The 108,365-nt window shown below is 42.0% G+C and carries 138 protein-coding genes, 1 other RNA gene and 8 pseudogenes (1 of these 147 running past the window's edge); 100 read left to right on the forward strand and 47 right to left on the reverse strand.

Annotated elements, in window-relative coordinates:
* The 15 genes and pseudogenes from DXZ23_RS15710 to DXZ23_RS00070 form a co-directional block, all read left to right on the forward strand.
* A pseudogene (locus DXZ23_RS15710) lies at positions 1–2,238 on the forward strand (phage tail tape measure protein); the annotation flags it as partial.
* Positions 2,238–2,513, forward strand: a complete 276-nt coding sequence (locus DXZ23_RS15720; RefSeq protein ID WP_256593684.1) for a phage tail protein — start codon at positions 2,238–2,240, stop codon at positions 2,511–2,513. The pseudogene DXZ23_RS15710 and the gene DXZ23_RS15720, both read left to right, overlap by 1 nt.
* A gap of 157 nt (positions 2,514–2,670) precedes the next feature.
* The gene (locus DXZ23_RS15725) at positions 2,671–3,162 is read left to right on the forward strand and encodes a hypothetical protein (RefSeq protein WP_256593685.1); all 492 of its coding nucleotides are present in this window, start codon (positions 2,671–2,673) and stop codon (positions 3,160–3,162) included.
* Entirely contained in the window at positions 3,146–3,373 is a 228-nt protein-coding gene (locus DXZ23_RS00025) for a tail protein X (protein ID WP_017807377.1), read from the forward strand. The genes DXZ23_RS15725 and DXZ23_RS00025 overlap by 17 nt, the downstream gene beginning before the upstream one ends.
* Positions 3,366–4,429, forward strand: a pseudogene (locus DXZ23_RS00030) (phage late control D family protein). The gene DXZ23_RS00025 and the pseudogene DXZ23_RS00030 overlap by 8 nt, the downstream one beginning before the upstream one ends.
* Complete coding sequence (locus DXZ23_RS00035; RefSeq protein ID WP_035695583.1) at positions 4,416–5,027, forward strand: phage baseplate assembly protein V; 612 nt, start codon at positions 4,416–4,418, stop codon at positions 5,025–5,027. Before DXZ23_RS00030 ends, DXZ23_RS00035 begins: the two are co-directional and overlap by 14 nt.
* 56 nt (positions 5,028–5,083) lie before the next feature.
* Entirely contained in the window at positions 5,084–5,443 is a 360-nt protein-coding gene (locus tag DXZ23_RS00040; protein ID WP_021723698.1) for a GPW/gp25 family protein, read from the forward strand.
* Positions 5,440–6,552 carry a baseplate assembly protein gene (locus tag DXZ23_RS00045; protein ID WP_035695582.1) on the forward strand — a complete coding sequence of 371 codons (1,113 nt, stop codon included), beginning with the start codon at positions 5,440–5,442 and terminating at the stop codon, positions 6,550–6,552. The genes DXZ23_RS00040 and DXZ23_RS00045 overlap by 4 nt, the downstream gene beginning before the upstream one ends.
* Complete coding sequence (locus tag DXZ23_RS00050; RefSeq protein WP_017807532.1) at positions 6,545–7,114, forward strand: phage tail protein; 570 nt, start codon at positions 6,545–6,547, stop codon at positions 7,112–7,114. Before DXZ23_RS00045 ends, DXZ23_RS00050 begins: the two co-directional genes overlap by 8 nt.
* 48 nt (positions 7,115–7,162) lie before the next feature.
* On the forward strand, positions 7,163–9,046 hold the full coding sequence (locus tag DXZ23_RS00055) for a pyocin knob domain-containing protein (RefSeq protein WP_021723695.1): 1,884 nt from the start codon (positions 7,163–7,165) through the stop codon (positions 9,044–9,046).
* Between the two features lie 8 nt (positions 9,047–9,054).
* A complete protein-coding gene (locus DXZ23_RS15265) occupies positions 9,055–9,696 on the forward strand; it encodes a DUF4376 domain-containing protein (protein ID WP_051185281.1) in 642 nt (213 codons plus the stop codon).
* Positions 9,674–9,970 carry a hypothetical protein gene (locus tag DXZ23_RS15270; protein ID WP_035695581.1) on the forward strand — a complete coding sequence of 99 codons (297 nt, stop codon included), beginning with the start codon at positions 9,674–9,676 and terminating at the stop codon, positions 9,968–9,970. Before DXZ23_RS15265 ends, DXZ23_RS15270 begins: the two co-directional genes overlap by 23 nt.
* 34 nt (positions 9,971–10,004) lie before the next feature.
* Entirely contained in the window at positions 10,005–10,145 is a 141-nt protein-coding gene (locus DXZ23_RS15275) for a hypothetical protein (protein WP_172457178.1), read from the forward strand.
* 161 nt (positions 10,146–10,306) lie between these two features.
* Positions 10,307–10,417 (forward strand): Com family DNA-binding transcriptional regulator, encoded by a 111-nt coding sequence (locus DXZ23_RS00065; RefSeq protein ID WP_082188684.1) that lies wholly within the window; start codon positions 10,307–10,309, stop codon positions 10,415–10,417.
* A 67-nt stretch (positions 10,418–10,484) separates the two neighbouring features.
* Positions 10,485–11,339: a hypothetical protein gene (locus tag DXZ23_RS00070; protein ID WP_021723692.1), complete on the forward strand. Its 855-nt coding sequence runs from the start codon at positions 10,485–10,487 to the stop codon at positions 11,337–11,339.
* Positions 11,340–11,359: 20 nt separating this feature from the next.
* Here DXZ23_RS00070 and DXZ23_RS16200 read toward each other — a convergent pair whose 3' ends face one another.
* A complete protein-coding gene (locus DXZ23_RS16200) occupies positions 11,360–11,500 on the reverse strand; it encodes a DUF6900 domain-containing protein (protein ID WP_440582429.1) in 141 nt (46 codons plus the stop codon).
* On the opposite strand from DXZ23_RS16200, the gene DXZ23_RS00075 reads away from it, so the two are divergent.
* Positions 11,500–12,150 carry an IS1595-like element ISHpa1 family transposase gene (locus DXZ23_RS00075; RefSeq protein WP_017805439.1) on the forward strand — a complete coding sequence of 217 codons (651 nt, stop codon included), beginning with the start codon at positions 11,500–11,502 and terminating at the stop codon, positions 12,148–12,150. The genes DXZ23_RS16200 and DXZ23_RS00075 overlap by 1 nt on opposite strands.
* Here the strand turns inward: DXZ23_RS00075 and DXZ23_RS15730 are convergent.
* The 3 genes from DXZ23_RS15730 to DXZ23_RS15735 all read right to left on the reverse strand — a co-directional run bounded on the left by DXZ23_RS15730 (position 12,147) and on the right by DXZ23_RS15735 (position 12,929).
* The gene (locus DXZ23_RS15730; protein WP_256593686.1) at positions 12,147–12,275 is read right to left on the reverse strand and encodes a DUF6900 domain-containing protein; all 129 of its coding nucleotides are present in this window, start codon (positions 12,273–12,275) and stop codon (positions 12,147–12,149) included. The two genes, DXZ23_RS00075 and DXZ23_RS15730, sit on opposite strands and share 4 nt — an antisense overlap.
* A gap of 3 nt (positions 12,276–12,278) precedes the next feature.
* Positions 12,279–12,557, reverse strand: a complete 279-nt coding sequence (locus DXZ23_RS00080) for a hypothetical protein (RefSeq protein ID WP_021723691.1) — start codon at positions 12,555–12,557, stop codon at positions 12,279–12,281.
* A 243-nt stretch (positions 12,558–12,800) separates the two neighbouring features.
* Positions 12,801–12,929, reverse strand: a complete 129-nt coding sequence (locus DXZ23_RS15735; RefSeq protein ID WP_256593687.1) for a hypothetical protein — start codon at positions 12,927–12,929, stop codon at positions 12,801–12,803.
* Between the two features lie 320 nt (positions 12,930–13,249).
* Between DXZ23_RS15735 and DXZ23_RS00090 the strand changes: the two genes are divergently transcribed.
* Complete coding sequence (locus DXZ23_RS00090) at positions 13,250–14,341, forward strand: tyrosine-type recombinase/integrase (RefSeq protein WP_021723689.1); 1,092 nt, start codon at positions 13,250–13,252, stop codon at positions 14,339–14,341.
* Positions 14,342–14,574: 233 nt separating this feature from the next.
* On the opposite strand, the gene DXZ23_RS00095 is transcribed toward DXZ23_RS00090, so the two are convergent.
* The 6 genes from DXZ23_RS00095 to DXZ23_RS00120 form a co-directional block, all read right to left on the reverse strand.
* Positions 14,575–15,594, reverse strand: a complete 1,020-nt coding sequence (locus DXZ23_RS00095; RefSeq protein ID WP_017807120.1) for a phage integrase — start codon at positions 15,592–15,594, stop codon at positions 14,575–14,577.
* Positions 15,595–15,600: 6 nt separating this feature from the next.
* Positions 15,601–15,891 carry a type II toxin-antitoxin system RelE/ParE family toxin gene (locus DXZ23_RS00100; RefSeq protein WP_017807121.1) on the reverse strand — a complete coding sequence of 97 codons (291 nt, stop codon included), beginning with the start codon at positions 15,889–15,891 and terminating at the stop codon, positions 15,601–15,603.
* Positions 15,881–16,090, reverse strand: coding sequence for a hypothetical protein (locus tag DXZ23_RS00105; protein ID WP_017807122.1), 210 nt, complete (start codon positions 16,088–16,090; stop codon positions 15,881–15,883). The genes DXZ23_RS00100 and DXZ23_RS00105 overlap by 11 nt, the downstream gene beginning before the upstream one ends.
* A complete protein-coding gene (locus DXZ23_RS00110; protein WP_017807123.1) occupies positions 16,090–16,482 on the reverse strand; it encodes a S24/S26 family peptidase in 393 nt (130 codons plus the stop codon). The genes DXZ23_RS00105 and DXZ23_RS00110 overlap by 1 nt, the downstream gene beginning before the upstream one ends.
* A gap of 100 nt (positions 16,483–16,582) precedes the next feature.
* Entirely contained in the window at positions 16,583–16,864 is a 282-nt protein-coding gene (locus DXZ23_RS00115; RefSeq protein ID WP_017807124.1) for a hypothetical protein, read from the reverse strand.
* 2 nt (positions 16,865–16,866) lie between these two features.
* Positions 16,867–17,259: a helix-turn-helix domain-containing protein gene (locus DXZ23_RS00120; RefSeq protein ID WP_017807125.1), complete on the reverse strand. Its 393-nt coding sequence runs from the start codon at positions 17,257–17,259 to the stop codon at positions 16,867–16,869.
* Between the two features lie 144 nt (positions 17,260–17,403).
* Here DXZ23_RS00120 and DXZ23_RS00125 point away from each other — a divergent pair, with 144 nt between their 5' ends.
* Positions 17,404–17,574 carry a hypothetical protein gene (locus tag DXZ23_RS00125; protein ID WP_017807126.1) on the forward strand — a complete coding sequence of 57 codons (171 nt, stop codon included), beginning with the start codon at positions 17,404–17,406 and terminating at the stop codon, positions 17,572–17,574.
* A 9-nt stretch (positions 17,575–17,583) separates the two neighbouring features.
* The gene (locus DXZ23_RS00130; protein ID WP_017807127.1) at positions 17,584–17,811 is read left to right on the forward strand and encodes a hypothetical protein; all 228 of its coding nucleotides are present in this window, start codon (positions 17,584–17,586) and stop codon (positions 17,809–17,811) included.
* Positions 17,812–17,881: 70 nt separating this feature from the next.
* Here DXZ23_RS00130 and DXZ23_RS15190 read toward each other — a convergent pair whose 3' ends face one another.
* On the reverse strand, positions 17,882–18,328 hold the full coding sequence (locus DXZ23_RS15190; RefSeq protein WP_123797038.1) for a hypothetical protein: 447 nt from the start codon (positions 18,326–18,328) through the stop codon (positions 17,882–17,884).
* Positions 18,329–18,577: 249 nt separating this feature from the next.
* Between DXZ23_RS15190 and DXZ23_RS00140 the strand changes: the two genes are divergently transcribed.
* From DXZ23_RS00140 to DXZ23_RS00190, 12 genes are all read left to right on the forward strand, one after another.
* Positions 18,578–19,090, forward strand: coding sequence for a hypothetical protein (locus DXZ23_RS00140; RefSeq protein WP_017807129.1), 513 nt, complete (start codon positions 18,578–18,580; stop codon positions 19,088–19,090).
* The gene (locus tag DXZ23_RS15280) at positions 19,059–19,205 is read left to right on the forward strand and encodes a hypothetical protein (protein WP_158529138.1); all 147 of its coding nucleotides are present in this window, start codon (positions 19,059–19,061) and stop codon (positions 19,203–19,205) included. The genes DXZ23_RS00140 and DXZ23_RS15280 overlap by 32 nt, the downstream gene beginning before the upstream one ends.
* Entirely contained in the window at positions 19,192–19,557 is a 366-nt protein-coding gene (locus DXZ23_RS00145; protein WP_017807130.1) for a hypothetical protein, read from the forward strand. Before DXZ23_RS15280 ends, DXZ23_RS00145 begins: the two co-directional genes overlap by 14 nt.
* Positions 19,541–19,747, forward strand: a complete 207-nt coding sequence (locus DXZ23_RS00150; RefSeq protein ID WP_017807131.1) for a hypothetical protein — start codon at positions 19,541–19,543, stop codon at positions 19,745–19,747. Before DXZ23_RS00145 ends, DXZ23_RS00150 begins: the two co-directional genes overlap by 17 nt.
* A gap of 12 nt (positions 19,748–19,759) precedes the next feature.
* A complete protein-coding gene (locus tag DXZ23_RS00155; RefSeq protein ID WP_017807132.1) occupies positions 19,760–20,038 on the forward strand; it encodes a hypothetical protein in 279 nt (92 codons plus the stop codon).
* Between the two features lie 21 nt (positions 20,039–20,059).
* Positions 20,060–21,946 carry a replication endonuclease gene (locus tag DXZ23_RS00160; protein WP_051052691.1) on the forward strand — a complete coding sequence of 629 codons (1,887 nt, stop codon included), beginning with the start codon at positions 20,060–20,062 and terminating at the stop codon, positions 21,944–21,946.
* 44 nt (positions 21,947–21,990) lie between these two features.
* Positions 21,991–22,158, forward strand: a complete 168-nt coding sequence (locus DXZ23_RS15285) for a hypothetical protein (RefSeq protein ID WP_021723678.1) — start codon at positions 21,991–21,993, stop codon at positions 22,156–22,158.
* Positions 22,159–22,481: 323 nt separating this feature from the next.
* A complete protein-coding gene (locus DXZ23_RS00165) occupies positions 22,482–23,027 on the forward strand; it encodes a phage N-6-adenine-methyltransferase (protein WP_017807133.1) in 546 nt (181 codons plus the stop codon).
* Entirely contained in the window at positions 23,024–23,839 is an 816-nt protein-coding gene (locus DXZ23_RS00170) for an N-6 DNA methylase (protein ID WP_017807134.1), read from the forward strand. The genes DXZ23_RS00165 and DXZ23_RS00170 overlap by 4 nt, the downstream gene beginning before the upstream one ends.
* A gap of 216 nt (positions 23,840–24,055) precedes the next feature.
* A complete protein-coding gene (locus tag DXZ23_RS00175) occupies positions 24,056–24,319 on the forward strand; it encodes a hypothetical protein (protein WP_017807136.1) in 264 nt (87 codons plus the stop codon).
* A 595-nt stretch (positions 24,320–24,914) separates the two neighbouring features.
* On the forward strand, positions 24,915–25,097 hold the full coding sequence (locus tag DXZ23_RS00185; RefSeq protein ID WP_017807138.1) for a type II toxin-antitoxin system HicA family toxin: 183 nt from the start codon (positions 24,915–24,917) through the stop codon (positions 25,095–25,097).
* Between the two features lie 36 nt (positions 25,098–25,133).
* Complete coding sequence (locus DXZ23_RS00190; protein ID WP_017807139.1) at positions 25,134–25,541, forward strand: type II toxin-antitoxin system HicB family antitoxin; 408 nt, start codon at positions 25,134–25,136, stop codon at positions 25,539–25,541.
* A 12-nt stretch (positions 25,542–25,553) separates the two neighbouring features.
* Here the strand turns inward: DXZ23_RS00190 and DXZ23_RS00195 are convergent, their stop codons facing one another.
* The 4 genes from DXZ23_RS00195 to DXZ23_RS00210 all read right to left on the reverse strand — a co-directional run bounded on the left by DXZ23_RS00195 (position 25,554) and on the right by DXZ23_RS00210 (position 29,264).
* On the reverse strand, positions 25,554–25,781 hold the full coding sequence (locus DXZ23_RS00195; RefSeq protein WP_017807140.1) for a hypothetical protein: 228 nt from the start codon (positions 25,779–25,781) through the stop codon (positions 25,554–25,556).
* Between the two features lie 308 nt (positions 25,782–26,089).
* Positions 26,090–26,347 (reverse strand): ogr/Delta-like zinc finger family protein, encoded by a 258-nt coding sequence (locus tag DXZ23_RS00200; RefSeq protein WP_017807141.1) that lies wholly within the window; start codon positions 26,345–26,347, stop codon positions 26,090–26,092.
* Positions 26,348–26,427: 80 nt separating this feature from the next.
* Positions 26,428–27,465 carry a phage portal protein gene (locus DXZ23_RS00205; protein ID WP_017807142.1) on the reverse strand — a complete coding sequence of 346 codons (1,038 nt, stop codon included), beginning with the start codon at positions 27,463–27,465 and terminating at the stop codon, positions 26,428–26,430.
* A gap of 2 nt (positions 27,466–27,467) precedes the next feature.
* On the reverse strand, positions 27,468–29,264 hold the full coding sequence (locus DXZ23_RS00210; RefSeq protein ID WP_026138597.1) for a terminase large subunit domain-containing protein: 1,797 nt from the start codon (positions 29,262–29,264) through the stop codon (positions 27,468–27,470).
* A 179-nt stretch (positions 29,265–29,443) separates the two neighbouring features.
* On the opposite strand from DXZ23_RS00210, the gene DXZ23_RS00215 reads away from it, so the two are divergent.
* The 25 genes and pseudogenes from DXZ23_RS00215 to DXZ23_RS00330 all read left to right on the forward strand — a co-directional run bounded on the left by DXZ23_RS00215 (position 29,444) and on the right by DXZ23_RS00330 (position 47,239).
* The gene (locus tag DXZ23_RS00215) at positions 29,444–30,343 is read left to right on the forward strand and encodes a GPO family capsid scaffolding protein (protein ID WP_017807144.1); all 900 of its coding nucleotides are present in this window, start codon (positions 29,444–29,446) and stop codon (positions 30,341–30,343) included.
* A 2-nt stretch (positions 30,344–30,345) separates the two neighbouring features.
* Positions 30,346–31,356, forward strand: coding sequence for a phage major capsid protein, P2 family (locus tag DXZ23_RS00220; protein ID WP_017807145.1), 1,011 nt, complete (start codon positions 30,346–30,348; stop codon positions 31,354–31,356).
* A 10-nt stretch (positions 31,357–31,366) separates the two neighbouring features.
* A complete protein-coding gene (gpM, locus tag DXZ23_RS00225; RefSeq protein WP_017807146.1) occupies positions 31,367–32,146 on the forward strand; it encodes a phage terminase small subunit in 780 nt (259 codons plus the stop codon).
* A 33-nt stretch (positions 32,147–32,179) separates the two neighbouring features.
* Positions 32,180–32,632 carry a head completion/stabilization protein gene (locus DXZ23_RS00230; RefSeq protein ID WP_017807147.1) on the forward strand — a complete coding sequence of 151 codons (453 nt, stop codon included), beginning with the start codon at positions 32,180–32,182 and terminating at the stop codon, positions 32,630–32,632.
* Positions 32,620–33,090 (forward strand): phage tail protein, encoded by a 471-nt coding sequence (locus DXZ23_RS00235; protein WP_017807148.1) that lies wholly within the window; start codon positions 32,620–32,622, stop codon positions 33,088–33,090. The genes DXZ23_RS00230 and DXZ23_RS00235 overlap by 13 nt, the downstream gene beginning before the upstream one ends.
* Positions 33,083–33,763: a phage virion morphogenesis protein gene (locus tag DXZ23_RS00240; protein ID WP_017807149.1), complete on the forward strand. Its 681-nt coding sequence runs from the start codon at positions 33,083–33,085 to the stop codon at positions 33,761–33,763. Before DXZ23_RS00235 ends, DXZ23_RS00240 begins: the two co-directional genes overlap by 8 nt.
* A 25-nt stretch (positions 33,764–33,788) precedes the next feature.
* Positions 33,789–34,916: pseudogene (locus tag DXZ23_RS00245) on the forward strand (DUF2586 domain-containing protein).
* Between the two features lie 4 nt (positions 34,917–34,920).
* Positions 34,921–35,376 carry a phage protein gene (locus DXZ23_RS00250; protein WP_017807150.1) on the forward strand — a complete coding sequence of 152 codons (456 nt, stop codon included), beginning with the start codon at positions 34,921–34,923 and terminating at the stop codon, positions 35,374–35,376.
* A gap of 86 nt (positions 35,377–35,462) precedes the next feature.
* Positions 35,463–35,696, forward strand: coding sequence for a phage holin (locus DXZ23_RS00255; protein ID WP_017807151.1), 234 nt, complete (start codon positions 35,463–35,465; stop codon positions 35,694–35,696).
* Positions 35,668–36,201 carry a lysozyme gene (locus tag DXZ23_RS00260; protein ID WP_017807152.1) on the forward strand — a complete coding sequence of 178 codons (534 nt, stop codon included), beginning with the start codon at positions 35,668–35,670 and terminating at the stop codon, positions 36,199–36,201. The genes DXZ23_RS00255 and DXZ23_RS00260 overlap by 29 nt, the downstream gene beginning before the upstream one ends.
* Positions 36,186–36,527, forward strand: a complete 342-nt coding sequence (locus tag DXZ23_RS00265; RefSeq protein WP_017807153.1) for a hypothetical protein — start codon at positions 36,186–36,188, stop codon at positions 36,525–36,527. Before DXZ23_RS00260 ends, DXZ23_RS00265 begins: the two co-directional genes overlap by 16 nt.
* Positions 36,493–36,714 (forward strand): Rz1-like lysis system protein LysC, encoded by a 222-nt coding sequence (lysC, locus tag DXZ23_RS15200; protein ID WP_130261555.1) that lies wholly within the window; start codon positions 36,493–36,495, stop codon positions 36,712–36,714. The genes DXZ23_RS00265 and lysC overlap by 35 nt, the downstream gene beginning before the upstream one ends.
* Before the next feature lie 21 nt (positions 36,715–36,735).
* Positions 36,736–37,035: a putative phage tail assembly chaperone gene (locus tag DXZ23_RS00270; RefSeq protein WP_017807154.1), complete on the forward strand. Its 300-nt coding sequence runs from the start codon at positions 36,736–36,738 to the stop codon at positions 37,033–37,035.
* Between the two features lie 8 nt (positions 37,036–37,043).
* Positions 37,044–37,214, forward strand: coding sequence for a DUF6890 family protein (locus DXZ23_RS15290; protein ID WP_021723664.1), 171 nt, complete (start codon positions 37,044–37,046; stop codon positions 37,212–37,214).
* Positions 37,215–37,222: 8 nt separating this feature from the next.
* On the forward strand, positions 37,223–39,316 hold the full coding sequence (locus tag DXZ23_RS00275; protein ID WP_017807156.1) for a phage tail tape measure protein: 2,094 nt from the start codon (positions 37,223–37,225) through the stop codon (positions 39,314–39,316).
* 1 nt (position 39,317) lies between these two features.
* Positions 39,318–39,650 carry a DUF2590 family protein gene (locus DXZ23_RS00280; RefSeq protein ID WP_017807157.1) on the forward strand — a complete coding sequence of 111 codons (333 nt, stop codon included), beginning with the start codon at positions 39,318–39,320 and terminating at the stop codon, positions 39,648–39,650.
* Positions 39,643–40,812 (forward strand): baseplate J/gp47 family protein, encoded by a 1,170-nt coding sequence (locus DXZ23_RS00285; protein ID WP_017807158.1) that lies wholly within the window; start codon positions 39,643–39,645, stop codon positions 40,810–40,812. Before DXZ23_RS00280 ends, DXZ23_RS00285 begins: the two co-directional genes overlap by 8 nt.
* Positions 40,812–41,339, forward strand: coding sequence for a phage tail protein (locus DXZ23_RS00290; RefSeq protein ID WP_026138599.1), 528 nt, complete (start codon positions 40,812–40,814; stop codon positions 41,337–41,339). The genes DXZ23_RS00285 and DXZ23_RS00290 overlap by 1 nt, the downstream gene beginning before the upstream one ends.
* 25 nt (positions 41,340–41,364) lie before the next feature.
* Positions 41,365–43,980 carry a phage tail-collar fiber domain-containing protein gene (locus DXZ23_RS15660; RefSeq protein ID WP_021723661.1) on the forward strand — a complete coding sequence of 872 codons (2,616 nt, stop codon included), beginning with the start codon at positions 41,365–41,367 and terminating at the stop codon, positions 43,978–43,980.
* Between the two features lie 9 nt (positions 43,981–43,989).
* Positions 43,990–44,586: a DUF4376 domain-containing protein gene (locus DXZ23_RS00305; RefSeq protein WP_035695579.1), complete on the forward strand. Its 597-nt coding sequence runs from the start codon at positions 43,990–43,992 to the stop codon at positions 44,584–44,586.
* A pseudogene (locus DXZ23_RS00310) lies at positions 44,579–45,077 on the forward strand (enoyl-CoA hydratase). Before DXZ23_RS00305 ends, DXZ23_RS00310 begins: the two are co-directional and overlap by 8 nt.
* A 7-nt stretch (positions 45,078–45,084) precedes the next feature.
* Positions 45,085–45,315, forward strand: a complete 231-nt coding sequence (locus DXZ23_RS00315) for an Acb2/Tad1 domain-containing protein (RefSeq protein WP_017807578.1) — start codon at positions 45,085–45,087, stop codon at positions 45,313–45,315.
* Between the two features lie 173 nt (positions 45,316–45,488).
* The gene (locus tag DXZ23_RS00320) at positions 45,489–45,599 is read left to right on the forward strand and encodes a Com family DNA-binding transcriptional regulator (RefSeq protein ID WP_082188684.1); all 111 of its coding nucleotides are present in this window, start codon (positions 45,489–45,491) and stop codon (positions 45,597–45,599) included.
* A 58-nt stretch (positions 45,600–45,657) separates the two neighbouring features.
* The gene (locus DXZ23_RS00325; RefSeq protein ID WP_021723659.1) at positions 45,658–46,416 is read left to right on the forward strand and encodes a class I SAM-dependent methyltransferase; all 759 of its coding nucleotides are present in this window, start codon (positions 45,658–45,660) and stop codon (positions 46,414–46,416) included.
* Positions 46,403–47,239, forward strand: coding sequence for a hypothetical protein (locus DXZ23_RS00330; RefSeq protein ID WP_035695683.1), 837 nt, complete (start codon positions 46,403–46,405; stop codon positions 47,237–47,239). The genes DXZ23_RS00325 and DXZ23_RS00330 overlap by 14 nt, the downstream gene beginning before the upstream one ends.
* A gap of 20 nt (positions 47,240–47,259) precedes the next feature.
* Here the strand turns inward: DXZ23_RS00330 and DXZ23_RS00335 are convergent, their stop codons facing one another.
* From DXZ23_RS00335 to cysZ, 4 genes are all read right to left on the reverse strand, one after another.
* A complete protein-coding gene (locus tag DXZ23_RS00335) occupies positions 47,260–47,448 on the reverse strand; it encodes a DUF6900 domain-containing protein (RefSeq protein ID WP_021724025.1) in 189 nt (62 codons plus the stop codon).
* A 3-nt stretch (positions 47,449–47,451) separates the two neighbouring features.
* A complete protein-coding gene (locus DXZ23_RS00340; RefSeq protein ID WP_017806894.1) occupies positions 47,452–47,730 on the reverse strand; it encodes a hypothetical protein in 279 nt (92 codons plus the stop codon).
* 400 nt (positions 47,731–48,130) lie between these two features.
* Positions 48,131–49,078, reverse strand: coding sequence for a cysteine synthase A (gene cysK / locus DXZ23_RS00345; protein WP_017807338.1), 948 nt, complete (start codon positions 49,076–49,078; stop codon positions 48,131–48,133).
* 118 nt (positions 49,079–49,196) lie between these two features.
* Entirely contained in the window at positions 49,197–50,045 is an 849-nt protein-coding gene (gene cysZ / locus DXZ23_RS00350) for a sulfate transporter CysZ (RefSeq protein ID WP_017807339.1), read from the reverse strand.
* 158 nt (positions 50,046–50,203) lie between these two features.
* On the opposite strand from cysZ, the gene zipA reads away from it, so the two are divergent.
* From zipA to nrdG, 4 genes are all read left to right on the forward strand, one after another.
* Positions 50,204–51,202, forward strand: coding sequence for a cell division protein ZipA (gene zipA, locus DXZ23_RS00355; protein ID WP_021724023.1), 999 nt, complete (start codon positions 50,204–50,206; stop codon positions 51,200–51,202).
* A 203-nt stretch (positions 51,203–51,405) separates the two neighbouring features.
* A complete protein-coding gene (gene ligA / locus DXZ23_RS00360) occupies positions 51,406–53,433 on the forward strand; it encodes an NAD-dependent DNA ligase LigA (RefSeq protein WP_017807340.1) in 2,028 nt (675 codons plus the stop codon).
* 219 nt (positions 53,434–53,652) lie between these two features.
* Positions 53,653–55,779, forward strand: a complete 2,127-nt coding sequence (gene nrdD, locus DXZ23_RS00365; protein ID WP_035695681.1) for an anaerobic ribonucleoside-triphosphate reductase — start codon at positions 53,653–53,655, stop codon at positions 55,777–55,779.
* 866 nt (positions 55,780–56,645) lie between these two features.
* Positions 56,646–57,116 (forward strand): anaerobic ribonucleoside-triphosphate reductase-activating protein, encoded by a 471-nt coding sequence (gene nrdG, locus DXZ23_RS00375; protein ID WP_017807344.1) that lies wholly within the window; start codon positions 56,646–56,648, stop codon positions 57,114–57,116.
* Positions 57,117–57,279: 163 nt separating this feature from the next.
* On the opposite strand, the gene DXZ23_RS00380 is transcribed toward nrdG, so the two are convergent.
* The 11 genes and pseudogenes from DXZ23_RS00380 to DXZ23_RS00430 form a co-directional block, all read right to left on the reverse strand.
* Positions 57,280–58,068, reverse strand: coding sequence for a TatD family hydrolase (locus DXZ23_RS00380; protein WP_035695679.1), 789 nt, complete (start codon positions 58,066–58,068; stop codon positions 57,280–57,282).
* A gap of 149 nt (positions 58,069–58,217) precedes the next feature.
* On the reverse strand, positions 58,218–59,231 hold the full coding sequence (hemB, locus tag DXZ23_RS00385; RefSeq protein ID WP_017807346.1) for a porphobilinogen synthase: 1,014 nt from the start codon (positions 59,229–59,231) through the stop codon (positions 58,218–58,220).
* Positions 59,232–59,309: 78 nt separating this feature from the next.
* Positions 59,310–60,089, reverse strand: coding sequence for a twin-arginine translocase subunit TatC (gene tatC / locus DXZ23_RS00390; RefSeq protein WP_017807347.1), 780 nt, complete (start codon positions 60,087–60,089; stop codon positions 59,310–59,312).
* Positions 60,090–60,091: 2 nt separating this feature from the next.
* Complete coding sequence (gene tatB, locus DXZ23_RS00395) at positions 60,092–60,658, reverse strand: Sec-independent protein translocase protein TatB (protein WP_017807348.1); 567 nt, start codon at positions 60,656–60,658, stop codon at positions 60,092–60,094.
* 3 nt (positions 60,659–60,661) lie between these two features.
* Positions 60,662–60,889: a Sec-independent protein translocase subunit TatA gene (gene tatA, locus DXZ23_RS00400; RefSeq protein ID WP_017807349.1), complete on the reverse strand. Its 228-nt coding sequence runs from the start codon at positions 60,887–60,889 to the stop codon at positions 60,662–60,664.
* Positions 60,890–61,018: 129 nt separating this feature from the next.
* On the reverse strand, positions 61,019–62,656 hold the full coding sequence (ubiB, locus tag DXZ23_RS00405; RefSeq protein WP_017807350.1) for a ubiquinone biosynthesis regulatory protein kinase UbiB: 1,638 nt from the start codon (positions 62,654–62,656) through the stop codon (positions 61,019–61,021).
* Between the two features lie 4 nt (positions 62,657–62,660).
* The gene (locus DXZ23_RS00410) at positions 62,661–63,290 is read right to left on the reverse strand and encodes a ubiquinone biosynthesis accessory factor UbiJ (RefSeq protein ID WP_017807351.1); all 630 of its coding nucleotides are present in this window, start codon (positions 63,288–63,290) and stop codon (positions 62,661–62,663) included.
* Between the two features lie 12 nt (positions 63,291–63,302).
* Positions 63,303–64,094: a bifunctional demethylmenaquinone methyltransferase/2-methoxy-6-polyprenyl-1,4-benzoquinol methylase UbiE gene (ubiE, locus tag DXZ23_RS00415; protein WP_017807352.1), complete on the reverse strand. Its 792-nt coding sequence runs from the start codon at positions 64,092–64,094 to the stop codon at positions 63,303–63,305.
* Between the two features lie 133 nt (positions 64,095–64,227).
* Positions 64,228–65,613 (reverse strand): annotated as a pseudogene (locus DXZ23_RS00420) (DASS family sodium-coupled anion symporter).
* Between the two features lie 181 nt (positions 65,614–65,794).
* Complete coding sequence (gene rraA / locus DXZ23_RS00425; protein ID WP_017807355.1) at positions 65,795–66,292, reverse strand: ribonuclease E activity regulator RraA; 498 nt, start codon at positions 66,290–66,292, stop codon at positions 65,795–65,797.
* A 48-nt stretch (positions 66,293–66,340) separates the two neighbouring features.
* Entirely contained in the window at positions 66,341–67,246 is a 906-nt protein-coding gene (locus DXZ23_RS00430; RefSeq protein ID WP_017807356.1) for a 1,4-dihydroxy-2-naphthoate polyprenyltransferase, read from the reverse strand.
* A gap of 107 nt (positions 67,247–67,353) precedes the next feature.
* On the opposite strand from DXZ23_RS00430, the gene tsaA reads away from it, so the two are divergent.
* Positions 67,354–68,067, forward strand: coding sequence for a tRNA (N6-threonylcarbamoyladenosine(37)-N6)-methyltransferase TrmO (tsaA, locus tag DXZ23_RS00435; RefSeq protein ID WP_017807357.1), 714 nt, complete (start codon positions 67,354–67,356; stop codon positions 68,065–68,067).
* Between the two features lie 43 nt (positions 68,068–68,110).
* Here tsaA and DXZ23_RS00440 read toward each other — a convergent pair whose 3' ends face one another.
* Positions 68,111–68,848 (reverse strand): MIP/aquaporin family protein, encoded by a 738-nt coding sequence (locus DXZ23_RS00440; RefSeq protein WP_017807358.1) that lies wholly within the window; start codon positions 68,846–68,848, stop codon positions 68,111–68,113.
* Between the two features lie 399 nt (positions 68,849–69,247).
* Between DXZ23_RS00440 and glpK the strand changes: the two genes are divergently transcribed.
* Both glpK and xerC read left to right on the forward strand, forming a co-directional pair.
* A complete protein-coding gene (gene glpK / locus DXZ23_RS00445) occupies positions 69,248–70,756 on the forward strand; it encodes a glycerol kinase GlpK (RefSeq protein ID WP_021724010.1) in 1,509 nt (502 codons plus the stop codon).
* Between the two features lie 351 nt (positions 70,757–71,107).
* The gene (gene xerC / locus DXZ23_RS00450) at positions 71,108–71,998 is read left to right on the forward strand and encodes a tyrosine recombinase XerC (protein WP_017807360.1); all 891 of its coding nucleotides are present in this window, start codon (positions 71,108–71,110) and stop codon (positions 71,996–71,998) included.
* 61 nt (positions 71,999–72,059) lie between these two features.
* On the opposite strand, the gene DXZ23_RS00455 is transcribed toward xerC, so the two are convergent.
* The 3 genes from DXZ23_RS00455 to DXZ23_RS00465 form a co-directional block, all read right to left on the reverse strand.
* Complete coding sequence (locus tag DXZ23_RS00455; RefSeq protein ID WP_017807361.1) at positions 72,060–72,635, reverse strand: 5-formyltetrahydrofolate cyclo-ligase; 576 nt, start codon at positions 72,633–72,635, stop codon at positions 72,060–72,062.
* A 12-nt stretch (positions 72,636–72,647) separates the two neighbouring features.
* A non-coding RNA gene (gene ssrS / locus DXZ23_RS00460) (6S RNA) lies at positions 72,648–72,831 on the reverse strand.
* Between the two features lie 85 nt (positions 72,832–72,916).
* Entirely contained in the window at positions 72,917–73,219 is a 303-nt protein-coding gene (locus tag DXZ23_RS00465; RefSeq protein ID WP_017807362.1) for a cell division protein ZapA, read from the reverse strand.
* Between the two features lie 143 nt (positions 73,220–73,362).
* Here DXZ23_RS00465 and DXZ23_RS00470 point away from each other — a divergent pair, with 143 nt between their 5' ends.
* The 9 genes and pseudogenes from DXZ23_RS00470 (at position 73,363) to DXZ23_RS00510 (ending at position 81,805) form a co-directional block, all read left to right on the forward strand.
* Positions 73,363–73,905: a UPF0149 family protein gene (locus tag DXZ23_RS00470; protein WP_026138613.1), complete on the forward strand. Its 543-nt coding sequence runs from the start codon at positions 73,363–73,365 to the stop codon at positions 73,903–73,905.
* Between the two features lie 12 nt (positions 73,906–73,917).
* Entirely contained in the window at positions 73,918–75,231 is a 1,314-nt protein-coding gene (gene pepP, locus DXZ23_RS00475) for a Xaa-Pro aminopeptidase (protein WP_017807364.1), read from the forward strand.
* Between the two features lie 18 nt (positions 75,232–75,249).
* The gene (gene ubiH / locus DXZ23_RS00480) at positions 75,250–76,452 is read left to right on the forward strand and encodes a 2-octaprenyl-6-methoxyphenyl hydroxylase (protein WP_035695677.1); all 1,203 of its coding nucleotides are present in this window, start codon (positions 75,250–75,252) and stop codon (positions 76,450–76,452) included.
* Positions 76,453–76,457: 5 nt separating this feature from the next.
* Complete coding sequence (locus DXZ23_RS00485; RefSeq protein WP_017807366.1) at positions 76,458–77,627, forward strand: FAD-dependent 2-octaprenylphenol hydroxylase; 1,170 nt, start codon at positions 76,458–76,460, stop codon at positions 77,625–77,627.
* A 378-nt stretch (positions 77,628–78,005) separates the two neighbouring features.
* The gene (locus DXZ23_RS00490) at positions 78,006–78,941 is read left to right on the forward strand and encodes a substrate-binding domain-containing protein (RefSeq protein WP_017807367.1); all 936 of its coding nucleotides are present in this window, start codon (positions 78,006–78,008) and stop codon (positions 78,939–78,941) included.
* Between the two features lie 107 nt (positions 78,942–79,048).
* Positions 79,049–79,993, forward strand: a complete 945-nt coding sequence (locus DXZ23_RS00495) for a sugar ABC transporter substrate-binding protein (protein WP_017807368.1) — start codon at positions 79,049–79,051, stop codon at positions 79,991–79,993.
* An 83-nt stretch (positions 79,994–80,076) separates the two neighbouring features.
* Positions 80,077–81,117, forward strand: a pseudogene (locus tag DXZ23_RS00500) (sugar ABC transporter ATP-binding protein); the annotation flags it as partial.
* A 217-nt stretch (positions 81,118–81,334) separates the two neighbouring features.
* On the forward strand, positions 81,335–81,613 hold the full coding sequence (locus tag DXZ23_RS00505; RefSeq protein WP_017806894.1) for a hypothetical protein: 279 nt from the start codon (positions 81,335–81,337) through the stop codon (positions 81,611–81,613).
* 3 nt (positions 81,614–81,616) lie between these two features.
* Positions 81,617–81,805, forward strand: a complete 189-nt coding sequence (locus DXZ23_RS00510; protein WP_021724025.1) for a DUF6900 domain-containing protein — start codon at positions 81,617–81,619, stop codon at positions 81,803–81,805.
* Between the two features lie 20 nt (positions 81,806–81,825).
* Here the strand turns inward: DXZ23_RS00510 and DXZ23_RS00515 are convergent, their stop codons facing one another.
* From DXZ23_RS00515 to DXZ23_RS00580, 12 genes and pseudogenes are all read right to left on the reverse strand, one after another.
* Positions 81,826–82,662: a hypothetical protein gene (locus DXZ23_RS00515; protein WP_035695683.1), complete on the reverse strand. Its 837-nt coding sequence runs from the start codon at positions 82,660–82,662 to the stop codon at positions 81,826–81,828.
* Positions 82,649–83,407, reverse strand: coding sequence for a class I SAM-dependent methyltransferase (locus DXZ23_RS00520; protein ID WP_021723659.1), 759 nt, complete (start codon positions 83,405–83,407; stop codon positions 82,649–82,651). Before DXZ23_RS00520 ends, DXZ23_RS00515 begins: the two co-directional genes overlap by 14 nt.
* Before the next feature lie 58 nt (positions 83,408–83,465).
* On the reverse strand, positions 83,466–83,597 hold the full coding sequence (locus DXZ23_RS00525) for a Com family DNA-binding transcriptional regulator (RefSeq protein ID WP_080744072.1): 132 nt from the start codon (positions 83,595–83,597) through the stop codon (positions 83,466–83,468).
* 152 nt (positions 83,598–83,749) lie between these two features.
* Complete coding sequence (locus DXZ23_RS00530) at positions 83,750–83,980, reverse strand: Acb2/Tad1 domain-containing protein (RefSeq protein WP_017807578.1); 231 nt, start codon at positions 83,978–83,980, stop codon at positions 83,750–83,752.
* Between the two features lie 7 nt (positions 83,981–83,987).
* A pseudogene (locus tag DXZ23_RS00535) lies at positions 83,988–84,486 on the reverse strand (enoyl-CoA hydratase).
* Positions 84,479–85,066, reverse strand: a complete 588-nt coding sequence (locus DXZ23_RS00540; RefSeq protein WP_035695702.1) for a DUF4376 domain-containing protein — start codon at positions 85,064–85,066, stop codon at positions 84,479–84,481. The pseudogene DXZ23_RS00535 and the gene DXZ23_RS00540 overlap by 8 nt, the downstream one beginning before the upstream one ends.
* Positions 85,066–86,976: a tail fiber protein gene (locus DXZ23_RS15740; protein ID WP_021724245.1), complete on the reverse strand. Its 1,911-nt coding sequence runs from the start codon at positions 86,974–86,976 to the stop codon at positions 85,066–85,068. Before DXZ23_RS15740 ends, DXZ23_RS00540 begins: the two co-directional genes overlap by 1 nt.
* A gap of 48 nt (positions 86,977–87,024) precedes the next feature.
* Positions 87,025–87,594 (reverse strand): phage tail protein, encoded by a 570-nt coding sequence (locus DXZ23_RS00560; RefSeq protein WP_017807574.1) that lies wholly within the window; start codon positions 87,592–87,594, stop codon positions 87,025–87,027.
* Positions 87,587–88,699 (reverse strand): baseplate assembly protein, encoded by a 1,113-nt coding sequence (locus DXZ23_RS00565; RefSeq protein WP_035695802.1) that lies wholly within the window; start codon positions 88,697–88,699, stop codon positions 87,587–87,589. Before DXZ23_RS00565 ends, DXZ23_RS00560 begins: the two co-directional genes overlap by 8 nt.
* Complete coding sequence (locus DXZ23_RS00570) at positions 88,696–89,055, reverse strand: GPW/gp25 family protein (protein ID WP_021724242.1); 360 nt, start codon at positions 89,053–89,055, stop codon at positions 88,696–88,698. The genes DXZ23_RS00565 and DXZ23_RS00570 overlap by 4 nt, the downstream gene beginning before the upstream one ends.
* Before the next feature lie 55 nt (positions 89,056–89,110).
* Entirely contained in the window at positions 89,111–89,722 is a 612-nt protein-coding gene (locus tag DXZ23_RS00575) for a phage baseplate assembly protein V (RefSeq protein WP_017806707.1), read from the reverse strand.
* A pseudogene (locus DXZ23_RS00580) lies at positions 89,709–90,095 on the reverse strand (XkdQ/YqbQ family protein); the annotation flags it as partial. The gene DXZ23_RS00575 and the pseudogene DXZ23_RS00580, both read right to left, overlap by 14 nt.
* A 52-nt stretch (positions 90,096–90,147) precedes the next feature.
* Here DXZ23_RS00580 and DXZ23_RS00585 point away from each other — a divergent pair.
* The 8 genes from DXZ23_RS00585 (at position 90,148) to DXZ23_RS00620 (ending at position 98,114) form a co-directional block, all read left to right on the forward strand.
* A complete protein-coding gene (locus DXZ23_RS00585; RefSeq protein WP_017805306.1) occupies positions 90,148–90,798 on the forward strand; it encodes an IS1595-like element ISHpa1 family transposase in 651 nt (216 codons plus the stop codon).
* 156 nt (positions 90,799–90,954) lie between these two features.
* Complete coding sequence (gene rbsD / locus DXZ23_RS00590) at positions 90,955–91,374, forward strand: D-ribose pyranase (RefSeq protein ID WP_017807465.1); 420 nt, start codon at positions 90,955–90,957, stop codon at positions 91,372–91,374.
* A 9-nt stretch (positions 91,375–91,383) separates the two neighbouring features.
* A complete protein-coding gene (rbsA, locus tag DXZ23_RS00595) occupies positions 91,384–92,871 on the forward strand; it encodes a ribose ABC transporter ATP-binding protein RbsA (protein WP_017807466.1) in 1,488 nt (495 codons plus the stop codon).
* A gap of 11 nt (positions 92,872–92,882) precedes the next feature.
* Positions 92,883–93,839, forward strand: a complete 957-nt coding sequence (gene rbsC / locus DXZ23_RS00600) for a ribose ABC transporter permease (protein WP_017807467.1) — start codon at positions 92,883–92,885, stop codon at positions 93,837–93,839.
* Positions 93,840–93,869: 30 nt separating this feature from the next.
* Positions 93,870–94,748: a ribose ABC transporter substrate-binding protein RbsB gene (rbsB, locus tag DXZ23_RS00605; protein ID WP_017807468.1), complete on the forward strand. Its 879-nt coding sequence runs from the start codon at positions 93,870–93,872 to the stop codon at positions 94,746–94,748.
* Between the two features lie 168 nt (positions 94,749–94,916).
* Positions 94,917–95,843 (forward strand): ribokinase, encoded by a 927-nt coding sequence (rbsK, locus tag DXZ23_RS00610; protein ID WP_017807469.1) that lies wholly within the window; start codon positions 94,917–94,919, stop codon positions 95,841–95,843.
* 39 nt (positions 95,844–95,882) lie between these two features.
* Positions 95,883–96,881 (forward strand): substrate-binding domain-containing protein, encoded by a 999-nt coding sequence (locus tag DXZ23_RS00615; RefSeq protein ID WP_017807470.1) that lies wholly within the window; start codon positions 95,883–95,885, stop codon positions 96,879–96,881.
* A 93-nt stretch (positions 96,882–96,974) separates the two neighbouring features.
* Positions 96,975–98,114 (forward strand): AbgT family transporter, encoded by a 1,140-nt coding sequence (locus DXZ23_RS00620; protein ID WP_051052697.1) that lies wholly within the window; start codon positions 96,975–96,977, stop codon positions 98,112–98,114.
* A gap of 320 nt (positions 98,115–98,434) precedes the next feature.
* Here the strand turns inward: DXZ23_RS00620 and DXZ23_RS15745 are convergent, their stop codons facing one another.
* Positions 98,435–98,953 carry a helix-turn-helix domain-containing protein gene (locus DXZ23_RS15745; protein WP_017807471.1) on the reverse strand — a complete coding sequence of 173 codons (519 nt, stop codon included), beginning with the start codon at positions 98,951–98,953 and terminating at the stop codon, positions 98,435–98,437.
* A 175-nt stretch (positions 98,954–99,128) separates the two neighbouring features.
* Here DXZ23_RS15745 and DXZ23_RS00635 point away from each other — a divergent pair, with 175 nt between their 5' ends.
* From DXZ23_RS00635 to DXZ23_RS00715, 20 genes are all read left to right on the forward strand, one after another.
* The gene (locus DXZ23_RS00635; RefSeq protein ID WP_017807472.1) at positions 99,129–99,398 is read left to right on the forward strand and encodes a helix-turn-helix domain-containing protein; all 270 of its coding nucleotides are present in this window, start codon (positions 99,129–99,131) and stop codon (positions 99,396–99,398) included.
* A gap of 18 nt (positions 99,399–99,416) precedes the next feature.
* On the forward strand, positions 99,417–101,447 hold the full coding sequence (locus DXZ23_RS00640; RefSeq protein ID WP_114995380.1) for a transposase domain-containing protein: 2,031 nt from the start codon (positions 99,417–99,419) through the stop codon (positions 101,445–101,447).
* A 17-nt stretch (positions 101,448–101,464) separates the two neighbouring features.
* On the forward strand, positions 101,465–101,764 hold the full coding sequence (locus tag DXZ23_RS00645; protein WP_017806855.1) for a hypothetical protein: 300 nt from the start codon (positions 101,465–101,467) through the stop codon (positions 101,762–101,764).
* 252 nt (positions 101,765–102,016) lie between these two features.
* Positions 102,017–102,940, forward strand: coding sequence for an AAA family ATPase (locus tag DXZ23_RS00650; RefSeq protein ID WP_035695729.1), 924 nt, complete (start codon positions 102,017–102,019; stop codon positions 102,938–102,940).
* The gene (locus tag DXZ23_RS00655; RefSeq protein WP_114995381.1) at positions 102,937–103,242 is read left to right on the forward strand and encodes an HI_1482 family protein; all 306 of its coding nucleotides are present in this window, start codon (positions 102,937–102,939) and stop codon (positions 103,240–103,242) included. The genes DXZ23_RS00650 and DXZ23_RS00655 overlap by 4 nt, the downstream gene beginning before the upstream one ends.
* Positions 103,232–103,444, forward strand: coding sequence for a hypothetical protein (locus DXZ23_RS00660; RefSeq protein ID WP_017807473.1), 213 nt, complete (start codon positions 103,232–103,234; stop codon positions 103,442–103,444). Before DXZ23_RS00655 ends, DXZ23_RS00660 begins: the two co-directional genes overlap by 11 nt.
* Before the next feature lie 10 nt (positions 103,445–103,454).
* Complete coding sequence (locus DXZ23_RS00665) at positions 103,455–103,655, forward strand: hypothetical protein (protein WP_021724101.1); 201 nt, start codon at positions 103,455–103,457, stop codon at positions 103,653–103,655.
* A 9-nt stretch (positions 103,656–103,664) separates the two neighbouring features.
* Positions 103,665–104,171, forward strand: coding sequence for a host-nuclease inhibitor Gam family protein (locus tag DXZ23_RS00670; RefSeq protein WP_017806857.1), 507 nt, complete (start codon positions 103,665–103,667; stop codon positions 104,169–104,171).
* A gap of 156 nt (positions 104,172–104,327) precedes the next feature.
* Complete coding sequence (locus DXZ23_RS15205; protein ID WP_021724253.1) at positions 104,328–104,501, forward strand: hypothetical protein; 174 nt, start codon at positions 104,328–104,330, stop codon at positions 104,499–104,501.
* Entirely contained in the window at positions 104,491–104,658 is a 168-nt protein-coding gene (locus tag DXZ23_RS15295) for a hypothetical protein (RefSeq protein ID WP_017805652.1), read from the forward strand. Before DXZ23_RS15205 ends, DXZ23_RS15295 begins: the two co-directional genes overlap by 11 nt.
* Positions 104,655–104,822 (forward strand): hypothetical protein, encoded by a 168-nt coding sequence (locus DXZ23_RS15300; protein WP_165381629.1) that lies wholly within the window; start codon positions 104,655–104,657, stop codon positions 104,820–104,822. Before DXZ23_RS15295 ends, DXZ23_RS15300 begins: the two co-directional genes overlap by 4 nt.
* Positions 104,823–104,824: 2 nt before the next feature.
* Positions 104,825–105,220, forward strand: a complete 396-nt coding sequence (locus DXZ23_RS00675; RefSeq protein ID WP_035695821.1) for a hypothetical protein — start codon at positions 104,825–104,827, stop codon at positions 105,218–105,220.
* Between the two features lie 58 nt (positions 105,221–105,278).
* Positions 105,279–105,575 carry a hypothetical protein gene (locus tag DXZ23_RS00680; protein WP_017807592.1) on the forward strand — a complete coding sequence of 99 codons (297 nt, stop codon included), beginning with the start codon at positions 105,279–105,281 and terminating at the stop codon, positions 105,573–105,575.
* 68 nt (positions 105,576–105,643) lie between these two features.
* A complete protein-coding gene (locus DXZ23_RS00685) occupies positions 105,644–106,120 on the forward strand; it encodes a gp16 family protein (protein WP_026138583.1) in 477 nt (158 codons plus the stop codon).
* The gene (locus DXZ23_RS00690) at positions 106,113–106,547 is read left to right on the forward strand and encodes a Mor transcription activator family protein (protein ID WP_021724267.1); all 435 of its coding nucleotides are present in this window, start codon (positions 106,113–106,115) and stop codon (positions 106,545–106,547) included. The genes DXZ23_RS00685 and DXZ23_RS00690 overlap by 8 nt, the downstream gene beginning before the upstream one ends.
* Positions 106,548–106,618: 71 nt before the next feature.
* A complete protein-coding gene (locus DXZ23_RS00695) occupies positions 106,619–107,164 on the forward strand; it encodes an N-acetylmuramoyl-L-alanine amidase (protein WP_017806864.1) in 546 nt (181 codons plus the stop codon).
* A gap of 213 nt (positions 107,165–107,377) precedes the next feature.
* Positions 107,378–107,620: a DUF2644 domain-containing protein gene (locus tag DXZ23_RS00700; protein WP_017806865.1), complete on the forward strand. Its 243-nt coding sequence runs from the start codon at positions 107,378–107,380 to the stop codon at positions 107,618–107,620.
* Positions 107,617–107,871 carry a DUF2681 domain-containing protein gene (locus tag DXZ23_RS00705; RefSeq protein ID WP_017806866.1) on the forward strand — a complete coding sequence of 85 codons (255 nt, stop codon included), beginning with the start codon at positions 107,617–107,619 and terminating at the stop codon, positions 107,869–107,871. Before DXZ23_RS00700 ends, DXZ23_RS00705 begins: the two co-directional genes overlap by 4 nt.
* Before the next feature lie 96 nt (positions 107,872–107,967).
* The gene (locus DXZ23_RS00710) at positions 107,968–108,192 is read left to right on the forward strand and encodes a TraR/DksA C4-type zinc finger protein (protein WP_021724264.1); all 225 of its coding nucleotides are present in this window, start codon (positions 107,968–107,970) and stop codon (positions 108,190–108,192) included.
* A protein-coding gene (locus DXZ23_RS00715) for a DUF2730 family protein (RefSeq protein WP_017806869.1) crosses the window boundary here: on the forward strand, positions 108,189–108,365 show its 5' portion. It continues 132 nt past the right edge of the window; the window shows 177 of its 309 coding nt (coding positions 1–177); it begins with the start codon at positions 108,189–108,191; the stop codon falls past the right edge of the window. Before DXZ23_RS00710 ends, DXZ23_RS00715 begins: the two co-directional genes overlap by 4 nt.

The following is a 108,365-nucleotide window of genomic DNA, read 5'->3' on the forward strand; positions in this document are numbered from 1 at the left end:
CCTGAGGGCTTCGCTAATCTATCCCAAGATATTCTCAATCTTACCCGCATACTACCAATGACCGCCGAAGAGCTTGCTGCTGCTCTTCAGGTGGTCAGCTTGGTATAGCTGAAGAAGATCTCAAAGATTTCACCACAACTATTGCAAAAATGTCGGTGGCATTTGATATGTCTGCCGAAGATAGCGGTGATGCAATGGCGAAACTTGCCAACGTGTACAAAATCCCGATTAAAGAGATTGAAAAGTTAGGTGATGCGATCAACGAACTCTCCAACTCAAGCCCCGCAAAAGCCAGCGACATAGTGAGTACGCTTGGACGAATTGGTGGCGTGGCAAAAAATTCGGCTTAACCGAAAATGCGGCAGCTGCTTTATCTAGTAGCTTTATTTCATTAGGTAAAGCACCTGAAGTAGCAGGAACGGCAATTAATGGAATGCTCACAAAATTGATGACAGCTGATAAAGGCGGCAAGAAATTCCAAAACGCTTTGAAATCAATGGGGCTTAATGCCAAAGATCTAAAAAATTCAATTGGACAAGATGCAGAAGGTGCTTTAACCGACTTCTTAAAAAAAATTCAAAAACTGCCGAAAGAAAAACAAATGGGAGTATTAGTTGATTTATTCGGCTTAGACTATGCCGATGATGTGGCAGTGCTTGCAGGTAATGTGGAAGTGTTAGAAAACAGCTTGAAAACATTACAAGATACGGACTCAAATGGTAAAGCAAAGTATCTTGGTTCAATGGAAAAAGAATTTGCTGCTCGAGCTGCCACAACAGAAAACAGTCTGAAGTTACTCAAAAATAGCTTTATGGAAGTGGGCGTTACGCTTGGCTCATCACTTTTGCCGATTATCAATAATTTTGTGCAAGGGCTTATGCCTATGGTGCATTGGGTATCAGATTTAATTAGCAATAACCAAGAACTCGTTGCCTCTTTACTTAAAGTGGGAATTGGTGCAATAGCAGGTTTTTGGGCTGTCTTTTGTCATTGGGATTTTTAGTACCATCACAGGAACATTCTTAAAACTAAAAAGCGGTGCGGGATTTGTGTCAAAAGCATTTTCATTCATTAAACCGTTTGTTTCAGGTTTTGGCAGCACACTATTGAACATTGTTAAAATTATTGCACTTTCTTTGTTGCCGATATTCGACAAATTAGTCACCATTTTAGGGGTTGTTAAAACTGCTATTTTTTCAATGGGCAGAGCTCTGCTTACCAACCCCTCGGCTTAACTATTACTGCCATCACTGTCGCTGCTTATCTCATCTATGACAACTGGGAACCTATTTCAGCGTGGTTTTCTAATCTTTGGACGAAAGTCACGGGTTATTTCCAAAACTTCTGCAACTGGGTGCAAGGTATTGGACGAGAGCAACTGAATGGGTATCGAGTGCGTGGGCAGGGGTGTCAGATTACTTTGGACAGCTTTGGAATAACATCACCAACTTTTTCAACTCAGGCATCGGCAACATTACCGCCACCATTCTTAACTGGTCGCCGCTGGGGTTGTTTCATCAAGTTTTTTCCACTGTGCTGTCTTGGTTTGGCATTGATATTCCGAGCAAGTTTTCTGAATTTGGGAAAAATGATTGATGGTTTAGTGGGTGGTATTCGCAATGCGTGGGAAGGTGCGAAAGAAATCGTTTCTGGGTTAGGTAATGGCATCAAAGGTTGGTTTGCTGAAAAACTCGGTATTCACAGCCCAAGTCGCGTATTTAAGGGCTATGGCGTGAATGTGGTTGAAGGCTTGGCAATTGGTATGGATAAGGCTCAGCCTCTTGCTACACAAGCCAGTCAAAACCTCTCAAGTGCGGTAAAATTCGCCTGTTTTAAATGATGCTGAAACGCTCTTTAAACCACTATTCAACGAGAAAAAAGGCATTTTGGAAACACTTTGGGACGATGTGAAACTTGGCGTGAGTGCTGTTGGCAATCTCTTAGGGCAAAATCAACCTGCGAATTTCTCCACGCCTGATTTTGACTCGAATGCACAACACACCGCTCCATCTTCGCCTTTTGCGGATTATCAACCCTTAAATCGACATGCAGTAGTAGGGCAAGAGGGAGCATCAGCAGGTCATTCGTTTGTGGTGAATTTTAACCCAACGATTAATGTTAATGCTAATCAAAATCAAGGGTGTTAGACCAAGTACAACAAGGCTGAACCTCTCTTTAACGGAATTTGAACGCCTATTAGATCATGTGATAGATCAAAAAATGCGGAGGGCTTACTGATGTATTGTTTACTTGGTGACATTGTTTTTGAACCTATTGATTTAACAGAATTTTCCGAAACTCAGCAAGCCAGTTTTGCTGAACATGCTGTAATGCGTGGTAAACCCAGACTACAAGCCACAGGTGATGGACTAACTACATTACAGTTTGCAGCAAGATTACACCACCAACTCGGTAACGTGGAAAGTCGCTGGCGTGCGTTAAGTGCAGCAAAATCTACACAAAAACCATTGGCTTTAGTATGGGGGCGTAATGGGCTTAAAGGTATTATGTGATCACTAATCTAAGCTCAACTACGCTCTTTACTGATGATAAAGGTAATGTGTTGTGCCGAGAGATTAACGTTAGTCTTACCGAATATATAGGTAAATTAGAGCGACATTACAAGGAGCAGCATTACAGTTAGGTAATAATCGCATTTTAGGCTCAATTTTGCCTAAAAATCTTACGAATGCACTAAGTGAAATAAAAAGTCTAGTCAATAAAGGAGTACAGCTTTATCAAGCAGGTAAGCGTGCTGTTGATGATGTGAAAAATATCGTGGCGGTGATGCGACAGTTAAAAACAGATCCTCTATCAGCTCTCAATCACTTACCTCAAGCCTTATCTGGTCTAGATCAATCTTTAGGGGCATTTAGTGATCTTGTTGGTATGCGTTCAGTTTTGGATAGTGTGTCACCTTATTTGAATGCTGTAGGAGAATTTGTGCAGTCAGGGCAAGCTATTTACGATACGCTATCATTTGCTAAAACGAGCTTTGAACAATTGGATATCGCTGATTGGGATAAAGGATTTGCGATTGCTGATAATGCTTTAAATGAAGTGATTGAACATATTGATAACCTCGCCACAACTACTGCCGAAATGACAGCTTGGGTGGTATTACGCAATGATGAGGAAGAAAATAATGAGAACCGTGATTAAGCATACTGTGAAACTGGGTGAGCGTTGGGACAACCTTGCCTACTATTACTATGGTGATCCTTTAGCCTATAGTCGTATTATTGATGCCAATCAGCAACTCAGTTTTTACGAAGTGTTGCCAATGGGGGTGACGGTTTATATCCCTGTCTTACAAGTACAACCCACCAATAATGAACAGATGCCACCTTGGCTAAGGGGAAACAATGACTAATGTCGCTCAATATGATTTTTCGCTGTTTATGAAAAAACTAATATTTCCGCCGAAATTGAACCGCACTTAATTGAACTGAGCTATACCGATTATCTAGAAGGGCAAAGTGATGAATTAAGCGTAACCTTTGAAGATATCCAAGGAAAATGGATACGCCAGTGGTTTCCAACTCAAGGAGATAAATTAATTGCAGCGATTGGTTATAAAGGCTCGCCGTTAGTAGAAATTGGCGGCTTTGAAATTGATGAGGTGGAATATGCAGCCCGCCCTTCAACTATTACGCTACGGGCTTTAAGTAGCGGTATCAGCAAAAATTACCGCACTTTAAAACCCAAAGCCTATGAAAACACTACCCTTGCACAGATTGTGGCACAAGTAGCAGGACATTTAAAACTTAAGGTGGTAGGAACTATTAAGCCTATTCCGATTAAACGGGTTACTCAGTACCAAGAACGTGATGTGGAGTTTTTATCACGTCTTGCCCGTGAATATCATCACAGTTTTAAGATTGTAGGTGAACAATTAGTCTTTACCCATAAAGACGAATTAGGACAAAGTAATCCTGTCGCAGTCCTTGATGAGCAAGATGTCATCAGCCTACGATTGCGTGATCGCATTAAAGATACCGCAAAAGCGGTGGAAATTAAGGGCTTTGATGCCAATGGCAAACAGGTCATCAAGCAACGCAAGAACGCCTCAAAACGCCGTCAGAGCATTCAGCAATCAGCGGAAGCAAGCGGTGATACGCTACGCATTGTTACCCGTGGCGAGACCCAAGAGCAAATTGATGCCCGAACTGATGCCGCGTTAGCGGAACAAAATGATGACCAGCAAGCGGGTAATATCACGCTTTGGGGCAATCCTAAACTGGTGGCTGGCAATACGATTTTGTTGCGTAATTTGGGCGTGTTTAGTGGCAAGTATCTGATTAAAAGCACAAGGCATAGTTTAAATCGTTTTAGCGGCTATCAAACCGAAATTGAAGTAAGAATGCTTGAATTTATCCCTGATGATTTGATTACCTTAGGTATGGAGGCAACCTATGCAAACCCATAATTTTACCGCGACCTATCAAGAGGGCATTGTTTCTGCGGTTGATGTTAATACCCATAAAGTGCGGTGCAAAATCCCTGCCCTTGATGACTTAGAAACCGCATGGTTACATTACCCTGTGCCTAATGCAGGCGGAAATCAATTTTATTGCTTGCCTGATGTCGGCGAATTGTTGGCGTTGATTTTAGACGCTCGCGGTGAAGGTGGCTGTGTGCTAGGGGCAATCTATAACCAACAAGACCCTGTGCCTGTGGCGAATGGCGAGATGTTTATGCTCAAATTTAAAAACGGCACAACCATTTCACACAATAGGGCAACAGGTGATGTAGTGATTGATGCGGTAGGAACGGTATTAGTTAAATCCCCAAGCCTTATCACGCTTGATAGCCCTGAAACCAAAACTGCGGGTAATTTACTTGTAGAAGGGAAATTAACCTATATGCAAGGAATGACAGGATATGGCGGAGAAGGTGGTGCTGCGGCGGTGATTAATGGCACGTTAGCGACAAAAGGTGGGGATATTAAAGCCGATAATATCAGCCTGAAAAACCACGTGCATACGGAGCAAGGAGATGGCAACGATACAAGTGCCGCCAAATAAAAATCTTTAAACGACTTTAAAACCAATTTTCCTCTCAGCCCTGTATCCTCAGGGCTATGAATACACAATTAACTACTCATTGGCAACTTGCCCCTGAATTAGACAATCCACAGCCTTTACAAGGAATTGAAGATATTCATCAGTGCATTTCCAATATTCTCAATACAATTAAAGGTTCGGATATTTTGCGACCGCACTTTGGCAGCGATCATTTCAATTATTTAGATCAGCCTGAAGACATTGCTGTCCCTCATATCGTGCGTGAAATAAGCTACGCCTTAGTACAATGGGAACCTCGTATCAGGGTTGAACGAGTTAATATCACTGGTGAAGCTCCTCATTTTGAATGTCTAATTGAGTGGCATTTAAAAGACGAAATATATCGAGAAATTTATCAAACGGCGGTGAAGTTATGAGTTGGCAAAAAGACGATGTGAAAATTGTCCATGAGGACGTGAAACAAATTTTAAGTGATGCCATTGTAGATTATGAACAACGTACAGGCAAAACCTTACAACCTGCTCATATTGAGCGTTCAATTATTCAAACCTATGCTTACCGAGAATTATTGGTACGCAAAGGGATTAATGAGGCATTCTTACAAACCTTTCCACAATTTGCAGTAGGACTAGCGTTGGATTTATGTGGTGAACCTTTTGGCTGTTACCGTCTGCGTGATAAGGCAGCTCGTTGTGTGTTGCGTTTTAGTGTAGAGGGTGAACACAGCAGTATTTTAGTACCGAAAGGCACAGAAGTGGTAGTTACTCCAGAACTCAGTTTTATCACCCTTGCCGATGATGTCATCACCCCGTTAATTAGTTATGTAGAAATTGAAGCAGAAGCCAATAAAACAGGCTCTATTGGCAATGGTTGGGAAATTGGGCGGGTAAAACAATTAAAACAGCCATTAAATACCGATAAAACCATTATGGTTAGCAATATTGATACGACAAGCGGTGGCATTGCCGAAGAAGATGATGAGGCTTACCGTGAGCGTATTTTGCAAGCACCTGAAGCCTTTAGCACTTGCGGTTCTATTGCGGCTTATCAATACCATACTCGCACAGTATCACAAGCAATTGTCGATGTACAGGTGATTAATGGTGGAGGAGGTAAGGTAAATATCTACCCACTTACCGTAACAGGTGTGCCTGATGAACGACTTAAACAGGCGATTATAGACGCTTTAAGTCCAGAGCATCGCCGTCCGCTTTGTGATGTAGTTATTGTCAAAGATCCGATTGTGCAAAGCTACCAAATCGTGGCAGAACTTACCTTACTTGAGGGGTATCGTGAAGATATTGTGAAAACCAAAGCTCTTGATGCCTTGCAGGATTATTTAGCGAAACGTACTAAAAAACTCGGTATGGATGTTGTCCCCTCTGCATTAATGCAGGTGTTACGCGTTGAGGGCGTGTATGACGTAGCTATTCAACAGCCGACCAAAATGATCCTCAATGCGACCGAATGGGCGAACTGCACCAAAATAACCCTAAATATCAATGGGGTACGACAAAATGGCTAAACTACAATATCCGAGCATCATAAAAACCTCTGAAAAATATACCGCACTTGCAGAGCTAGGTAAGAAATTAGATTTGCAAGCAAAACGTCAAATTATGACCAGCCTTGTAGAATTGCTTGATGATAAATGGATAGAGCTTTTAGCGGAAAAATGGAGTGTCACAGGTTATGACGGCTTATTTGTGGCAGAAAGCGAAAGCTCTAAACGTCAGCTTGTCCGCAATGCGGTAAAACTGCATCGTTATAAAGGCACTCCTTGGGCAATTCGTGACGTGTTGCGTCAATTAGGTTTTGGCGAAATTGAAATAGATGAGGGATTAAAAGCCCGAAATTATGACTCTCACCAAGAAGTGACTCGCATACCGCAAGACGAACGTTGGGCGGCTTATGCTATCCGCTTAAATCAACCCATCACGAACGAACAATCAGCAGAAATTCGCAAAGTATTGCTGAATTTTGCCCCCGCACGTTGCATTTTGGCTGTGCTGGATTATAAAGCAACGCCCATTCGCTATAACAACAAAGCGACTTATAACGGGGCATACAATCATGGCTCAGCATAATTTTAATGTCTATTTAAACTGCATTTAAAGATAATTTAAGGATAGGAAATGGCAAATCTAACAGAGCAAGAAAAATGGGAAAAAGGCATTTATCAAATTGAGGAAAATGACCCTGTACATGGTGGTGAAGATGGTATCACCAACAAACCTATTAAACAGCTGGCTAACCGTACCTCTTGGCTTAAAAATCAGCTAGAAACGACAAAACAGCAAGGGCGACCTAAGCCATTAAGTGCTACTACAACCGAAGCCGTGGAAAGTGATGGACATACACATAGCCTTCCGCAAGGCTCAACTACGCAAAAAGGGCTGATCCAACTTACTGATAGCATTAATATGGCATCAAGCGTGTTTGGGGCAAGTGCGTTGGCGGTGAAAACGGCGTTTGATAAAGCCGAAAGTGCTTACAATTTGGCTGAAAGCAAACAATCACCAGCCACAACCTTAGCAGGCTATAAGATTGCGGATTTTGCCCAACGTGCCTTGACCGCAAGCGATAATCTCAATGACATCACTGTAAAAGGCATCTATCACAACTCAACTTATCGCAACACGCCAAATAACAATTATCCCGAAGAACAATCCGGGGTGTTGCTTGTACTGTCAGCAGATGAGCAAATCTATTTTGCCTCTAACGGTAAGATGTTTAAACGCCTTAAAAGCAACAACAATTGGGCGAATGGCTGGGTGAGACTGGATAATTTGACTACCCCCATCGGTGCTGACCAAAATCTTGATGAGATAACCACAGACGGCAATTATTATATTGTTGGCTCGTCTAAAGCAACGCTAGCAAAAAATTACCCCGTTGAGAGAGGTGATGGGGCTTTAGAGGTCTTTGGCAACGGATATTTTCAGCGGTTTACCACGTTTCATTCGTGCCAAGTTTTCAACCGTCGTAAAGTCGGCGGCAATTGGACAAATTGGGTAATGAGTGCTGATGATAAGAGTGAGATACGCCAAAAGACCATTGATTACACCAAGGCAGAGGGTTATGCCTACAGCGGTTTTTACCGACCAAACGGCGATAAACTTAACAACCTGCCGCTTGCCAGTTTGATGGTGCACATCACACACCCATCCTACACCACCAACGCCCACGCAAGAGGGATTGGTTTTAGTTATGGTAGTTATAACGGCAATCAGGCTTGGGATATATTTACCACGGCATTTGACGCAAATGGCACTTATCTCGGACAAAAACAGATTATGACCGAGTTAGGAGGGATATTTAGAGGTGACATTAACCTTAATAATAACATGCTGGGATTTAGTGCAGATACAAAAGATTTTATCAATAGCAAGAATATTGATGGTATTTGGCACGATGACAACAGCAACACCTTTCATTTTCAGTCTGACAGCACTTACAAAAAAACAGGCGACGCAGGTAACGCAAGTTTATCGGCTGTTAATTATTTTGCCAGTGGACGAGTAGAGATTAAAAGTAACACCTGGGGGCGCATCCGTGCCATCCTACCCGATGGTGGTTATTGGCAGTGGGAAGTCAATCCTGCCTCAGCAACCGACCCACGCTTTAATTTTGTCTACCGCTATCCAAACCAGGAAAACCCTGACCGCTACGTGAGGTTCCCGACCGTTCAGCAAGGCGGTGAGACGGTTGCCTATCAAAGTTGGGTGAATGGGAAAGTGGCGGTGTTAACGGGTGTAGTTGAACACGGAGCCACTTTGCCATTACCTCCATCATTTAGCGAAGGACAATGTAAGTTTTTTGTCTCAATGAATTTTGACGATCCAAGGACACAACCATGGGATATTCAGGAATCAGGCAGAAGCAAATCTTACTATCAACGTTGTTTTGTTACAGGGCGAACAGTTACAGCTCAAGCTTGGCACGGTGAGGGGCGAGGTATGGACGTAGGCTCCTGGACAAACGGTAGAGCCAACTATCTTGTTATTGGAATTAAATAGGAGCAAATATGTTTTATGTTTTTAATAAATTGGGGGATTTCCTTTACAGTTGCGATAATCGGATGAACGAGGAAGATTTGGCGCAACGTGGCGAAACGGCGGTAGCGAGCGAAAAGGTTTTTATCAATCCCGTGCTGGTGAATGGAAACATTATCGATAAAGGCAATGCCCCGAGCGAATATCACCGTTGGAACGGGGCGGAATGGGTATTATCAACGGAAAAACAAGCCGAACTGCTTACCGACCAACGCAACCAAATCCGCTTACAAATCAACGCCAAACGCGATGCGTGCGTAAACGGCGGTGTATATGTACCAGAAATCGGCAAATGGGTGGATACGGACGAAAAAGGGCGTGCCACGTTGGTTGAAATCAAAGCGGATTTTGACTTAAACGGCAAAACGGAAGAAAACGGCGAGCCGCGTATTTTCACCCTGATTTGTGCGGATAACACCGCAGAGCCACTGGATTTTGACAAATTCAAAGCGGTGTGGAACGCGGCGAAAACGCTCAAAGAAAAAATGTTTGAAAACGCCTATATGCACAAGATTTTGTTAGAACAAGCGGAAAATCCGCTTGAGTATGACTGGTCAATCGGCTGGTCGCAAACCTATGAGGAATACCAAAATGAGCAAGAAAAATCCCTTTAAAACGTGGGGCTATCACGTTTTGATTGCCCTCGACCAACTTTGCAACGCCTTAACGGGCGGTGGGGCAGATGAAACCTTTTCCAGCCGTTGTTACCGCCGAGCCGTGTTAGAGAGCAAGCCCAAAGCCCGCTGGCGGTTTTGGTTTCGGCTGGTGAATGGGCTGTTTTTCGACAAAGACCATTGCAAAACCGCCTATGAAAGCGAGGTGAAACGGCGGCAATATCCTACAGATTTTTCAGAGGTGATCTACATTAAGAAACGGCAATTACGCTGAAATTGTTTATGAAAGCCCATTTGGCAAGCTATTAGTGGTTGAGCAAACAGACTCGGAGCTGCCCGCAGTGCATTGGCATAATGCCGATGGCTCTTACCATAAAGACGAGGATAATCAGGTTATTTCAAATGAGTTAGATATTATTTGGGAGGGGCAAAATGAAGTAAACGTTTAGAGCAAAAGAAGAAGCGGCGATGTGGTAGGCTCTGACCTCTACCACATCAGCCTAAGCAGATAGCACCTGCATAGACCCGAGACCGCTTTGTCTGACCAGACGGGCGGATTGTAACAAAACCGCGTAAAGTGAGAAAGTTTATGCAAAAAGATTTGCAAGAAATGCGGTGCAAGTGCTGTAAAAAGCTCCTTGCACGCACAAAAGATAATCAATATTTAGAAATTAAATGTGTGCGGTGTAAAACCTTAAACACATTTAAACCTACTCGTTAAACAACTTAAACAACTCAGAGTGTCCGAACGCCTTGAGCGTCAGAACGCCATAATTTAAGGATAAATTATGGCAAATCAAACAAATCCTACTCACTATAAACAAGCACCACTGCCTTTCGTTGGGCAAAAACGGCTGTTTTTAAACGCCTTTAAACAGGTTTTAAATGAGCATATTTCTGATGATGGGGAGGGGTGGACGATTGTCGATGCTTTTGGAGGAAGTGGTTTATTAAGCCATGTGGCAAAGCGTATCAAGTCCAAAGCACGGGTGATTTATAATGATTTTGATGGCTATGCCGACAGGTTAAAACACATAAGCGATACAAATCGTTTACGAGCTGAACTGCTTCAAATTGTTGGCGATATTGTACCCAAAAACAAGCGATTAGATAACAATAAAAAGCAAGAAATCATCAATAAAATCAATGATTTTAAGGGATTTAAAGACCTCAACACCATTGCAAGTTGGTTGCTTTTCAGTGGGCAACAAGTCAGCTCATTTGAGGAGCTATTTAGCAAGACATTTTGGAATGGAATAAAGCTGGCTGATTATCCTAGTGCAGAGGATTACCTTGATGGGCTTGAGATAGTCAGCGAGCCATTTCAACAGCTTCTGCCTAAGTTTGCCGACAACCCTAAAGCCCTGTTTGTGTTAGACTCGCCTTATCTTTGCACCAAGCAAAACAGCTATAAAATGGCAAATTATTTTGATTTGATTGATTTCTTGCAGCTTATTGACCGAACACGACCGCCTTATGTGTTTTTTAGCTCCACTAAGTCAGAGTTTGTGCGGTTTATTGCGTATATGGTGCAGGCGAAAAAGGATAACTGGCAAGCCTTTGATGGAGCTGAGCGGATAGTCCTTCAAACATCGTTAAACTATCAGGTTAGCTATGAGGATAATTTGGTGTTTAAATTCTAAAAATTAAGGGGCTAACGCCCCTATTTTTCAACGCCCGCCTTATAGCCTGCCTCATAAGCCGCACGCATAAGGCGTTTGATATTCCACACGCCCATATCATAAAAATCTAGGGGCTGTCCTAGATAACAACTAAAAAATCTATTTAGGTTAGAATGAACCAATGAGAAAAAGTCGTCTAAGTCAGCACAAACAAAATAAACTCATTGAGCTATTTGTTGCAGGTGTTACTGCAAGGACAGCAGCAGAGTTAGTCAATGTAAACAAAACGACTGCCGCATATTACTTTCATCGTTTATGCCAACTCATCTATCAAAACAGCCTTCACTTAGAGATGTTTGAAGGTGAAATTGAAGCCGATGAAAGTTATTTTGGCGGTGCTCGCAAAGGCAAACGTGGTCGTGGTGCGGCAGGGAAAATTGCGGTATTCGGGCTTCTCAAGCGCAATGGCAAGGTTTATACCGTTGCGGTTCCAAATACGCAATCTGCCACCTTGTTACCCATTATTCGGGAGCAGGTAAAGCCTGATAGTATTGTTTACACCGATAATTATCGTAGTTATGACGTGCTTGATGTGAGTGAATTTAGTCATTTTCGTATCAATCACAGCACACATTTTGCTGAAAATCATAACCACATTAACGGAATTGAGAATTTTTGGAGCCAAGCAAAACGCCATTTACGAAAATTTAATGGTATCCCAAAAGCGCATTTTGAGCTTTATTTAAAGGAATGTGAATGGCGTTTTAATTACAGCAACATAAAAAGTCAAATTTCTATTTTAAAACAATTGGTTAAAGGGAGTTTAGTCTAGTTATCTAGGACAGCCCCAAAATCTAAATGGTCGCTCATTCGGGTTTCTAATGTTTCAATATCCCCCACCTCTTTTGCAATGGTTTCTAATATTTTTGCGATGGTTTTTTCAGTTGGTTTTTTCATTGTTTATTTCCCTCTTAAAATGTTTGCGATTTTGTCAGCGATTTGCTGGGCGACAATGTCAAAGTTAGTCTCGATTGAAACGCGTTGGCGACAATGTTCAGAGTGTTCAACCAGCGTGCCTTGTGGCATATAAAGTAAATAAATTGTTGGCTCATTTTGATAACTATCTTGACGGACTTGAAAGCGGCGTTTCCCTTGCACAAATTCCCTATTTTTAAAGCCGTGATGGTTTTCAAGTCTGGTGGTTAAGTGTTGAATAAATTCTCGTGTATTAAATTTCATTTTTATGTCCCTGTTGTTTTATGTTGGGGGCATCATTGCTCGTTGGGGACGAGGAGTAAAGGGGAAATAAGCGGGTAATTAAGCTGGCTGGCTAACAATGTAGCTGGGGAGGTATGGAGGTCTATTTCAGCATCGTTTAAAAGCGGTTTAAATAGCGTTTAAATATCATAAAAAAATCCACATAACGTGGGAAATTTTTTTCTCAAGTTATGTGGATGCTTTTCTCATTTTTCGCGGACGGCTTCAATCAGGCGAGGCAACGCCCTTGAGGACGCATTCACCTTTATTGATGTCTAGATCGTTTTCAAAGATCGTGATATTGGTATTAAGGTAGAGAAAGATAGCTTTTTGCTTAGCGAATATGAATGCCATTTGCAACAGAACACCTTTCAACTTCAAGCCGTGCGATTGCTGGCATTTGAAGATGAGATAGGGATTACCAGAAATGCAACCTAAGGCTAAAAAGCCTATTTTATTGGAGGGAATATGGAAGAAACCCTAACAATTTCAGAGGTCGCCAGTAAACTCAAAATGAGCTATGGAGCAGTTTATGCTCATCGCTTTCATTGGGGATTTTTTCAAATGGAAGGATCACGGGTATGGCGAGTCAGTAAAACAACGCTTGATCAAAAACGGCAAAAAACGCACAATGTTTGCCGATTAGACGATCAGGTCGGCGATAAGGAGAAATTATGCCGATCAGAAAAAATGAATTCGGTGTATGGCAAATCGATATTACCACACCGAGCGGCCAGAGAATTAGACGCTCTGCTCAAACAACTAAAAAACAATTAGCCCAAGAGCTACACGACAAGCTAAAACACGAATATTGGCAAGTCGAACAGCTCAATAAAAAGCCTGAAAGAACCATCGAGGAAGCCCTTGTGCGGTTTCTTGAGTCGTCAAAAGGGCAAAAAAATCTCAATGCCAAAATCCGCCATACGGAATATTGGCGATCTGTGCTGGCAGGGCGAACGCTTAGCTCTTTAACAACTGATGATATTGTCAATAATCTCCCCACCCACAAAATCAGTACGGGAGAAAAACTATCATTATCCACACAAAACCGCTACCGTAGCTCTATAATGCGAGTGTTATCGCTTGCACAAAAAGCAGGCTGGATCGACCATATCCCTTATGTACCACGCAATGCAGAGCCAAAAGTCAGGGTAAGATGGATCACACAAACGCAAGCCCTGAACTTGATCAACGCATTGCAATTAGAGTGGATGAAAGACGTTTGCACTTTTGCATTAGCAACAGGAGCAAGAATGACTGAAATTTTATCGCTGACCTGGGATAAAATAGATCTTTCTCGCAATATTGCCATTGTCAGTAGCGATGTTGCCAAATCAGGGCGTGCAAGATCCTTATTGCTCGGCAAAGATGCCTTAGCCGTAATCGAAAAACGGCAATCCCAACGCCTCTCTCGTTATGTGTTCCACCGTGGACGAGATAAGCAAATCAAAGAAATTAGCTATCCTGATTTTAATCAGGCACTTAAAAAGTGCAACATCAGTGATTTTCGATTTCACGATTTACGCCACACTTGGGCAAGTTGGCACGTTCAAAATGGCACACCATTGATGGTTTTAAAAGAGCTAGGCGGTTGGGAAACACTTGAGATGGTAAAACGCTATGCCCATCTTAATGCCGACCATTTACTGAGCTACGCAAATCACGTCAAACTTACGTCAAAGTGCATTTTAGACACTACAAAACTTGACGCTGAAAATGATATTTTGGAGGGAGAGCCAGAAAAGAAAAAAGCCGTAAGTTACTGATTTGAAAGGATTAACTTACGACTTAATACTAAATCCTTAATGGTGCCCGAGGGCGGACTTGAACCGCCACGACTCGAAAGTCGAGGGATTTTAAATCCTTTTTAAAAACAAATAAAATCAATAAGTTATTGATAAATCGATAAATTAAATAAACAATCTTAAACAAAGATAAACAATCTTACACAAAAATAGACACCAATAGACACCAAAAAGAACAAGGGATTTTGAAAAAATCAATCCCTTTTTAGGTTAGACAATGGGTTGAGTGCTACTGCACTTTCTAAGTGAGATGGGGCGAAATGAGCGTAACGCATCGTCATTTCAACAGTGGAATGCCCTAGTATTTCTTTTAGTACAAGGATATTACCCCCGTTCATCATAAAATGACTGGCGAAACTATGGCGTAAAACGTGGGTAGATTGCCCCTTTGGTAAGTCAATGTTGGCACGCTCCACCGCATTTTCAAATGCTTCATAAGCGTCATTAAATAAACGCCCACGTTTTTTAGGCAACATATCATAAAGTTCTTTGCTAATTGGGATTGTGCGATTTTTCTTAGATTTTGTGTTGGTATAAGTAATTTTACAAGGCATTATTTGCGATTGCGTAAGCTGTTCTGCTTCGCTCCATCTTGCCCCCGTTGCAAGGCAAATTCTCACAATTAGCCCTAAATCTTTATTACGGGAATTATCGCATTCAATCAATAACCGCTCGATCTCATCGCTATACAAAAAAGCAAGTTCCGTTTCAGCCTCTTTGAATAAGCGTACGCCCTCCAACGGATTTCCCGCTTTCCATTTACCTAGATTACGCATTTCATTAAAAACGGCACGCAGATAGGCGTGTTCACGGTTTACCGTGGCTTCTTTCGGTGGGCGTTTTGGGTTTTTAGAAAATTTCCCCGCAAGGCGTTGTTTACGATATTCCGCAAAAGTTTCTTTGCTTAGGGCGTTGGCTTTTAAATCGCCTAAGTTTGTGGCAAGGTTAAGCAACTTATTTAAACGATTTTCACCGTCTGATAAAGTTTGCCCGTGTAGCTCATACCATTCTTTGATTAACTCTTTCAGTGTAGGGCTATCATCGTCTGGCGTTACCAGCTCAATATCCGCTAGCTCATCATTTTCTTGGCTGTGCTGATTTTGATAACGTAACGCCTCGCCCTTGGTTAAAAACCATTTGCGAATGCGTTTACCGTTTTGGTAAAAGTCAGCTAGCCACTTGCTGCCTTTGCTTAAATCCTTACGAACTGCCATTTTTAACTATTCATCTTGCGGATATCTACGGCGTGAATGAATCACGGTAATAATTTCAATGCAATCATCAGATTCACGGTAAACAATACGATAATGGCGGCAAAATGTTTCTCTTGTGCCGTCATCTCGACGTTTCCCCGCTTTGGGAAAAGAGGCGATCAAATTAAACCGCTCAATAAAGGCATTTTTTAATTTGATAAGGCTTGGGATTGAACCCGTGTACGCCTGAACATCAGCCAAAATAGATTTAATTTCATTATCCGCTTTGGGGGTAACAATCAATCTTTTAGCTGGCATACAATAAACTATTCTCTTCTTGTGCTGCCTCCTCAAGTTCCATAATTAACTGATCGGTAAATTGATTAATACCAGCCAACCAATCACTATGCTCAATCACATTGCCCGCTTCAATCTCCGCAATGCCTTTAGCAATTTGTTCAGCTAAAAATTCATCGTAGCCCTCTTCTTTTATTGCAAGGGACATTAATTTTTTCATTACATCTTCTCCATTTTTAAAATTGCTTTGCCGATGATTTCAATTTCATCACGACGGCACGAGGTGAAAAATTGCTCAAAATCGATCATCACTTTATCATCTGGTAAAAGGGTTAAATGACGAATGGCATAAACGCCACCTATTTTTATCAAATAACACCCATCAATGAGATTGCCTAAAGGCGGCACAAGAAAAAAAGTTTGATTTCGATCAAAAAGACAAAAAACCTGCTGATAATCATCAACGGATTTAAGCGAGGGAAGAAAAGCCCTGTTAAACAGCTGGCTCGGTATTGGCAAAAGTTCACCACCCACCAATTTCAGGGCTTCGCACTGAATAATATCAGCAAGAAAATCTATGCTTGGTAAGCCTCGCTCTGCCTTGTTTGACATCTTCAAACTCCTTACGTTTTTTGCACCAAACGGCGTTCTGTTTCATAAAGATGCAACGCTGCCGCTTGGTAAAGCGCTTTCTCTTGTGTTTTTTCAAATTTTAAGAACTAATTGTTCTTCTAAATCTTAACTTGACTGGGGAATAAAGTATTTTTTCACGCCTTCTAACAACACCATTAATTGGCTCTGATCCTATTAATTCCCATCCATTTTTTAAGTAATACTCAATTTCACTACTGACATCTATACTATCAACGCAAGTATTCTGAAATTCATAAAAAATAGGAACCTTTACTGGAGAACGAATTACTTTTATATCTCCATTCTTGCCAAGGATATTGTTATTATTTCCTTGCACTTTTTGCTCAATTTTGTCAGACATTTTTATTCTTCCCTCATAATATGAATATTTCCAGTGCCAACCACATTATTAGAAGATCCTTGTACTATTTGAGAAATTGAAGTCGCCTTATTGCGAATGCCCGACATATACGCAATCGCCTCCACTTTCCCCCTTTCATCCAAATCATTAAACGCAATCAACGCCATTTTTTCTTGGGTTGAGAGTTCTTGGTCTTTTTTCTGCCCAGTCAATAACCAATTCAAATCAGCATCGTATTTCTGTGAAAGAAAAGAAAAATAAGCAATAGATATTGCAGTACCTCGTTTCCAGTTGGATATAGTGGATTTTTTAATATTTAGAATTTCAGCTAATTCCTGATCTTCTTTCACAGCAGCAATAATTTTCATTCTTTCGATGATTTCTGTGTTGTTCATTTTTTAATCTCTCAGTAAAAGGTTCATAGATTAATGTTTACAGTTCATCAAAACACATTTAGAATGTAAATAAATAAACCAAAGCAACCAAATAAATACTTGGTTACAACAGTAACAACATAGCACAAAAAGGGAGTGTTTCCAATGGAAAGACCAGCAAAAAGAACGCCGTTAATTCGGCTAACCCGTGCGGTGAACGAGCAAGTGCAACGCCTTGCAACAGAAGAACGCCGCAAAGTCACCAATATGGTGAACATCTTGCTTGAAGATGCCCTAAAAGCCCGAGGCATTGAGTTAAACCCAGTGCAGGAATAGGAGGGGGCAATGGGAAGACGTAAAGAAGAATTGGTACTGACCCCAGAACTTGAAGCCAATTTAAGGGCAAGACGGTTTTTAACAGTGAGGGAGTTCGCCGCACTTTATCACAAATCAGAGCGTCAAGTAACTTATGCCATTGAGAAGAAAAGGTTAAAAATCCGTGAACGCGAAACGGGAAGAAGTATGTTTTTTATCGATATGGTCGCCAGTCAGCGACTAGGCGGCACGGTATAGACCGCACTCATCAAAGTGCGGTGGGATTTTTTGATAATTTTATAGGTGGAGAAAATGGAAAAATTAAACGTTAAAACACATCATCAGCAAACCCATTCTTACGCTGATAATAATCGTTGCTTGCTAACCTTTTCGCACGGGCGTTACGAATTTGCTGATTTAGCGGTATATCCCGTTCTAGCCTTGGATCTATTGCAAGTGCAAGCACGGCGAGTTGATCGGCTTGTTGGGATCGGTGCAACTGATTTAACAAGCCCGTTAAACGGCGAAGATGAAACGCAAAATCCGCAGGCTGAAATAATTTCAGTTCAAGCCCTAATTGGTAAAGTTGCTGAATGTTATTTTCAGAAAGCCGATCCGCTTGCGAGCTTGCAAGGCAACTCTTGCAAAAACATTCCAACAAGCAGTAGCCGTTGTCGGGGTGAATATCCTGTTGCTTTTTTTCCTCTTGTGTCGGTTGTTGGCTCTCTTGGTCTGCCATTGCAGGGTGAAATCTCTCCATATCGTCATATTGCATTATTTGTCCCTCTACTTGATGCGTTAAATGTAAAAACAACGAATGTGATTGTTGAGCTGTTGCAATTACTTATCTTAACGGAGGCGGCACAACGTTTTCAAGTGATTAAAAAACCGAGAAGGCAGGAGCTGTTGGTTAGGTTGAGAGGCATTATTGAATTTTATGTCGATCAATTAGGTTAATAGAATGGAAAAACCGCACTCATCAAAGTGCGGTGGGATTTTAAAGAAAATTTATAAGGTGGAGAAAATGAAAAAATTAAATCAACGTGAAATTTATATTAAATTAGAAGCATCAAGCTACACCCTGACAACATTAACCATTATTAATCAAAAAACGGGTAATGAGCTTTCCGCAGTGAGAAAAGCCATTGAGGAAGTTAAGCAAGCGATTAATCCTGTTTCTTCTCACCCAACACCCCAGCCAAGTAGCGATCAAAGATTTCCGCTAACAAAACATCTTTTTCGTGAACTTCGCCGAGAGCGTGCAGCATCTCTTGCTCAAAAACGTCAAACACGTCATCAAGAGATTCAGAACGAACCAACGCCCGCACCAGTGAGCGATTCAGCGTTTCCAAAAATGCCACTTTCATCTCAAGCTCGTTTAGACGTACTTGCTGTGTTTGAGCGTTTTGCTTTTGGGGAACAGACATATGATGACCTCTTTAAGTTAAGTTGTGAGTTAGTTGAAATTTATACGCAAGGATACAGTAAAACCAAAGGGGCTGACAATGAAAAAACGCACCCAATCCACTCAGACTAAAGGAAAAATAGAAATCACCCCGTTAGGGAAACGGCTTATTACCACTTGCCCTAACGGGCAGAAAGCGAGGTTTGTCGCTGTGCAAATTTGGAGAATTGAGAATGGCATTTACTGAATTTCCTACGATTATCCCAACCCCGAAAGAAGTCAATCAAAGGGGGATCGCCTATTGCCGTAACGTGTTAGGAGATAAAGATCCGATAACCAAAGCCTTTAATCGCCTTTCTCAACCCGAAAAGGGTTGTGTGATTGCCCTTGCAGGCACAGAGAGCGGGGATTTAAAAACGCCTTTTTTGTCTGATTTACGCTTAGAAAATTACACTCACGAAGGCTATAGAAAAATTGCAAGGGCAATGTGGCGAATACGGACGTTAGCCAATCAGTTACCCGATTTCAGCACGTTAAAAACCTACACCACACAAGATCAGTTAATGACAAGGGAAAAATACAATGCAACACACAATTAATTTGAGCCGTTTGAATATCAATGTGGCAAAAGGGGCGATGTTTTATTGGGTAGATAGCCATAACGCCTTTTTAACTTATGCAAAACGCGATAAAGCGAGAAAGCAATACTTTTTAAACAAAGCGGCACAATGCCGAAGACAAGCGGCGGATTTAGTCAGCCTAATACGTTTAGCACGCGTTATTCATTAAGGAGAAACCACAATGACAATTCAACATCAACACATTATTGAGCTTTCCAACCGTTATCAAATCGTCTTTAGTGATAATGGCTTTATTTTGTATCAGCTTGATTTAACCGATGAAGGCGTGTGGAAACGGTCAAAAGTGCAACTTTGCCGTAACTTTGAAGCGGTGGTTGAAACCCTTGAACATTGCGAGTTAAACAATGAGGACGTGAATAGCTTGCGTGATTGTGCAAGCACGTTACAAGCCATTTTAGGCGAAATTAAAGAAATCAAAGCGTTATCAGTTAGTCAATAATCTATTTTCAGGGCGGTTGTGATGTCATTACTTCCTTCTAACAATTCTACCGCGAGCAATCGCCCTGAACCTTTCTTTCAGGTGTCGCCACCTATTCCCTATAAACCGCAACGCGATCCCGATGAACAGCTTACCGCTGCACAGTTAGATCTGTTTGAAACCGTGCCAGAAGACTATGAATTTGTCGAAGCCTTTTTAAAACAATTCCCCCGAGCAAGGTTGCGTGAGCATTTTCGCCATTTGTATTTGCGGGAATATCGCAGTGTAAAAGATGATGGGTCGATTGCCTTTGCTTGTGGCAATAAGCAACGTTATCACGCCAATACTTGGCTGCGTGCTTTGGGCGGGCGGTTGGAGTTGGTGTTTGGCCAATACCCTATTCACCTTGAGGGGTTGCTTGCCTTTCAGGGGAAAAACCCGAAATGGTTAGAAGATTTGCTGTTTGATCTCAAGGTAAGTGCAGCAAACGAGAAATACAAAAAAGCCTTTGAAGCAGACTATGACAGCGAGAAAACCGCTCAAAACTATGCTCGCTGGTATGCTCAACAACGCAATAAAGCCAGTGTGCCGTTTTATTTGCTCACAGAAACCAAGTTAAAAACCCTTGCCGACCAGTTAGCCCGTGCCTTTAGCCAACATCATTATGACTATGTGCAACGCATTGCGAAACAGCACCAAGGCGAGCCATTAAGTGCGGTGGAAATTCAGCAACATTTTTTTAAGCTCTACCAACAATGCGGCGAACTCTGCGAAAAAATCGGCTTCCCGATGAACCATTGGGAAAGTCACAAAAACGCTAAGAAACTGAAAGGGGAAATTATTGATGCCGCTCTTTGCCGTATGGCGTGCGAAAAATATTGGTTTAAACGTATGCGAACCACCCAAAAGCAAATGGTAGAACATATCGCCATTGCGTGCGGTGGCGTGCGTCGTGGGTTGGCTCAATATATTTCTAACGAGGGCTTCAAAGAGTGGACGTATCAAATCAAGAAAAATCACGATTTTTTGAAGCAAATGATCGTAGAAAATATTGACGACCCCGCCGAACAAGCCGAGCTGTTCGATATGTATTTCAAAAGTTCCAGTAATCCCGCGTTACGTCGTAAAGAGCTGATGAACCGTTTACGCGGCATTGAAGAGTGGGCGGAGGAAAAAGGGCATATGGCGTTATTTTTAACCTTAACCGCCCCGAGCAAATACCATTCACACCACGAAAGCGGAGCGAAAAATAAAAAATATAACGGAGCAACACCAAAGACAACGCAGAGCTATTTGAATAAGGTATGGAAACGCTTCCGTGCCTTACTCAAAAAGCGTCGCATTGCCTTTTACGGTATGCGTGTCGCCGAGCCACACCACGACGGCACGCCGCACTGGCATTTGTTGCTTTATATCCAACCGAAGCATAAAGACGAAGTGATCCGCCTGTTTCGCTTGAAAGCCCTTGAGGAAGATGGGGACGAGCGAGGGGCAGACGAACACCGCTGTAAGGTGGAAGAATGCGATCCCGCGAAAGGTACGCCAACGGGCTATATTGCCAAATACATTTCAAAAAATATCAACGGCTTTGCCCTTGATGATGAATATTCAGATGAAGATCCAGAAATGCGATTAAAAGATAATGCCGCCCGTGCGAGAGCGTGGGCGAGCTGTTGGCATTTACGTCAATTCCAATTCTACGGCGATAAGTTCGTTACGTTATGGCGTGAATTACGTCGCCTTGCGAGCCAAGTAACGAAAGAAGAACGCAACCAAAAAGCCCAAGGTTACAGCAATCAGTTAAGCCTTGAGTTATCCCACTCACAAGCAAAGCCTTATCCGAAAGCGTGGCAATTTGACGATCGCACCCTTGCTCGTGCGGTAACTTGTGCCGACGTGGCGATTATGCGGCGTTTGTCGATTGCTTAACGCCAAACGGTTTTTTAAGTGAGCGGAAAGATAACCCGCTCAAAATGCACTATGAAACCAGCGAGCCGAACCATTACAACGAAACACGGAAAATAATTAAGGGGGTAAAAAATGCCTTTTCCTTAGCTGAACCGATTTTAACCCGTCTTAAAAAATGGGTGATTAAGAAAGGTGATCCAAATCGCCACACCAAACCCCACGAGCGTAGCTAGGCTAACTTAGGCGGGCTTGCCCGCCCTTGGACTTGTGTCAGTAACTGTAACCTTAAAGAACGGTCAAATTTAGAGCAAAGGATCAAAGAAGTAGTAAGACCGATAGCAAAACCACTCAATGATCGACAAATAAATTGGATATTGAAAGGTAATAGGCAAATTTTAAACCGTAAATATTCGATAGAACTTATCAATGATGAAATAAACCTCATTGAAACGAAGCAACCTGTTCAGGCTGTTACGTCTGACACGAGTGGCGTTTTACAAAAAATTTGGGATATATTTTCTTGATATTAATCAAATTCAACTAATAGGAAATAATTATGAATAAATCTAATACAAAGAAGCAAGATAAATACCTATGGGCAACACCCTGGTGGGTGTTTTGGTTTGCCGAAGCCTACTTCGGGATCAAGTTTGATCTTGATGTGTGTGCAATGGCACATAACAAGAAAGTGAAAAAATACATCAGCCCTGAACAAAACACCCTACTTACAGACTGGAACGGGTGTTTTTGTTGGTGCAATCCGCCTTATTCCAATCCCTTGCCGTTTGTTGAGCGTGCTATTGAGCAAAGCCAACAACATAATAAAGTGGTGGTGATGTTACTCAATGCGGACAATTCAACAAAATGGTTTGAACGTTGCGTCAAGTATGCAAGTTGGGTGGTATTTATCACACGCGGAAGAATCCCATTTATTCACAATGGCACAGGAAAAGAAACCAAAGGCAACAGCAAAGGGCAAATGTTGGTGCTATTTACCCCAAACACCAATCGTCTTGCACCAAGAACTACTACTTATGTTCCAATGCAAGAAATCCGTGAAATTGGGAATCAATGGGCGACTGAACAGGGGTATCGCCAATGAGTTATCAAGATTTTTATCAATGTGCCGATCGCCCAATTACACAACACAGCGAATTTGAAAGCTACTTGAAAGAATTATTGTTCAAGAAATCCGAAAGAGAAGATTTTTACCGCCGATTATTGGCAAAAAATCACGATGTTTCTTGCGATACCTTTAAGGATTATTTTGAACAATATGCCGCCGAGCGAAAAAGCAATAAACAAGATTACACACCCAATGCTGTTGCGGAATTATTGAGCATTCTCACTAATGGAGAAATGTCAGAACCTAACGGCTACACTGCTTATGATCCCACTGCTGGCACAGGCTCTTTAATTATTAAAAAATGGTATTCCGATATGATGCAAGAAACGATTTTCAGCTATGCCCCGCATCGTTATTTTTATCTGTGCGAAGAGCTTGCGGACAATGCTATCCCCTATCTTTTACATAATCTTGCCTTGCGGGGAATGAATGCCATCGTGATTCACGGTAACACGTTAGAACGTGAGGCAAAGCAAATATATTTTATACAAAACAGCAAAGATGACTGTATGTGCTTTTCAGATATTAACGTAATGCCGCACTCTGAAGATATTGCCAAGGAATTTAATATTCAAAATTGGCTTGAACCTGAAATTAAGCACATTGAAAGTGGTCTTGTTATTGGCAAACACACTTTACCAATGCAACGCCAACCACTGATTATTAATACAGAATATAAAGAACAACCGCAAAAGGAAATCAAACCTCACGAAGGGGCAAAATTGGAAGATGTCGCCACGATAGAACGCGTAAAAAAAAAAACAAAATTTACCGCAAGGGGACAATAATTGTTCAGCTATCAGCGACCAAGGGGCAAGTGGGTTTGCTCGAATCCGATGGTAAAGTTGGTACACAATACGCCGCAATAGATAGCCAGTTTTTTGATGATGACTATTTATTTTTGAAACTACAAAGAGATTTGCCCCGCTGGGTGCATCGTGCGCAAGAGGGGCGCTGAATATTAAATTAGAAGATTTAGCGGCAATGCCGTTATAGGAGGAATAATGAAAGAACGTTTCACGAAACTATTAAATAAATTATTAAATCTATTCGCTGCTATGCTTGCTCTCTCTTTATTAATTTTATTTCATATAATCATTTTTTGCCAAATTCCTGTAGATTTATTAATGGGGAATAAATCAGATTTCTTGAAATGGTTTATTGCTTATAAATATTGGTGGCACTTGTTATTAAATGAATTTGGCTTAATCAGTGGAGATAAATTTCAAGAAACGCAATTAGCTTTTAATAATTTATTTAAAGATTAATCAATCATAATAAATGCGAGTGGAAATATGCTCAAGAAATTAAAATATTTTTTATTCGGACTATGGTATCCCGTTTCTTATGAAAATTATCGGGATATTAGTTACAGCAAGATAGGATCAGAAAGCCATAGAATTTATTGGATTAATTTAAAAACGGGTAAACACAAAACAACCTACTATTTTAATAAAGGGTTTATGTCAGATTATCGTTTTAATATTATGCAAAATATTTATAAAAAGAATTATATTATTAGGGAAAAGAAATAATGTATAAGATTAAAAATATCATTAAATTTATAGTGACTATATTAAAATTTATTTTTGGTGTGTTACTTTTATTATGTACTATTTATCTAGCTATGAAATATGAAAATAGTTTACAAGTAATTCCTATCAGAGAATGCAGCCCTTTCTCTTTTTGTGATTATAGAAAATAAAATCAGTACGACGCTCATAAAAAAGCAAAACCGCTTAGACAATTTTTATGATCTATATCTCATTTCTATAAAAAATAACCCTAATGACCCTAGAAATTCTTGCAAAACCCCTCACTTAGGGTTATAATAACCCCATAAAATAACAAAGAGGGAGAAACGTGAACAGTGCAAATTTGATAAAACAGGTTGAAAAGGATGGTTGGGTGCTTGTATCAGTGAAAGGAAGCCATCACCAATTTAAGCATCCCACGAAGAAAGGACGCGTTACCATCCCACACCCGAAAAAAGATTTACACATAAAAACAGTAAATTCAATCTTAAAACAAGCGGGGCTAAAATAGCCCCCTTTCAGAACAATATTAAATAACGGAGTAAATATGCTATATCCAATCGGAATTGAAATGGGCGATGAAAAACACGCTTACGGCGTTGTTGTGCCTGATGTACCAGGTTGCTTCTCTGCGGGTGATACGTTAGAAGAAGCCTTTACTAACGCAAAAGAAGCCATTGCATTTCATATTGAGGGAATGCTTGAAGATGGCGAAGAAATTCCTTTGCCAACCGATTTACAAAGACATATGCAAAATAAAGAGTATGAGGGATTTACCTTTACTGTGGTTGATGTTGATCTTACCCACTTGATGGGGAAAGCTGAAAAAATTAATGTTACTCTACCAAAAATTTTAATCAACAAGATTGATAACTACGTTTCAACTCATCCACAATACAAAAGCCGTAGCGGTTTCCTCGCTCAAATCGCTACAGATAAATTATTATCCGCATAAAAACAAAACCGCTTAAGCGGTTTTATTTTTGTAAGTGCGGTAGATTTCACAAAGGGCTTTTATTCCTTGCGGGCGTGAATTGCCAAGTTCGGCAAGAATTTCATCAAATTCATTGGCTAGGTCTGTTGGCATTTGTAGCATAATTCGGCGAACTTTCCCTTCTTCAAGGGCTTTTTTGGTGTGGGCGGCTGCGGTTTTGGCTCTTAATTTTTTGCTGTGTTCTGTCATTGCGTTTGCCATAAGTCTTCCTCTATTACATCAAAACTTGATTTTTATCTGAATCTTCATTAAGATTGGAGTCATCGGAAGGTTGCCCCCTCCCGATGGATTATCTTAGAACGCTGGCATAGCCACCATTAGCAAGATAATTAGGATAATCACTTTACTAGCATAATATCCTAAACTCCATTTTAGCCCCACTCTGAACAGCGTGGGGTTTGCTGTATCTAGCCCTTGCTAGATGTTTTGTATTATATTATATAAAATAATAAACGCAAGTATTTTTTTATTTTTTTCTCAATAAAAAAGCCGCTTTCGCGACTTTATTATCATTCTAATTCTTGCTTCAGTTTTTCCTTATCTTCTTCCGACAACTGCCCGATTAGTAATTTTAGTAATCTCTCTTTCGTTAATAGGCTTGTTTTAGTTGTATGACTAAATTCTTGGTTAATCACAAATTTATGCCCGCACTTGGAATTACGGCAAGAACAGTATAATTTACTAAAATTACTGTGTATTCGATCAGTTCTTGTGATCATTGCTTTTGAGTTACATACATTGCAATAAATATCTGCTGTCCTTGCCATTTTTAACAACCCCTATTTACCTACACAATGGTAGTAATATATCAAATTACTGTTAATTTATACATATAAAAAATAAAAATTTATTCCACTTTTTTTGTGTCTAAAAACTTGACTTTTAACACATTTCCAATCTCGGGATCGCTATTAATCGCTTGGCTAATAATGGACTGCATTGGCAACACTTCATCTTGTCGATAAGTATCACGTAATTTGATTGGGTCGCCCAATCCGCCTGCATTACTTGGGATAATTCCCCCTAAGCCGGGTGGGAATCGGTGAGCGGTTAAAATATCCTGGGCGGATATGTTTTTGATGTTGGCAAATTCATCTTTCGTGCCAGTATCGCCAATTGGAATAATTTTCACACCATCGGGCGAACCATTGGGAATATTGATAAACATACTTTTAAAATTCCCCACCCCGCGGCTTTGCTCAATTTTTTTCGCGAGTTCTTCTTCCATTTCCTCGTTGAGATCGGGATCGGTCGCGTACAAAATAAAGCCCATATGTGCCCCATTGCTAAAATAACGGCGGCGGAATATGGTTGCATCTGAATTGAGCAAAGCGGATTGAATCCCGCCCACATAATCGGGTGAGCCGTAAACTTGCTGCATTGGATCATAGAGCTTAATAAAAATGATGTCTTTCGCGTCAAATTGATACACCTCGTTATCTTCATTCAGCAAGGATTTACGCAGCAAATAGGTATAGCCGCCATCTTTACGCACTCGCAAATAAAGAGAAGATAACACGTGCAACCGTACCACTTGCCCAAAGCCATTGCGGATTTTGAGCAAGCCCACGTCGCCAAACTGAATGAGATTTAAACATAACGCCCGCATATCCATTTTTGACAATGCCCCGCCCGCATAATCACTACTGATCATATTGGCACGGCTATTTAAAATGCCGCAATGTTGGGCGTTTTGGTGCGGCAATTTTGCCAACACTTGGCGATTAATCGGTGGAAGATAGCAGTTGTAAGTGTTATCAAAGCCCAAGCCCATATAATCCAACGCGGGGGAACCCGTTAGGCTGTTTTTGTCCAATTCATTCCAGCTAAAGGCTTTCACTTGTGCGCTTTTTTGTTTTTTAAGTGCGGTCTTTTTTTTCGTCATTTTTACATTCTCCAAACGCTGCGGCGTTTTTTGTTTTCATTAAGAGGTTTGTGATCAACAGCATTACAAATCGCCCAAAACACATCAGCGTGCTGGTTTTGGCTAGTGCGGTCAGCGATATAAGTCATTTGCCCACCGCTTCGGGTGGTGGTCTGTTTAATCATTAAGAAACTAGCTGGAATATCCGTTTCTTGCTCCGACCATTCGATCAAGCCGTTTTCAACTAAATCATAGACTTTCAGCACCATTGAGGCTTTCACATCAGGGCTATAATTAATGGCAGTGGTTGCACGTGGGGCGAAATCTTTCACCATTTCATACACCCCCACACCTACGCCCGTGGCATCAATGCCGATATGGGTAAAATGGTATTTTTCAGCCAGTTCTTTAATTTGTTCTGATTGATACTTATAGCTAAGCCCGTGCCACTGGTGGCGTTCCAATACACGGAATTTTTCTTTTGGCAAAATGGGCGGAGCAATGACAACAAAACTCGCTCCGTCCACACTGTGAGCGGGATCATACCCGCCCCATACTTCACGCCCTCCGATCGGGTTCGGATCGTTAAAATTAACGTCTTTCCATTTGTGCGTTTCTACCGCACATTTGAGCAATTTAGAAATAGTGAAAATGGAATCGGCATCATCAACCCACTTACACATAAAAAGCTGTTCAAACGCAGCACGGCTATATTTTTGGCGTAGTGCGTCAATATCAAATAGCACGCCTGCCCCGCCCGCAATGGCATCTTCAATAGTGATGACATAACGCCATTGCCCATCAGGGCAAACGCAGCCGCCTTTTCGCATTGCTTCAAAAGTGGGGAAAACAACTTCTTTACGTTCAGCCGATCCTTGTTTCCAAAGCTCACCACTCCAGAACTTATAAGCTCCGTGAAATTTTGAAGAAGGGGTAGTAAAATAGGTTTCACGCCATTTTTTGTGCGTTGCCATTGCCGAAGATACGGTATTAAATTCTTCAAAATTGCGTAACCACGCGTATTCATCGCCGTAAACGTGTCCGTGATAACCTTGTGCCATGGATTTATTGGTGGATAAAAAATGGAGTTCCGCCCCATTGCTTAAAATAATCGGATTGCCTTTAAGTTCTACCTCAAAATATTCTTTCGCCATTTTGATGATGTAGGTTTTGAAGATTTCCGCTTGGCGTTTGGAGGCTGATAAAAAGAGTTGGTTATCCCCTGTTAAAATGGCATCTTCCAAGGCTTCAAAAGCAAAATAGTAGGTCATACCCACTTGGCGAGATTTTAGAATATTGCGGACTTTGTGATGCTTGTTGTCGCGACAAGTGAGCTGATAACTAAAAAGCGTATCAAGAAACGGCTTAAACATTTCGGGCGTAATGTGCGAAACGTCATTTTTCGCTTTTTTCGGCTTTTTCTTGCGATCTTCTGTTTCGGAAAAATGGGCTTCAGATAACACCGCACTTTGATTTTCCGAAATCGGCTTTTGTTTTTGTGTTGCCCGTTGCTTTTTATATTGCAGATTCTTATCAATCAAGGCTTCTAATTCCTTGATTTCTTGATCTGTTTTGCCCTCTCTTTCCGTGAGCGTGATAATCTGCAAGGCAATCAATTCTTCTATGCCTTGTTCGTTGATTAAATTTCGCCAATTGTACTTCTCCGCCCAATAATAAATCGGGCGGGCAGAATTTAGCCCCAGTTCTTGAGCGATTTCGGAGGGTGTCCATTTTTTCAAATATAAATGTCTTGCCCCGTAAATCACTTCATCAGAATAACGTTGGGATTTTCGCTTGCGTAATGTTTTGATCGTATCCATACCGCTATTTTTCGCCATTTCAACGGAAAAAATAGCAGAGAAATTAGGATATGTTCGGATATGGCTCGTTTTTGCGGTATATCCGAACATATCCGAATTTTACACAGTGATTTTTTGCCAAAGATGGGAAAGAATGCCCGAAGTAATGATTGAAACCTTGCAACCAAAAGGCAGAAAAAATGAAGAACGAAAGCAAAATCAAAACAGGGTTTATTTGTGTGGCGACATCGGGTTATTCCGTGGACGGTCGTCAGATTACTGCCGCCGAATTGCACGAAATGGCAGAAAGCTATGATCCTGAATTGTACACTGCGAATTTATGGCTAGAACATCGCCGCTTTATGAGTTTCGGGCAAGTGCTAGAACTCAAAGCTGAAGATCAACCTAACGGCGAAACCAAACTTTATGCCGTAATCGCCCCAAATCAACATCTTGTTAGTCTCAATGCTGAAGGGCAAGGCTTATTTTCTAGCGTTGAAATTATGCCGAATTTCCGAAATACGGGAAAAGCCTATTTATTCGGTTTAGGGGTAACGAATTACCCAGCTTCCGCAGGAACAACAAAACTTGATTTTTTCAATGTAAATCAAAATGGTAGCGAATTTGGCGAATTTGTAAGAATTGATTTTGCTATTCCCACAGAAAACGAAGAAGAAAAAATTAAGCGCGGGTTTCTTGGGGCGTTAAAGGAATTTTTTGTAAAACCAGCTCAAACCAATGAGCAAACTCAATCCGATAATAACAATAACAAAGAGGAAAACCTTATGACCGATGAACAACTTGCCAAATTTGGTGCTGTGATCGCTACCGTTGTGGCTTCCGCTTTTAGTGCCAAGCAAGAGCCTGAAAAGCCCGCTGAGCCAAAGGCAGAGCAACCAAAAGAAGCCCCTGCTGCGGAAAATCAAGGCGTAACCAAAGAAGAATTTAACCAGCTTTTAAGTGCTTACCAAGAACTAGAGCAAAAATTCAACACATTAGCACAAGAAGCTACGCCAATCCCTCACGGTGTGCCAGTACAAGGCAAAGAAAACGTGTATTCCGTGAATGGCTATAACATTGATTTAAGCAAAGGATTTTAATAATGAATCGTCAAGCATATTACTCCCTAGCGGCGGCATTATCCGCACATTTTAATGTGCCAATGGACGCAGTGTTACGTGGTGAGAGTTTTTCACTCAAAGCCCCAGAAGCAGCGTTATTGGGTTCAAATATTCAGCAACGTTCTGACTTTTTGAAACAGATCAATATGGTGCAAGTAGCTACTTTAAAAGGTAACAAACTCTTCGGTGCCACTGAAAAAGGGGTAACAGGACGAAAAACAAACGGACGTAACCTTGCCTCATTGGATCACACTCAAAACGGCTTTGAATTAGCAGAAACCGATAGCGGTATTCTCATTCCTTGGGCGTTATTTGATTCTTTTGCATTGTTCAAAGATCGCCTTGTTGAGCTTTATAGCGAATATTTCCAAAATCAAGTGGCATTAGATATTTTGCAAATTGGTTGGAATGGTCAAAGTGTGGCAGCAAATACCACAAAATCAGATTTATCTGATGTAAATAAAGGTTGGTTAAAGCTGCTTGCGGAACAAAAAGCCGCTAACTTTATGACAGAAGCAGAGGCTTCAAGTGGAAAAATCACGATTTTTGGCGAAGGTTCCTATTACGCTAACCTTGATGAATTAGCCTTCGATTTACGCCAAGGCTTAGACTATCGCCACCAAAACCGAAACGACTTAGTGTTCTTGGTGGGGGCGGATTTAGTCAGCAAAGAAACCAAACTCATCCAGAAACAACACGGCTTAACCCCAACAGAAAAAGCCGTTTTATGCTCGCATAATTTAATGGGTAGCTTTGGCGGTATGAATGCCATCACTCCGCCTAACTTCCCTGCTCGTGGTGCGGTGGTAACGGCATTAAGTAATTTGAGTGTGTACACCGAAGCGGAAAGCGTACGCCGTGCATTGCGTAGTGATGAAGATCGTAAAGGGGTGATTACCTCTTACTATCGCCAAGAAGGCTATGTGGTTGAGGATTTAGGCTTAATGACCGCAATCGATCACACTAAAGTCAAATTTGCAGGTGAAAGCTAAGGGGTAAAAAATGGGAATGCGTGAATTTCAAAAGCGAATGGAAAAACTGACCGCACTTGAAAACCAAGAGGCGGTAAAAATGGCTGATGTGGTTTCTCACAGTCAGCAAGAGGTGATTGATATTGCCTTAAAAAATGACGTTGAGAAAATTCGCTCACTCCCTAACCTTGCAGACCGTGCAGAATACAAACGCAATCACTTTTTGCCAAAGTGGTTGCCGTTAGTCGATGACTATTTTGCCAAAGGAGAAATTTATCAAAATGATGTTATTGCCTATTGCATTATCTATTCTTTTGATGTTGGCGATTTGGGCGGTGCTACACGATTGGCGAGAATGGCTATTGCCCAAAACCAAGCAATGCCAGCCTATTTTCGCAGTACCTTGCCGACCTTTGTGGCTAACCAAGTGTTGGCGTGGGCTGAAAGAATGGCTCACCAAGGTCAAAGTGTGGAGCCTTATTTTTCTGACACATTTGAAGCGGTGGCGACAGCGTGGAAACTCCACGAAATCGTAACGGCGAAATGGTACAAATTCGCCGCAACGCTCTTTTTACGCAACGCACAAGGCGAAGTTCACGCAGCTAGCGTTGCAGACATTGAAAGCCTTGAAATGGCGTTATTTTTGGCACAAAAAGCCAATGAATACAACCATAAAGCGGGCGTAAATTCAATGATTGACCGCATTATTATGCGACTAAAAAAACTCCACCAAAATGCGGATCTTAACTTGGATATTCGCCATCTTACTGTAGAAGACGCAATAGAAAAGTTACGATCCCCACTTCTTTAGTAACTCACCCCCTAGCCGACAAGGAGCAAGCCGATGTTTAACGGGGTGGCGATTGAATACGATGATAGCGTAATCAGTTCTAACGGCTTTTGGGGCGATATTGAAGTGAGCGAATTTCAAAAACAACGTGCGATCCCCGTTCAAGTGCCAATCGAAATGATAAAGGCTTCACTGATTCAGGCAATGCAAGAAGTTGAATTGGAGCTTGAGGAAGTGGCACAGCATTATCAATCCAAGGGCATTTTGCACGTTCGCGAGATTACCACCGTACAAATTGGCGGGGAAAACTTCGCTCAAACGCAATATAAAAAAGCGGTATTCGCCCGTGCCAAAGCGGATTTATTACCCGAGTTCCTCACGCTATCCGCAAGGGAAATCCACGAGGGGCGGGAGCTGGTACAAGCACAAAAAAGCCTGTTGGCTGAATCCTCTTTCGCAATTCGTCGCTTGAAAGGGAAAAAACGGGGGAAGGTATGGCTACTTTAATGCTGTATCAGCAATTAACGGAATTTTTAAAAAAGCAACTGCCCGAAAGTTATCGGAAGAACCTTTATTCTTGGATTGAAAAAGGGTCATTGATTAATCAAGGTGGCGATATTACCCCAACAGGAATTGAGGTTGCTCATATTCGCTATTCAGCTACGTTGCTTTTTAATGAGTTTCCTTATCGTAAATTATCCGCCGCGTTGGTTATGGCTCAAATTCAAACGTGGCTTAATGAACACGATGAATTACGTTGCCAATTAGATTTTGCGGATTGTGATTTTAGCTTAGATATTTATGACGATGACACGGCAGATTTAACCTTTGATATTGAATTTCAAGAGCCAATTACCGCCGTTATTGATCCAAAAGGCACGTTAGAAATTGACGGTCAGCGGTACAAACTTGATGACATTGAAATTATTACCGCAGAAAAAATAGAGCTAATTATTAATGAATGACATTATTTTGAAATTATCAAAAGAAAGTTTAAAACGCTTCCGCCGTGATATGCGGTTACTAACTCTTTCCCCCGATAAGAAGAAACAAGTTATTCAGCGTACAGCTTGGCGAATTAAAGATAACGCGAAAAAAGCCGTTAATCAACAGCGAAGCCCTGATGGTAAACCGTGGGAAAAGCGAAAAGTTGGCAAAGGGAAAATGCTTAAACGCCGTGCAAAATTTTTGAATACAAAAATACAAGGCAATAACACGGGCGTATTAGGCTATAAAAATAAAAAAAGTTCGGAGTTATCCGCAGAACATCAATACGGCTTAGAAGTTGAGTTAGCGAAAAATCAAAAATTGACGTTAGGCGACAAAATTCAACTTATCAAAAATAAAAATAATCCTTGCTCTGATAGCCAAGCTAAAAAATTAAAAGATTTAGGCTACCAAATTAGGCTTAAAGGTGGGCGAAGAAAAAATGCCAGTTTACGGGAAATCAAAGCACGCTTAACAATGGGGCAAGCTGGGCTAATTATCCGCCTAATGAGTAAAGCATTAAATCAAAATAAGCAAAATGCGGTAAATGGAAAAATAAAACTACCTGCACGCCCATTTTTAGATGAAAACACGCAGCACAATGCTGAAATAATGGCTGCCGAATTAGCTAAAGTTTTGACACTAAAATAACAACAATAACAAGAGGTCAATCACTATGTACCCTTATGTACGAATTAACGCCCTTAATCAATTAAGTGGCCCGACAAAAGAAGTTGAACGCCACGCCCTATTTGTTGGCGTGGGTGAAACCAATAAAGAGAAATTGATTGCGATCACCCCTGACAGTGATTTAGACAAGGTTTTTGGCACAACTGAAACCGAGTTAAAAAAACAGGTGCATACCGCGATGGTCAATGCCAATTCGGATTGATACGCCCACGTGTATATTGCTGATGAAAGCGGTTATGACTTTGTCGAGTGCGTGAAAGCGGCTCAAAGTGTGGCAAGTTTTGAATTTTGCGTCAATACCTACACCACGGGCATTGATAAAAGCAAAATCAACGCGTTGCAAACCTTATATAAAGAATTGCTTAATTCCCTTTCTCGTCGCACCTTTTTTATTCAGTCAATCGGCGGAATTAACGCTGATCCAAGCGAGGGAGAAACGTGGGACGAATATGTTGCAAAACTCGTTACCCTACAACAAGAGATCGTAGCCGAACACGTTATGCTTGTGCCTAATTTAATGGGCAATGATGTTGGTGCGTTGGCTGGACGTTTAGCCAATTCTGCCGTTTCCGTCGCGGATAGCCCCGCTCGCGTTAAAACAGGGGCGTTGGTGAATATTGGTGATAACAAACCGAAAGACAAAGACGGCAATGAAATCACCATTGCACACCTAAAAAGCCTTGAGCAAGCCCGCTATTCCACGTTTATGTGGTATCCCGACTATGATGGCTACTATTGGTCTGATGGGCGAACCCTTGATGTAGAAGGTGGTGATTATCAAGCGATCGAAAATGTGCGGGTAATTGATAAAGCGGCTCGTAAAGTGCGATTACTTGCCATTGCGAAAATTGCCGATCGTTCATTTAACTCAACCTCATCAAGTACTGAGTTTCACCAAACTTATTTCGCAACCCCTTTACGCGAAATGAGTAAATCCACCCAAATTGCAGGGATCACCTTCCCTAGAGAATGTATGCCACCGAAAGAAGGCGATATCGTGATTAACTGGATGAATAAAAACGAAGTCAAGATTTATATGAAAGTGCGAACTTATGATTGCCCGAAAGGCATCGAAGTCAATATTTTCTTAGATTTAACCACCTTAGGAGATTAAGGCAATGAGTGCAAGAATTTCAGGAATGAACTTTGATATTTATATGTTAGGTCAGCCGATCCACGTGGAGGCGGTGAGCTTATCCATTTCCGACAACAGTGCAGCGGCGACAAGCCGCGGTGTGCCAGATGGTTTTGTTGATGGTGATGTATCCGCCGAAGGTGAGCTTGAAGTAGATACAAAAAACTTCGGCAAAATCAAAATGGTTGCGGCTGCCGTAGGCAGTTATCGGGATTTACCCGAAACTGATCTTGTGTTTTTTGCCAAACGAGGCAGCGAACGCCAAAAAGTGGAAGCCTTCGGCTGTAAATTACTGATTACCGATCTGTTAGATATTGATCCTAAAGGTGGTAGTAAATCCACCCGTAAAATCAAATATTTTGTAACTAGCCCCGATTTTGTTCGCATTGATGGCGTGCCGTATCTCTCTAGCTACGACACCCGCGATTTAATCGGCTAACCCTATTTGGCGACCGTTTGGCATTAACATAACAATAATAATAAACACAAGAGAAACGAGTTCGCCAATCTTTTTGAGGTGTACCAATGTTTAACGACATTATCAATTTTTTCAAAACCAATACTGCTCCGATTTCAGGATCGGTTGCCGTGGCTTTTGGCAGCTTATCGCCAAATGAAGCCGCAGCGATTGCCAGTATTGTTTTTGGTTTTTGCACTATCGCAATGAATTTTTATTTTAAACATCGTGAGCTGAAACTACGTAAACAAGAAATCGAAAGGAAATATCGCAATGAAAATGAGCCAAAAAACAAACCATAAAGGATTATTAATGTGTGCGGTTTTCGCTGTGCTTGCCCTTGTTGGAGCGAAATATAGCCAAGATTTACGCACCAGCCCGCAAGGTTTGCAACTGATTGCCAACGCAGAAGGCTGTGTACGCAATCCTTATCAATGCCCAAGTGATGTGCTAACGGTAGGTATCGGCACAACGGACAACGTAGAAAAAATTAAGCCGAATAAAATTTATTCCCCTGATGAGATCGCCCGCTTGTATGCCAAAGGGATTAAACAAGCAGAACAATGCGTAAACCAACACGCCAACGGGCAAGCAATGCCACAAGGGGCATTTGATGCCTTGGTAAGCATTACTTACAACGTAGGCTGCGGAAAAATGCAAAAAAGTACCCTGTTTAAACTCGCCAAACAAGGTTACAGCCCCGCAATGTGCGATCAGTTTTCCCGCTGGGTTTATAGCAATGGGAAACCACTCAAAGGGCTTGTGGAACGCAGAAAACAGGAGCGTGATTTATGTTTGGGCGTTTAAGTTTCGCAGATATTGGCTTGTTTGTTGTGATGTTATTTGGCGTGTTACTGACGGCATTTTTAAGCAGCCAAAACAGCCGCTTAAAACAAGAAAATAGTGTGCTTAGCCAACAAGTTAGCCAATTTGAAAAACAAGCCATTGCTACAAATCAACGCTTGTTAAAACTGCAAGAAATGGCTGAACTTGCCACAAAAAAAGCAGAAAAAAACACCGCACTTTATCAACAACAAAAAAACGCATTAAAGGTGGCAAATGAAAAACATAAAAACTGGGCTAATCAGCCTGTGCCTGATGATGTTATTCGGGTGTTCAACACAATCCATTAACACGGCTCAAGCGATTATTTGCCCGATTGTAGCAAGTTGCGATCGCCCGACGTTTTCAATTAGAACCAATGGCGATTTAGTCAATGCCTTAATAGATTATCAGCACAATTTGAGCCAATGCCAATTAGCTAACCGTACATTAAAGCAGTGTATTAGCGACTACAACCAATTTTTACAACAACAATAAGAAACCAAAAGGAAAAACACAATGAAAAATGAAGCAACCCAATTACTTGAAAAATTCGGCATTAAAAATACGCTTACCGTTGAAATTAACGGCATTGAATTAACTTTTAATCGTGATGATGCCGCGTTTGACGCGTTTACGAACGAAGTCGAAAAAGACAACCGTATCACGCCGATCAAAGATTATCTGCTTGCGACAATCAGCAAGGAACACAAAGAAACCTTGTTGCAAATTATTCATTTGCCGGGTGTGGCGTTGGCGTTAAATGAAAAAGTGGGTCAAGCCTTTATCGCTGACATTGAAGTTAAAGTAAAAAACTAATTGAGAGGGTGGAACGGTTGGAGCAAAACGGCTACGCACAAGCGATCGCCTTGCGTATGCACTATTTACCGCACGCCGATAACCACCCTCAAAATTTAGCCCGTGCCTTATGGCTAGACAAAAGGCACTGGGAGAATATGGCGAACACCGTCGCAAATGGGATAAGCAAATGTTTTTAGGGTAAAAGATGGCAATTAAAGGCTTGGATTATGTAATCCATTTAACCGACAAAATGACTGGTCCACTCAAAGGCGTAAGCAAAGGCGTTGATAATTTTGTTAGCAAAACAAAATCCGCAATGAGCAATATTGCAATGGGTGGGGCGGGGCTTTTTGCGGTGGGTAAAAGTATGCAAGCCGCCTTAATGCCCGCAATCGAGATGGATAGGGCTTTAGGTGAGGTGGCTTCTCTTGGTGTGGCTGATAGTGCGATTGAGAAACTTCGCAATACAGCCACCGAATTTGCCGTGGAGTATGGCAAAGATTCCGTTGAAGTGGTGAAATCTGCCTATGGCATTAAACAAGCCTTCGGAGAACTTTCCGATCTTGAATTAAGCGGTTTAACCAAAACCACAAATGTAATGGCAGCAGCAATCAAAACCGACGCGAATAGTGCCAAAGATTACCTTTCCCGCCTTTACAGCATTTACAAAAACGAAGCAGACAGTGTGGGCAAAGTGCAATGGGCCGAAAAAGTCGCCTCACAAACAGCGATCGCTACAACCCTATTTAAATCCAGTGTTACTGATATTGAAGCGGGTTTTAAAACCGTTTCAGGCACAGCCCAAAAAATGGGCGTTTCTCTTGGTGAACAAATGGCGGTGATCGGTCAGTTAGGCGATAAAGTGGATACCACAAAAGCAGGAAAACAATTTGAAAGTTTCTTACTAGGGCTTGATTCCGCCGAGAAGAAACTTGGAATGAGCTTTCACGACAACAACGGCAAACTACTTAGCACCGACAAAATTTTACGCAAATTAAAAGCCAAGTTTGGCGATGTAACCAAACATCGGGACATTTTGAAAAAAGCCTTTGGCGGTGATGGAGCTTACAAGTTTATTGCCAATATGATCGACGAAAGCGATCGACTTGGATCAAACATTGACAAACTCGCCAACGTGAAGGGAATGGACGCAGTGAGTGCTCAAGCTCATAAGATGACGGACGTATGGGAACAGCTAGAAGCCTTAACCAAGGGGATCGCGATTTCTCTTGGTTCATCACTTCAGCCCGTACTCTACCCTATCTTAAGTAAAATTGTTGGAATTGGTAAAGGCTTTTTAGAATGGCTTAATACTTATCGCAATATTGCCCGTTGGATTGGTTATTTATTCAGTGCCTTAATAGGGTTTGCCGCGGTTGGACCTGTGATTATGACCTTAAAAGGTATTTTCGGGCTTTGGTGGGGATCAATGAAAGGGGCTTGGGCAATCATTACAAAACTCGCACAAGCGACAAAACTCAATATTGTGCTTAATAAACTTTGGGCGGCGACAATGTGGGTAATTAACACTGTAATGAAAGTGATCTCCATTGGTGCACGCTTAATGTGGGCGGCGGTAACGGGCCCTATTGGTTTGGTGATTGCGGCGATTGCCTTAATTGGTTATGCCATCTATGCCAACTGGGACAAAATCAAAGCCGCTTGTTTAGCAGGCTGGGAATGGCTCACGGCACAATGGAACGCCTTTACGCAGTGGCTTTCTGAACTTTGGGGAAGTTTCAGCGGTGTGCTAGCGGAATTGTGGGATGGTATTTCTGCCGTATTTACGGATTTATGGGCGGGTATTCAAAACGGTTGGGATCAAGTGGTGGCGTTTTTCTCCAACATCAGCCCGTTAGAGAGTTTTAAAAAATTAGGCAAAGGGCTAATTGATATTTTTACGAACGCGTATAACAGCCTAAAAAATAGCCTCATCGAAATGGTGAATTGGCTGATTGAGAAGCTGAATAAATTGCCGGGCGTGAATATTGATTTAATCCCAACTGTTAGCACGGAAAGCACAAATAGCCCGCTAACAGGTGCAGAAAAAATGGCGAGCTTAAGCCATTCACTGAACGCGGCAAACCTTGCCGCAAATGCAGGCAATACCGCGGTCTTGCCGTCACTTCCTGACGCGGTGAAACCGAAAACCGAATTTAAGCAAGGCTTTTTGGCAAACAAAAACATTTCAAATCAAACCTCGCACACCGTGAATTACGGTGGAGTAAATGTGTATGCCAATGATCCAAAGGCATTTGAAAAACAAATGCAGGATAGAACCGCACTTGGAGCTGCTTAATATGGATAAGCTGTATTTTGACTTATTGATCAAAAACGAAGATTTAACCTTAGATAGCGGCGGCTTGCCGATATTATGCTACAACCAGCAATCTATCGCCCAAGATATTAAGCACGCGATTTTGGAAAGTGGCTTGGCGACGCAATTAATCGCGGAACGGAGCAAAATTTTACGCCGCGATATTATTTTGCAAATGATTTTTTTAGCTGAAGATGATGAACGGCTTATCCCTGGAACTATCACGATTAAGGAAGAAAGCCCGAACCGCTTATTTTTAACCGCAGAAACCTATGATTTTGGTTCGATCAATTTAGGAATTAACGTCAATGAGTAATGAATTTAAACAAATCCTTGTTGATTCAGGATTACCCACAGAAGAAAGCGAAATTCGCCAAGAATTTGAACGGCTCACACAGCAAGAGGGGCTAATCACTAACACTAGCCGAATGTCGCCTTTTTGGCGTTTAATCTCCGCAGTTGCTATTCAGCCTGTGAAATGGCTTACTCATCATTTAATCAGTGAAATTTTGCCGAATTTATTTGTAAAAACCGCAAAGGGAAAATGGTTACAGATTCAGGCTTGGGCGGTGGGATTGGATTTTAAAGAAGCAACCAAAGCCGAGGGGGAAATCACCTTTTACAAACAAAGCGATCTCACGCCGATCATTATTCCACAAGGCACAATCGTACAAACCGAGCGAATTAATGGGGTGATTTTTAGAGTTATCACCACGGCGGCAACGGAGATCCCCAAAGGCTCAATCAGCGGAAAAGTTCCCGTTATTGCGGAAGCTGCAGGCAGCGATTATAACCTTGCGTCAGGCTACTATCGCATTTTACCCGAACCCATTAACGGCATTGAAAGCGTACTCAATGAAGCCGAATGGTTGCTTACACCGGGATCAGATAAAGAAACCGACGAAGAGTTACGCCAACGCTATCGCACGCAGTTTTCTAGTGTGGGACAACATCATATTGATAGCGTTTATCGCGGAATGATAGCCAAAATTGCTGGGTTATCTGTGGATCGTATTTACTTTAAACACGACGCACCAAGAGGACCGGGAACAGCGAACGCCTATCTTTTATTAGATACGGGGGTAACCAGTCAGCCTTTTGTCGATCGCGTTAATCACTATGTTCGTGATGAGGGATATCACGGACACGGGGACGATTTACTTTGCTTTGCAATGCCTGAAACGCAACATCGTTTAACCTGTAAACTTTATTTTGCTCCTAGCCAAAATGTGAGCGAATTAAAACAAACTGAAATTAAAACCCAAGTAGAAAATATGATCCGCTGTGCATTCCGCGAAAATAATAATTATGCGGTAACTAAAACCTATCCGCACAGCCGCTTTTCTTGGTCGCGGTTAGGTGAAGAAATTCACGAAGCTCAACCGTTGATTTCCTCAATTATTTGGGGACAACAGGATATTTTGAGCGATCTCGCTATTCCACGCATTCAATCTTTAACGGTGAGTATAGAACAATGATAAAAATAACCTTGCCTTTTTGGTTGGATAAAGGCGAATTAAATAAAATCGCCCGACTTTTTGAAAAATGGTGGGCTTATAGTTTAAGGATGTTATCCACGCCATTTTCAATCTTTGACGAAGAAAAATGCAGTGAAACTATTTTAAATTTCATTGCGTATTCTCGTGATATTGAACGTTTCAAGGGTGAACCCTTAGCCCTTTATCGTAAGCGGGTCAAATATGCCTTTTTAAATGCCAAAGACGCAGGCAGCAAAATGGGATTTATCCGTATTTTTGACCGTTTAGGAATTGGATACGTTGAAATTGAAGAGCGTTTTGATTTAGAAAATTGGGATGTCATTAAAATTAAACTTAATGACTCACAACTTGCAAAAAATCCCGAATTATTAATGTTAATTATTCGCAAATATGGGCGAACTTGTCGCCGATATACGTTTGAAGTAATGACAAATAATAAACTCACCATTTATCACGGTGAATTTGATTGTGATTATCGTGCGTATCATTTTAAAGCCAACGTATAACAATAATAAAAATAAGAGGTGAAAAATGGCTAATTTATTAACGCCTGAATTTGAACAATATATTACACAGCAGACCGTCAATAATGGCACAGTTATTTTTGATGAATTTATTTTTGCCAATATTCCCGCACTGAATGAGCATAATTTAACGGATTATTTAACCTTATCTGCGGTGAATGATCATATTGTTCATCGACAAGCGGTTTCAAAAGCGGGTGTAGTCAATCAAAATTCGGTGGTTTATTCCGTAACCCTTGGCACTGAAATTGGCGATTGGGATTACAATTTTATTGGCTTAATCAATAAAAGCAAAAAATTGCTTGCTTGTGCTATTCAATTTGAACCCATTAAAAAAATCAAAAATAAAGCGGGCGTACAAGGTAACAGCATTACACGCTCCGTCTTGTTGGAATTTAGCAATGCCAAAACTTTAACCAATATCAATGTGAATACCCAAACGTGGCAAATTGATTTCACCCTTCGCTTATCAGGGCTTGATGAAAAAATTCGCCTGACAAACAGAGATATGTATGGAAGAGCGGTCTTTTTTGATGATGGTTTTTTAGTAAGTCGAAAAACAGGCAATATTTACAACATCAATGCAGGTACAGCATATATTGAGGGCGTGCGAGCAAATTTACCCCAACACACTGAAATTAATGCGACTAACCTCCCCTGTTCTATTTATGTTGATGTCGTACATCATTGCACTGTAACGGGTGCTTATGAAACGGAAATTCAGTTTTTAACGCGTAATAAAACCGATTATTTAGATCAAGCTGCTCATCAGCATTATGTACAAATTATTGCTGATATTGACAGCCAAGGACAAATCACAGATCGAAGATTACTTGATGGGCGGTTTATCCCCAATAGCAAAAAATCCAGTGCCACCGACAGCGAAAGTGAAGACACCGTAGCCACAAGTAAGGCAGTGTATGACCTTAACGGCATCAAGCTAGATAAGGTTGGTGGCGAGGCATTTTTGAAGACCATCGACTACACCAAGGCTAATGGCTATACCTACAGCGGCTTTTACCGCCCTAATGGCGATAGACTTAATAATCTCCCGCTCAATGGGTTGATGATGCACATTACCCACCCACACTACAGCACCAATGCTCACGCAAGGGGGATTTGCTTTGCTTATGGTGGCTTAACGGGCAATACTGCTTGGGATATCTTTACAACAGCCTTTGACGCCAATGGCAATCACCTTGGCCAAAAGCGCATTATGACCGAACTTGGCGGGACGTTTACGGGCAATGTTACCGCACCAAATCTCACTGCAACAGGTCTTATTAATATTACTGGCAACAGATGGGAGCGTGTCCGCGCCACCCTACCCGATGGCGGTTATTGGCGATGGGAAGTTAATCCTGCATCTAAAGATGATCCGCGCTTTAACTTTATGTATCGCTTTGCTAATGGGGATACTCGTTATGTTGCTTTCCCCCGAGTAGATAAAAACGAAACAGTCGCGTATCAGAGCTGGGTTGAGGATAAAGCGAAAAACCTCATCCCTGTTGGTGCTGTAATGGCATTCCCAAGTGCGGTACAAAATCCGCACGGATTTTTACGCTGTGACGGCTCAACCTTTGGGAGAACAACTTATCCCGCCCTTTATCAAGCCTTAGGGGTGAACACATTGCCCGACCTGCGTCGCTCTGATGTGGGAATGACCGCCTATTTTGCCACCGACAATATCCCCGAAGGCTGGATTGCCTTTGATGACATTGAAGAGCAAGTTAGCGAACAGGCTTATCCCGAACTGTATCGCCATCTTGTGGCGAAATATGGCAGCCTTTCCGCCGTGCCGAAAGCGAAAGACCGCTTTATTCGTAACGCGGGAGCATTGCTTGCGGTGGGTGAGGTGCAACAAGACGCCCTTCAAGACCACTTTCACTATATTCCTACCGAAGCCGGGGGCGATTATCAAGCCGAGAAAGGTATCACTATCGTCATTCATGATAGTGATACCACCAATGTAGTGCCGGGTGCGTTTAAGCCCGCACAAAAAGGCAGGGTGCAGGCAAACAACGTGGCGGTCGCCGATGGGGCAAGGGCAAAAACCTACCTTGCTTCTACGAAGGATAGGACAGAGAAAGATACGCGAACTGCGGAAGAAACGCGCCCGAAATCCCTTGTTCTCAAACTCTGCATTAAAGCACAAAACACGCTCGATGGGGTGCAGTTTTGGATTAAGGCGTTTGGAGAGATTGCTAATGCTGGGCAACTTGATGCAAGTAGATTGGCACAAGATATTCAAGAAGTGAAGGCAAAAAAAGCGGACGTGTTACATACGCATAGGGTGAGTGAAATAACGGATTTTGAACGAAGCGTAGAGCAATACCTTAACAATCTTTTTAGCCAACAGTTTACAGAAAATGGCTGGAGCAAATTGCCCAATGGATTAATTATTCAATGGGGTAAGTTTAGAGCAGGGTGGGAAGCAACCACACAACGGCGAGTAACATTTCCAATAACCTTTCCTAATCAAGTATTTTTTATTGGACTCACAGAGTTTACTAAGATGTGGAGCTACACAAGTACCGTACAAAGCCGTGGACAGATGGATAATAGTGGTTTTGAGGTAGTCAGCCAGCGAAATGACACGATGTTTTTAGCAATAGGTTATTAAGGGGGAACAATGTATTTTTTTAACAGACTCACACAAGGTTTTTTCCTAGCGGGGATACATGTTATCCCCGAGGGTTCAGTAGAAATTAGCGAAGAAACCTACCGCACTTTACTTATCGGGCAAAGTGAGGGAAAACAGATTATCCCCGATGAGCGGGGCTATCCCGTTTTGATTGAGCCCCAGCCAAGCCCTTATCACAGATTGCAAGGGGGAAAATGGGTGATGGATGAGGAGCAAAAAGCCGCTTGGTTAGCTGCACAACAAGCCGAAGTATGGAAAAAAATTAAAGAAGAACGTTATCGTCGCACGCATAGTGGGGTGTATGTTGCGAGTGTGAATAAATGGTTTCACACCGATGAGGTAAGTCGCCAACAATATACCTTTATGCGGACATTACCCAGTTTTCCTGAAACGCAATGGAAAACAATGGATAACAGTTTTGTATTGATGAATGAGGCATTATTAGACCAGCTAGCATTAACGCTAATGCAACAAGAGCAAGCCAATTTTGACAACGCTGAAAAGCACCGCTTGGCGATGTTGGCGGTGGATAACCCGTTAGATTATGACTACAGCACAGGCTGGCAGGAGGTTTATCATGGATAATCGAGTTTATTTAGCTCTCTATAAAGGCAACCGCAGTGGCAAAGGTTTTGCCGTGCTTAAAGCCAAATTAGGTGACTGGCTCACTCGTAAGCTCACTAAAGGCCAATACTCCCATTGTGAGATTGCCGTTGCTCGGCGTGAGTGGCTAAGTGGTCATCATTATGACCACGAGATTGTTTACGACTGTTACAGCTCATCAATCCGAGATGGTGGGGTGCGTTGCAAGCAGATTGACCTTGATAACGGCAAGTGGGATTTAATTCCGCTTTATGGGGTCGATGAGGCTAAAGTTAAGGGATATTTTTGGCAAACTAAAGATAAAAAATACGACTGGTTAGGGGCGTTAGGGATTGTGTTATTTACCCCGCAAGCACGCGACAAATTTTTTTTGCAGTGAGTGGTGTGCAAATGCGATTAATGGCGGTGATGAGGGCTGGCGGTTTAGTCCAAATCATTTAGCGGCAATTTTTAAATTAAAACATAAGGAGTAAATTGTAGATGAAAGGAAATCTAACATTTGGACAAAAAGCAGTAGGATTAACTTTTAATCCTGATAATAACGATGAAGTGACAAAGTGCAAACGGCTTTATGCGGATATCATTGATCAACTTAATGAGTTACGTAACTCAACAAATATACTAGAGGTTAAGCGTTTAGCCAGCGTGGCAATCACTGAAGCACAAACCGCTCAAATGTGGAGTGTAAAAGCGATTACTTACAAAGATTGAGAATGTAACAAGTAAACATAAAGAAGCGGCGATGTGGTAGGCTCTGACCTCTACCACATCAGCCTAAGCAGATAGCACCTGCATAGACCCGAGACCGCTTTGTCTGACCAGACGGACGGATTGTAACAAAACCGCGTAAAGTGAGAAAGTCTATGCAAAAAGATTTGCAAGAAATGCGGTGCAAGTGCTGTAAAAAGCTCCTTGCACGCACAAAAGATAATCAATATTTAGAAATTAAATGTGTGCGGTGTAAAACCTTAAACACATTTAAACCTACTCGTTAAACAACTCAGAGTGTCCGAATGCCTTGAGCGTCAGAACGCCATAATTTAAGGATAAATTATGGCAAACAAGAAAATCATTGTTTGGGCGTTATTTGATAGCGGCAACGGCTGCTATACCCAAGCAGCAAAAGCATTTCGCAATATTAAAATCTATCCTATCGGCATTGATATTGAGCGTAAAAATCGGCATTTTCTACCGCTGAATTTAGCGGATTTTGGGCGGTTGTTTGGTGATAAAACCCTGTTTAATAAGCTAGATAGCCTCCCTAAACCCGATGTCATTTTAGCCAGTCCGCCTTGTGAGAGTTTTTCCGTTGCCAACTCTATTAAGGGCGGGAATGTCTGTTGGCAATGGCAGGGAAATACACGCTTTGCTATTCGTCGTCGCAAAGATTTTGACGCGGCAGCGGTTAAAAAGCGACGTTATCGTTATGAGACCTCTTTTTTAAATCGAATTAATGGTGAGCTTTGCATTTATAACACCATTGAGATTATTAAACGGTATCAGCCGAAAATTTATGTGATTGAAAACCCTTATGCGAGCCGCCTTTGGCACTATCTTGATGAGATTTTAGCCTTTCCTCTTCCTTATGCGAACCCTACCTATTATGGGAATTATGGCTGGCCCTGCAAAAAGGCGACTAAGTTTAAAAGCAATATTCCGCTAAATTTGCGTTATCAGCATTATATTTCGGGCAAAACGATGTTTGACTGTTTACACAGTTATAACGCCCGTTCAGCCATTCCGTTGCCGCTTATCCACGATATTTATCGTCGTATTATTGAGGTATTAGGGGGTAACGATGCGTCATTTTAATCAAGCACCGTTGCCGTTTGTCGGGCAAAAACGGCTGTTTTTAAACGCCTTTAAACAGGTTTTAAATGAGCATATTTCTGATGATGGGGAGGGGTGGACGATTGTCGATGCTTTTGGAGGAAGTGGTTTATTAAGCCATGTGGCAAAGCGTATCAAGTCCAAAGCACGGGTGATTTATAATGATTTTGATGGCTATGCCGACAGGTTAAAACACATAAGCGATACAAATCGTTTACGAGCTGAACTGCTTCAAATTGTTGGCGATATTGTACCCAAAAACAAGCGATTAGATAACAATAAAAAGCAAGAAATCATCAATAAAATCAATGATTTTAAGGGATTTAAAGACCTCAACACCATTGCAAGTTGGTTGCTTTTCAGTGGGCAACAAGTCAGCTCATTTGAGGAGCTATTTAGCAAGACATTTTGGAATGGAATAAAGCTGGCTGATTATCCTAGTGCAGAGGATTACCTTGATGGGCTTGAGATAGTCAGCGAGCCATTTCAACAGCTTCTGCCTAAGTTTGCCGACAACCCTAAAGCCCTGTTTGTGTTAGACTCGCCTTATCTTTGCACCAAGCAAAACAGCTATAAAATGGCAAATTATTTTGATTTGATTGATTTCTTGCAGCTTATTGACCGAACACGACCGCCTTATGTGTTTTTTAGCTCCACTAAGTCAGAGTTTGTGCGGTTTATTGCGTATATGGTGCAGGCGAAAAAGGATAACTGGCAAGCCTTTGATGGAGCTGAGCGGATAGTCCTTCAAACATCGTTAAACTATCAGGTTAGCTATGAGGATAATTTGGTGCTTAAATTCTAAAAATTAAGGGGCTAACGCCCCTATTTTTCAATGCCCGCCTTATAGCCTGCCTCATAAGCCGCACGCATAAGGCGTTTGATATTCCACACGCCCATATCATAAAAATCTAAATGGTCGCTCATTCGGGTTTCTAATGTTTCAATATCCCCCACCTCTTTTGCAATGGTTTCTAATATTTTTGCGATGGTTTTTTCAGTTGGTTTTTTCATTGTTTATTTCCCTCTTAAAATGTTTGCGATTTTGTCAGCGATTTGCTGGGCGACAATGTCAAAGTTAGTCTCGATTGAAACGCGTTGGCGACAATGTTCAGAGTGTTCAACCAGCGTGCCTTGTGGCATATAAAGTAAATAAATTGTTGGCTCATTTTGATAACTATCTTGACGGACTTGAAAGCGGCGTTTCCCTTGCACAAATTCCCCATTTTTAAAGCCGTGATGGTTTTCAAGTCTGGTGGTTAAGTGTTGAATAAATTCTCGTGTATTAAATTTCATTTTTATGTCCCTGTTGTTTTGTGTTGGGGGCATCATTGCTCGTTGGGGACGAGGAGTAAAGGGGAAATAAGCAGTAGTTAAGCCGACTGACTAACAATGTAGCTGGGGAGGTATGGAGGTCTAAATGATAAAAAATTTGAAATAATTTTGCATAATCTGAGACTCAATAGCTATGCAAAATAAATTTAAATTTTATGCGAAATGTTTTGCGATTTTATATATTTCCTATGATACAGAATCAGTAATACTAACTTATTCTGACTTGGTATATAATAAACGGGAAAGATATTATGTTTTATCACTCGCTATTACTTACAGTGTTCACTGGTTAAGTCGATGTTTGTTTTAGCATTTGAATGTAGCGGGTGCTAGATTTAAATGTGCATTATCTAACGTATTGTTATTCAATTCCCTCAAAAAGTGCAGTGCTTAAATAACGTTCTGATGCGGAGGGAAGAATAGCGACAATCAGTTTATCGGCAAATTCAGGGAGTTTGGCAAGGCGATCAGCCGCCGCGATCGCCGCACCAGATGAAATACCCGCTAAGATACCTTCTTCTGTCATTAAGCGTCTGGCAGTTTCAATGGCGGTGTCGCTATTCACCTGCTCTACGCGATCTACCAAGGAAAGATCGAGATTTTTTGGGATAAATCCTGCACCGATACCTTGAATTTTATGCGGGCCGGGTTTCACCTCTTCACCATTTAAGGTTTGTGTGATAACTGGGCTTTCTTCAGGTTCAACGGCAACAGAAAGAATAGGTTTGCCTTTATCTTGTTTGATTGCACGGGAAACGCCCGTGATTGTGCCGCCTGTGCCCACGCCTGCGACCAACACATCGATTTTTCCGTCCGTATCATTCCAAATTTCTACCCCAGTAGTTTGGCGGTGAATATCTGGGTTGGCGGGGTTTTCAAATTGTTTGAGCATCACATAACGATTCGGATCGCTCGCAAGGATTTCTTCGGCTTTCGCGATTGCCCCTTTCATTCCTTTTGCACCCTCTGTTAGCACAAGATTAACGCCCAAGCCTCTCAATAAACGCTTACGCTCGGAACTCATTGTTTCAGGCATTGTAAGGGTCAATTTGTAGCCTCGGGCCGCTGCCACATAGGCTAAGGCAATCCCTGTGTTACCGCTGGTGGCATCAACAATTTCTTTCTCTTTGGTGAGAATGCCGTCTTTTTCCGCTTGCCAAATCATATTCGCACCAATTCGGCATTTCACGCTGAAACTCGGGTTACGCCCTTCAATTTTCACTACAAGATTGCCATTATTGCCAAAATGTTTTAGGCGGACTAAAGGAGTGCGTCCGATAGAATAAGAGTTGTCGCTGTAAATCGTCATTGTGTTCACCTACTTAATTTGATTAAAAGTGCGGTCATTTTTAGCATAGTTTTTCGGCAATAAAAAATAGCCGTTTGCTATATTTTATAACCAACGGCTATTTAGGCTTTAATTTCAACTAGTTAATAAAGCGATTTGATTGATGTTTGACACCATCTCGCTGATGATTAACCCTTTTCTCTTTGCTATTTTGCGGCGATTTTTTCTGCGATTTAAATTCAAATAACGCACTATCGCGATATTGCTCCACCCACATTGCCGTTGCCCCACATACCGCAACGGGGATAATCACCAAATTCATTAGCGGAATAAAGGTGCAAAAGGTAATCAAGCTCCCAAAGGTTAAATTCATCGTGCGTTTTTCACTCAATTCATTCCGCATTATATGGGATGGGATTTTGTGGTTATCAAACGGATAATCGCAATATTGAATCGCCATCAGCCACGCGGTGAATAGAAAAGTGAGTATCGGCACGACAGTCTGCCCAATCATCGGAATAAATCCCAATAAAAACAAGCCGATAAGTTTAGGCAAGCTATAACATAGCTTTTGCCATTCACGCCCTAGCATTCGTGGAATATCTTTGATGAAATCCATTGTACTCATTTCAATGAGATTTTCGCCCGTGAGCATTTGCTCCACTTTTTCCGCTAACAAGCCATTAAACGGAGCGGCGATAAAGCCCGAAAGTGTAGTAAACGCAAAATAAAACACTAATAAAATCATAAAGATAGAAAAGGCGAACAGCACGCCATTGAGCCACGCCAACCAATCTGGCACATAGCTGATTAGCCCATCAATCACCCCACCAATATTGGCCATAAACAGCCAAAACAACCCACAGAGCAGCAAACTATTAAGCAAAATCGGCATAATCACAAAATCTCTTACCCCTTTTCGCCCAATCAAATGCCAACCCATCACAAAATAATGAAAACCTTGGCTAAGTTCTTTCGCGTGCAACATTTTTTCTTCCTATCTAACGCCTCATTGCTAAAAACGGGCTAAGAATACAAAGTGCGGTGAAAAAAATCAATTTTTGCATATCACCGAATTTGCAAAATATGATAAGCTAGCAGCCAATTTGTCGCCCTTGTGCTATCAATGATGGGAGAATATAACAGATGGATTTAAATACGATTTTAATTATTTTGGGTGTCATCGCGTTAATCGCTTTAGTGGTACACGGCGTGTGGTCGAATCGCCGTGAAAAATCACAAATTTTTGAAAATGACAATAGACTCAATAAAGATCAGCCAGTACGCCAGCCACAAGAAAATCATCACTATATGGCACAACCTGATACAGCATCACCTACACAACAGCGAGAGGTAACCCCATCGTTAACTCAGCAATCAGGCTCTTCTGACACGCTACAGGCTTCGCATACGACTTATCAACAAGAAGAACAGCAAAACGTAGAACAAGCAATCAACCAAATTAAAATTAGCTTGCCGAACGATCCTCAACCCGGTCAGCATAGTGTTGAGCCAGTCGCGTCTTATCAAGCACCGCAACATTTTGCTAGTGCGACTATTTCAGAAATTGAAGCCAATTTAAATGAGGAAGAGGGCATTTACGCACAACCGCACTTTGCAGAGACTAGCTCGATGAACAGCGGAATCACCATTGAATACGAACGTCCAACGGTAGAATTTACCGAAGTGGAGCAAACCGCACAAGCCACGGCGGAACAGCCGACGCAACAACGCAATGAAACGCCACAAGATTTCTTAATGCTCTACATCGTTTCTCCTGAAGATCGCGAGTTTAACGGCGTGACATTAGCCAAAGTGCTTGATGATCTTGGCTTTATTTTTGGTCATCAACACATTTATCACCGACATTTAGATCTCAATAGCACTAGTCCTGTGCTGTTTAGTGCCGCGAATATTCAACAGCCGGGAACTTTTGAGCCTAACACAATGGCAGATTTCTACACCGTAGGAATCGCATTATTTATGCAATTGCCATCGCCTGGTAACGACTTAGTGAATTTACGTATGATGATTCGTGCGGCGAAAACTATTGCTGAGGAATTAGGTGGCTTCGTACTCACTGATCAACAAGAAATTTTCGATGAGAATGCAGAAAAAGCCTATTTAGCAAAAGTGAGTATGTAATCACGCCCAAAATCAGGAGGAAAAAGCACCGCACTTTTCTTTTTTCAGCTTACGGGCGGGCAGTGATGTCCGCCTTTATTATCGCCGTTTCCATTTGAAATAAGAAAACGAATAACCTACAAAATCACCGCAATTGGCTGAAACCTAAAAATAAATTTCAGCTCATAATAAAAGTGCGGTCAGTTTTTCACAAGGATTTTATAATGATAGAACAATCGCCTGCTCAGCAAATTGAGCAATTACGCCAAACGCTTAGACATCACGAATACCAATATCACGTTTTAGATAATCAGCAAATTCCAGATGCGGAATACGATCGTCTGTTTAATCAATTAAAAGCTTTAGAGCAAGCCTACCCAGAGTTTGCCGATCCACACTCGCCTACGCAACGGGTTGGAGCGAAACCCCTTGCGGGCTTTGCACAAGTAACCCACGAAATCCCGATGCTCTCGTTGGATAATGCCTTTTCCGATGAAGATTTTGCCGCTTTCGTGAAACGCATTCAGGATCGCCTTGGTATATTGCCTGACCCGCTCACCTTCTGTTGTGAACCGAAATTGGACGGCTTAGCCGTGAGTATTTTGTATGAAAATGGCGTGCTAACTCAAGCGGCGACCCGTGGCGACGGAACAACAGGCGAGGACATTACAGCCAATATTCGCACTATTCGCAATATTCCGTTGCAACTTTTAACCGACAATCCACCCGATCGTTTAGAAGTACGCGGCGAAGTGTTTATGCCACAAGCGGGCTTTGAAAAACTCAATGAAACCGCTCTTGCGAAAGGAGAAAAGACTTTTGCTAACCCTCGCAATGCGGCGGCGGGATCGTTACGTCAGCTTGATCCGAAAATTACCCGCCAGCGTCCGTTAATGCTCAATGCCTATGGGATTGGTGTGGCAGACGGTATGCAGTTACCCAACACGCATTTCGCACGATTGCAATGGCTGAAATCCCTCGGTATCCCCGTGAATAAAGAAATTGAGCTGTGCAATGGTGTAGAAAACGTGCTGAAATTCTACCACACTATGGCAGAGAAACGCCCGCACTTGGGTTATGACATTGATGGTACAGTGCTGAAAATTAACGACATAGCACTACAAGATCGATTGGGCTTTATATCCAAAGCCCCTCGTTGGGCAATCGCTTACAAATTCCCAGCACAAGAGGAATTGACCATTCTCAATGATGTGGAATTTCAAGTGGGCAGAACAGGTGCAATCACACCCGTTGCAAAACTCGAACCGGTGTTTGTGGCAGGCGTAACCGTGAGCAACGCCACTTTGCATAATGGCGATGAAATCGAACGCCTGAATATCGCTATTGGCGATACGGTGATTATCCGTCGTGCAGGTGATGTGATCCCGCAAATTATTGGTGTTGTCGCCGATCGTCGTCCTGCTGATGCCAAGCCGATTATCTTCCCAACCCGCTGCCCTGTGTGTGGTTCGCTTATCACCCGCATTGAGGGTGAAGCGGTAGCACGTTGCACGGGGGGGCTATTTTGTGAAGCACAACGGAAAGAGGCTCTCAAGCATTTTGTTTCCCGCAAGGCAATGGACATTGATGGCGTGGGGGCAAAGCTCATTGAACAGTTAGTAGATCGCGAACTCATTCACACCCCTGCGGATCTCTTCAAATTAGACGAGGTCACCCTAATGCGTTTAGAGCGAATGGGGCCGAAATCCGCCGAAAATGCGTTAAATAGCCTAGAAAAAGCGAAAAAAACCACACTCGCCCGTTTCATTTTCGCATTGGGTATTCGTGATGTGGGCGAAGCCACCGCGTTAAATTTAGCCAATCATTTCAAAAACTTAGACGCGGTGAAGCAAGCGACCATTGAACAATTGCAAGAAGTGCCAGATGTGGGCGAAGTGGTGGCAAATCGCATTTATGTGTTTTGGCGTGAAGCCCATAATGTCGAAGTGGTTGAAGATCTTCTTGCACAAGGTATTCATTGGGATGATGTGGAAATCAAAGAAGTCAGTGAAAACCCGCTGAAAGGCAAAACTGTTGTGCTAACAGGCACACTTACCCAAATGACTCGTAACGATGCTAAAGCTTTATTACAACAACTTGGCAGTAAAGTAACGGGCAGTATTTCCGCCAAAACTGATTATTTAATCGCAGGGGATAATGCAGGCTCAAAACTTAATAAAGCACTCGAATTGAATGTTAAGATTTTAACGGAAGACGAATTTTTATTAATTGTACAAAAATCGATAGCGTAAGAACAAATTATCGTTTATTTGATCTATGTCAAGTAAATTGTTGTTTGTGATAATTATTCTCAAAAAATTAATATTAATAATATTGTATAAAATCAAAGAGCTAAAAAATATTGCTTATAATATGGTCAGTATGCTTGGGCTTCTTCACATTGAATTCTAAAAAATATCAATATATAGTGTTCTTTATTATATAAATACACAATATATAGGAATGATGTAATGAAGACACTTATTGTGATTAAGCGTGATAACTCTCCAGTTCCATTTGATATCCAACGTATCATAAATGCAGTCAGAAAAGCGGCTTATGCTGCAAATGTTGATGATGAGAATTATTGTCACCATATTGCTCAAAAGGTATGTGAGGTGATTTTTGCAAAACATCTAGAGAAAATTGATATTGATGATATCCAAAATGCTGTAGAAAATCGATTAATGGCGAGTGATTATCCGCAAGTCGCCCGTGCTTATATTGAATACCGCCACGATCGCGATGTGGCACGGGAAAAACGTAGTCATCTCACGCGTGAAATTGAGGGGCTGATTGAGCAAAATAATGTGGAATTGCTCAATGAAAATGCCAATAAAGATGCCAAAGTGATCCCCACACAGCGGGATTTGCTCGCAGGCATTGTGGCGAAGCACTACGCGAAACGCTATATATTGCCGTCTGATGTGGTGGAAGCCCACGAAAAAGGAGAAATTCATTACCACGATTTAGACTACGCACCGTTTTTCCCAATGTTTAACTGTATGCTGGTGGATTTGAAAGGAATGCTCACTCAGGGCTTTAAAATGGGCAATGCAGAAATTGAGCCGCCGAAATCCATTGGCACAGCCGCAGCCGTTACCGCCCAAATCATCGCCCAAGTGGCAAGCCATATTTACGGCGGCACAACTATTAATCGCATTGATGAAGTGCTTGCCCCCTATGTGCAACTGAGCTATGAAAAGCACTTACACAATGCTCACCAATGGCAAGTACCTGAACCCGAAGCCTATGCAAAGGCGATGATCGAAAAAGACTGTTTCGATGCGTTCCAGTCCTTAGAATATGAAGTCAATACGCTACACACTGCCAACGGGCAAACGCCCTTCGTTACCTTTGGTTTTGGTTTAGGCACAAGCTGGCAAGCTCGCTTAATCCAGCAATCGATTTTACGCAACCGTATTCGAGGCTTAGGGAAGAACCACAAAACGCCTGTGTTCCCGAAACTCGTTTTCACCATAAAAAAAGGGGTAAACCAGCAAGCGGGCGATCCCAATTATGACATCAAACAGCTCGCTCTCGAATGTGCTGCGAAACGAATGTACCCTGACATTCTCAACTACGATCAAGTGGTGAAAGTAACGGGATCTTTCAAAGCCCCAATGGGTTGCCGTAGCTTTTTGGGGGCTTATGAGCAGGCAGGCGAGCTTATTCACGATGGACGCAACAATCTCGGTGTGGTGAGCCTCAATTTACCTCGCATTGCCCTAGAAGCCAAAGGCGATGAACAACGCTTTTATGCCTTGCTTGATGAACGCCTTGCCATTGCGAAAAAAGCCTTGCTGACCCGTATTGCTCGCCTCGAAAACACCAAAGCGCGGGTTGCCCCCATTCTTTATATGGAGGGAGCGTGCGGCGTGCGGTTAAAAGCAGACGACAACGTCGCCGAAATTTTCAAAAACGGACGTGCGTCAATTTCACTTGGCTACATCGGCATTCACGAAACCATCAACGCCTTATATCAACAAAATCACATTTACGACGACGAACAACTCCGCCAAAAAGGCATCGCCATTGTCGCCCATTTAGCCAATGCAGCCAAAAGCTGGCGACAAGAAATGGGCTACGCATTTAGCCTTTATTCCACCCCGAGCGAAAATTTATGCGACCGTTTCTGTCGCTTAGACACCAAACAATTCGGCATCATCGCTGGCGTAACAGATAAAGGTTATTACACCAACAGCTATCATTTAGATGTGGAAAAGAAAGTCAATCCTTACGACAAACTGGATTTTGAAATGCCCTACCCACCATTGGCAAACGGTGGATTTATTTGCTACGGTGAATACCCTAACATTCAACACAATCTCAAAGCCTTAGAAGATGTGTGGGATTACAGCTACGACCGCGTTCCTTACTACGGTACAAACACCCCGATAGATGAATGCTATGAATGTGGTTTCACAGGCGAGTTTCACTGCACTAGCAAAGGCTTCACCTGCCCGAAATGCGGCAATCACGACAGCGAAAAAGTGTCCGTAACCCGCCGTGTTTGTGGCTATTTAGGCAGCCCAGACGCCAGACCGTTTAATGCCGGCAAACAAGAAGAAGTGAAACGCAGGGTGAAGCATTTATGATGAAAATTGGTTGAGGAAATAGTTTGTGGTGCTTCTTTTTTCGTTGGGATTAATAATGGGTTTCGCCGTTGGCGATTTGCTTACTTTCTGTTTATCCAACCCCGTAGGGGCATATCGCATACGCCCCTTATGGCTGATAACTTTTTTCTTTGGGAAATATAACGGGTTTCGCTCGTTGAGCGACTTCCTCTCTTTTGCGTTCCCAAAAGAAAGGAAGCAAAGAAAAGGGCCCCCCGATCAAACCGCTTTTTCCTCACTCCAATAAAATTTTCTTAACGAAAAATCAGCCTGATGTTCGCTACGCTCTCGCTCGGCGTGATTTTTCTAAAAATTTTATTTCCATTCGGGCGGTTTGGACGGGGAAATTCGGTTAGGGCTAATTTTAAAGTGCGGTGGGAATTTTGGGATTTTTTAAAATTCTGCGGAAAAAGACCGCACTTTTTATTTTATAAAATAGGAAAATTCTACTTTGCTCTAATTTTCAAACAAAATGTAGAAGAGAGAAAGGATTAATTTCCCGTGTAAATTGCCTTCATTTTTAACAAATTTTTAGAAAAGTAACGCCTGAACGCAGCGCAGCGAGTATGGGCTTACTTTTCGTTAAGAAAATTTGTTAAAAATGAAGATCAGCAATTTAGTCGGGTGCTTTTTTCTTTGCCTACTTTCTTTTGAGCAAGCAAAAGAAAGTAGGTCGCTCAACGAGCGAAACTCGTTATTAACTCTAAAGAAAAACGCAATTTAACGGCGACATAAAAACTTTACTTTTCTTCATTCGGGAACGCAAAAGAAAGGAAGTCGCTCAACGAGCGAAACCCGTTATTAATCACAAAGAAATAAGAAATTAACCTGAATAAAAAATAAACACTATGAACTACCTCCAATATTACCCTGTTGACATCGTTAACGGTGAAGGCACGCGTTGCACTTTGTTTGTTAGTGGCTGTGAACACGCGTGCAAAGGTTGTTACAACCAAAAAAGCTGGTCGTTTAGTGCGGGCGTGCATTTTGATCAAGCGATGGAAGATCAAATTATCCGCGATCTGCAAGATCAACGGATTAAACGCCAAGGCTTAAGCCTATCAGGCGGCGACCCTCTACACCCTCGCAATGTGCCAACCTTACTTGCCTTAGTTAAACGGGTAAAAACCGAATGCCCTGACAAAGACATTTGGCTGTGGACAGGCTATAAACTTTCCGAACTCAATGAATTACAACAGCAAATGCTCCCTTATATTGATGTGTTAATTGACGGGAAATTCGTGAAAGAACAAGCAGATCCCTCGCTTGCGTGGCGGGGTTCGGCAAATCAGGTGATATATAGGTTTAAGGTGAGTTAATATCATTTTGAACTCATTATAATCGTTTGATTTCAAAATAATTTGGCATTACACGTTTAAAAATAAAAACAAGCTACACGGAAAATTGCGTTATTTAAAAGTGCGGTGTAAATTTTTTACATTTTTAATGTATAAAAGCTCCGAAAACACATTAGGCGAATGCTCACCCAAACATCTTACAACTACTCCCCCAAACCCTTTCTTCAATCTCCACCGCACTTTCCGTTCTTAACTCACAAAGTGCGTTAAAGGTTTCTCGCAATCGCATTGGTCTGTTTGGTTGTCCTTGAAAGCCTGACACGGGCATATCGGGGCTGTCGGTTTCGAGCAGGAGGCTGTCTAGGGGGAGGTGTTTGATGGTTTGTCGGGTTTTGTTTGCACGTTCATAGGTGATGACTCCGCCTACGCCTATTTTGTAGCCTAAATCCACAAAGCGTTTGGCTTGTTCGTAGCTGCCTGAGAAGCCGTGAACAACGCCTGTGGTATCAAGCTGAGCGGCTTTTAAAAATGGATAAAGGGCTTCGTGGGCTTTACGCGAATGTAGATTGACGGGCAGTTTGTTTGCTTTTGCGAGGTTGAGTTGTGCTTCTAAAAACTCGCATTGCTTTTTCCATAAATTGGCTTCCAGTAAGGCTGGCACGCCTCGCTCTAAGCCAATTTCTGCAACTGCGGTGCAATTTTTCGGGCGGTGGGCTAAGCATTCCGATAACAAATCCAGATCCGCTAAGCGATGTTGTGCGATGTATAAGGGGTGTAAGCCTAAGCCGTAATAGAGATTGTCGGGATAAAGTGCGGTGAGTTTTTCAATCCTTGTAAAATCCTTAGCTTGCACAGCGACAATAAGCATTTTCTCCACGCCAGCTTGCTGGCTTTCTGCTATTAATTCAGACAGAGATTGTTGCGTCATTTCTAGCAAATAATCAAGGTGGGTGTGAGTATCAAAAAAACGCATAGACATTCCTGTTAATTAAAAGGTTGTATCTTTTGATGACTTAACTTACCAACGCGTTCTCTATTATATTAATGTCAATTTTAACATAATATTAGTAAACCATTAGTTATCTAGCGTTATACGCATAAAATGCGGTTTGTTGTATTTTTCTATTTTTCTTCATAGAGCCACTGAGCAACTTGTTTGGCAAAATAGGTGAGAATGCCGTCTGCCCCTGCACGTTTAAAGCAGAGCAGGCTTTCCATAATACATTCTTTTTCTTTCAGCCAGCCGTTTTGAATCGCTGCCATATGCATTGCGTATTCCCCCGATACTTGGTAAGCAAAAGTTGGCACGCCGAAATGTTGTTTTACGCGATATACCATATCCAAATAAGGCATTCCCGGTTTCACCATCACCATATCCGCACCTTCTTGAATGTCCAATGCCACTTCTTGCAAGCCTTCATCGCTGTTGGCTGGATCGAGCTGGTAGGTTTTCTTATCGCCCCCTTTCAGATTGGCTGAAGATCCCACTGCATCACGGAATGGGCCATAATAATTCGAGGCATATTTGGCGGAATACGCCATAATTTGCGTGTTGATAAAACCGCTATCTTCAAGTGCGGTGCGAATTTTGCCAATTCTGCCGTCCATCATATCACTTGGCGCGACAATATCAGCCCCTGCTTCGGCGTGGGAGAGGGCTTGTTTCACCAGCACTTCGGTCGTGATGTCGTTTAGCACATAGCCGTCATCATCAATAATGCCGTCTTGACCGTGTACGGTGTAAGGATCTAACGCCACATCGGTTAAAACCCCTAGCTCAGGATAATGAGATTTCAACGCTTTCACTGCACGTTGCACTAAGCCGTTAGGATTGTAGGCTTCTTCCGCCATCAGGGATTTTTTACTTTGATCAATCACAGGGAACAAGGCGATCACGGGAACGCCATATTTGACTAACAATCCCGCTTCAATAAGTAACTGATCTAAGGTTAAACGCTCCACGTTAGGCATTGAAGGCACGGGTTCGCGATAGTTTTCCCCTTCAATAATAAACACAGGATAAATAAGATCATCAACGGATAATTTGTGTTCTGCCATTAAACGGCGACTAAAATCGTGTTTACGCATACGGCGTAAACGGCGTGCTGGAAAGCCAGTGAAAATTTGTTGAGTCATCATTATTCTCCAAAATCTTTTCGTTATAAGGATAAGGGGCGAACACATTGGTTCGCCCTAAAACTGGTTGGAAAGAAATTATTCTTTGTGTTGTTGTGCTTCACTCTCGCTATTATTGCTATCGGTGTTGCCTTTGTCTTCTTTCGGACGATAAAAACGTGCAAATAATAACCCCACTTCAAACAATAAACACATTGGAATGGCAAGTAAGGTTTGTGAAAAAATATCTGGCGGGGTGAGTAGCATCCCAATTACGAAAGAAGCAACAATAATATAAGGGCGTTTTTTCTTCAAGTCATCAATGGTGGTAACGCCAGACCAACAAAGCAAAATAATCGCCACGGGCACTTCAAAACATACGCCGAAAGCTAAAAATAAGGTCAGTACGAAATCTAAATAACTGCTAATATCCGTTGCGATCGCCACGCCTACGGGGGCGGTTTTGGTTAAAAAGCCAAAAACAAGGGGGAAGACCACATAATAAGCAAATGCCACGCCTAAATAAAACAGTACAGTGCTGGAAAATAACAGCGGATAAATTAAGCGTTTTTCGTGCTGATATAGTGCTGGTGCGATAAATGCCCAAGCCTGATACAGCAAAAATGGTACCGCAATAAACACCGATACCACGCCCGTTAATTTCAGCGGGGTGAAAAAGGGAGTGGCGATATTGGTGGCGATCATACTTGTGCCTGCGGGCATTACATTGAGCAAAGGCGAGGCGACAAAATTATAAATATCATTGGCGAAATAGACTAAGCCTAAGAAAATAATCGCCACGATCAGCACGCAACGCAATAAGCGATCGCGTAATTCAAGCAAATGGCTAATTAAAGGTTGGGTTTCTTCAACGGTCATAATTATCCTTTTTCGGCTTGATGGGCTGGCGTAGGTTTTGCAGTTTCGCTCACCTCACCTACATCGGCAAGTACATCATCTTCGGGATAATAGGCACTGGTTAGTTCAAGCTGTGATTCATCTTGTTCTGCCAGCTCAGCGATGTCGGCAGGCGAAAGATCTTGCTCCTCTGTTGATAGTGAAGCATTATTTGGTGAAATTTCTTGCGAATTTTGCACCGCATTTTTTAATTCTTGCACTTGTTGCTCAAAGGTAGTGTTGGTGATAGCTGCTTTCTCTTCTAAATTGGCTTTAATTTTTTCAGCAGAGGCCTTTAGCTCTTCCAATGTTTGGCTTAACTCTGGGGAAAGTTGTTGCAAATTGAGATGTTCGGCTTTTTTGATACTTTCTTGCAATTCCTGCAATTTCAACTCTTGGCTCAGCTCATTTTGCACGTTTGCTGCCAAGCCTCGAATGGTGCGAACCCAGCCCATCACGGTACGAATCGCCACGGGCAAGCGTTGTGGGCCTAGCACCACTAAGCCCACAATGGAAATCAATAATAATTCCGAAAAACCAATATCAAACACAGATTATGCCTGCTCTTTGTCTTTCACGCTTTCCGTTTTGGCTTGCTGAGCCTCATCAGCAATTTCTTTCGGCTCTGCGGGTGCTTCATCATCTTTCATTGCGTTTTTGAAGCCTTTCACTGCCGTGCCTAAATCTGACCCCACGTTACGTAATTTTTTTGTGCCGAAAAAGACTAATACGATTAACAAAACAATGAGTAATTGCCAAATACTTACGCCACCTAAACCCATTTTTTACTCCTATAACTAACTTAATGAAATCGTGCCAAAATATAACTTTTTTATTCATCTTGAACAATAGACAATTTGCATTATTTCACATTTTATTGATTTATCGCTAACTTTCTGTTTTTTCTTGTGCTATTGGCTAAGTAGGGCGGTAAGCCAAAGGATACTGCCAGCGGTAAGAAGTCCAATATTTGCCCACAGCGGTAAAGTGGAAAATTGCCATAATGTGCCTAAAAAAAGCACTGTCCCCATTACTAAGGCGAAGGCTTTTTTCTGCCAGCGTTGCTGTTTTGCTAACTTTTTATTGATTTCGTGTAACTGCTGGCGAATTTGCGTTTGCTGTTTCAAGGCGTCCATTAATGTCGCGGGGAATTGGGGTAAATGCTCGGTAATATAAGGCAAACTGGCTTTTAAATTTTTGGCGAACGCTTTAATGCCCATTTGTTCATCTAGCCAATTTTGTAAAAAAGGTTTTGCCGTATCCCATAAATCCAACTGTGGATAAAGTTGTCGCCCCAAGCCCTCAATATAAAGCAAGGTTTTTTGCAACAACACCAGTTGCGGTTGCACCTGCATATTAAATTCACGTGCCACATTGAATAAGTTGAGCAATACCTGACCGAAAGAAATTTCTGATAAAGGCTTAGCAAAAATTGGTTCGCACACTTCGCGGAACGCCTGTTCAAATTCATCAATATTGGTATCTTGCGGTGTCCAGCCTGCATCAACGTGCATTTGTGCTACGCGGCGATAATCGCGGTTAAAAAATGCCACGAAACTTTCTGCTAAATAGCGTTTGTCGTTGTCATTTAACCGTCCGACAATCCCGCAATCAATGCCGATGTATTGCGGATTTTCAGGGTGATTTGGGTTAACAAAAATATTGCCTGGGTGCATATCGGCGTGGAAAAAGCTATCACGGAACACTTGGGTGAAAAACACTTGTACGCCACGTTCTGCCAGCAATTTCATATCCGTGCCGTTAGCTTTTAGGCTTTCCACATCAGACACGGGAATGCCGTAAATGCGTTCCATTGTGATGACATTTTGGTAGCAAAATTCTTGATACATTTCAGGAATATACAACATTGGGCTGTCGGCAAAATTGGCTTTCAGCTTGATAGCGTTCGCCATTTCGATGCGTAAATCCAGCTCATCACGCAAGGTTTTTTCATATTCGCGGATCACCTCCACCGCCCGCAATCGATAGCCTTCACTTGATAAACGGGGAATCCAACTCGCCAGCTTGTACATCCAGCTCAAATCCGCATCAATTTGTGGCTGAATATTTGGGCGTAACACTTTCAGTACGACTTCTTTGCCCGCAAGGGGTTGTTCGGCGTTAAAGCGAGCGGTATGCACCTGTGCAATGGAAGCGGAAGCGAGCGCGGTTTCATCAAAATCTTCAAACCAAGTTTCTAATTTTCCGCCAAAGGTTTGTTCAATTTGTTCGCGAGCGGTTTTGCCGTCAAATGGCTCAACTTGATCTTGCAATAATGCCAATTCATCAGCGATTTCAGGCGGAAACAGATCCCGTCTTGTGGAAAGCATTTGCCCGAGCTTGATCCAAACGGGCCCGAGTTCTTGCAAGGCAAGGCGTAAACGCAAGCCAAACGCCTGTTCTTTATGCTGATTGCGAAGCCAAAATAGGGTTTTCCGCCAGCAACGCAAGGGGCGAGTATAGGCATTGCGAGGCAGGGCTTCATCAATGCCATAAATGAGAAAGGTACGGATAATTTTGTATAAACGTTTGAAATTTTTAAAAGTCATTGGCTTATTTTCGTGATTGCTGAAGCTGATTGAGTTTTTGTTCTAAAAGTGCGGTCTGTTTTTCCAGTGTTTTTACTTGCTCGCAAAAATCTGCAATGGCAAGGCTTGGCGAGATCACCGCCCATTCTTCCGTTAAACGCTCGCCCCAATATTGCTGGCTTTCGCTCAATTTGCGTTTTGCGATTTGACAAAAACCACGCAAAAAATCCACCGCACTTTGTGCGATCACATCGCCGACAAAAGGAGAAAGCAGTTCGGCAGGATCTTTTTCTAAAAATTCTAGCAGAGCGGTGAAGTCTTGCAACACTTGCAGATCCCCTTGAAGCTGAATAGATTGCTCATTCAGATAGCGGGATAATTGCTGTTTGCTCGGCATTTTGAATAATAATTGAGCGTTCAGGCTGACCGCACAATCTACCTCACCCTCATAGCGGTTGAGCAGGTCGATACGTTGCGGTGAAAATACAAAATATATCGGAAAATCAAACTGTTGTGGCTGAACTTTCAGCACCTTGCCGTTAAGTTTGCGTAAATAGATTTCGCTATGTGCGGTGCGTTTTAACAAATAATTGAGTAAGGATTCCAACGCACCGTTGAGCCATTGTGGTAGCATTAATTGTTGCAGAAAATTCATTGGCTCACTCGCTTAAAATTTATAACCTCGATGCAATGCTACAATGCCCGCACTCAAGTTGTAATAGTTCACTTGCTCAAATCCCGCCTCTTCCATCATTGTTTTGAGATCCTCTTGCTTAGGGTGCATTCGGATTGATTCCGCTAAATAACGGTAACTATCGCCGTCATTCACCACCACTTCGCCGATTTTCGGCAAAATATTGAAGGAATAGAAATTATAAATTTTGCTGAGTGGATCTAGGATCGGCTTAGAAAATTCCAACACCAACAAACGCCCACTAGGTTTTAATACGCGGAACATTGACCGCAGAGCTTTGTCTTTATCGGTAACATTGCGTAAGCCGAAGCTGATAATTACGCAGTCAAAGGTGTTATCGGCAAAGGGCAGGGTTTCCGCGTTGGCTTGCACATAGTCAATATTGCCCACCACGCCAAGATTGCGTAATTTATCCCGCCCCACGTTGAGCATTGAGGAATTGATGTCAGCCAAAATCACTTGCCCCGTTTCCCCCACAAGACGAGAAAACTTGGCACTGAAATCGCCCGTTCCGCCTGCCAGATCTAGCACTTTTTGCCCTTTCCGCACGCCACTGCAATCGATCGTAAATCGTTTCCAAACGCGATGAATACCGAAAGAAAGCAAATCATTCATTAAATCATATTTATCGGCTACGGAATGAAACACGTTGGCAACGAGTTTTTGCTTTTCCGCTTTCGCCACAGTTTGAAAGCCAAAATGGGTGGTTTCTTGCTCATTGTCAAAGTGCGGTTGGTTTTTTTGCTGTTTTTCTGGGGAAGTCATTGTTTTGTCCGTGCGTCATTTTGATAGGCGATAGAATAACAAAAAATAGCAAAATTTTCTTTGCTATTTGATTAAAGTGTGATGTTTTCTCACGGAAAAATGGCGGGCGATCCTACACCCGCCAATTTTTTATTTAGAACCAGAAAATATAGCCGAATGTCGCGATCACAAAGATACTGATGATATTAAGTAAAATCCCCGCTCGGATCATTTCTCGCTGTTTCACTTCACCCGTACCGAACACAATGGCATTCGGTGGGGTTGCCACAGGGAGCATAAAGGCACAAGATGCCCCTAAGCCGATGATTAAGGCAAGCCCGAGTTCTGGCATTCCAAGCAATTGTGCGATGGAAATAAAAATTGGTACTAATAACGCCGCACTGGCGGTATTTGAGGTAAATTCCGTTAAGAAGATGATAAAGGCTGCCACCAACAAGCCAATAAGATAGAAATGCCCGCCTTCAATTAAGAATACGATACCATCAGCTAAAATGCGACTCGCACCTGAATCACGCAATACAGAACTTAGAGTTAAACCGCCTCCAAAAAGCATTAATACGCCCCAATCGGTGTTAGCTTGTAACTGTTTCCACGAGGCGACACCCGTGGAGCAAATTACTACGGCGGCAAGTAATGCGATGACACTATCAAAGCTGGCGATTTTTTTCTCCAAGCCAAGCAAAGAGGAAAGCATCGGGTTAATTTTGCTACTGAATATCCAGCACAACGCAATTGCCACAAAAATAATCAGGGTGATGATGCGTTTAGAATTAAACTCAATTTTTTCAAACTGTTGAGTGAAATTAAGATTTAATTTCGGGCGGAAAACTATATAAAGCGTACCAATCATAATTGGCATTAAAATGATCATTACAGGTAGCCCATAACTTAGTCAATCGGAAAAGGTGAGTTTGAGTTGGGTGGCGACAATGTTATTTGGTGGGCTACCTACTAGCGTTCCCATTCCGCCAATACTTGCACTATAAGCAATCCCTAATAACACGAAAACATAGGTATTATGCTCACGCTCTTTATCCATTTGGCTCAAAATCCCCATTGCCAATGGCAACATCATTGCAGCGGTGGCGGTATTGCTCATCCACATTGACAAAAAGGCGGTAATGCTAAATAGATATATCACTGCAACAAATAACCGTCCGCCCGCTAGTGCCATTATTTTATTGGCGATCATTCGATCGATATTTTGCTGGTGCAATGCTGTAGCCAATGCAAAGCCACCGAAGAAGAGGAAAATATTAGGATCAGCAAAGGCAACTAAAGCTTGCTTGGTGCTGACTAAATCTAATGCGATGGCGAGTAACGGCACTAATAATGCCGTGATAGTAACGTGTAAGGCTTCGGTAAGCCATAGCACAGCAATAAATGCTAACATTGCTAAGCCTTTGTTGGCTTTAGCATCAAAGGGAAGAAAATTCAATAATAAAAAGAACAGGATCACATCGGCAATCAGGATAATACCATTGCGATGTGAAGTAAGATTGGTTGATGTTGTATTCATAATGATTTCCTCTTTCTTTATGGTCATAGGTAATGCTAACAACTGAGTTAGCCATAAAGATAAGACAACGTTAGCAAGTTGTTAATAAAAAGCAACAAAAATTTTGTGGTTTTGTGAGGTAGCTCAGAAAAATAATGGAATGTATGGCAAAAAAGTTTTGCCATACATTTAAATGTGGTGATTATTCCGTTAAATCTTCTAGATCAAGCGGTTCTTGCGATAAAATGATGCCGGTGAGATCAGCGTAAACATAATCTTCAGGGAAAAAAGTGACGCCGCCAAAATTTACAGGAATATCCACTTCGCCTTGCGTGTCGCTATTTGCCCCAACAGGGATCGGAGCAAGGGCTTGAATACCAATATCAATGTTTTCTAATTGCTGGATTTGGCGAACCGCCCCATAAACAATAATGCCCTCCCAGCCATTGTCTGCCGCAAGCTGAGCCAGTTCAGCATCAAGGAGAGCTTGGCGTACTGCCCCACCACCATCTACTAGAAGCACGCGTCCCTCGCCATTTTCTTCTAAAATCTCAGCGATTAAGCCATTGTTTTCAAAGCATTTTACTGTGGTTACTTTGCCGTGAAATGAGGTTAATCCTCCAAAGTTGGAAAAAATGGGTTCAACAACATCAACTTGATCTAAATAAATATCGCAGAGCGTGGAAGTATCAATACACATAAGTTCACCTTTTTAAGCTGAAAATAATTGCTTAGTATATGCCGATTGCTAGCCCACTAGCAAGCCGAAACTAAAGAGCAAATTGGTTAAAAGGGCCAACATCGACATTTGCCCCAACATTGGACGCAATAACAGCGGATCTCGGTTGCGGTAAACATACAAAGCGTGTTTCACTAATAAAGGATATGCTAAAAGGAAAATAAAGCTTACTAGATGGTGGAAATTCAGCAATGCAAAAATCACATTGCACAACGCCGCGACGGCTAATAACAGGCAATGATAAATTCGCCCATTTTTTGCACCAAAACGAACGGCAAGGGTGTTTTTGCCCGCTTTTCTATCTTGTTCAATATCACGTAAGTTATTGATATTTAAAACTGCTGTGGAGAGTAACCCTGTAGAAAGTGCGGGTAGAAAAATCATCAAATTTAACTGGTGGGTTTGTAAATAATAAGTGCCGCACACGCCCAAAATACCGAAAAAAAGCAACACGGAAATATCGCCCAATCCCATATATCCATAGGGTTTTGCTCCGACGGTGTAAGTGATGGCAGCGAGAATGGCTAGCCCGCCGAGTAGCGAAAATGCGAAAAGATCGGCATAGGTTTGATAGGCGAGGGCGATCAGCCAGAAGCCAAAAAATAAGCTGGCTAAACTCATCAAAATCAGCCCTTTTTTGAGCTGTGCCGCACTGATTACGCCGTGCTGAATGCCTCGCAATGGCCCAATACGCTCTGCGGTATCGCTGCCTTTTTGGTGATCGCCATAATCATTGGCAAAGTTGGATAAAATCTGCAATAACAAGGTGGTAATTAAGCATAACAGACTGATTTGCCAGCTAAATTGCTTATCCCAATAGGCAAGTGCTGCTCCCATTATAATTGAGGCAGCCGCAAGGGGAAGGGTTTTCGGTCTGGCGGTTTCCACCCACATTTTTACGCTATTTTTATTCATACAACTCACTTATATTTTAAAATTTGCTTTTTTTAACGTATTTTTGCGTACAATAATGGCATATTTTACGCATTTATCCATTGTATTTTAACTGTTTTAAGGAAAATATGTTTGCACAGCCTCTAACGCTCTCTCCGATCGGCATTGTTCATAGCCCTTATAAGGAAAAATTTTCTGTTCCACGTCAGCCTAATCTCGTGCAAGATGGCGTGGGAACGCTCAATTTATTGCCACCTTATAATCAACCTGAAGCTGTGCGAGGGCTGGAAGCCTTTTCTCATTTATGGCTAATTTTTCAGTTTGATAAAATCCCACAGGGGAAATGGCAACCAACCGTTCGCCCCCCGCGTCTTGGCGGAAATCAACGGGTGGGCGTATTTGCCTCGCGTGCCACCCATCGCCCCAATCCTTTAGGGCTGTCGAAAGTTGCCTTGCGGAACATCGAAATTGATAAAGGTGAAGTATTGCTTCATTTAGGTGCGGTGGATTTAGTGGACGGCACGCCAATTTTCGACATTAAGCCCTATATCGCCTATGCAGACAGCGAACCCAATGCCTATTCCAGCTTTGCTCAGCAAGCACCTGAGAAAACATTGGCAGTGGTTTTTTCACTGCAAGCGATGTGTGAGTTAAAAAAGTGCGGTGAAAAACGACCGCACTTTCAACGGTTTATTACCGAAGTCTTGCAACAAGATCCTCGTCCTGCCTATCACCAAAACAGCCAAGCAGAACGCATTTACGGAATGCGTCTTTATGATTTCAACATTCGCTGGCAAGTGCGAGGGGAATTGGTGGAAGTGTTGGAGCTGGAGCGGGTTTAAATGATGGGGCGTTTCATTTCAAGCATCGAACGCCCCACAACCATTACATTAAAAGGTTATACGCGATGCCCGCGAGCAATGCCCCAGTGATAGGGCCGAGGACGGGTATCCAACTATATTGCCAATCGGCAGAGGTTTTTAAGGTGTTGCCAAGTAATGCGAGCGTGATCCGAGGAGCAAGATCGCGAGCAGGGTTGATGGCATAGCCCGTTGTGCCGCCAAGGCTTAACCCAATCGCCCAAACCAAAATGGCAACGGGTAATGCACCGAGTGAGCCTAAGCCGATTGGGACTGATGAGCCTTCGGATAGCTCTACGCTAGCCCCTGTAATGTAGAAGATGACGAAAAGTAGCACAAAAGTGCCGATTAATTCGTTGATAAAATTACTTGAATAACGACGAATTGCGGGTTCAGTGCAAAAACAAGCTCGTTTTATGCCTTGATCTTCGGTGGCAGCGAAATGATCGCGATAGAAAATATAGACCAATAACGCCCCGAACATTCCGCCTAAGAGTTGAGCGGTAATATAGCCCAATGCCATTGTGCTGTCGAAAGCCCCAATCACCACCAAGCCGAGGGTTACCGCAGGGTTCAAATGTGCCCCACTATAAGGACCAGCCACGATCACGGCGACATAAACCGCAAATGCCCAAGCGGTGGTAATCACAATCCAACCCGCATTTTGTGCTTTGGTTTTGTTTAAACAAACATTGGCAACGACGCCATTCCCCATCAAAATAAGCAGAGCGGTTCCAATAAATTCAGCTAGATAAGCATTCATAATGCACTCCTTTTAATCCATTTTATTAGAGTTATAATTTCCGTTCGTTTAGAATCAAAAGTGTTCTTTTGAATATTATGGGTGCGTATTTCATTATTAATAGAAAAAGATTGAAAGCAATATTTTTTGTAAGGATTTATCTACTTTTTCTCCAATTTGCTATCTTGATCACATTTTTAATTTATTGATTACTATTGAAATCTAGCAAATAACTAATCATAGGGAGTGGGAAAAATATTTTGTGAAGTGGATCAAAAATTTGAATATTGCTCATTTTAAACTTGAGTGTTTTCGATTATTTTCTTTTAGGTAATTCTTTCGTTTTAGCTCAAAACTAATGTTCTCGTGAGTAAAAAGGTGCAACATTTTACTTATCTAACAGACAAAAGAGGATCGGTTATGACAGAGAAAAAATATATCATCGCCTTAGATCAAGGCACAACCAGCTCCAGAGCGGTATTGCTTGATCATAATGCCAATGTAGTTGAAATTGCACAGCGTGAATTTACCCAAATTTACCCACAAGCAGGCTGGGTAGAGCATAATCCAATGGAAATTTGGGCGACACAAAGTTCCACCTTAAACGAAGTGGTGGCGAAAGCCGGTATTTCTTCTGATAGCATTGCCGCAATAGGGATCACGAATCAGCGTGAAACCACTATTGTATGGGAAAAAGAAACGGGTAAACCTGTGTATAATGCCATTGTGTGGCAATGCCGCCGCACTGCGGATATTACCGATAAACTCAAAGCTGACGGCCACGAAGATTATATTCGCAAAACCACAGGATTGGTGGTAGATCCTTACTTTTCTGGCACTAAAGTGAAATGGATTTTGGATAATGTAGAAGGTGCGAGAGAAAAAGCTGAACGTGGTGAATTGCTTTTTGGTACAGTGGATACTTGGCTGGTGTGGAAACTCACGCAAGGGCGGGTACACGTTACGGATTACACCAATGCTTCCCGCACAATGTTATTTAACATTCATACCAAACAATGGGATGACAAAATGCTCGAAATTTTGGACATTCCAAAATCAATGTTGCCAGAAGTGCGAAATTCTTCCGAAATTTACGGGCAAACCAATATCGGCGGCAAAGGCGGGGTGCGTATCCCCGTGGCAGGGATTGCAGGCGACCAACAAGCAGCCCTTTATGGACATTTATGCGTACAAGCAGGGCAAGCGAAAAATACCTATGGCACAGGCTGTTTTATGCTAATGCACACAGGCGATAAAGCGGTGCAATCGCAAAATGGCTTGTTCACCACCATCGCTTGTAATGCCAAAGGCGAACCTGAGTATGCTTTGGAGGGTTCAATTTTTATGGGCGGGGCTTCCATTCAATGGTTGCGTGATGAACTGAAAATTGTTCACGATAGTTTCGACAGCGAATATTTCGCACAGAAAGTGCCTGATTGTAACGGCGTTTATGTTGTTCCTGCTTTTACTGGGCTTGGTGCACCTTATTGGGATCCTTATGCCAGAGGAGCAATTTTCGGTTTATCTCGAGGAGCGAACCGTAATCATATTGTGCGAGCAACCCTAGAATCTATCGCTTACCAAACCCGTGATGTGCTTGAAGCAATGCAATCTGATTCAGGGGAAAAACTTAAATCTTTACGCGTGGACGGTGGTGCGACAGCCAACAATTTCCTAATGCAATTCCAAGCAGACATTCTCAACACCCCTGTTGAACGCCCAGTGGTGAAAGAAGTTACCGCACTGGGGGCTGCTTATCTTGCTGGGCTTGCCACCGGATTCTGGAAAGATCTCGACGAATTGCGAGATAAAGCCGCCGTCGAACGCACATTCACGCCAGATGGCGATGAAGAAAAACGCATAAAACGCTACAAAGGCTGGAAAAAAGCGGTAAAACGTGCGTTGGAATGGGAGAAAGATGAAGGATAGTTTTATATTTTAGAAAGTGCGGGAGTTTTTCTCGGTATTTTTCCTATTCTTTTCTACAAAGAACTGAAACTGATATTTCATCAGAATCAGTTCTTTTTATTAAGTATATTTTTCTTTATCGTTATAGTGCGTTAAGTTCAAAATAGCGTATTGTGAGGAAGCGTTATATCTTGGAGTTTTTTCATTAATGATGATAATTTACCTTGAAAATAACAGGCTATTTCTTATTTAAATTTCTTTTCGTTGATTTTGTTGAGTAGAGCGGTAATGTTTAAACTATTTTTAGCTAAACTACAAATTTGCAACATAAACGTTATAATTAAGAGATAACAGTTAATTTAAATTTTAAAAATGCAATCACAACTCAATAAATATTGGAATTATCTTAGAATAGAACGTCAAGTTAGCCCACATACCTTGGTGAATTATCAGCGTCAGCTTGATGCGGTGGTGGCATTATTGCAGCAAAATGGGGTTTCTCAGTGGCAAGAGGTTACACCGAGTGTGGTGCGGTTTATTTTGGCTCAAAGTAAAAAATTGGGGCTGCACGAGAAAAGCCTTGCTTTGCGGTTGTCAGCGTTTCGTCAATTCTTGCATTTTTTGGTTCAACAGGGGGAGTTGGCGGTCAATCCTGCGGTGGGGGTATCTGCCCCTAAACAAGGGAAGCACTTACCTAAAAATTTAGATGGCGAGCAGGTTCAGCAACTGCTTGCTAACGATAGCAAAGAGCCGATCGACCTGCGTGATAAAGCGATGATTGAATTGATGTATAGTTCGGGGTTACGTTTATCAGAGCTACAAGGCTTAAACTTGAATAGTATCAATACGCGTGTGCGAGAGGTTCGCGTAATAGGAAAGGGGAATAAGGAACGTATTCTGCCCTTCGGACGTTATGCTTCACACGCTCTTCAACAATGGTTAAAAGTGCGGTTGCTATTTAATCCAAAAGATGAGGCGTTGTTCGTGAGCCAGCTTGGTAATCGAATGAGCCACCGTTCTATTCAAAAACGAATGGAGGTTTGGGGTATAAAACAGGGGCTGTCTAGCCATTTAAATCCGCATAAATTGCGTCATTCTTTCGCTACTCATATGCTAGAAAGCAGTTCTGATTTGCGTGTTGTGCAAGAGTTATTAGGACATAGTAACCTTTCGACAACGCAAATATATACTCATCTCGATTTCCAGCATTTAGCTCAGGTATATGATTCTGCTCATCCAAGGGCAAAGAGAAAGAAAGCATAAAAATGGACAGTGCGGTGTAAAAAAATAGGTGTTTTTTATACGTTATATGAAGTATATCGTTCTAGGCAACCAAGATTTTGAATAAAGGAATATCCCAGCTTTCCACAGGTAATTCTTCTACTTGTTGGCATTGATGGGCGAGGCCTATTGGTAAAAAATTTTTTGTCTGCCAATTTTGTAAGGTTCGATCATAAAAACCACCGCCCATTCCAAGGCGGTTTCCTTGCTGATCGAAGGCAACTAAGGGAGTGAAAATAATATCAAGTTTATTGGTTGGAATGACATTTCTGACATCAAGCTGAGGTTCTAAAATATTAAATTTATTTTTTCGTAATATCGTATCTGGTTGATAACGCAGAAATAATAAATTATTGGCAGAAAATGGGTGAAGAATGGGAAGATAAACGGCAAGATTTTTATTCCATAGTTGCTGTATAAGTTGCTTTGTAGAAATTTCGCCATCAAAAGAGAGATAAATCCCAATATGTTTAGCCTGCCTTTTTTCAATAAAGCGGAGAGATTGCTCGGTAATTTTTTGTTCAGCGAGATGTTGCTGCTGTGGTGTTAGCATTTGTCGTAAATGCCGAACTCTTTGACGAATAACTTTACGTTGTTGGAAAGAAATAATATCGTTCATGAGGAATTTTAGGAAGAACCCGAGATGCCGTTGTGGGTGTTCGGTCCTTGAACCCTACGGTTCAAGGGAATCGGTGATTATTGTTTTTAGGCTTCTTAATCAAGTTAAGCTTGCACACCAACAATAGGAAACCAATTCATAAGATGTTAAGTATCGGCTCAGGGACGTAACCCACTCGCGAACATCTCAGGTAATTTTTAAAATTGCGGTAATACTAACGCAATTTCACCGCCTTGACTAGCTTAATTTTTCTAATTCTTCGACTAGCTTATATTATTTCATCAAGCTGTTGCTTTTTGAGCTAAAAAACTTTCTAAAGAGCTATCAAGTTGTTTAATTTGTGTACTTACCATATTCTCAATTTTTTGAGCGACTTGTTGCTGCTGGATAAGTTCATAGCTCAAATTTAGGGCAACGATAGAAAGTACTTTATCTAACTGTAAAATCCCAGTGCGTTCTTTCATTTCTGAAACTCGTTGATCTAATGCCCGAGCCGCCTGACGAAGAGCATCAACTTGATCTTCTTGGCAATTTAAACGTAAAACCTGTCCTAACACGGACAATTCAATACTTTGCGATGACATACTTATCCTCAAAAAATAAATTTGGCATTATTATGCCATAGCAAACATTTTTCGTCATAAAAATCCTCTTGATAAGTGGTTGCTTAAAGCTAACAGTGCTAAACTACGCCTATCTTTAGCAAAAGGAAAAAATTATGTCTGATATTCTCTCATATGATGAGTTAGCTCTAAAATTACGTCAAGCCTCTATTCCTGTTAGTGCCGCTGAATTACACGGTTTTCTTACGGGATTAATTTGTGGCGGTGCAAGTGAACAAAAGTGGCCAATTTTAATGAATGAATTTACCAATAATGGGGAGGCTTATCCCACAGCTTTGTTAAAAGAGATCTCAGCCCTCTACCACGATATTCATCATAGTTTAGAAGAAATTGACAGCTTTAATTTTCACTTATATTTACCAGAAAGTGATGTTTTTGATGAAATTGATGCGTTAGCCGAATGGACTAGCCATTTTTTGCTTGGGCTAGGATTACTCCAAACTGGATTAGATAAAGAAAAAGGAGAAATTGGCGAAGCATTAGATGATTTACAAAATATTGCCGTGCTAACCTATCAAGAAGAGGACGCTCCCGAAGAACTGGCTGATTCCTTAGAACAAGTCGCCGAATATGTTCGTACCCTCGTCGCGGTACTTTACGCACATTACCGCCCTTACCAAGTGCCACAAAAAACCGTTTTACACTAAAAGGAGAAGAGGATGGATCTCGCTTATTTAGCCCAAATTCCTGCCGAAGAGTTTGCTCAACGCCGTGCAAAAATGTTCGCCCAAATGCAGGATAATTCCTTAGCGATTGTTTTTTCTGCTCAAGAACAAGTTCGCAATAAAGATTGCCATTACCCTTTCCGTCAAGACAGCTATTTTTGGTATTTAACTGGTTTTAATGAGCCTGATGCGATCCTCGTGTTAGCCAAAACTGCACAGCAATCTCGCACCATTTTATTTTTACGCCCTTCCGATCCGCTTATGGAAACTTGGAATGGTCGCCGTTTGGGCGTAGAAAAGGCAGCAGAAACATTAAATATCGATCAAGCTTACGCCATTGAAGATTTCGCTCAACAATGGAAAAATTTGAGCCAAAATTACACCGCACTTTATTACAATTCTGATCAACAGGCTTGGGGAAACAGCCTGCTAGAACAAAGTGCGGTGCAATTTTCGCAGGTTTTTGATTGGGCGGAAATTGTTGATGAAATGCGATTGTTCAAATCCCCTAATGAAATTACCTTACTCCAACAAGCAGGGCAAATCACTGCGTTAGGGCATTTGCTAGCAATGAAACAAACTCGTCCAAACCGCTTAGAATTTGAACTTGAGGGCGAGCTTCTCTATGAATTTAATCGCTTTGGGGCTCGTTTTCCCTCTTTTAATTGCATTGTCGCGGGGGGCAATAACGCTTGTATTCTTCATTATAATGAAAACGATCAACCTCTTAAGGCTGGCGAATTAGTGCTAGTGGACGCGGGTTGCGAATTTGCTTATTACGCGGGGGATATTACGCGTACTTATCCCGTAAATGGAAAATTTAGCCAAGCACAACGTGAGATCTATGAAATCGTATTGGCAGCACAAAAACACGCTATTAACACCTTAGTCGCTGGAGCAACCATTCATCAAGCCAATCAAGAAGTGATTCGCATTAAAGTTGAGGGCTTGGTGCGTTTAGGCATTTTGCAAGGCGAAGTAGAAAATCTTATCCAGCAAGAAGCCTACAAAGCCTTTTATATGCACGGTTTAGGGCATTGGCTTGGGCTTGATGTGCACGATGTGGGGCGTTATAGCCTTGAAAAAGACAGCAAATTACGCGATCGTCCGTTAGAAGTCGGAATGGTATTAACCGTTGAACCAGGTTTATATATTCCAGAAACAGCCAATGTTCCTGAACAATATAAAGGCATCGGGGTACGCATTGAAGATGATATTGTCATCACCGAATACGGTAATAAGGTGCTAACTAGTGCGGTGCCGAAAGAAATTGATGACATTGAACGGGTTATGGCAAATAACAGCTAACGCTCAAAGGGTGTGAAAATGGAACAGATTGTGCATTATGATGTGATTATCGTAGGGGGGGCAATGGCAGGTTGCACGCTGGCATTGGCGTTAAGCGAGCAAACGCAAGGCAAAATTCGTATTGCCTTGTTGGAAAAACAAGCACCACAAAACCATCATCAAACGGGTTTTGATGCACGTTGTATTGCACTTTCAGCGGGATCTTGCCAACAACTTGATCGGATCACGCTACCAAACCAGCAATCTTTATGGCAACAACTTTCCCCTCTTGCTTCTCCCATTGAGCATATTCACGTTTCAGACAAAGGGCATAGTGGCTTGCTGGAATTTCACGCCCAAGATGTTCCGTTATCCCAACTGGGGGCGGTGGTGGAATTACAGCAGGTGGGCGAGGTGTTGCTCAATGCTATGGCACAATATCCGAATATTGACTATTTCGCCCCGGTGGAGATTGAACAAATTCTATTTGAAAAAGAGCGGGTGAAAATTTCGCTGAAAAATCACCGCACTTTGTTTTGCCAACTGATTATCGGTGCTGATGGCACACAATCATTGGTGGCAAAATCGGCACAAATTCGCATTACAAAACAGCGGGATTACCAACAAACCGCCATCATCACCAATATTCAAGTGCAACAGCCACATCAACAACGTGCATTCGAGCGTTTCACCGCAGAAGGCCCCCTCGCCTTGCTACCAATGCGGGATAGATTAATGTCTTTGGTTTGGTGTGTAAAAGATCCTAGCGAATTAATGACGCTATCCGATGGGGTATTTTTGACCCGCTTGCAACAACAGTTTGGTTGGCGGTTAGGAAAATTACAACAATGCGGTAAACGATTCGCTTATCCTTTAGCCCTATATCAAGCCGATCGACATATTTATCATCGTACAGCGTTAGTAGGTAATGCAGCCCAAACCTTGCATCCTATTGCAGGTCAAGGCTTTAACCTCGGAATGCGTGATGTAATTTGCCTCGCTAAATTATTAAGCCAAGCTTTTATGGCAGAGCAAGATCTCGGTGCATATTCCTTATTATCACAATATGAAACGGCACGCCAAGCGGATCAATCTCGCTTAATCCATTTAACTAACGGGTTAGTTTCGATCTTCGCAAACGAATTACTTCCTTTACAAATCGGCAGAAATCTTGGCTTAATGGCGTTGGCACAATCTCATTTACTCAAACAACAATTTATCAAACCCACATTAGGGTGGTGAACAGAATGAAAAATTTTGATCTGATTATTATCGGTGGCGGAATGGTGGGGCTAGCACTCGCAGCCAAATTGAAGAATACCGCAATGCGTATTGCGTTGGTTGAACGCAACCCACCAAACCAATCTTTAGCGGAGATTGGCTATCGCGTTAGTGCGATAAATCTTGCCAGCGAGCAGTTATTACAAACACTTGGGGCTTGGCATCACATTCAGAATTTGCGTGCCACCGCTTATGATCAAATGAAGGTTTGGGAAAAAGACAGCTTTGCCAAAATTGAATTTGATACCAAAGGCTTAGGTATCGATCACCTTGGACATATTGTTGAAAACCACCTTATTCAGCACAGCCTATGGCAACAGGTCGCCACACAAAAAAATGTGGAAATTTTCACCGCACTTGTGCAAAACCTTGGCATCAATGAAAGTGCAGCGATTCTCACGTTGAACGACGGACAAATGCTAACTGGGAAATTAATTGTTGGAGCAGATGGAGCAAATTCTTGGCTACGTCAGCAAGCGAATATTCCACTGATTTTCCGTGATTATGGGCAATATGCCCTCGTATGTAATGTGAAAACCGCTGAGCCACATCAGCATTGTGCGAGACAGATTTTCTCTCCTGATAGCATTTTGGCATTCTTACCCTTACACCAAGAAAATCTTTGTTCCATTGTATGGTCGCTCCCACCTGAGAGAGCAAAAACGCTCACCCAATGTGAGCCAGATGTGTTTAATAAGCAACTGAATATTGCTTTTGATAATCAACTGGGTTTATGCGAGGTGCAAAGTGAACGCCAAGCCATTCCACTCACCGCTCGCTATGCCCGCAATTTTGCTCAGCCACGCATCGCATTAATCGGCGATGCTGCCCACACCATTCATCCATTGGCAGGGCTTGGGGTTAATTTAGGCTTTCAAGATGCCCAATTACTCGCCCAAGAAATCGAAAAACATTTTTCATTAGGTTTGGATATTGGGGAATATCGTTATCTTCGTTATTACGAGCGTTCTCGCAAAGCGGAAGCAGTGAAAATGTTGATTGCGATGCAGGGGATTAAAGAGCTATTTGCGGGTCATCACCCTCTTAAAAAGCTCGCACGAGGCATTGGATTGACGGCAACCCACCACTTTGGATTGCTAAAAGAGCAGTTTATTCGGCAAGGATTGGGAATTTAATTCCCTTCCCTGTTGCTATCTCTGATGACGTAACATCAACATTATGCCCTATTTTAAACTTATACGGTAATAAATTTCTCTTTTATTTAGAAAAATAATTCTATTTTTATATATTACAGAGATAAAAATTTTATCTGTATTGTTGCGAAAAATATTCGCTTATTCTTTTCTTTGTCTTTTTTTCATAAAAAAAAAACACGATCTAATTCACAAATTTTTAACTTGGTGATTGCGTCACTTTCTTCTCAATGCTATACATAAAATAGATAATTTATTTCAAATTATCATAAATTGAAACTTATATTCACAAATAAGCCTTGTGCAATATAGTGGTATTTCAGATTTTTAGATCTCTCACTTTGAAACTAGGAGTAGAAAATGAAAAAAACACTATTCGCAATGTTATGTGGCGGGTTGTTATTCACCTCGCAAATGGCAATGAGCAAACAGCTTATCATCGGTGCCCCAATGAACTCATTCGCTGATAAATGGCAAACCTATTTACAAGATTCAATTCGTGATTTTGACGCAAAGCACGATGATGTTGAAATTAAATTATCCGATGCAAATGGTGATCCCGCTCGTTTATTAAATGACGTAGAGACTTTTATTGATCAGAAAGTTAATGCTTTATTGGTTGTCCCAACTGATCCGAATATCGTTAAAGTTATTGGTCGCAAAGCACAAAAAGCTAAAATCCCTTTGATTATTGTGAACCGTAAACCCAATGATGAAGATATGAAATATGTAACGAGCTATGTGGGTTCTGATGAAATTGAGGGGGGACGTATTCAAGCTGATTTTATCGTCAATACCCTAGATGGAAAAACAGGAAATGCACTCGTTCTGCTAGGTCCTTTAGGGCAAGATGCGGTAACCAAACGCACTCAAGGCAACAAAGAATTTTTCGCTCAACATAAAAATATCAACATAGCCACAGAGCAGGAAGGAAAGTGGGAGCGTGATCGAGGCTTGAGCATTGCGGAAAATATTTTTTCTGCGAATAAAAACATTAATGTCGTGGTGAGTAATAATGACGAAATGGCGATTGGTGCAGTACTAGCAGCACGTAAACAAGGAATAAAAGACGAAGATGTTTTGATTGTAGGGCTAGATGCAACGCCTGATGCCTTAGAGTATCTAGGCAAAGGCTTAGATGCCACCGTTTATCAGTCCGCAAAAGGGCAAGGAGAAACGGGGGCTGAAATGGCGTATCTAGCGGCCAAAGGAGAGAAAGTACCTTCCATCAAATGGATTCCTTTTGAATTAGTCATACCAGATAAAAAAGAGGTTTATCAAGCGAAATATAAATAAATTTTCAAGTCAAGGGCAAAGGCTTTTGCCCTTATTTCACCGTTTATCACATTAAAGGCTACGACAAAAGTGCGGTTCATTTTTGTAGCGATTTTGGAGTATAAATTATGTTGAAGAAAATAGGTGTATTACTGTTGGGTGTTCTATTTATTCCTGCCTTATTTGCCAAACCTGTTGTTATCGGTGTCGCAATGTATAGTTTAGCCGATAAATACCCGACTTATTTACAAGAAGCTATGCAAAAATTTGAGGCTGAACATCAAGATGTCAAACTTAAATTTGCCGATGCCAATGGCGATCCCGCGAAAATGTTGAACGATGTTGAAAATTTTATTGGCTCAAATGTCAATGCCATCATTGTTATGCTGACCGACCCCAAAATAGCCAAATCTATTGGCATTAAAGCACGAAAAGCCAAAATTCCTCTCATTGCCGTTACTGTGAAACCGAATGATGAAGATATGAAATATTTGACTAGCTATGTCGGTTCAGAGGAAATCACGAGCGGAAAAATGCAAGCAGAGTTTGTGTTACAAACGCTCAATGGTAAACCTGCTAATGCCATTATTTTGTTGGGCCCTTTAGGACTAGATGCTCAAATTAAACGAACTGAAGGAAACAAAGCTGCCCTCTCTTCCCACCCAGAAATTCATATCATCGCCGAGCAAGAAGCTAAATGGGATCGAGCCAAAGCGATGGAAGTGGCAGAAAACTTATTTGCAGCACATAAAAAGATCAATGTGGTATTTGCCAATAATGATGAAATGGCAATCGGTGCGTTATTAGCCGCACGAAAAATGGGTATCAAAGATGAAGAGATGATTATCGTGGGCATTGATGCAACACCCGATGCCCTCGCCTATTTAGGCAACGGATTAGATGCAACTGTATTTCAATCTGCTTCAGATCAAGGTCGCACAAGTGTTGAACTAGCTTATCGAGCAGCAAAAGGAGAAAGCGTTCCACTTTATAACTGGATTCCTTTTGAATTAGTTACACCAGAGAAAAAAGTACAATATATCAATAAATATTATCGTTCTAGTTCAAACTAAGGTAAGGCGTGATGCAAATGATTTTGGCATCAAACGACAATATAACAAATCCTTCTAAAACGATTGGTATAAAGGAGCAAATAATGAACGCAGTTACACAATCCCCTTACATTTTAGAAATGCGTAATGTTTCTAAAACATTCCCCGGCGTAAAGGCGTTGGATGGCATTAATTTAAACGTTAAACGAGGATCTATTCACGCCTTAATGGGTGAAAATGGTGCGGGAAAATCAACATTAATGAAAGTCCTTTATGGTATCTACACCCCTGATGCGGGGAGTGAACTTATTTTAGACGACAAACCTTTTAAACCCACTCGCCCGATTGATGCCATTCGTCACGGCTTAACGATGGTTCCACAAGAAATTTCCCCTGCGGCAAATTTAACCATTGCTGATAATTTTTATCTCGGGCGAGAAATGACCAAGGGACACTTTTTATTAGACCAAAAAGCTATGAATGAAAGTGCGGTCAAAATTTTGACGGATTTAGGCGTGCCAATGGATGTTACTGTTAAAATGTCAGAGGTTTCCGTTGCTAAAGCACAGCTAGTTGCCATCGCCACTGCCGTGTCTAATGATGCGAAAGTCATCATTATGGACGAACCCACCACCGCATTAACAGAAACGGAAGTGGAACAGCTTTATCGCATTATTGAAATTGTGAAAAATCGCGGTATTGCCATTATTTTTATCTCTCACAAACTTGACGAAGTGTTTAGGGTTTCCGATGAAATTACCGTTATTCGTGATGGTCAATATGTTGGCACCAAGCCCACCTCAGAACTCACCAAAGATCAATTAATTGCGATGATGGTTGGGCGAGATATGTCAGAAATGTTCCAACGAGAGCGTTTTGACCTTTCTGATGAAATCGTTATTGAGGTGAAAGATTTCTCCCGTGCCGGAAAATACCAAAATATCAATTTCAAAGTGCGAAAAGGGGAAATTTTCGGTATCGCCGGTTTAGTGGGGGCAGGGCGTTCCGAAATTGTCGAGGGATTATTTGGTTATAAACCTGCTGAAAGTGGTGAAATCTATATTCACGGAGAAAAAGCCGAGATCCACAATCCTCTTGATGCTATGAAATACAAAATTGGCTTTGTTACAGAAGATCGAAAATTATAAAATCGCAAAACATTTCGCATAAAATTTAAATTTATTTTGCATAGCTATTGAGTCTCAGATTATGCAAAATTATTTCAAATTTTTTATCATTTAGACCTCCATACCTCCCCAGCTACATTGTTAGTCAGTCGGCTTAACTACTGCTTATTTCCCCTTTACTCCTCGTCCCCAACGAGCAATGATGCCCCCAACACAAAACAACAGGGACATAAAAATGAAATTTAATACACGAGAATTTATTCAACACTTAACCACCAGACTTGAAAACCATCACGGCTTTAAAAATGGGGAATTTGTGCAAGGGAAACGCCGCTTTCAAGTCCGTCAAGATAGTTATCAAAATGAGCCAACAATTTATTTACTTTATATGCCACAAGGCACGCTGGTTGAACACTCTGAACATTGTCGCCAACGCGTTTCAATCGAGACTAACTTTGACATTGTCGCCCAGCAAATCGCTGACAAAATCGCAAACATTTTAAGAGGGAAATAAACAATGAAAAAACCAACTGAAAAAACCATCGCAAAAATATTAGAAACCATTGCAAAAGAGGTGGGGGATATTGAAACATTAGAAACCCGAATGAGCGACCATTTAGATTTTTATGATATGGGCGTGTGGAATATCAAACGCCTTATGCGTGCGGCTTATGAGGCAGGCTATAAGGCGGGCATTGAAAAATAGGGGCGTTAGCCCCTTAATTTTTAGAATTTAAGCACCAAATTATCCTCATAGCTAACCTGATAGTTTAACGATGTTTGAAGGACTATCCGCTCAGCTCCATCAAAGGCTTGCCAGTTATCCTTTTTCGCCTGCACCATATACGCAATAAACCGCACAAACTCTGACTTAGTGGAGCTAAAAAACACATAAGGCGGTCGTGTTCGGTCAATAAGCTGCAAGAAATCAATCAAATCAAAATAATTTGCCATTTTATAGCTGTTTTGCTTGGTGCAAAGATAAGGCGAGTCTAACACAAACAGGGCTTTAGGGTTGTCGGCAAACTTAGGCAGAAGCTGTTGAAATGGCTCGCTGACTATCTCAAGCCCATCAAGGTAATCCTCTGCACTAGGATAATCAGCCAGCTTTATTCCATTCCAAAATGTCTTGCTAAATAGCTCCTCAAATGAGCTGACTTGTTGCCCACTGAAAAGCAACCAACTTGCAATGGTGTTGAGGTCTTTAAATCCCTTAAAATCATTGATTTTATTGATGATTTCTTGCTTTTTATTGTTATCTAATCGCTTGTTTTTGGGTACAATATCGCCAACAATTTGAAGCAGTTCAGCTCGTAAACGATTTGTATCGCTTATGTGTTTTAACCTGTCGGCATAGCCATCAAAATCATTATAAATCACCCGTGCTTTGGACTTGATACGCTTTGCCACATGGCTTAATAAACCACTTCCTCCAAAAGCATCGACAATCGTCCACCCCTCCCCATCATCAGAAATATGCTCATTTAAAACCTGTTTAAAGGCGTTTAAAAACAGCCGTTTTTGCCCGACAAACGGCAACGGTGCTTGATTAAAATGACGCATCGTTACCCCCTAATACCTCAATAATACGACGATAAATATCGTGGATAAGCGGCAACGGAATGGCTGAACGGGCGTTATAACTGTGTAAACAGTCAAACATCGTTTTGCCCGAAATATAATGCTGATAACGCAAATTTAGCGGAATATTGCTTTTAAACTTAGTCGCCTTTTTGCAGGGCCAGCCATAATTCCCATAATAGGTAGGGTTCGCATAAGGAAGAGGAAAGGCTAAAATCTCATCAAGATAGTGCCAAAGGCGGCTCGCATAAGGGTTTTCAATCACATAAATTTTCGGCTGATACCGTTTAATAATCTCAATGGTGTTATAAATGCAAAGCTCACCATTAATTCGATTTAAAAAAGAGGTCTCATAACGATAACGTCGCTTTTTAACCGCTGCCGCGTCAAAATCTTTGCGACGACGAATAGCAAAGCGTGTATTTCCCTGCCATTGCCAACAGACATTCCCGCCCTTAATAGAGTTGGCAACGGAAAAACTCTCACAAGGCGGACTGGCTAAAATGACATCGGGTTTAGGGAGGCTATCTAGCTTATTAAACAGGGTTTTATCACCAAACAACCGCCCAAAATCCGCTAAATTCAGCGGTAGAAAATGCCGATTTTTACGCTCAATATCAATGCCGATAGGATAGATTTTAATATTGCGAAATGCTTTTGCTGCTTGGGTATAGCAGCCGTTGCCGCTATCAAATAACGCCCAAACAATGATTTTCTTGTTTGCCATAATTTATCCTTAAATTATGGCGTTCTGACGCTCAAGGCATTCGGACACTCTGAGTTGTTTAACGAGTAGGTTTAAATGTGTTTAAGGTTTTACACCGCACACATTTAATTTCTAAATATTGATTATCTTTTGTGCGTGCAAGGAGCTTTTTACAGCACTTGCACCGCATTTCTTGCAAATCTTTTTGCATAGACTTTCTCACTTTACGCGGTTTTGTTACAATCCGTCCGTCTGGTCAGACAAAGCGGTCTCGGGTCTATGCAGGTGCTATCTGCTTAGGCTGATGTGGTAGAGGTCAGAGCCTACCACATCGCCGCTTCTTTATGTTTACTTGTTACATTCTCAATCTTTGTAAGTAATCGCTTTTACACTCCACATTTGAGCGGTTTGTGCTTCAGTGATTGCCACGCTGGCTAAACGCTTAACCTCTAGTATATTTGTTGAGTTACGTAACTCATTAAGTTGATCAATGATATCCGCATAAAGCCGTTTGCACTTTGTCACTTCATCGTTATTATCAGGATTAAAAGTTAATCCTACTGCTTTTTGTCCAAATGTTAGATTTCCTTTCATCTACAATTTACTCCTTATGTTTTAATTTAAAAATTGCCGCTAAATGATTTGGACTAAACCGCCAGCCCTCATCACCGCCATTAATCGCATTTGCACACCACTCACTGCAAAAAAAATTTGTCGCGTGCTTGCGGGGTAAATAACACAATCCCTAACGCCCCTAACCAGTCGTATTTTTTATCTTTAGTTTGCCAAAAATATCCCTTAACTTTAGCCTCATCGACCCCATAAAGCGGAATTAAATCCCACTTGCCGTTATCAAGGTCAATCTGCTTGCAACGCACCCCACCATCTCGGATTGATGAGCTGTAACAGTCGTAAACAATCTCGTGGTCATAATGATGACCACTTAGCCACTCACGCCGAGCAACGGCAATCTCACAATGGGAGTATTGGCCTTTAGTGAGCTTACGAGTGAGCCAGTCACCTAATTTGGCTTTAAGCACGGCAAAACCTTTGCCACTGCGGTTGCCTTTATAGAGAGCTAAATAAACTCGATTATCCATGATAAACCTCCTGCCAGCCTGTGCTGTAGTCATAATCTAACGGGTTATCCACCGCCAACATCGCCAAGCGGTGCTTTTCAGCGTTGTCAAAATTGGCTTGCTCTTGTTGCATTAGCGTTAATGCTAGCTGGTCTAATAATGCCTCATTCATCAATACAAAACTGTTATCCATTGTTTTCCATTGCGTTTCAGGAAAACTGGGTAATGTCCGCATAAAGGTATATTGTTGGCGACTTACCTCATCGGTGTGAAACCATTTATTCACACTCGCAACATACACCCCACTATGCGTGCGACGATAACGTTCTTCTTTAATTTTTTTCCATACTTCGGCTTGTTGTGCAGCTAACCAAGCGGCTTTTTGCTCCTCATCCATCACCCATTTTCCCCCTTGCAATCTGTGATAAGGGCTTGGCTGGGGCTCAATCAAAACGGGATAGCCCCGCTCATCGGGGATAATCTGTTTTCCCTCACTTTGCCCGATAAGTAAAGTGCGGTAGGTTTCTTCGCTGATTTTTACCGCACCTTCAGGTGCTTGTGTTAAATCTAGGTAAAATCCCGCTTTGTAATACATTGTCATTATTTCCATCTCCCGATTGCTAAAAATTGTATGCGAACATTGCCTTGATTAGAGCCACCGTGCTCATACTCGTGATAATAACAAGTTGCATTATTAGATTTTGTTAATATATTTACACCTGCATTGTGAGAACCTCCGATAGAAGTTGTTACCTTTGAAAAAATTAATGGTGTATCAACAAAAGCTATAGCCCAGTTAAATGATTTTTCAAACCATTCATACAAATCATTCTGCCTGATTGTATAAGTTTGTATCATTGTCCCATCGGGATATTTGCGCACCTCAAAATCACCTATTTTTTGATAAGTAAATAATTGTGCGATACGGTTATCCACCCCTGTATCAAAATCCGTTATATCACTTGCGGTATGCGTATGTAACACGTCCGCTTTTTTTGCCTTCACTTCTTGAATATCTTGTGCCAATCTACTTGCATCAAGTTGCCCAGCATTAGCAATCTCTCCAAACGCCTTAATCCAAAACTGCACCCCATCGAGCGTGTTTTGTGCTTTAATGCAGAGTTTGAGAACAAGGGATTTCGGGCGCGTTTCTTCCGCAGTTCGCGTATCTTTCTCTGTCGTATCCTTCGTAGAAGCAAGGTAGGTTTTTGCCCTTGCCCCATCGGCGACCGCCACGTTGTTCGCCTGCACCCTGCCTTTTTGTGCGGGCTTAAACGCACCCGGCACTACATTGGTGGTATCACTATCATGAATGACGATAGTGATACCTTTCTCGGCTTGATAATCGCCCCCGGCTTCGGTAGGAATATAGTGAAAGTGGTCTTGAAGGGCGTCTTGTTGCACCTCACCCACCGCAAGCAATGCCCCCGCGTTACGAATAAAGCGGTCTTTCGCTTTCGGCACGGCAGAAAGGCTGCCATATTTCGCCACAAGATGGCGATACAGTTCGGGATAAGCCTGCTCGCTAACTTGCTCTTCAATGTCATCAAAGGCAATCCAGCCTTCGGGGATATTGTCGGTGGCAAAATAGGCGGTCATACCCACATCTGAGCGGCGTAAATCAGGCAGTTTGTTGCTATTGCCTAACGCTCGATATAAATCGGGGTAAGTGCTACTGCCAAAGGTTGAGCCATCAGCTAGTAAAAAGCCTTGTGGGTGAGTAATGGCGCGCGGAAAAGCCAGCACTGCGCCCACTGGCAAGCTATCTCCACCAACGCGCACCCACTCGCTCCAACCGCCACCACTGCGCCGATTGCGAGCATAGTAGATTTGCTTATCGTGCGTCACATACTCCTGCATCACGCCATACGCCGAGGGCTTAACCGTCAATGCCCCCGCGCGCGCCTCAGGATAATGACGCACACTTGTGGCCAGACTATCATGCACTTGCCCGTAAATCCCCACGGTGGTGAGTTGATTAAGGTCTTGTGTACCTAGATTAGCCTGTACCTTAAAATCTTTGATGCCATAGCCGGCAAGGGTGGTTGCTGGGGATTGTTTAGATTGAGCGAGAGTATAAGCACTATCTGCTCTATTTTTTGCTTCAACACCTTTGTCATAGGCGGTTTTAACGGCGTTGCTCGTTGCCACGGTGTCGCTACTTGCCGAATTAATTGCATTAGATTTTTTGCTGTTGGGGATATAGTTACCTAGATTGCAAGTGAGCGCGTCAATTAACCCCTTGAGCTTTTTAACTACTTTAGGGGTGGCTGCTTCAGTTTCGCTGTCGCTATTATCACTGCTATTTAATTTCACCGTCCCTGTTTGGGCGGTGGTTGCAGCCTGCTCCACATAGCGTCTTTCCACCTCTTTTTTTAGGTATTTTGTGCGGTTTGCTAGCTGTTTAATGGGTTTATTGGTAACCCCATCTGCACCACCGTGAACAGGATCATTTTCTTCAATTTGATAAATCCCCGTTTCCCACTTTTCTTGTTCTTCTAGGTTTGCCATTTTTTGTCCTTAAATTGCCTTTAAATACGGTTTAAACTCACTTTAAAATTACGCCGACCCGTGGTTATAAGCACCGTTATAAGTCGCTTTGTTGTTATAACGGATAGGAGCAGCTTTATAATCGAGTACAGCCAGCACACAACGTGCTGGAGCAAAGCTAAGCAATACCTTACGGATTTCAGCGGATTGCTCATTGGTGATGGGTTGATTTAGCCGAATGGCATAAGCTGCCCATCGTTCGTCTGGCGGTATGCTTGCCACACCTTGGTGAGACTCGTAATTACGGGCTTTTAGCCCTTCATCAATTTCAATTTCGCCAAAACCTAACTGACGCAATACATCACGAATTGCCCAAGGGGTGCCTTTATAACGATGCAGTTTTACTGCATTGCGTACCAGTTGGCGCTTAGACTCATTATTTTCAGCAACAAAAAGCCCGTCATAGCCTGTGACACTCCATTTCTCGGCTAGTAGCTCAATCCATTTATCATCGAGTAATTCCACGAGACTAGTCATAATCTGACGCTTTGAACTTAGATCTAGCCTGTTACCAAGTTCAGCAAGTGCGGTGTATTTTTCCGAACTTTCAATAATGCTTGGATACTGTAATTTAGCCATCTTGTCGCACTCCATTGACATTTATCGTCACTTTTGTGCAGTTAGCCCATTCGGTGGCATTTAGCACCATTTTCGCGGGTTGCTGGATTGCCACATCATATACCCCCTCAACACGCAACACTTGCATTAATGCGGAAGGGACGACATCCATACCGAGCTTTTTGGTACGGCTGGATAAATAATCTAGCAAAGCATCGCGAGCTTTAGTTTTAACAATATCTTCACGATAGCCCTCAAGTAGGGTTAGTTCTGCCACAATTTGATAAGTGCGGATTATTGGGTCTTTAACACTAACCACATCACATAGCGGACGGCGATGCTCTGGACTTAAATAAGCCTGAATGGCTTGTTTTAAGCGTCTATCAGGCACGCCTGTAACTGCAAGTGGGTAAATATTTACCTTGCCACCGCCACCATTAATCACTTGCACATCCACAATCTCTTGCGATACGGCTCTAGTGTGGTATTGATAAGCAGCAATAGAGCCACAGGTATTAAAGGCTTCAGGGGCTTGCAAGATACGCTCACGGTAAGCCTCATCATCTTCTTCTGCGATACCGCCACTGGTGACATCAATATTGCTAACCGTAATAGTTTTGTCGGTATTTAATGAGCGTTTTAATTGCTTCACACGCCCAATTTCCCAGCCATTACCCACAACACCTGTCTGATTTGCTTCAGCTTCAATCTCGACGTAGCTAATCAGTGGCGTAATGACATCATCAGTCAGGGTAATAAAGCTCAATTCAGGGGTTACCATTACTTCGGTGCCTTTGGGGACTAAAATACTGCTATGCTCGCCCTCTACGCTAAAACGCAACACACAGCGCGCTGCTTTATCACGCAGGCGGTAACAACCAAATGGCTCCCCACATAAATCCAATGCTAGCCCCACAGCGAACTGGGGAAAGGTTTGTAAAAAGACTTCGTTAATGCCTTTGCGCACGAGTAATTCGCGGTAGGCATAGGTCTGGATAATAGAGCGTTCAATATGCGCAGGTTGTAAGGTTTTGCCTGTGCGCTGCTCATAATCCTCAATGGCATCACTTAAAATTTGTTTTACGTCTTCGTGGACAATTTTTACGTCATCTTTTAACCAGCTCATAACTTGACCACCGTTTGATAAATTTCTCGGTACACTGCAGTTTTTAAATGCCAGTAAATCAGGCATTCAAATTGTGGTGCAGTGCCTGTTATCTCTATGCGCTCAACCTCAATGCGAGGCTCCCACTTGCTTAATGCGTGGCTAATTTCACGCACGATATTGGGGATAGCAATATCTTCGGGCCGATCTAAATAGTTAAAATGATCGCTGCCAAACTGTGGGCGTAAAATATCTGTGCCTTTGATTGTGTTGAGTATATTGGCAACGCACAGATGAATATCATCAAGTCCTTGTTGAGGCGCGTTGTTATCTAATTCTGGGGCAAGTTGCCAATGTGTCGTGAGTTGTGTATTCATAGCCCTGAGATTACAGGGCTGAAAGGGAAATTGATTTTAAAGTGCTTTAAAGATTTTATTTGGCTGTACTGGTGTCGTTACCATCACCTTGCTCAGTATGCACGTGGTTTTTAAGACTAATATTATCCGCAGTAATATCCCCACCTTGGGTTTTAAGCGTACCATTGATCACCGCTGTAGCCCCGCCCTTGCCACCGTTACCTGTCATGCCTTGCATATAGGTTAATGAGCCCTCCACGAGCAAGTTACCTGTGGTTTTGGTTTCAGAGCAATCAAGGGTTATAAGGCTTGGGGATTTGACTAACACCGTTCCCACTGCATCAATCACGACATCACCTGTCGCTCGATTGTGCGAGATGGTTGTGCCATTTTTAAATTTGAGCATAAACATCTCGCCATTCGCCACAGGCACTGGGTCTTGCTGGTTATAGATTGCGCCTAGCACACAGCCGCCTTCGCCACGAGCATCTAAAATCAATGCCACAAGCTCTCCCACATCAGGCAAACAATAAAACTGATTTCCACCCGCATTAGGTACAAGATAATGCAACCACGCTGTTTCTAGGTCATCAAGGGCAGGGATTTTACACCGCACTTTGTGGGTATTCACATCAACTGCAGATACAATACCTTCTTGATAGGTGGCGGTAAAATTATGAGTTTGCATGAGTTGCCTCCATACCTAAAGTAATCAAGTCATCAGGGATAAATTCAAGCATTCGTACCTCAATTTCGGTTTGATAGCCGCTAAAACGACTAAAACTATGCCTTGCGCTTTTAATCAGATATTTGCCACTAAACACGCCCAAATTACGCAATAAAATTGTATTGCCTGCCACCAGTTTCGGATTACCCCAAAGGACGATATTGCCTGCTTGCTGGTCATCATTTTGTTCCGCGAGTGCCGCATCAGCTCTGGCATCAATTTGCTCTTGACTTTCACCACGGGTCACAATGCGTAAGGTGTCCCCGCTAGCTTCGGCTGATTGCTTGATATTTTTGCGCCGTTTTTTAGCATTTTTGCGTTGCTTAATTACCTTTGGGGCTGTCCTAGATAACAACTAAAAAATCTATTTAGGTTAGAATGAACCAATGAGAAAAAGTCGTCTAAGTCAGCACAAACAAAATAAACTCATTGAGCTATTTGTTGCAGGTGTTACTGCAAGGACAGCAGCAGAGTTAGTCAATGTAAACAAAACGACTGCCGCATATTACTTTCATCGTTTACGCCAACTCATCTATCAAAACAGCCTTCACTTAGAGATGTTTGAAGGTGAAATTGAAGCCGATGAAAGTTATTTTGGCGGTGCTCGCAAAGGCAAACGTGGTCGTGGTGCGGCAGGGAAAATTGCGGTATTCGGGCTTCTCAAGCGCAATGGCAAGGTTTATACCGTTGCGGTTCCAAATACGCAATCTGCCACCTTGTTACCCATTATTCGGGAGCAGGTAAAGCCTGATAGTATTGTTTACACCGATAATTATCGTAGTTATGACGTGCTTGATGTGAGTGAATTTAGTCATTTTCGTATCAATCACAGCACACATTTTGCTGAAAATCATAACCACATTAACGGAATTGAGAATTTTTGGAGCCAAGCAAAACGCCATTTACGCAAATTTAATGGTATCCCAAAAGCGCATTTTGAGCTTTATTTAAAGGAATGTGAATGGCGTTTTAATTACAGCAACATAAAAAGTCAAATTTCTATTTTAAAACAATTGGTTAAAGGGAGTTTAGTCTAGTTATCTAGGACAGCCCCAAAAACAAAGTGCGGTAGAAATTTTCTGTGATTTTTATCACATTTTTAAGAATTGGGAGTTTTAGATTTTTGTTAGATCGGTTATTTTTTATTTATCGAAACGTTTCGATAGGATTTTGGTAAGGTTTAGGGAGGTAATATGAAGAAAACAGGAATTTTAAATGCGCCGCTGTCATTGCAAATAGCGCAGCTTGGGCATACGGATTTTTTAACGATTTGTGATGCAGGCTTACCCATTCCAGTGGGAATGGAAACCGTAGATCTTGCCTTGAGTGCAGGGATTCCAAGTTTTTTATCGGTTTTTGATGCCGTAGTGGGTGAATGTTTTGTGGAACGAGTGATTTTAGCCAAAGAAATTGAACGCCAAAATCCGAGCATTCATCAAGCGTTATTGCAGAAACTTGAGCAATTAGCGCGACAACAAAACAACGAAATTACCGTGGATTATGTCTTTCACGAAGAATTTAAAGCTTTGAGCCAAGAGAGTAAAGCTATTGTGCGTTCGGGCGAATGTACGCCTTATGCCAATATCATTCTTGTTTCAGGTGTACCATTTTAAGGGGGCGTGATGAAACCCATTTTAAGATTAGACAACATTTGTAAATCCTTTCCCGGCGTGCGGGCATTGCATAATGCTGGTCTGTCCGTTTATGCGGGGCGAGTGATGGCATTAATGGGCGAAAATGGCGCAGGCAAATCAACCTTGATGAAAATTCTCACCGGGATTTATCAGCAAGATAGCGGAGAGATTTATTTTCACGGAGAGAAAGTGCGGTATAAAAATCCGAAATTTTCTCAGTTAGCGGGAATCAGTATTATTCATCAAGAACTCAATATTATTCCTAATTTAACCATTGCCGAAAATATTTTCTTAGGGCGAGAGTTTACCCATAAATTTGGCGGTATTGATTGGGCTAAAATGACGGAAGAATCCGCAAAACTGCTGCAACGTTTGAAAGTCAAACATCACCCTTCAACACCTGTCGCAAAACTTTCCTTAGGTGAGTTGCAAATGATTGAAATCGCCAAAGCATTAAGTTTTGATGCCAAGGTGATTATTATGGACGAGCCAACCGATGCTTTAACCGATTCTGAAACTCAAGCCCTGTTTGACGTCATTCGAGAATTGAAAGCGGAAGGTTGTGGGATCGTATTTATCTCTCACCGTATGCAAGATATTTTTACTATTTGTGATGATGTCACCATTTTACGCGATGGCGAGTTTATTGCAGAAAGTGAGCTTTCCGACATTAATGAAGAACAGCTTATTGAACTCATGGTGGGCAGAAAGCTGGAAGAACAATATCCCCATCTTGATAGCCCTATTGGTGAGCCAGTATTACGCGTGCAAAATTTGACTGGGCAGGGCGTTAATAACGTGTCTTTTCAATTAAACCGCGGTGAAATTCTTGGCGTGTCAGGTTTAATGGGGGCAGGCAGAACAGAATTGATGAAACTTATTTATGGTGCGTTACCGAAAAAGCGCGGTGAGATTTTTCTACATAATCGTGCTTTGACGATTCGTTCCCCGCAAGATGGCTTAAATAATGGCATTGTGTATATTTCTGAAGATCGTAAAGGTGATGGCTTGGTGTTGGGAATGTCAATTAAAGAAAATATGACGCTCACCGCATTAAGACAGCTCACTAAAAATTGGACGATTGATCACCGTGCTGAAAAAATGACCGTCAATGATTTTATTCTGCTGTTTAATGTGAAAACCCCTTCAATGGATCAAACGATCGGCTTGTTATCAGGCGGTAATCAGCAAAAAGTGGCAATTGCCAAAGGGTTGATGACACGGCCTGACGTCTTAATTTTAGATGAGCCAACCCGTGGTATTGATGTGGGAGCAAAAAAGGAAATTTATCAGTTAATCAATAAGTTTAAAGAAGAAGGAATGAGCATTATCGTGGTTTCTTCCGATATGCCAGAAATTATTGGTATGAGTGATCGTGTTTTGGTGATGAATAATGGTGAAATTCGTGGTGAATTCTTGCGTGAAGAAGTGAGTCAAGAAAAGCTCTTAACCGCCGCTATCACACAACAGCATTAAAAGGATAAATTATGACAACAACAAAATTAAAAAATTTCCTGATTGAGCAACGTTCAATTTTGGCTTTAATTGTCTTGATTGTAATTGTTTCTAGCATTAATCCGAATTTTTTCACAATGGATAATTTGCTGAATATTTTGCGTCAAACCTCAGTCAATGCCATTATCGCAGTGGGAATGACCTTTGTGATTTTAACTGCTGGGATCGATCTTTCAGTGGGATCGGTATTGGCATTAACTGGCGCGATTGCAGCCTCACTGGTGAGCCTTGATTTATCTATTTTCATTGTGATTCCCCTTGTTTTACTCTGTGGCACATTATTAGGCGGCATCAGCGGAGTGATTATCGCGAAAGGTAAAGTTCAGGCTTTCATCGCTACCTTGGTAACAATGACCTTATTGCGTGGCGTAACAATGGTTTATACCGATGGACGACCAATCAGTCTGGGTTTTTCTGATGTGGCAGATCAATTTTCTTTCCTTGGAACAGGGTATTTATTCAATATTCCTTTCCCAATTTGGTTAATGGCAATTATTTTCCTTGTTACTTGGTATATCTTAAAACATACCCCAATGGGACGTTATATTTATGCCCTAGGTGGCAATGAATCGGCAACCCGTTTATCAGGCATTAATGTGGATAAAGTAAAAATATTCGTGTATTCAGTAAGCGGATTTTTAGCTACCGTTGCAGGATTGATTGTGACTTCAAGATTATCTTCTGCACAGCCAACCGCGGGTGTCTCCTATGAGCTTGATGCGATTGCCGCAGTTGTTGTCGGTGGCACAAGTTTAATGGGTGGAAAAGGGCGTATCTTTGGCACATTAATTGGTGCGCTGATTATTGGATTCTTAAATAATGCATTGAATTTATTGGATATTTCTTCTTACTATCAAATGATTGCAAAATCAATTGTTATTTTGGCAGCTGTACTTACCGATCATTTTTTCAGTCGAAAAAATGCTTAACTTAAACTCACCTAATGAAAGGAGATGTGTATGAAAAAATTAACGTTACTGGCGTCCGCAGTGATTCTTGGTTCGGCTGTTAGCCAAGCGGTGGTGGCAAAAGAGACCATTGCATTAGCCGTTTCAACTTTAGATAATCCGTTTTTCGTTACCCTAAAAGAGGGGGCTGAAAAAGAAGCGGATAAATTGGGCTATAATCTTGTAGTCTTAGATTCACAAAATGATCCAGCGAAAGAGCTGGCGAATGTTGAAGATGTTACCGTACGCGGTGCAAAAGTATTACTGATTAACCCAACGGATTCTACTGCAGTAGCGAGTGCCGTGCGAATGGCAAATCAAAAAAATATTCCTGTGATTACCTTAGACCGTGGCGCGGCGCAAGGCAAAGTGGTGAGTCATATTGCTTCTGATAATGTGGCTGGTGGCAAAATGGCAGGGGATTTCATCGCAGAAAAATTGGGAGATAATGCGAAAGTCATTCAATTAGAAGGCATTGCTGGAACGTCTGCCGCACGTGAACGTGGTGAAGGCTTTAAGCAAGCGGTAGAAGCACATAAATTTGACGTATTAGCCAGTCAGCCTGCAGATTTTGATCGTACCAAAGGCTTAAATGTAATGGAAAACTTACTCACTGCGCAACCAAATGTACAAGCCGTATTTGCTCAAAATGATGAAATGGCGCTCGGTGCAATTCGAGCTGTTCAAGCGGCGAATAAATCTGTGTTAATTGTTGGGTTTGATGGCACAGATGATGGTGTAAAAGCAGTAAAAAGTGGCAAGTTGGCTGCGACTATTGCCCAACAACCAGCGTTGATCGGTGCATTAGGCGTGCAGACGGCTGACAAGGTGATTAAAGGTGAAGCTGTTGAAGCACAAATCCCTGTGCCATTAAAAGTGATCAGTCAATAATCCTTTAATTATTCAAGGTGGATTTTCTATTCGCCTTGAATTTCACTTTCGTATATTGAGTGTATTGCCAAATATTTTTCGTGTAATCAGGTTTCGTCAATGTATTTCGCAATATGCACAAAATATAAGTGCGGTGCTTTTTTTCGTGATTTTTATTAAGGAATAACTATGCACAATTCAACCCTAACCATTCTCGGTAGTATTAACGCAGATCATCTTATTCAAGTGTCACATTTTCCACAGCCGGGGGAAACCTTGTCGGGACGTAATTATCAAGTGGTGTACGGCGGAAAGGGGGCAAATCAAGCGGTGGCGGCAGCACGTTTGGGTGCGAAGGTGAATTTTATCGCTTGTGTAGGAAATGACGATATTGGGCAGGAGATGAAAAAATCTTTCGCGCAAGCGGGAATGAATACGGCGGCAATTTCTGAAGTTACACAGGCTCGCACAGGGATCGCAATGATTCAAGTGGCAGACAGCGGAGAAAATAGCATTGTGATTTCCGCGGGGGCGAATGCATATTTGAATGCTGATATGGTGCAGTCTTTCGCCCATATTATTGAACAGAACGATGCCTTGCTGATGCAATTAGAAACCCCCTTGGACGGCGTGCTATGTGCCGCGAAATTAGCGAAACGAGCGGGTAAGCAGGTGGTGCTAAATCCCGCACCTGCACAGCCACTGGCAGATGAGTTGCTGGCTCAGCTAACAATGATTACGCCAAATGAAACAGAAGCGGAAATTCTTACAGGCGTGAAAGTGGTTGATTACCAAAGTGCGGTGCAATCTGTGCAAGTTTTTCATCGAAAAGGGGTAGAAACTGTCTTGATTACCTTAGGTGCGAAAGGGGTTTTCGTCAGCCATCAAAATCAACAAGAAATCGTGCAGGGTTTTGTGGTGCAGGCAACGGATACCACCGCCGCTGGAGATACCTTTAATGGAGCGTTGATGACGGCATTATTAGAGGGCAAATCGTTAAATCAAGCCATTCATTTTGCCCAAGCCGCCGCAGCAATAAGCGTTACCCGTTTAGGTGCACAAACCTCCATTCCTACTCGGCAAGAAACGCTCGATTTTTTGGCTCAGGCTCATTAGAATGACAAGCATTTAGTGATCAAAATTTGAGAAGTCATTATGGCAACAATGAAAGATATTGCACGCATCGCACAGGTTTCGACCTCCACCGTGTCGCACGTGATTAATAATACGGGCTATGTAAGCGATGCAATGCGAGAACGCATAATGAAGGTTGTCAAAGAACTGAATTATCGCCCTTCCGCCTTGGCGAGAAGCCTGAAAATCAAGCAAACTAAAACCTTGGGAATGTTGGTTACTGCAACCAACAACCCTTTTTTTGCGGAAGTGGTGAGTGGCGTTGAGCAGTATTGTAATCAGCACGATTATAATCTGATTATTTCAAGTCTAGATGGCAATGAAGATCGCTTAGAGCAAAATATTCAAACGCTCATTCAAAAACAGGTGGACGGCTTGTTGTTAATGTATTCTGATAGCCGTCATTCCTTTCTTAAGCAACTTGATGTTGCCTTGCCAATGGTGATTATGGACTGGTGGCCAACGGCATTAAGTGCGGATAAAATTTATGAAAATTCTGAACTTGGTGCATATCTTGCGACAAAATGCTTAATTGAGCAAGGGCATAAAGCGATTGCGATTATCACCGGAAATCTGAATAAATCCCTCGCACAAAATCGTTTGCAAGGCTATAAAAAAGCCTTAAACGAACATCAATTAGCCATTCGTGATGAATGGATTATCGAAAGCCATTTTGATTTTGAAGGTGGCGTGGAAGGAATGAAAAAGCTGTTACAAGCGGGCAAACGGCCTACGGCTGTGTTTGCGTGCAGCGACACGATTGCAGTGGGTGTTTATCAAGTGGCGTGGCAAAATGGTTTGCGTATTCCGCAAGATCTTTCTGTGATTGGCTATGATGATATTACCCTTGCCCAATATCTCGCCCCACCGCTCACCACCATTCACCAACCTAAAGCTGAATTAGGCAAGCTTGCGGTGGAAACGCTGTTAGAACGTATTAAAACCCCCCATAAAAGCGAACAATCTATTTTGCTAGAACCTAAATTAATTTGGCGGGATTCTGTGCAGTGTAGAAAATAAACATACCTCTTTTTCATTGGTATTGAGATTTACTTAGTAAAAAAGCACGCCTATAATCAAAGAAATTTTATCATCTATATTCAGGAGAAATTTATGGCAGAAATTGATACGCAAAGACGAAATTGGCTACAAAAAATTGAATATATCGGCAATAAATTACCTGACATTACAATGTTGTTTATTTATGCGTTAATTGTATGTTGGTTGCTTTCTTGGGGGCTTTCTTATTTTCATTTTGATTATATCCACCCTATTCAAAAAACACCGATTCAAATTACTAATCTTTTCCAGTCTTCTGAAATTGCAACCTTTTTCTCATCACTCACCAAAAATTTTGTGAATTTTCCACCCTTAGGTATCACTATTGTTGCGACTTTTGGTATTGGGATTGCTGAGGCGAGTGGTTTTATTAATGTAGGTTTGAGCCGTGCGTTAAGTATTATTCCAAAGAAAATAGTTACACCAGCCGTAATTATCATTTCTGTATTCGCTCATCTTGCAGCAGATTCTGCTTATGTTATTTTAATGCCTATTTCTGCATTGATTTTCTATTCCGTAGGTAAACATCCTTTAGCAGGAATTGCAGCTTCATTTGCTGGCTTAGCAGGAGGCTTTTCCGCCAGTTTTACACCTTCGATTATTGATCCTATTATGCAGAGTTTCACACAAAGTGCCGCACGCATTTTAGATCCGAGCTATGATGTGAATGTGCTGTGTAATTATTTTGTTAGTCTAGGTAGCACATTCTTTGTGATATTAACCTGCTGGTATATTACAGATAAAATTATCGATCCACATTTAAAACGCACAATGCCTATTGATAAGGATTTAGATAGCAACGACACCACAATTAACCCACCAACTGCACAAGACTTAAAAGCCTTTCTCTGGGCATCGTTGGTGCTGTTGTTAATGGTGGTGGGATTGTTTTTATTGGCGTATCCTGAAAACTCGTTATTGAGAGCGTCAGATGGTTCATTGACTAGTCCAAAATCGCCGATTATGCAAATGATTGTGCCATTATTGCTGATTTTCTTTGCTGTGCCTTCTTTGGTTCACGGCATTATTGCAGGCACATTTAAAGATACTCGCACAGTCACTAAAGCAATGGAGAAAATCACTTATACCCTTGTGCCATTTATTGTGTTTTCCTTTTTCTGTGCACAATTTTTGTATTCTTTTAACCGTTCAGGAATCGGCACATTGATTGCCTATCAGGTGCTGAATTTTTGAAAGCCTTGCAAATGCCTGCGGGTATTACCGTGTTTGGGGTGTTAGTATTAACTTTATTGCTTGAGAACATCCACATAAAATGAGAAAAAGAAGATAATATGGGAAGTGGTTGGAGTAAGTGGGAAGAGATGGGAAGGAAGTCTTATAGAATAAGGGATTGAGCTAAATCAGTCCCTTTTTTTATGGGTAAAAGTTAGAAAAGCCAAAATGAGAAAAAACTGTGAAAAGCCGTTAAAAAATCCACATAAAGTGAGAAAATTTAACGGCAATTAAAATTGTGTTTAAATGCCGTTTAAAACCTCTCATCGTTACTCGCTTGTTTATCGAGAGCCATTTGCAGCGATTGCGATGTTTTCATCCTTGTCATCATCGCTGGCATTACTAGCACAACCTGCCGCTACAGTATAAGAAAGCCCTAAAATAGCCTCTCTCCCTAAGTCCGTTGTTTTGCGATAATTCCTTATCACCGTCATTTCTTCCAGCTTTAGCGGCACGCCATCAAGTACAAGGTTATCTTTCGGCTTTTGCCTTGCTATGGCTTGTTGTAGGGCTTGTAAAGCCTCTTCTATTGAGAGTGAATTATGTGTATGGATATTTTGTTCTTTTTCGATATTAGGTTCTTCTCCTGTAGCTAACCATTCAACAGCTACGCCTGTAGCTTGGGCAATCTTGATTAAATTTGTTCTAGTTGGATCAGCTAACCCTTTCAGCCATCTGGTTACTGTTGGGGGAGATACATCTAACTTTAACGCGAAAGAATTGATGCTCCCGCCGTGTTCTTTTATTAATTTTTCTATTCTTTTTGAAAAGCCTAAATCGTAAATGTTTGGCTTACTCATCTTTTACGTTTCCTATTCTGATTAATTCAAAGTAAAAGATACATACAACTATTTGATTTTATTAAATAAACAAAATAAAAGTAATAATTTTTACAAAAATGAAACTTTTACTACTGACTAGGTTTAACTTTTACGTTTTAATACGCTCATAGGATACATAAACGGAGTACATCAAATGGTCGTATTAGAACACTTTAAAAAAACCGCAACAGATTGGGATCGTGCGGATATTGTTTATGCATTACAAAAAAAAGGCTGGACACTCCGCGCCCTTGCCAGAGAAAGTGGAGTGAGTTACAGCACTTTAAATTCAGCAATAACAAAGTCCTATCCTAAAATGGAAAATGTTATTGCTGCCGCAATTGGCGTTGAGCCTGAAGTTATTTGGGCGACACGCTATGCGAGACGTAATTTTAAACCAGAACTAAATCATAAACGATTTTAATTATAAGGTAAAACGTTTATGAAACAGCTGAACGTAAAACAATATTATTCCGCAGCAGAGATTGCTGTTTTAGAACTTAGTTCCGTGCCATCTGCTACTAAAAATATATTAGCCAAAGCTAAAAGAGAAAATTGGTCTCATCGTCCAAGGATGGGTAGAGGTGGAGGTATAGAATTTGAATTCTCCTCACTCCCAATAGACATCCAAGCCGAGATCTTGCTCAAGGAGAAAATAGCCAAAGATCCTGATTTTAAGAACACAAAAATCAAAAAAGTAAAAGCGCAAGAACGTGTAATGACCGAAAGCGCGTGGAATGTCCTCGCTTCGGCTACTAATGAACAAGAACGCCGTGCTGAACGTCGTTTTAATGCGGTGATGAAGCTAAAAGGGTTGCTGGATATGCGTCTTAAATTAATGGACGCCATGGATCGGGTGGTTGAGCATTTTGCGGGGCAAGAAGGTGAAGCGGTGAGCCGTGGAAGTCTGAAGCGTTGGTGGTACAAAGTGAAAAATCACCCACAAAGCAACTGGTTGCCGTTGTTGTTAGATAGAGTTGAGCGCGACACCACAAACCGCTATGCCAAGATTGACGAGCTTGCGTGGCAATTCTTTTTAGGGGAATACTGCCGTCAAGCCCAACCTAACTTTGCCATTTGTTATGAAGAACTGATGTATGCAGCGGAGGAAAACGGCTGGGCAGTGCCAAGCCTCAACACCTTAAAGCACAAGTTTAACAGAGAGATGACGCCCGCCCAAATTGCCTTAATGCGCGGCGGTGAACACGCCTTGCGTGAGCTGGTGAAACCGCAACGCCGTAGTGTGGCCCACCTCCAAGCCCTTGAGATTATCAATGGCGATGGTTATCAGCATAACGTGTTTGTGGATTGGTATGAAGACGGCTCGCGCCCTATCCGCCCAAAAACGTGGTTTTGGCAAGATGTCCGCACACGTCGCATTTTGGCTTATTGCGTGGACGACAGTGAAAACGGCGATCAAATCCGTCAAGCCACGCTGCGATTAATTAAGCAGTACGGTATTCCGAAAAAGATTTTAATGGATAACACCCGAGCCGCCTCTGATTTGCAGACCTCCACGCAAACCAAACGGGGCAAACGGAATAAAGACATTGTGGTGGACGGCTTGTTTGAACGCCTTGGTATCCAAGTGATCCGAACCCTTGTGTTTAAGGGGCGAGGCAATGGACGAGCCAAGCCGATAGAACGGGCGTTTAGACGTGATGGATTGCCCGCTTACATTGACCGAAACCGCTTATGTGAAGGCTTTTTTACTGGCGATAGCCCAACAGAAAAACCTGAAAACTACCAATACAAAAAAGGCTTAAACAAAGCGCAGTTTTTGCAACTGGTGGAAGAAGGTGTGCGTAAGTGGAACGCCAAAAAAGGACGCCAAAGTGAGCTAGGGCAAGGTATTTACAGTGCTGACGAGTTATGGGCAAGGGATTATGCCCAAGTTGAAGTGGTGAAGCCTACCGATGAACAACTACGCCAATTAATGATGCTCGGCGAAAGCACCAAAGTGGACAAATACGGCTGTTTTACCCTCAAAGCGGGCTACCGCCTAGACGGCGAGAAAAACACTTACTACGCCGAAGCCCTACAAGGTGGGCAATACCCTTATGTTGTAGTGCGTTTTGACCCCGACGACTTACACGGCACGGTGTATGTATATGACTTAAATGGGGTGTATTTGTGCGATGCCATTTGCGACAAACCACTTGCCTTTGACAGCGTGAAAGGTGCAGCAATGCAACGACGACTTGAGAGCCAAGAAGCGCGACAAACCAAAAAACAACTACAAACCATTGAGAAAATGGATAAACACCAACACGAACAATACCGCAAGCATTTTGACGAAACGCCAGCGGCCGAATTGGTTGAACCGAAGAAAGTCAAAACGCTGGAATTATTTGAAGGTAACCTGCAACGCAAAGTGCAAGACACCGACTGGCTGGCCGATGACAACACAACGACAGAAAGCGGCTTTGCCAAAGGTGTGGCGAAGTTTATTGAACAGAACAATGCCGATTAACCCAACAGGAGTAAACAATGAAACAACGAAATCTACAACGCAAAAAGAGCCTAAAAGTCGCAAACGTACTCAAAGCCCTTGAACGTGAAAATGCGGAGCAACTCAATCAAGCCAAAGAAAACGAGGAAGTTGTCGCTCAACTTGAAAAGCAAGCCTTGAGTAGCGTTGCAAGAAAGTGGGAATTGACTGAACAATTTCTTGCCGATACGACACTTCCCCACTCTTTGCAAGTCGCGTTGAAAGACTATCAAGCCGCGTTAAGTATCGCCATTTCGCAAAAAGTAAAAGTAAATAGACGTCTTTTGGGGGGATTTTGAAATGACGGCTAAACCAGTAAACCAAGTTGACTTGATGTTCTTTACTCTTTGCATAGGTAAATTCTTCAACGTAAGGCAAAAAACGCTGTTCAATCAGCGTGTAACGAGAAAAATCAATTTTATGCAAGATGAAATTTAATCGTTTTTTAAGCGATTTATGAATGCCTTTAAACACGGTTTTTTGATGTTTTTTGGCAAATTTAACAATCACAGGATCCATAAGTTACTCCAGTGGAACAAGAGGACAAAAAAATGACAGAAATTATTGAACAAATCAAGCAAATTATTGAAAGCGGTGAGATTGCTCAAGCGGCACTGGCGAGAGAGGTTGATTTAAGCGGTGGCGCGTTGTCTAGCTTTTTAAATGGCAAGTATAAAGGGGATAACCAGAAAATTCGTCAGGTTTTAGAAAATTGGTTAGAACAACGTGAAATCAAACGCAGCCAATTTATCTCTGCCCCTGATTTTATCGAAACGCCAACCGCGAAGCTGATCCACACCATCATTAGCTATGCGCACGCGTTAGGTTGTATCACCACCGTATTTGGAATGAGTGGCGCAGGCAAAACCGTCGCGGCGCGAGAATACCAAAAACGCCACCGTAATGTATGGCTGGTTACCGCTAGCCCAAGCCGTGCTAGCCTTGCGGAAATGCTCTACGAAATCGCTCTTGCTTTAGGCGTTGGTGAACCGCCGAAGCGAAAAGCCGCCCTTGTACGCTTAATCGAAGCACGAATGAAAGATACTAAAGGCTTGTTGATTATTGACGAAGCGGATCACCTTTCTTACGAAACCTTGGAGGAGCTCCGACTTATTAAGGAAGCCTGCGACATTGGAATGACCTTAATCGGCAACGACAAGGTTTACACCCGTATGCGTGGCGGCATTAACCAAAGCCACGATTTTGCCCGCCTTTGGTCGCGTAGTGCGAAAAACGAAAGCATTCAGCATTGCAAAAAAGAAGACATTGTCGCCATTGCCAATGCGTGGCAACTGGATACCACAGATAAAAAACTGATCAGCTTATTAGCAGAAACCGGCAAGCGAGGTGGTGGCTTACGCATTTTAACCCAAGTGCTACGCCTTGCGTGGTTTAGTGCCAACGGCGACAACAAACGCCTTGATTATGACTACATTTTAGCGGCGAAAAATGAATTGCAAGGGGGAACGGTATGAAACGCACCACATTAACCCACCCAAACCCTGTTTTACGAGGCAATAACGAGATGGTGTTGAACTACCTAAGCCAAGTGCAAAAGTGCATTAGAAAGCTGGAAGAAATGGGCTTGCACGTGATTAATGTGCATTTTGAACATATCAAACCAAAAGTGCGGGTGCAACCCAACCATAACACCAAAGAACTAGAAAAAACCGCTCGAGCGATGCGGTATATCCTCGGCAATGATGGACAACGCTTTGACGAGTGGCAAATGATGGTGGAAGGCATTAAGGTGGTTTGGAGGAGTTATGTCCAGTAAAAAGAAAGGAAAGGTCGTTTATGCCCTTTATCGCGGTGAAACCAACCTTGGTGATGGTACAGCCGCAGAATTGGCAAAACGGTTAAATAAAAACCGCAATTATATCCCGACGCTCGCCTGCAAAAGAACGCACAGGTTAGCAGAGAATAACCCAAACCGCTTAATGGCAATCAAAATCGGTTATACCACCGATGAACTATAAGGAGAAAAAAATGAAAAAACTCACCCTAATTTGCACCGCACTTTTATTGGCAGGGTGTGATGGACAAACCCGTGCCAAGTTTACCGACGTGCGAATTGCGGAAATTTGCAAAGGTGGCGTGGTGTATTTAGTTGTTAATAACGGCGGCATCACCCCAAAAATCAACGGCAATTATGACGTTTATACCTGTAATCAATCAGCTAACCCATAGGAGAAAACAATGAGTAAAACCAGACTAAAAAGCGACACCATCCGCTATCAAACCCGAGAAGAAGTGGAGATTGCGATTAAAGATATTGGCGATTTGCAACGTGAGTTACAACGCCTTGCAACCCACCAAAATGACGAATTGGCGGCGATTACCGAAAAATATGCCCCAAAAATCACCGCTCTTCAGGAGCAAATGAAGCCTTTACAAAAAGCTATCGAAGTGTGGTGTGAAGCCAACCGTGCGGAGCTGACACAAAACGGTAAAACGAAAACGGGCAGCTTTAACACGGGTGAGGTGCAATGGCGACAACGTCCACCGAGTGTATCAATCCGCAAAGCGGACGAAGTGTTGGCAAGATTGCGTGCGTTAGGATTAACTCAGTTTATCCGCACCAAAGAAGAGCCAAACAAAGAAGCCATGCTTGCCGAACCGAATATTGCTTCAACTATCGCGGACATTACGATTAAAACTGCGGTAGAAGATTTTGTGATTAAACCCTTTGAACAGGAGGTGTAAATGGACGATGTGATTGTAATGCTGGGGTATTTTGTCTTAATGGGGTGGCTGATGTGGCTGGTGTTTAAATCAATTTAAAGCCCTTTTCAACGCTCTTTAAACCTGATTAAGGGGCGTTTATAAAGTGTTTTAAATCAAAAAATAGGAGCAATGACAATGAATTATCACGCTGAAATAGACGTTAAATTGACTTTGGGTATTGAAGCTGAAACCAAAGACGATGCGATATGTTATATCCAAGAACGACTAGCAGAAATGAGTGAAAATTACGACATCAAAATGAGATATCGAATTAATTTTGTGAATGAGGAATGCGACGATGAAGAATAAATATCTTGTCAGAGTTTATGGAATGGTTGAAATCACCGTAGAAGCCGAAAGCATTGAGCAGGCGGCGGAAAAATGTGATTTAAACACCTTAGACCTGAATAAATTGCCTCATCAGATTACGGAAATTGACGAGGTTGTGGAGGTTGAAGAACTATGACAAAGCAAAAACAAAGCGAACTTGCACTCAAGCTGGAAATGATGATCGGACAGCTTCAACAAGCAATGCGAGCGATTAATAGCGGGAATTATATTGCGGCGGGGGTGTATATGGAAATGGTGCAAAACCAACTGCCAAAGGCGAGATGGCAGGTAAGGGGGTAAAGATGAAATCGTTTACATTAGTTTTAACAGCAACCTTTGATTTTTGTGATGATGACGGGGTGAATGATATCGGGTTGAAATGGTCTAGCACAGACGGAAAAACGTTATCAGATGCTCCCAAAGAGCTTAAGACTGATATTGCGGAATTAATGCGGCACAGTAATTATGCCTTGCCTATTTTATCTCCGCTTTTTGAGAAGTTTAGCCAAAACAATGAGCCTGTTATAGCAACTGCAAGGGTAAGCTTTATCGGGGAAAATAAGGATTGGAACCTGAATTTTTTCGCACCAGAGAAAACCGAAGCGAACAGATATATCTGCACATTGCTTTTTAGGTTGTTGACGGACAGAAAAGTCTTTTTGCGTGAAGTGAAAGAGCTTGAAAAGAAGTGGTATTAAAACACATTGAAGCAGTTATGCTCACAATTGATATAACAGAGAGAAATAAGGGGGAAAAATGAAAAAATTAGATCAACGAAAAATAATCCAAATTGCTGTGGGTGAATTTACTACCGCTCTATGTAATGATGGGACATTATGGCAATTTAATGCATCGAACCAAAGTTGGACGCGCTATCCAGAAATCCCTCAAGGTATAACGGATAGCGAATATTACCAAGAAGCCTTAGATAGCGAGATAGACAGCCTATCTTCGAAAGAGCGTCAGATGGGACTTAACAAAGATGAACGAGAGTACCTAATGGAAGCTCTCAAAAATTTACGAGAACTTAGGGGGCGGATGAGAATTTTATAGGAATAAGTAAAACCCATTTACCGCCCTTTGGTTCAGAGGGCGGAATAATGTGTTTTAAGGGAGGTCTAATGTACACTAAACCCAAATATATTCAGCTTATCCATATCGCCAAGCAAAAGCTCGGTATAGATGAGCTTAGCTATCGCACAATGCTAGAACGGCTCACGGGCAAAAGCTCAACGAAGCAAATGACTATTCCCGAGCTCACAAAAGTATACAACGAGCTAGAGAATAAAGGCTTTAAAAAAACGTCACGTAAAGGGAAATCACCAAGTACTACTCAACTAAAAACTAAAAGCAATATTGCCAAGAAAATCCTTGCACTTTGGATTGATATGGCACGTAAAGGCATTATTCGAGATGGTTCTGAAAAAGCATTAAATGTGTATATTATGAGGATTGTGAATGAAGTAACGCAAAGGCAACGTCCAGATCCCAAAATGCTGTATGTAGGCTTCTTACATACAATAGATAATACAATGGCAACAATTGTTGTCGAGCGACTCAAAAAATGGCAGCAACGGGTGGAGAGAAAAAATGGATAAACAAACCGATTTATTTGCAGATGATCACGAAGTGCTTGGTCAATTATTAGATAATTTAGACAAAATCCCCGTAGAGGAATTAGCAAGCCGCTGGCCGACGACGCTTGCTGAACTTTTAGATGTGATTGCCTGTGAATTGGTACGGCAAGGCGAGTCTAACGAAAATGCAACACGAATTGCCTCCAAAATAGCGGGGGCAATCGGTCATTATCTTGGCGGAAAATCCACTTATATCCCGACAGGTACAGTATTAAAAGATGCGTTGCGGGACTATTTAATTTATGAACAGTTTAACGGTAAAAATATCCCCGAATTAATCAGAGAGCATAAGTTGAGCGAAAGCCACATTTATGCGATTATCCGCAGACAGCGGGCGTTATTACAACGCCGTTATCAACGTGAGTTGCCCTTCGATAGCAAGGTGTGAAGTATCACAAACCCACCTTTTCACGCATTTCTTTAAACTCCCTTTAAAGTCAATTTAAAGGGAGTTTTTTTATGCCTTTTCCTATTACCAAAATTGTGATCCACTGTTCTGCCACACAGAACGGTAAACCCTTACGCAATGAAAGGCTAACCGCAGCCCAACGAATTAATCTTTGGCACGCACAGCGTGGTTTTAAGCGTAATCCTATCAACACCAAGCATTTTAACCCGCACTTGCCCCACATCGGCTATCACTTTGTGATTGATACGGACGGCACGATTGAAACAGCTCGTCAAGAGGGTGAGAACGGGGCGCACGTTAAAGGGCATAACGCCCATAGCCTAGGTATTTGCCTTGTAGGTGGTATCAGTATTGATGGTAAAAACTACGGACGCTACACCGCTAAACAATGGTATGCCTTGCATAAGTTACTGAGAGAACTCGAAGCAAAATATCCCGAAGCCCGTATTTGTGGGCATCGTGATTTATCGCCTGATTTGAATGGAGATGGCACGATTACCCCGAATGAGTGGCTAAAAGCCTGCCCGTGTTTTGATGTATGGACGTGGTTGGACGCTGAAGAAATTATTAACGTCGATCATTTGTTTAAGGAGTAATTATGGCATATCGCTACCCTAAACCTCGCTTACCTAAAAATCGTTTCAAAAAACACGGAGGTAAGTAATGAAATATCTATTTAGCTCTGTTTGTATGGGGGCATCAGCCTATTTATTAGGGATAGATAACCCTTGGGGATTTTGTTTTTTGGCTCTGGGTTTAGTTACCGTTTTGATAGCAAGCCTTTTTTGAGTAAGGAGTAAATAACAAGAATGAAACTTAGCGAATTAATTACCAACGACAACGGTCGTCTTAGCACCACCGCCTTTATCCAATTTTTCGGGGCGGTTTTAATGGCGTTCATTTTGGCTTATAGCGTCTATTTAGACCGCTCAAATGTTAGTGAGCTTTTTACGACCTTTGCCCTATTTTGTGGCGGTGGTGTGGCCACCAAAGGCTTTGCCAATGCCCTTAATCGCCGTAAATCTTCACTACCACAAGGAGAAGAACAATGATGTGGCAGATGTATGCCCTTGCGGGGCTAGGTGCAGTGTTTGTGGCTATTTATGCTCGGTTACATTGGCAAGGAAAAAAACTCGCTGAAAAGCAAAAAGAAATCGAAATGGTAAAGGCGGAAGCCCGAGCCGTTGCAGAGGAAATGGAAAATGCAGAAAAAAGCAAACAAATTGAGCAAGCTAATCGTCGTCTCACTGCTCACGGTGTTGATGACCAGTTGCAGTCAAAGGGTTACTTCCGTGAGGATTAGTGGTTGCACAGCCTTTGGGCTGATTTACCCCAACCGTCAAGATACCCTTGAGACCAAACGGCAGGTGTTAAACCATAATTTAGCCTATGAAAAAGTGTGTCAAACAGAGAAAAAACAGTAATGGATTTAGCTGATATTACCCAACAACGTGATGAGCAAGCCTATCAACGCTTTTTCGCTCGTCATAAACCCACAACGGTGGATATTCGTGCCGAACGTTTTTGCGTGGATTGTGGCGAGCTTATCCCAAAACAAAGAGTCATGGCTGTGCCGCATTGTTGTCGTTGTGTGCATTGTCAGACAAAGGCGGAACGAAGATGACAGAGATTTTAGAGGTGATCCAAAAGCATTGGGGCATTATTTTAACTATCTCGGGGCTGATTGCTTCGCTGTTTTGGTTAAAACTAGATAGTCGCTATGCAAAAAAACACGCTCTAACGGAGTTAAGTCAACGCGTTACCGACATTGAAAATGAAATGCGTCATTTGCCCAGT

Source organism: Avibacterium paragallinarum, assembly GCF_900450705.1.
GTDB lineage: Bacteria > Pseudomonadota > Gammaproteobacteria > Enterobacterales > Pasteurellaceae > Avibacterium > Avibacterium paragallinarum.

Bases quoted from the DNA above. Each gene is read 5' to 3' on its own strand.
- DXZ23_RS15720 (WP_256593684.1), top strand. From the start codon at position 2,238: ATGTATTGTTTACTTGGTGACATTGTTTTTGAACCTATTGATTTAACA.
- DXZ23_RS00025 (WP_017807377.1), top strand. From the start codon at position 3,146: ATGAGAACCGTGATTAAGCATACTGTGAAACTGGGTGAGCGTTGGGAC.
- DXZ23_RS00035 (WP_035695583.1), top strand. From the start codon at position 4,416: ATGCAAACCCATAATTTTACCGCGACCTATCAAGAGGGCATTGTTTCT.
- DXZ23_RS00040 (WP_021723698.1), top strand. From the start codon at position 5,084: ATGAATACACAATTAACTACTCATTGGCAACTTGCCCCTGAATTAGAC.
- DXZ23_RS00045 (WP_035695582.1), top strand. From the start codon at position 5,440: ATGAGTTGGCAAAAAGACGATGTGAAAATTGTCCATGAGGACGTGAAA.
- DXZ23_RS00050 (WP_017807532.1), top strand. From the start codon at position 6,545: ATGGCTAAACTACAATATCCGAGCATCATAAAAACCTCTGAAAAATAT.
- DXZ23_RS00055 (WP_021723695.1), top strand. From the start codon at position 7,163: ATGGCAAATCTAACAGAGCAAGAAAAATGGGAAAAAGGCATTTATCAA.
- DXZ23_RS15265 (WP_051185281.1), top strand. From the start codon at position 9,055: ATGTTTTATGTTTTTAATAAATTGGGGGATTTCCTTTACAGTTGCGAT.
- DXZ23_RS15270 (WP_035695581.1), top strand. From the start codon at position 9,674: ATGAGCAAGAAAAATCCCTTTAAAACGTGGGGCTATCACGTTTTGATT.
- DXZ23_RS00065 (WP_082188684.1), top strand. From the start codon at position 10,307: ATGCGGTGCAAGTGCTGTAAAAAGCTCCTTGCACGCACAAAAGATAAT.
- DXZ23_RS00070 (WP_021723692.1), top strand. From the start codon at position 10,485: ATGGCAAATCAAACAAATCCTACTCACTATAAACAAGCACCACTGCCT.
- DXZ23_RS00075 (WP_017805439.1), top strand. From the start codon at position 11,500: ATGAGAAAAAGTCGTCTAAGTCAGCACAAACAAAATAAACTCATTGAG.
- DXZ23_RS15730 (WP_256593686.1), bottom strand. From the start codon at position 12,275: ATGAAAAAACCAACTGAAAAAACCATCGCAAAAATATTAGAAACCATT.
- DXZ23_RS00080 (WP_021723691.1), bottom strand. From the start codon at position 12,557: ATGAAATTTAATACACGAGAATTTATTCAACACTTAACCACCAGACTT.
- DXZ23_RS15735 (WP_256593687.1), bottom strand. From the start codon at position 12,929: ATGGCATTCATATTCGCTAAGCAAAAAGCTATCTTTCTCTACCTTAAT.
- DXZ23_RS00090 (WP_021723689.1), top strand. From the start codon at position 13,250: ATGCCGATCAGAAAAAATGAATTCGGTGTATGGCAAATCGATATTACC.
- DXZ23_RS00095 (WP_017807120.1), bottom strand. From the start codon at position 15,594: ATGGCAGTTCGTAAGGATTTAAGCAAAGGCAGCAAGTGGCTAGCTGAC.
- DXZ23_RS00100 (WP_017807121.1), bottom strand. From the start codon at position 15,891: ATGCCAGCTAAAAGATTGATTGTTACCCCCAAAGCGGATAATGAAATT.
- DXZ23_RS00105 (WP_017807122.1), bottom strand. From the start codon at position 16,090: ATGAAAAAATTAATGTCCCTTGCAATAAAAGAAGAGGGCTACGATGAA.
- DXZ23_RS00110 (WP_017807123.1), bottom strand. From the start codon at position 16,482: ATGTCAAACAAGGCAGAGCGAGGCTTACCAAGCATAGATTTTCTTGCT.
- DXZ23_RS00115 (WP_017807124.1), bottom strand. From the start codon at position 16,864: ATGTCTGACAAAATTGAGCAAAAAGTGCAAGGAAATAATAACAATATC.
- DXZ23_RS00120 (WP_017807125.1), bottom strand. From the start codon at position 17,259: ATGAACAACACAGAAATCATCGAAAGAATGAAAATTATTGCTGCTGTG.
- DXZ23_RS00125 (WP_017807126.1), top strand. From the start codon at position 17,404: ATGGAAAGACCAGCAAAAAGAACGCCGTTAATTCGGCTAACCCGTGCG.
- DXZ23_RS00130 (WP_017807127.1), top strand. From the start codon at position 17,584: ATGGGAAGACGTAAAGAAGAATTGGTACTGACCCCAGAACTTGAAGCC.
- DXZ23_RS15190 (WP_123797038.1), bottom strand. From the start codon at position 18,328: ATGCAATATGACGATATGGAGAGATTTCACCCTGCAATGGCAGACCAA.
- DXZ23_RS00140 (WP_017807129.1), top strand. From the start codon at position 18,578: ATGAAAAAATTAAATCAACGTGAAATTTATATTAAATTAGAAGCATCA.
- DXZ23_RS15280 (WP_158529138.1), top strand. From the start codon at position 19,059: ATGAAAAAACGCACCCAATCCACTCAGACTAAAGGAAAAATAGAAATC.
- DXZ23_RS00145 (WP_017807130.1), top strand. From the start codon at position 19,192: ATGGCATTTACTGAATTTCCTACGATTATCCCAACCCCGAAAGAAGTC.
- DXZ23_RS00150 (WP_017807131.1), top strand. From the start codon at position 19,541: ATGCAACACACAATTAATTTGAGCCGTTTGAATATCAATGTGGCAAAA.
- DXZ23_RS00155 (WP_017807132.1), top strand. From the start codon at position 19,760: ATGACAATTCAACATCAACACATTATTGAGCTTTCCAACCGTTATCAA.
- DXZ23_RS00160 (WP_051052691.1), top strand. From the start codon at position 20,060: ATGTCATTACTTCCTTCTAACAATTCTACCGCGAGCAATCGCCCTGAA.
- DXZ23_RS15285 (WP_021723678.1), top strand. From the start codon at position 21,991: ATGCACTATGAAACCAGCGAGCCGAACCATTACAACGAAACACGGAAA.
- DXZ23_RS00165 (WP_017807133.1), top strand. From the start codon at position 22,482: ATGAATAAATCTAATACAAAGAAGCAAGATAAATACCTATGGGCAACA.
- DXZ23_RS00170 (WP_017807134.1), top strand. From the start codon at position 23,024: ATGAGTTATCAAGATTTTTATCAATGTGCCGATCGCCCAATTACACAA.
- DXZ23_RS00175 (WP_017807136.1), top strand. From the start codon at position 24,056: ATGAAAGAACGTTTCACGAAACTATTAAATAAATTATTAAATCTATTC.
- DXZ23_RS00190 (WP_017807139.1), top strand. From the start codon at position 25,134: ATGCTATATCCAATCGGAATTGAAATGGGCGATGAAAAACACGCTTAC.
- DXZ23_RS00195 (WP_017807140.1), bottom strand. From the start codon at position 25,781: ATGGCAAACGCAATGACAGAACACAGCAAAAAATTAAGAGCCAAAACC.
- DXZ23_RS00200 (WP_017807141.1), bottom strand. From the start codon at position 26,347: ATGGCAAGGACAGCAGATATTTATTGCAATGTATGTAACTCAAAAGCA.
- DXZ23_RS00205 (WP_017807142.1), bottom strand. From the start codon at position 27,465: ATGACGAAAAAAAAGACCGCACTTAAAAAACAAAAAAGCGCACAAGTG.
- DXZ23_RS00210 (WP_026138597.1), bottom strand. From the start codon at position 29,264: ATGGATACGATCAAAACATTACGCAAGCGAAAATCCCAACGTTATTCT.
- DXZ23_RS00215 (WP_017807144.1), top strand. From the start codon at position 29,444: ATGAAGAACGAAAGCAAAATCAAAACAGGGTTTATTTGTGTGGCGACA.
- DXZ23_RS00220 (WP_017807145.1), top strand. From the start codon at position 30,346: ATGAATCGTCAAGCATATTACTCCCTAGCGGCGGCATTATCCGCACAT.
- gpM (WP_017807146.1), top strand. From the start codon at position 31,367: ATGGGAATGCGTGAATTTCAAAAGCGAATGGAAAAACTGACCGCACTT.
- DXZ23_RS00230 (WP_017807147.1), top strand. From the start codon at position 32,180: ATGTTTAACGGGGTGGCGATTGAATACGATGATAGCGTAATCAGTTCT.
- DXZ23_RS00235 (WP_017807148.1), top strand. From the start codon at position 32,620: ATGGCTACTTTAATGCTGTATCAGCAATTAACGGAATTTTTAAAAAAG.
- DXZ23_RS00240 (WP_017807149.1), top strand. From the start codon at position 33,083: ATGAATGACATTATTTTGAAATTATCAAAAGAAAGTTTAAAACGCTTC.
- DXZ23_RS00250 (WP_017807150.1), top strand. From the start codon at position 34,921: ATGAGTGCAAGAATTTCAGGAATGAACTTTGATATTTATATGTTAGGT.
- DXZ23_RS00255 (WP_017807151.1), top strand. From the start codon at position 35,463: ATGTTTAACGACATTATCAATTTTTTCAAAACCAATACTGCTCCGATT.
- DXZ23_RS00260 (WP_017807152.1), top strand. From the start codon at position 35,668: ATGAAAATGAGCCAAAAAACAAACCATAAAGGATTATTAATGTGTGCG.
- DXZ23_RS00265 (WP_017807153.1), top strand. From the start codon at position 36,186: ATGTTTGGGCGTTTAAGTTTCGCAGATATTGGCTTGTTTGTTGTGATG.
- lysC (WP_130261555.1), top strand. From the start codon at position 36,493: ATGATGTTATTCGGGTGTTCAACACAATCCATTAACACGGCTCAAGCG.
- DXZ23_RS00270 (WP_017807154.1), top strand. From the start codon at position 36,736: ATGAAAAATGAAGCAACCCAATTACTTGAAAAATTCGGCATTAAAAAT.
- DXZ23_RS00275 (WP_017807156.1), top strand. From the start codon at position 37,223: ATGGCAATTAAAGGCTTGGATTATGTAATCCATTTAACCGACAAAATG.
- DXZ23_RS00280 (WP_017807157.1), top strand. From the start codon at position 39,318: ATGGATAAGCTGTATTTTGACTTATTGATCAAAAACGAAGATTTAACC.
- DXZ23_RS00285 (WP_017807158.1), top strand. From the start codon at position 39,643: ATGAGTAATGAATTTAAACAAATCCTTGTTGATTCAGGATTACCCACA.
- DXZ23_RS15660 (WP_021723661.1), top strand. From the start codon at position 41,365: ATGGCTAATTTATTAACGCCTGAATTTGAACAATATATTACACAGCAG.
- DXZ23_RS00305 (WP_035695579.1), top strand. From the start codon at position 43,990: ATGTATTTTTTTAACAGACTCACACAAGGTTTTTTCCTAGCGGGGATA.
- DXZ23_RS00315 (WP_017807578.1), top strand. From the start codon at position 45,085: ATGAAAGGAAATCTAACATTTGGACAAAAAGCAGTAGGATTAACTTTT.
- DXZ23_RS00320 (WP_082188684.1), top strand. From the start codon at position 45,489: ATGCGGTGCAAGTGCTGTAAAAAGCTCCTTGCACGCACAAAAGATAAT.
- DXZ23_RS00325 (WP_021723659.1), top strand. From the start codon at position 45,658: ATGGCAAACAAGAAAATCATTGTTTGGGCGTTATTTGATAGCGGCAAC.
- DXZ23_RS00330 (WP_035695683.1), top strand. From the start codon at position 46,403: ATGCGTCATTTTAATCAAGCACCGTTGCCGTTTGTCGGGCAAAAACGG.
- DXZ23_RS00335 (WP_021724025.1), bottom strand. From the start codon at position 47,448: ATGAAAAAACCAACTGAAAAAACCATCGCAAAAATATTAGAAACCATT.
- DXZ23_RS00340 (WP_017806894.1), bottom strand. From the start codon at position 47,730: ATGAAATTTAATACACGAGAATTTATTCAACACTTAACCACCAGACTT.
- cysK (WP_017807338.1), bottom strand. From the start codon at position 49,078: ATGACGATTTACAGCGACAACTCTTATTCTATCGGACGCACTCCTTTA.
- cysZ (WP_017807339.1), bottom strand. From the start codon at position 50,045: ATGTTGCACGCGAAAGAACTTAGCCAAGGTTTTCATTATTTTGTGATG.
- zipA (WP_021724023.1), top strand. From the start codon at position 50,204: ATGGATTTAAATACGATTTTAATTATTTTGGGTGTCATCGCGTTAATC.
- ligA (WP_017807340.1), top strand. From the start codon at position 51,406: ATGATAGAACAATCGCCTGCTCAGCAAATTGAGCAATTACGCCAAACG.
- nrdD (WP_035695681.1), top strand. From the start codon at position 53,653: ATGAAGACACTTATTGTGATTAAGCGTGATAACTCTCCAGTTCCATTT.
- nrdG (WP_017807344.1), top strand. From the start codon at position 56,646: ATGAACTACCTCCAATATTACCCTGTTGACATCGTTAACGGTGAAGGC.
- DXZ23_RS00380 (WP_035695679.1), bottom strand. From the start codon at position 58,068: ATGCGTTTTTTTGATACTCACACCCACCTTGATTATTTGCTAGAAATG.
- hemB (WP_017807346.1), bottom strand. From the start codon at position 59,231: ATGACTCAACAAATTTTCACTGGCTTTCCAGCACGCCGTTTACGCCGT.
- tatC (WP_017807347.1), bottom strand. From the start codon at position 60,089: ATGACCGTTGAAGAAACCCAACCTTTAATTAGCCATTTGCTTGAATTA.
- tatA (WP_017807349.1), bottom strand. From the start codon at position 60,889: ATGGGTTTAGGTGGCGTAAGTATTTGGCAATTACTCATTGTTTTGTTA.
- ubiB (WP_017807350.1), bottom strand. From the start codon at position 62,656: ATGACTTTTAAAAATTTCAAACGTTTATACAAAATTATCCGTACCTTT.
- DXZ23_RS00410 (WP_017807351.1), bottom strand. From the start codon at position 63,290: ATGAATTTTCTGCAACAATTAATGCTACCACAATGGCTCAACGGTGCG.
- ubiE (WP_017807352.1), bottom strand. From the start codon at position 64,094: ATGACTTCCCCAGAAAAACAGCAAAAAAACCAACCGCACTTTGACAAT.
- rraA (WP_017807355.1), bottom strand. From the start codon at position 66,292: ATGTGTATTGATACTTCCACGCTCTGCGATATTTATTTAGATCAAGTT.
- DXZ23_RS00430 (WP_017807356.1), bottom strand. From the start codon at position 67,246: ATGAATAAAAATAGCGTAAAAATGTGGGTGGAAACCGCCAGACCGAAA.
- tsaA (WP_017807357.1), top strand. From the start codon at position 67,354: ATGTTTGCACAGCCTCTAACGCTCTCTCCGATCGGCATTGTTCATAGC.
- DXZ23_RS00440 (WP_017807358.1), bottom strand. From the start codon at position 68,848: ATGAATGCTTATCTAGCTGAATTTATTGGAACCGCTCTGCTTATTTTG.
- glpK (WP_021724010.1), top strand. From the start codon at position 69,248: ATGACAGAGAAAAAATATATCATCGCCTTAGATCAAGGCACAACCAGC.
- xerC (WP_017807360.1), top strand. From the start codon at position 71,108: ATGCAATCACAACTCAATAAATATTGGAATTATCTTAGAATAGAACGT.
- DXZ23_RS00455 (WP_017807361.1), bottom strand. From the start codon at position 72,635: ATGAACGATATTATTTCTTTCCAACAACGTAAAGTTATTCGTCAAAGA.
- DXZ23_RS00465 (WP_017807362.1), bottom strand. From the start codon at position 73,219: ATGTCATCGCAAAGTATTGAATTGTCCGTGTTAGGACAGGTTTTACGT.
- pepP (WP_017807364.1), top strand. From the start codon at position 73,918: ATGGATCTCGCTTATTTAGCCCAAATTCCTGCCGAAGAGTTTGCTCAA.
- ubiH (WP_035695677.1), top strand. From the start codon at position 75,250: ATGGAACAGATTGTGCATTATGATGTGATTATCGTAGGGGGGGCAATG.
- DXZ23_RS00485 (WP_017807366.1), top strand. From the start codon at position 76,458: ATGAAAAATTTTGATCTGATTATTATCGGTGGCGGAATGGTGGGGCTA.
- DXZ23_RS00490 (WP_017807367.1), top strand. From the start codon at position 78,006: ATGAAAAAAACACTATTCGCAATGTTATGTGGCGGGTTGTTATTCACC.
- DXZ23_RS00495 (WP_017807368.1), top strand. From the start codon at position 79,049: ATGTTGAAGAAAATAGGTGTATTACTGTTGGGTGTTCTATTTATTCCT.
- DXZ23_RS00505 (WP_017806894.1), top strand. From the start codon at position 81,335: ATGAAATTTAATACACGAGAATTTATTCAACACTTAACCACCAGACTT.
- DXZ23_RS00510 (WP_021724025.1), top strand. From the start codon at position 81,617: ATGAAAAAACCAACTGAAAAAACCATCGCAAAAATATTAGAAACCATT.
- DXZ23_RS00515 (WP_035695683.1), bottom strand. From the start codon at position 82,662: ATGCGTCATTTTAATCAAGCACCGTTGCCGTTTGTCGGGCAAAAACGG.
- DXZ23_RS00520 (WP_021723659.1), bottom strand. From the start codon at position 83,407: ATGGCAAACAAGAAAATCATTGTTTGGGCGTTATTTGATAGCGGCAAC.
- DXZ23_RS00525 (WP_080744072.1), bottom strand. From the start codon at position 83,597: ATGCAAAAAGATTTGCAAGAAATGCGGTGCAAGTGCTGTAAAAAGCTC.
- DXZ23_RS00530 (WP_017807578.1), bottom strand. From the start codon at position 83,980: ATGAAAGGAAATCTAACATTTGGACAAAAAGCAGTAGGATTAACTTTT.
- DXZ23_RS00540 (WP_035695702.1), bottom strand. From the start codon at position 85,066: ATGACAATGTATTACAAAGCGGGATTTTACCTAGATTTAACACAAGCA.
- DXZ23_RS15740 (WP_021724245.1), bottom strand. From the start codon at position 86,976: ATGGCAAACCTAGAAGAACAAGAAAAGTGGGAAACGGGGATTTATCAA.
- DXZ23_RS00560 (WP_017807574.1), bottom strand. From the start codon at position 87,594: ATGGCTAAATTACAGTATCCAAGCATTATTGAAAGTTCGGAAAAATAC.
- DXZ23_RS00565 (WP_035695802.1), bottom strand. From the start codon at position 88,699: ATGAGCTGGTTAAAAGATGACGTAAAAATTGTCCACGAAGACGTAAAA.
- DXZ23_RS00570 (WP_021724242.1), bottom strand. From the start codon at position 89,055: ATGAATACACAACTCACGACACATTGGCAACTTGCCCCAGAATTAGAT.
- DXZ23_RS00575 (WP_017806707.1), bottom strand. From the start codon at position 89,722: ATGCAAACTCATAATTTTACCGCCACCTATCAAGAAGGTATTGTATCT.
- DXZ23_RS00585 (WP_017805306.1), top strand. From the start codon at position 90,148: ATGAGAAAAAGTCGTCTAAGTCAGCACAAACAAAATAAACTCATTGAG.
- rbsD (WP_017807465.1), top strand. From the start codon at position 90,955: ATGAAGAAAACAGGAATTTTAAATGCGCCGCTGTCATTGCAAATAGCG.
- rbsA (WP_017807466.1), top strand. From the start codon at position 91,384: ATGAAACCCATTTTAAGATTAGACAACATTTGTAAATCCTTTCCCGGC.
- rbsC (WP_017807467.1), top strand. From the start codon at position 92,883: ATGACAACAACAAAATTAAAAAATTTCCTGATTGAGCAACGTTCAATT.
- rbsB (WP_017807468.1), top strand. From the start codon at position 93,870: ATGAAAAAATTAACGTTACTGGCGTCCGCAGTGATTCTTGGTTCGGCT.
- rbsK (WP_017807469.1), top strand. From the start codon at position 94,917: ATGCACAATTCAACCCTAACCATTCTCGGTAGTATTAACGCAGATCAT.
- DXZ23_RS00615 (WP_017807470.1), top strand. From the start codon at position 95,883: ATGGCAACAATGAAAGATATTGCACGCATCGCACAGGTTTCGACCTCC.
- DXZ23_RS00620 (WP_051052697.1), top strand. From the start codon at position 96,975: ATGGCAGAAATTGATACGCAAAGACGAAATTGGCTACAAAAAATTGAA.
- DXZ23_RS15745 (WP_017807471.1), bottom strand. From the start codon at position 98,953: ATGAGTAAGCCAAACATTTACGATTTAGGCTTTTCAAAAAGAATAGAA.
- DXZ23_RS00635 (WP_017807472.1), top strand. From the start codon at position 99,129: ATGGTCGTATTAGAACACTTTAAAAAAACCGCAACAGATTGGGATCGT.
- DXZ23_RS00640 (WP_114995380.1), top strand. From the start codon at position 99,417: ATGAAACAGCTGAACGTAAAACAATATTATTCCGCAGCAGAGATTGCT.
- DXZ23_RS00645 (WP_017806855.1), top strand. From the start codon at position 101,465: ATGAAACAACGAAATCTACAACGCAAAAAGAGCCTAAAAGTCGCAAAC.
- DXZ23_RS00650 (WP_035695729.1), top strand. From the start codon at position 102,017: ATGACAGAAATTATTGAACAAATCAAGCAAATTATTGAAAGCGGTGAG.
- DXZ23_RS00655 (WP_114995381.1), top strand. From the start codon at position 102,937: ATGAAACGCACCACATTAACCCACCCAAACCCTGTTTTACGAGGCAAT.
- DXZ23_RS00660 (WP_017807473.1), top strand. From the start codon at position 103,232: ATGTCCAGTAAAAAGAAAGGAAAGGTCGTTTATGCCCTTTATCGCGGT.
- DXZ23_RS00665 (WP_021724101.1), top strand. From the start codon at position 103,455: ATGAAAAAACTCACCCTAATTTGCACCGCACTTTTATTGGCAGGGTGT.
- DXZ23_RS00670 (WP_017806857.1), top strand. From the start codon at position 103,665: ATGAGTAAAACCAGACTAAAAAGCGACACCATCCGCTATCAAACCCGA.
- DXZ23_RS15205 (WP_021724253.1), top strand. From the start codon at position 104,328: ATGAATTATCACGCTGAAATAGACGTTAAATTGACTTTGGGTATTGAA.
- DXZ23_RS15295 (WP_017805652.1), top strand. From the start codon at position 104,491: ATGAAGAATAAATATCTTGTCAGAGTTTATGGAATGGTTGAAATCACC.
- DXZ23_RS15300 (WP_165381629.1), top strand. From the start codon at position 104,655: ATGACAAAGCAAAAACAAAGCGAACTTGCACTCAAGCTGGAAATGATG.
- DXZ23_RS00675 (WP_035695821.1), top strand. From the start codon at position 104,825: ATGAAATCGTTTACATTAGTTTTAACAGCAACCTTTGATTTTTGTGAT.
- DXZ23_RS00680 (WP_017807592.1), top strand. From the start codon at position 105,279: ATGAAAAAATTAGATCAACGAAAAATAATCCAAATTGCTGTGGGTGAA.
- DXZ23_RS00685 (WP_026138583.1), top strand. From the start codon at position 105,644: ATGTACACTAAACCCAAATATATTCAGCTTATCCATATCGCCAAGCAA.
- DXZ23_RS00690 (WP_021724267.1), top strand. From the start codon at position 106,113: ATGGATAAACAAACCGATTTATTTGCAGATGATCACGAAGTGCTTGGT.
- DXZ23_RS00695 (WP_017806864.1), top strand. From the start codon at position 106,619: ATGCCTTTTCCTATTACCAAAATTGTGATCCACTGTTCTGCCACACAG.
- DXZ23_RS00700 (WP_017806865.1), top strand. From the start codon at position 107,378: ATGAAACTTAGCGAATTAATTACCAACGACAACGGTCGTCTTAGCACC.
- DXZ23_RS00705 (WP_017806866.1), top strand. From the start codon at position 107,617: ATGATGTGGCAGATGTATGCCCTTGCGGGGCTAGGTGCAGTGTTTGTG.